97 protein-coding genes (1 of these 97 running past the window's edge) are annotated in these 103,684 nt (G+C 38.9%); 68 read left to right on the forward strand and 29 right to left on the reverse strand.

Going from position 1 to position 103,684, the window contains the following annotated elements; translation table 11 throughout:
• The 7 genes in view from CWB60_RS14060 to tcdA are tightly spaced (at most 60 nt apart) and all read left to right on the forward strand, a layout consistent with a single transcriptional unit that may run on beyond the window.
• Nucleotides 1–895, forward strand: partial view of a DNA internalization-related competence protein ComEC/Rec2 gene (locus CWB60_RS14060; protein ID WP_138576514.1) — the 3' end only. Its footprint begins 1,370 nt before the window's first position; only the last 895 of its 2,265 coding nucleotides appear in the window; its start codon lies beyond the left edge, outside the window; its stop codon occupies nt 893–895.
• 60 nt (nt 896–955) lie between these two features.
• Complete coding sequence (msbA, locus tag CWB60_RS14065; RefSeq protein WP_138576512.1) at nt 956–2,701, forward strand: lipid A export permease/ATP-binding protein MsbA; 1,746 nt, start codon at nt 956–958, stop codon at nt 2,699–2,701.
• Nucleotides 2,698–3,678, forward strand: coding sequence for a tetraacyldisaccharide 4'-kinase (gene lpxK, locus CWB60_RS14070; protein ID WP_138576510.1), 981 nt, complete (start codon nt 2,698–2,700; stop codon nt 3,676–3,678). The genes msbA and lpxK overlap by 4 nt, the downstream gene beginning before the upstream one ends.
• On the forward strand, nt 3,668–3,865 hold the full coding sequence (locus CWB60_RS14075; protein WP_004586692.1) for a Trm112 family protein: 198 nt from the start codon (nt 3,668–3,670) through the stop codon (nt 3,863–3,865). The genes lpxK and CWB60_RS14075 overlap by 11 nt, the downstream gene beginning before the upstream one ends.
• Nucleotides 3,853–4,614, forward strand: coding sequence for a 3-deoxy-manno-octulosonate cytidylyltransferase (kdsB, locus tag CWB60_RS14080; RefSeq protein ID WP_138576508.1), 762 nt, complete (start codon nt 3,853–3,855; stop codon nt 4,612–4,614). Before CWB60_RS14075 ends, kdsB begins: the two co-directional genes overlap by 13 nt.
• A gap of 2 nt (nt 4,615–4,616) precedes the next feature.
• Nucleotides 4,617–5,288, forward strand: a complete 672-nt coding sequence (locus CWB60_RS14085) for a TIGR01621 family pseudouridine synthase (protein ID WP_138576506.1) — start codon at nt 4,617–4,619, stop codon at nt 5,286–5,288.
• A complete protein-coding gene (gene tcdA, locus CWB60_RS14090) occupies nt 5,289–6,092 on the forward strand; it encodes a tRNA cyclic N6-threonylcarbamoyladenosine(37) synthase TcdA (protein ID WP_004586689.1) in 804 nt (267 codons plus the stop codon).
• A gap of 1 nt (nt 6,093) precedes the next feature.
• On the opposite strand, the gene CWB60_RS14095 is transcribed toward tcdA, so the two are convergent.
• The 3 genes from CWB60_RS14095 to CWB60_RS14105 all read right to left on the reverse strand — a co-directional run bounded on the left by CWB60_RS14095 (nt 6,094) and on the right by CWB60_RS14105 (nt 9,147).
• Entirely contained in the window at nt 6,094–6,510 is a 417-nt protein-coding gene (locus CWB60_RS14095; RefSeq protein WP_138576504.1) for a SufE family protein, read from the reverse strand.
• A 13-nt stretch (nt 6,511–6,523) separates the two neighbouring features.
• On the reverse strand, nt 6,524–7,750 hold the full coding sequence (locus CWB60_RS14100) for an aminotransferase class V-fold PLP-dependent enzyme (protein WP_138576502.1): 1,227 nt from the start codon (nt 7,748–7,750) through the stop codon (nt 6,524–6,526).
• Nucleotides 7,751–7,860: 110 nt separating this feature from the next.
• On the reverse strand, nt 7,861–9,147 hold the full coding sequence (locus CWB60_RS14105; RefSeq protein ID WP_004586686.1) for a citrate synthase: 1,287 nt from the start codon (nt 9,145–9,147) through the stop codon (nt 7,861–7,863).
• A gap of 416 nt (nt 9,148–9,563) precedes the next feature.
• On the opposite strand from CWB60_RS14105, the gene sdhC reads away from it, so the two are divergent.
• The 8 genes from sdhC (at nt 9,564) to sucD (ending at nt 19,443) form a co-directional block, all read left to right on the forward strand.
• Complete coding sequence (gene sdhC / locus CWB60_RS14110; protein ID WP_084554498.1) at nt 9,564–9,941, forward strand: succinate dehydrogenase, cytochrome b556 subunit; 378 nt, start codon at nt 9,564–9,566, stop codon at nt 9,939–9,941.
• Entirely contained in the window at nt 9,932–10,279 is a 348-nt protein-coding gene (gene sdhD, locus CWB60_RS14115; protein WP_004586684.1) for a succinate dehydrogenase, hydrophobic membrane anchor protein, read from the forward strand. The genes sdhC and sdhD overlap by 10 nt, the downstream gene beginning before the upstream one ends.
• Nucleotides 10,280–12,052 carry a succinate dehydrogenase flavoprotein subunit gene (sdhA, locus tag CWB60_RS14120; RefSeq protein ID WP_004586683.1) on the forward strand — a complete coding sequence of 591 codons (1,773 nt, stop codon included), beginning with the start codon at nt 10,280–10,282 and terminating at the stop codon, nt 12,050–12,052.
• A gap of 10 nt (nt 12,053–12,062) precedes the next feature.
• On the forward strand, nt 12,063–12,779 hold the full coding sequence (locus tag CWB60_RS14125; RefSeq protein ID WP_004586682.1) for a succinate dehydrogenase iron-sulfur subunit: 717 nt from the start codon (nt 12,063–12,065) through the stop codon (nt 12,777–12,779).
• Between the two features lie 89 nt (nt 12,780–12,868).
• Nucleotides 12,869–15,688, forward strand: a complete 2,820-nt coding sequence (locus CWB60_RS14130; protein ID WP_004586681.1) for a 2-oxoglutarate dehydrogenase E1 component — start codon at nt 12,869–12,871, stop codon at nt 15,686–15,688.
• A gap of 3 nt (nt 15,689–15,691) precedes the next feature.
• Nucleotides 15,692–17,227, forward strand: coding sequence for a 2-oxoglutarate dehydrogenase complex dihydrolipoyllysine-residue succinyltransferase (gene odhB / locus CWB60_RS14135; RefSeq protein ID WP_138576500.1), 1,536 nt, complete (start codon nt 15,692–15,694; stop codon nt 17,225–17,227).
• Between the two features lie 177 nt (nt 17,228–17,404).
• Complete coding sequence (gene sucC, locus CWB60_RS14140; RefSeq protein ID WP_004586679.1) at nt 17,405–18,571, forward strand: ADP-forming succinate--CoA ligase subunit beta; 1,167 nt, start codon at nt 17,405–17,407, stop codon at nt 18,569–18,571.
• A complete protein-coding gene (gene sucD / locus CWB60_RS14145) occupies nt 18,571–19,443 on the forward strand; it encodes a succinate--CoA ligase subunit alpha (RefSeq protein WP_004586678.1) in 873 nt (290 codons plus the stop codon). The genes sucC and sucD overlap by 1 nt, the downstream gene beginning before the upstream one ends.
• 63 nt (nt 19,444–19,506) lie before the next feature.
• On the opposite strand, the gene CWB60_RS14150 is transcribed toward sucD, so the two are convergent.
• Nucleotides 19,507–20,577 (reverse strand): DUF3083 family protein, encoded by a 1,071-nt coding sequence (locus CWB60_RS14150; protein WP_138576498.1) that lies wholly within the window; start codon nt 20,575–20,577, stop codon nt 19,507–19,509.
• 208 nt (nt 20,578–20,785) lie between these two features.
• Here CWB60_RS14150 and glnS point away from each other — a divergent pair, with 208 nt between their 5' ends.
• On the forward strand, nt 20,786–22,450 hold the full coding sequence (gene glnS / locus CWB60_RS14155; protein ID WP_138576496.1) for a glutamine--tRNA ligase: 1,665 nt from the start codon (nt 20,786–20,788) through the stop codon (nt 22,448–22,450).
• Nucleotides 22,451–22,577: 127 nt separating this feature from the next.
• On the opposite strand, the gene fur is transcribed toward glnS, so the two are convergent.
• The 5 genes from fur to CWB60_RS14180 form a co-directional block, all read right to left on the reverse strand.
• Nucleotides 22,578–23,021 carry a ferric iron uptake transcriptional regulator gene (fur, locus tag CWB60_RS14160; protein ID WP_004586675.1) on the reverse strand — a complete coding sequence of 148 codons (444 nt, stop codon included), beginning with the start codon at nt 23,019–23,021 and terminating at the stop codon, nt 22,578–22,580.
• A 189-nt stretch (nt 23,022–23,210) separates the two neighbouring features.
• The gene (fldA, locus tag CWB60_RS14165) at nt 23,211–23,738 is read right to left on the reverse strand and encodes a flavodoxin FldA (protein WP_138576494.1); all 528 of its coding nucleotides are present in this window, start codon (nt 23,736–23,738) and stop codon (nt 23,211–23,213) included.
• A gap of 14 nt (nt 23,739–23,752) precedes the next feature.
• A complete protein-coding gene (ybfE, locus tag CWB60_RS14170; protein ID WP_004586673.1) occupies nt 23,753–24,031 on the reverse strand; it encodes a LexA regulated protein in 279 nt (92 codons plus the stop codon).
• 2 nt (nt 24,032–24,033) lie between these two features.
• Nucleotides 24,034–24,255 (reverse strand): DUF2788 domain-containing protein, encoded by a 222-nt coding sequence (locus CWB60_RS14175; protein ID WP_004586672.1) that lies wholly within the window; start codon nt 24,253–24,255, stop codon nt 24,034–24,036.
• A 95-nt stretch (nt 24,256–24,350) separates the two neighbouring features.
• Complete coding sequence (locus CWB60_RS14180) at nt 24,351–25,118, reverse strand: alpha/beta fold hydrolase (protein ID WP_138576492.1); 768 nt, start codon at nt 25,116–25,118, stop codon at nt 24,351–24,353.
• 344 nt (nt 25,119–25,462) lie between these two features.
• Here CWB60_RS14180 and seqA point away from each other — a divergent pair, with 344 nt between their 5' ends.
• The 7 genes from seqA (at nt 25,463) to CWB60_RS14215 (ending at nt 33,388) form a co-directional block, all read left to right on the forward strand.
• Nucleotides 25,463–26,038 (forward strand): replication initiation negative regulator SeqA, encoded by a 576-nt coding sequence (gene seqA, locus CWB60_RS14185; RefSeq protein ID WP_024033550.1) that lies wholly within the window; start codon nt 25,463–25,465, stop codon nt 26,036–26,038.
• A gap of 10 nt (nt 26,039–26,048) precedes the next feature.
• Complete coding sequence (gene pgm / locus CWB60_RS14190; RefSeq protein ID WP_138576490.1) at nt 26,049–27,686, forward strand: phosphoglucomutase (alpha-D-glucose-1,6-bisphosphate-dependent); 1,638 nt, start codon at nt 26,049–26,051, stop codon at nt 27,684–27,686.
• 79 nt (nt 27,687–27,765) lie between these two features.
• Nucleotides 27,766–28,818, forward strand: coding sequence for a succinylglutamate desuccinylase (astE, locus tag CWB60_RS14195; RefSeq protein ID WP_138576488.1), 1,053 nt, complete (start codon nt 27,766–27,768; stop codon nt 28,816–28,818).
• Between the two features lie 265 nt (nt 28,819–29,083).
• Complete coding sequence (locus tag CWB60_RS14200; protein WP_138576486.1) at nt 29,084–30,298, forward strand: thiamine pyrophosphate-dependent dehydrogenase E1 component subunit alpha; 1,215 nt, start codon at nt 29,084–29,086, stop codon at nt 30,296–30,298.
• Nucleotides 30,298–31,275 carry an alpha-ketoacid dehydrogenase subunit beta gene (locus CWB60_RS14205; protein WP_138576484.1) on the forward strand — a complete coding sequence of 326 codons (978 nt, stop codon included), beginning with the start codon at nt 30,298–30,300 and terminating at the stop codon, nt 31,273–31,275. Before CWB60_RS14200 ends, CWB60_RS14205 begins: the two co-directional genes overlap by 1 nt.
• Nucleotides 31,276–31,283: 8 nt before the next feature.
• Nucleotides 31,284–32,882 carry a dihydrolipoyllysine-residue acetyltransferase gene (locus tag CWB60_RS14210; RefSeq protein ID WP_138576482.1) on the forward strand — a complete coding sequence of 533 codons (1,599 nt, stop codon included), beginning with the start codon at nt 31,284–31,286 and terminating at the stop codon, nt 32,880–32,882.
• A 140-nt stretch (nt 32,883–33,022) separates the two neighbouring features.
• Nucleotides 33,023–33,388, forward strand: a complete 366-nt coding sequence (locus CWB60_RS14215; protein ID WP_054982556.1) for a DUF805 domain-containing protein — start codon at nt 33,023–33,025, stop codon at nt 33,386–33,388.
• A 68-nt stretch (nt 33,389–33,456) separates the two neighbouring features.
• Here CWB60_RS14215 and CWB60_RS14220 read toward each other — a convergent pair whose 3' ends face one another.
• Entirely contained in the window at nt 33,457–34,626 is a 1,170-nt protein-coding gene (locus tag CWB60_RS14220; RefSeq protein WP_096739586.1) for a putative manganese transporter, read from the reverse strand.
• Nucleotides 34,627–34,766: 140 nt separating this feature from the next.
• On the reverse strand, nt 34,767–36,392 hold the full coding sequence (locus tag CWB60_RS14225) for a M28 family metallopeptidase (protein ID WP_138576480.1): 1,626 nt from the start codon (nt 36,390–36,392) through the stop codon (nt 34,767–34,769).
• A gap of 113 nt (nt 36,393–36,505) precedes the next feature.
• On the opposite strand from CWB60_RS14225, the gene CWB60_RS14230 reads away from it, so the two are divergent.
• From CWB60_RS14230 to CWB60_RS14330, 21 genes are all read left to right on the forward strand, one after another.
• Complete coding sequence (locus tag CWB60_RS14230) at nt 36,506–37,318, forward strand: DUF3025 domain-containing protein (protein ID WP_138576478.1); 813 nt, start codon at nt 36,506–36,508, stop codon at nt 37,316–37,318.
• Complete coding sequence (locus tag CWB60_RS14235) at nt 37,315–38,103, forward strand: ABC transporter ATP-binding protein (RefSeq protein WP_024033559.1); 789 nt, start codon at nt 37,315–37,317, stop codon at nt 38,101–38,103. Before CWB60_RS14230 ends, CWB60_RS14235 begins: the two co-directional genes overlap by 4 nt.
• Complete coding sequence (locus CWB60_RS14240) at nt 38,096–39,304, forward strand: ABC transporter permease (RefSeq protein WP_138576476.1); 1,209 nt, start codon at nt 38,096–38,098, stop codon at nt 39,302–39,304. Before CWB60_RS14235 ends, CWB60_RS14240 begins: the two co-directional genes overlap by 8 nt.
• A gap of 139 nt (nt 39,305–39,443) precedes the next feature.
• Complete coding sequence (locus CWB60_RS14245; protein WP_138576474.1) at nt 39,444–41,453, forward strand: IPT/TIG domain-containing protein; 2,010 nt, start codon at nt 39,444–39,446, stop codon at nt 41,451–41,453.
• Between the two features lie 64 nt (nt 41,454–41,517).
• Nucleotides 41,518–41,940 carry a hypothetical protein gene (locus CWB60_RS14250; RefSeq protein WP_096739590.1) on the forward strand — a complete coding sequence of 141 codons (423 nt, stop codon included), beginning with the start codon at nt 41,518–41,520 and terminating at the stop codon, nt 41,938–41,940.
• Between the two features lie 91 nt (nt 41,941–42,031).
• Complete coding sequence (locus tag CWB60_RS14255; RefSeq protein WP_138576472.1) at nt 42,032–42,457, forward strand: hypothetical protein; 426 nt, start codon at nt 42,032–42,034, stop codon at nt 42,455–42,457.
• Nucleotides 42,458–42,518: 61 nt separating this feature from the next.
• On the forward strand, nt 42,519–43,142 hold the full coding sequence (locus CWB60_RS14260) for a hypothetical protein (RefSeq protein ID WP_096739592.1): 624 nt from the start codon (nt 42,519–42,521) through the stop codon (nt 43,140–43,142).
• Nucleotides 43,143–43,182: 40 nt separating this feature from the next.
• On the forward strand, nt 43,183–43,875 hold the full coding sequence (locus tag CWB60_RS14265) for a hypothetical protein (protein WP_138576470.1): 693 nt from the start codon (nt 43,183–43,185) through the stop codon (nt 43,873–43,875).
• A 73-nt stretch (nt 43,876–43,948) separates the two neighbouring features.
• On the forward strand, nt 43,949–44,389 hold the full coding sequence (locus CWB60_RS14270; RefSeq protein ID WP_096739593.1) for a hypothetical protein: 441 nt from the start codon (nt 43,949–43,951) through the stop codon (nt 44,387–44,389).
• Nucleotides 44,390–44,456: 67 nt separating this feature from the next.
• Nucleotides 44,457–45,491: a hypothetical protein gene (locus CWB60_RS14275; protein ID WP_138576468.1), complete on the forward strand. Its 1,035-nt coding sequence runs from the start codon at nt 44,457–44,459 to the stop codon at nt 45,489–45,491.
• Nucleotides 45,492–45,764: 273 nt separating this feature from the next.
• Nucleotides 45,765–47,621, forward strand: coding sequence for a hypothetical protein (locus CWB60_RS14280; RefSeq protein WP_138576466.1), 1,857 nt, complete (start codon nt 45,765–45,767; stop codon nt 47,619–47,621).
• Between the two features lie 55 nt (nt 47,622–47,676).
• Nucleotides 47,677–47,946, forward strand: coding sequence for a hypothetical protein (locus CWB60_RS14285; protein ID WP_138576464.1), 270 nt, complete (start codon nt 47,677–47,679; stop codon nt 47,944–47,946).
• 167 nt (nt 47,947–48,113) lie between these two features.
• On the forward strand, nt 48,114–48,773 hold the full coding sequence (locus CWB60_RS14290) for a hypothetical protein (RefSeq protein ID WP_096739597.1): 660 nt from the start codon (nt 48,114–48,116) through the stop codon (nt 48,771–48,773).
• Between the two features lie 42 nt (nt 48,774–48,815).
• Complete coding sequence (locus CWB60_RS14295) at nt 48,816–49,259, forward strand: hypothetical protein (protein ID WP_096041681.1); 444 nt, start codon at nt 48,816–48,818, stop codon at nt 49,257–49,259.
• A gap of 58 nt (nt 49,260–49,317) precedes the next feature.
• Entirely contained in the window at nt 49,318–51,285 is a 1,968-nt protein-coding gene (locus CWB60_RS14300) for a hypothetical protein (protein WP_138576462.1), read from the forward strand.
• A gap of 12 nt (nt 51,286–51,297) precedes the next feature.
• Nucleotides 51,298–51,792, forward strand: coding sequence for a hypothetical protein (locus CWB60_RS14305; RefSeq protein ID WP_096739600.1), 495 nt, complete (start codon nt 51,298–51,300; stop codon nt 51,790–51,792).
• 5 nt (nt 51,793–51,797) lie between these two features.
• Entirely contained in the window at nt 51,798–52,388 is a 591-nt protein-coding gene (locus CWB60_RS14310; RefSeq protein ID WP_138576460.1) for a hypothetical protein, read from the forward strand.
• A 190-nt stretch (nt 52,389–52,578) separates the two neighbouring features.
• Nucleotides 52,579–53,055, forward strand: coding sequence for a hypothetical protein (locus CWB60_RS14315; protein WP_138576458.1), 477 nt, complete (start codon nt 52,579–52,581; stop codon nt 53,053–53,055).
• Between the two features lie 2 nt (nt 53,056–53,057).
• On the forward strand, nt 53,058–53,753 hold the full coding sequence (locus CWB60_RS14320; protein WP_096739606.1) for a hypothetical protein: 696 nt from the start codon (nt 53,058–53,060) through the stop codon (nt 53,751–53,753).
• A 304-nt stretch (nt 53,754–54,057) separates the two neighbouring features.
• Nucleotides 54,058–55,569, forward strand: coding sequence for an OmpA family protein (locus CWB60_RS14325; protein WP_138576456.1), 1,512 nt, complete (start codon nt 54,058–54,060; stop codon nt 55,567–55,569).
• Nucleotides 55,570–55,816: 247 nt separating this feature from the next.
• Nucleotides 55,817–57,895 carry an IPT/TIG domain-containing protein gene (locus CWB60_RS14330; protein WP_138576454.1) on the forward strand — a complete coding sequence of 693 codons (2,079 nt, stop codon included), beginning with the start codon at nt 55,817–55,819 and terminating at the stop codon, nt 57,893–57,895.
• A gap of 47 nt (nt 57,896–57,942) precedes the next feature.
• Here the strand turns inward: CWB60_RS14330 and CWB60_RS14335 are convergent.
• Nucleotides 57,943–59,102, reverse strand: a protein-coding gene (locus CWB60_RS14335) for an IS3 family transposase (RefSeq protein ID WP_138576452.1) whose coding sequence is annotated in 2 segments (ribosomal slippage) — nt 57,943–58,853 and nt 58,853–59,102 — 1,161 coding nt in all. Because the reading frame shifts where the segments join, the coding sequence is not laid out codon by codon here.
• A 438-nt stretch (nt 59,103–59,540) separates the two neighbouring features.
• Here CWB60_RS14335 and CWB60_RS14340 point away from each other — a divergent pair.
• The 9 genes from CWB60_RS14340 to CWB60_RS14380 all read left to right on the forward strand — a co-directional run bounded on the left by CWB60_RS14340 (nt 59,541) and on the right by CWB60_RS14380 (nt 70,695).
• Nucleotides 59,541–60,329, forward strand: coding sequence for a hypothetical protein (locus tag CWB60_RS14340; protein WP_138576450.1), 789 nt, complete (start codon nt 59,541–59,543; stop codon nt 60,327–60,329).
• Nucleotides 60,313–61,512, forward strand: a complete 1,200-nt coding sequence (locus CWB60_RS14345) for a hypothetical protein (RefSeq protein WP_138576448.1) — start codon at nt 60,313–60,315, stop codon at nt 61,510–61,512. The genes CWB60_RS14340 and CWB60_RS14345 overlap by 17 nt, the downstream gene beginning before the upstream one ends.
• A 79-nt stretch (nt 61,513–61,591) precedes the next feature.
• On the forward strand, nt 61,592–62,032 hold the full coding sequence (locus CWB60_RS14350; RefSeq protein ID WP_096041698.1) for a hypothetical protein: 441 nt from the start codon (nt 61,592–61,594) through the stop codon (nt 62,030–62,032).
• A 173-nt stretch (nt 62,033–62,205) separates the two neighbouring features.
• The gene (locus CWB60_RS14355; RefSeq protein WP_138628012.1) at nt 62,206–64,257 is read left to right on the forward strand and encodes a hypothetical protein; all 2,052 of its coding nucleotides are present in this window, start codon (nt 62,206–62,208) and stop codon (nt 64,255–64,257) included.
• Nucleotides 64,258–64,409: 152 nt separating this feature from the next.
• Complete coding sequence (locus CWB60_RS14360) at nt 64,410–64,697, forward strand: hypothetical protein (RefSeq protein ID WP_138576444.1); 288 nt, start codon at nt 64,410–64,412, stop codon at nt 64,695–64,697.
• Entirely contained in the window at nt 64,694–65,131 is a 438-nt protein-coding gene (locus tag CWB60_RS14365; RefSeq protein ID WP_138576442.1) for a hypothetical protein, read from the forward strand. The genes CWB60_RS14360 and CWB60_RS14365 overlap by 4 nt, the downstream gene beginning before the upstream one ends.
• Before the next feature lie 80 nt (nt 65,132–65,211).
• Nucleotides 65,212–66,372 (forward strand): hypothetical protein, encoded by a 1,161-nt coding sequence (locus CWB60_RS14370; protein ID WP_138576440.1) that lies wholly within the window; start codon nt 65,212–65,214, stop codon nt 66,370–66,372.
• Nucleotides 66,373–66,461: 89 nt separating this feature from the next.
• A complete protein-coding gene (locus CWB60_RS14375; protein ID WP_138576438.1) occupies nt 66,462–67,256 on the forward strand; it encodes a hypothetical protein in 795 nt (264 codons plus the stop codon).
• Nucleotides 67,257–67,638: 382 nt separating this feature from the next.
• Complete coding sequence (locus tag CWB60_RS14380) at nt 67,639–70,695, forward strand: ATP-binding protein (protein WP_138576436.1); 3,057 nt, start codon at nt 67,639–67,641, stop codon at nt 70,693–70,695.
• A 17-nt stretch (nt 70,696–70,712) separates the two neighbouring features.
• Here CWB60_RS14380 and CWB60_RS14385 read toward each other — a convergent pair whose 3' ends face one another.
• The 6 genes from CWB60_RS14385 to CWB60_RS14410 all read right to left on the reverse strand — a co-directional run bounded on the left by CWB60_RS14385 (nt 70,713) and on the right by CWB60_RS14410 (nt 77,647).
• Nucleotides 70,713–71,552, reverse strand: a complete 840-nt coding sequence (locus CWB60_RS14385; RefSeq protein ID WP_029773612.1) for a UDP-2,3-diacylglucosamine diphosphatase — start codon at nt 71,550–71,552, stop codon at nt 70,713–70,715.
• Nucleotides 71,553–71,781: 229 nt separating this feature from the next.
• The gene (locus CWB60_RS14390) at nt 71,782–73,506 is read right to left on the reverse strand and encodes a proline--tRNA ligase (protein ID WP_054982550.1); all 1,725 of its coding nucleotides are present in this window, start codon (nt 73,504–73,506) and stop codon (nt 71,782–71,784) included.
• A 90-nt stretch (nt 73,507–73,596) separates the two neighbouring features.
• Nucleotides 73,597–74,301, reverse strand: coding sequence for a tRNA (N6-threonylcarbamoyladenosine(37)-N6)-methyltransferase TrmO (gene tsaA / locus CWB60_RS14395; RefSeq protein WP_004586655.1), 705 nt, complete (start codon nt 74,299–74,301; stop codon nt 73,597–73,599).
• Nucleotides 74,302–74,592: 291 nt separating this feature from the next.
• Nucleotides 74,593–75,162 carry an outer membrane beta-barrel protein gene (locus CWB60_RS14400; RefSeq protein ID WP_138576434.1) on the reverse strand — a complete coding sequence of 190 codons (570 nt, stop codon included), beginning with the start codon at nt 75,160–75,162 and terminating at the stop codon, nt 74,593–74,595.
• 240 nt (nt 75,163–75,402) lie between these two features.
• A complete protein-coding gene (locus tag CWB60_RS14405) occupies nt 75,403–75,867 on the reverse strand; it encodes an acyl-CoA thioesterase (RefSeq protein WP_004586653.1) in 465 nt (154 codons plus the stop codon).
• Nucleotides 75,868–76,000: 133 nt separating this feature from the next.
• Nucleotides 76,001–77,647, reverse strand: a complete 1,647-nt coding sequence (locus CWB60_RS14410; protein WP_138576432.1) for an electron transfer flavoprotein-ubiquinone oxidoreductase — start codon at nt 77,645–77,647, stop codon at nt 76,001–76,003.
• A 206-nt stretch (nt 77,648–77,853) separates the two neighbouring features.
• On the opposite strand from CWB60_RS14410, the gene CWB60_RS14415 reads away from it, so the two are divergent.
• The gene (locus tag CWB60_RS14415) at nt 77,854–78,603 is read left to right on the forward strand and encodes an electron transfer flavoprotein subunit beta/FixA family protein (protein WP_054982548.1); all 750 of its coding nucleotides are present in this window, start codon (nt 77,854–77,856) and stop codon (nt 78,601–78,603) included.
• A complete protein-coding gene (locus CWB60_RS14420; protein WP_138576430.1) occupies nt 78,604–79,530 on the forward strand; it encodes an electron transfer flavoprotein subunit alpha/FixB family protein in 927 nt (308 codons plus the stop codon).
• A 50-nt stretch (nt 79,531–79,580) separates the two neighbouring features.
• Here the strand turns inward: CWB60_RS14420 and CWB60_RS14425 are convergent, their stop codons facing one another.
• Both CWB60_RS14425 and asnS read right to left on the reverse strand, forming a co-directional pair.
• Complete coding sequence (locus tag CWB60_RS14425; protein ID WP_138576428.1) at nt 79,581–80,513, reverse strand: PstS family phosphate ABC transporter substrate-binding protein; 933 nt, start codon at nt 80,511–80,513, stop codon at nt 79,581–79,583.
• Between the two features lie 151 nt (nt 80,514–80,664).
• Complete coding sequence (gene asnS, locus CWB60_RS14430) at nt 80,665–82,062, reverse strand: asparagine--tRNA ligase (RefSeq protein ID WP_138576426.1); 1,398 nt, start codon at nt 82,060–82,062, stop codon at nt 80,665–80,667.
• Nucleotides 82,063–82,509: 447 nt separating this feature from the next.
• Between asnS and CWB60_RS14435 the strand changes: the two genes are divergently transcribed.
• Nucleotides 82,510–82,944 (forward strand): ATP-binding protein, encoded by a 435-nt coding sequence (locus CWB60_RS14435; RefSeq protein ID WP_138576424.1) that lies wholly within the window; start codon nt 82,510–82,512, stop codon nt 82,942–82,944.
• 18 nt (nt 82,945–82,962) lie between these two features.
• On the opposite strand, the gene CWB60_RS14440 is transcribed toward CWB60_RS14435, so the two are convergent.
• The 6 genes from CWB60_RS14440 to bioA form a co-directional block, all read right to left on the reverse strand.
• The gene (locus tag CWB60_RS14440) at nt 82,963–83,601 is read right to left on the reverse strand and encodes a Vat family streptogramin A O-acetyltransferase (protein ID WP_138576422.1); all 639 of its coding nucleotides are present in this window, start codon (nt 83,599–83,601) and stop codon (nt 82,963–82,965) included.
• Between the two features lie 18 nt (nt 83,602–83,619).
• Complete coding sequence (locus CWB60_RS14445) at nt 83,620–84,633, reverse strand: ABC transporter ATP-binding protein (protein ID WP_004586644.1); 1,014 nt, start codon at nt 84,631–84,633, stop codon at nt 83,620–83,622.
• 14 nt (nt 84,634–84,647) lie between these two features.
• On the reverse strand, nt 84,648–86,147 hold the full coding sequence (locus CWB60_RS14450) for an ABC transporter permease (RefSeq protein ID WP_138576420.1): 1,500 nt from the start codon (nt 86,145–86,147) through the stop codon (nt 84,648–84,650).
• The gene (locus CWB60_RS14455) at nt 86,148–87,188 is read right to left on the reverse strand and encodes an extracellular solute-binding protein (protein WP_138576418.1); all 1,041 of its coding nucleotides are present in this window, start codon (nt 87,186–87,188) and stop codon (nt 86,148–86,150) included.
• Nucleotides 87,189–88,001, reverse strand: coding sequence for a hypothetical protein (locus tag CWB60_RS14460; RefSeq protein ID WP_004586641.1), 813 nt, complete (start codon nt 87,999–88,001; stop codon nt 87,189–87,191).
• A 163-nt stretch (nt 88,002–88,164) separates the two neighbouring features.
• Nucleotides 88,165–89,466, reverse strand: coding sequence for an adenosylmethionine--8-amino-7-oxononanoate transaminase (bioA, locus tag CWB60_RS14465; RefSeq protein ID WP_138576416.1), 1,302 nt, complete (start codon nt 89,464–89,466; stop codon nt 88,165–88,167).
• 92 nt (nt 89,467–89,558) lie between these two features.
• On the opposite strand from bioA, the gene bioB reads away from it, so the two are divergent.
• The 6 genes from bioB to htpX all read left to right on the forward strand — a co-directional run bounded on the left by bioB (nt 89,559) and on the right by htpX (nt 96,184).
• Entirely contained in the window at nt 89,559–90,599 is a 1,041-nt protein-coding gene (bioB, locus tag CWB60_RS14470) for a biotin synthase BioB (RefSeq protein ID WP_138576414.1), read from the forward strand.
• Between the two features lie 11 nt (nt 90,600–90,610).
• Nucleotides 90,611–91,768 carry an aminotransferase class I/II-fold pyridoxal phosphate-dependent enzyme gene (locus tag CWB60_RS14475; RefSeq protein ID WP_138576412.1) on the forward strand — a complete coding sequence of 386 codons (1,158 nt, stop codon included), beginning with the start codon at nt 90,611–90,613 and terminating at the stop codon, nt 91,766–91,768.
• Nucleotides 91,765–92,661, forward strand: coding sequence for a methyltransferase domain-containing protein (locus CWB60_RS14480; RefSeq protein WP_138576410.1), 897 nt, complete (start codon nt 91,765–91,767; stop codon nt 92,659–92,661). The genes CWB60_RS14475 and CWB60_RS14480 overlap by 4 nt, the downstream gene beginning before the upstream one ends.
• 29 nt (nt 92,662–92,690) lie before the next feature.
• Entirely contained in the window at nt 92,691–93,374 is a 684-nt protein-coding gene (gene bioD, locus CWB60_RS14485) for a dethiobiotin synthase (RefSeq protein WP_004586636.1), read from the forward strand.
• 145 nt (nt 93,375–93,519) lie between these two features.
• The gene (locus tag CWB60_RS14490; RefSeq protein WP_138576408.1) at nt 93,520–95,091 is read left to right on the forward strand and encodes an FAD-dependent oxidoreductase; all 1,572 of its coding nucleotides are present in this window, start codon (nt 93,520–93,522) and stop codon (nt 95,089–95,091) included.
• 229 nt (nt 95,092–95,320) lie between these two features.
• The gene (htpX, locus tag CWB60_RS14495; protein ID WP_138576406.1) at nt 95,321–96,184 is read left to right on the forward strand and encodes a protease HtpX; all 864 of its coding nucleotides are present in this window, start codon (nt 95,321–95,323) and stop codon (nt 96,182–96,184) included.
• A gap of 82 nt (nt 96,185–96,266) precedes the next feature.
• Here the strand turns inward: htpX and gloA are convergent, their stop codons facing one another.
• On the reverse strand, nt 96,267–96,794 hold the full coding sequence (gene gloA / locus CWB60_RS14500; protein WP_138576404.1) for a lactoylglutathione lyase: 528 nt from the start codon (nt 96,792–96,794) through the stop codon (nt 96,267–96,269).
• Nucleotides 96,795–96,909: 115 nt separating this feature from the next.
• Nucleotides 96,910–97,293, reverse strand: a complete 384-nt coding sequence (locus CWB60_RS14505) for a hypothetical protein (protein WP_138576402.1) — start codon at nt 97,291–97,293, stop codon at nt 96,910–96,912.
• Nucleotides 97,294–97,601: 308 nt separating this feature from the next.
• Between CWB60_RS14505 and CWB60_RS14515 the strand changes: the two genes are divergently transcribed.
• Nucleotides 97,602–98,111, forward strand: coding sequence for a DUF421 domain-containing protein (locus tag CWB60_RS14515; protein WP_096041721.1), 510 nt, complete (start codon nt 97,602–97,604; stop codon nt 98,109–98,111).
• A gap of 82 nt (nt 98,112–98,193) precedes the next feature.
• Here CWB60_RS14515 and CWB60_RS14520 read toward each other — a convergent pair whose 3' ends face one another.
• A complete protein-coding gene (locus CWB60_RS14520; RefSeq protein WP_004586627.1) occupies nt 98,194–98,814 on the reverse strand; it encodes a trimeric intracellular cation channel family protein in 621 nt (206 codons plus the stop codon).
• A gap of 416 nt (nt 98,815–99,230) precedes the next feature.
• Between CWB60_RS14520 and CWB60_RS14525 the strand changes: the two genes are divergently transcribed.
• The 5 genes from CWB60_RS14525 to CWB60_RS20805 all read left to right on the forward strand — a co-directional run bounded on the left by CWB60_RS14525 (nt 99,231) and on the right by CWB60_RS20805 (nt 103,361).
• Nucleotides 99,231–99,839: a cold shock domain-containing protein gene (locus tag CWB60_RS14525; RefSeq protein WP_138576400.1), complete on the forward strand. Its 609-nt coding sequence runs from the start codon at nt 99,231–99,233 to the stop codon at nt 99,837–99,839.
• A gap of 273 nt (nt 99,840–100,112) precedes the next feature.
• On the forward strand, nt 100,113–101,096 hold the full coding sequence (locus CWB60_RS14530; RefSeq protein ID WP_138576398.1) for an amidohydrolase family protein: 984 nt from the start codon (nt 100,113–100,115) through the stop codon (nt 101,094–101,096).
• Nucleotides 101,087–101,641, forward strand: coding sequence for a non-canonical purine NTP pyrophosphatase (locus tag CWB60_RS14535; protein ID WP_138576396.1), 555 nt, complete (start codon nt 101,087–101,089; stop codon nt 101,639–101,641). The genes CWB60_RS14530 and CWB60_RS14535 overlap by 10 nt, the downstream gene beginning before the upstream one ends.
• Nucleotides 101,641–102,438, forward strand: a complete 798-nt coding sequence (locus CWB60_RS14540) for an SIR2 family NAD-dependent protein deacylase (protein ID WP_138576394.1) — start codon at nt 101,641–101,643, stop codon at nt 102,436–102,438. The genes CWB60_RS14535 and CWB60_RS14540 overlap by 1 nt, the downstream gene beginning before the upstream one ends.
• Before the next feature lie 8 nt (nt 102,439–102,446).
• Complete coding sequence (locus CWB60_RS20805; RefSeq protein ID WP_212746873.1) at nt 102,447–103,361, forward strand: hypothetical protein; 915 nt, start codon at nt 102,447–102,449, stop codon at nt 103,359–103,361.
• The last annotated feature ends 323 nt before the right edge of the window (nt 103,362–103,684 follow it).

Genomic DNA, 103,684 nt, shown 5'->3' on the forward strand with positions numbered 1-103,684 from the left:
CCCTTGGCATTACAGATGGTTAGATATAGCTAAACCGCCTACATTGTACTTAGTTGCAGCTTATCTATGCATATTAATCGTTTGGTTTAGTCCCTTTAAACGTTTAGCACTCATTCCTCTATGCGTTACATTAATAGATTATCTGTATTTACCAAAACCTCTTTGGCAATTGCATGTGTTTGATGTTGGGCACGGATTAATGACGTTACTCGAAAAAGACAATCAAGCGCTGGTTTACGATTTTGGCCCGAGTTATTTTAACCGTTTTAGCCGTACATACAGTGTGTTAATTCCCTATTTGAAAACACATAACTTAACAGTTAGTGATGCAATAATAAGTCATCAAGACAACGACCATGCAGGGGGCGCAGCACATTTTATTAATGCAGGGTTTGGTGAAAGCTTTAAGCGGTTTCACCCACATGGAATAACCACACAGTGTATGTCTTTAGATTATAACTTTAATGGATTGCGCATTAGCAGCTTTGCTGATAACACATTTAATAACGAAAACGATAATTCGTGTGTGCTTTTAATCAAATCACCCCAACTTACTATGTTGTTAACGGGTGATATTTCTAAAGCACGTGAGCTGAGCCTTATTAAAACTCACTCATTACAAGCCGATGTGATTTTAAGCCCTCATCATGGCAGCGATACGTCTTCAAGCACGGAATTTATCAACCATGTAAATCCGAATACGGTTATTCACTCAACAGCTTTTCAAGGCCAATGGCAATTTCCCAGTGAAAAAGTGGTTTCGCGCTACAAAGCTATAAATGCTAAACAATATGTTACGGCACGTGATGGGCAAATTACGGTAAGTATTTATCAAGATAGCTTTAAAGTGACAACGGCCCGCAAACACGAAAGTTATTGGTTTATAGAAGATTGACGTTTAGTTTTAACGGTTTGAAGGATACAATAAGGGCTGTAATTGTATAACGAGAGTAATATGAGTCAAAGTACTACACAAATTTATAAACGGTTGATTTCTTACGTTGGTGATTATAAAAGCGTTGCCTTCGTCGCTATTATTGGAATGATCGGCTATTCGGGTATGGATGCTTTATTTATTCAATTAATGAAACCCTTTATTGATGAAGGCCTAAACCAACGTAATAACGAAGTGCTAGCTTATGCCCCTTTTGTTGTAATTGCGCTGGTAATAGGGCGTGGCCTGTTTAATTTTATGTCTTCGTATTGCCTAAGCTATGTAGGCTCGCAAGTTGTACGCTCGTTACGCCAGCAGTTATTTGAACACATATTACATTTGCCTGTTTCGTTTCATGATAAAAACTCAACAGGTGATTTAATTTCAAAAATTACTTTTGATACAGAACAAGTTCAGCAAGCAATCACCAAAGCACTGTTAATTGTTGTAAGAGAAGGCGCTTTTGTCGTTTTTCTACTTGCCCTTATGTTTTATACCAGCTGGCAGCTTTCGCTGATTTTTTTAGTGATCATTCCATTAGTGGCAATTATTGTAACGTTTGTGTCTAAACGCTTTCGCCATATTTCAAAAAATATACAGTCTGCAATGGGGCAGGTCACCCGTAGCTCTGAGCAAATGCTAAGTGGACACAAAGTTATTCATGGCTTTGGTGGGCAAAAACAAGAAATCGACCAGTTTTCAAAAATCAATAATCATAATCGCCAGCAACGTATTAAAATGGATGCCACTAAAGCGTTAAGCGTGTCGGTAATTCAAGTGCTTGCAGCAAGTGCAATGGCTGTTATTTTGTGGGTTGTATCTATGCCTTCAATGATAGATACGATCAGCTCTGGCGATTTTATGGTACTCATTTCTTCTATGATGATGCTTTTACGCCCGCTTAAACAATTAGCAAACGTGAACAGTGATATGCAGCGCGGTATTTCTGCAGCGCAAAGTATTTTTTTAGTTTTAGATGAAGAAATTGAAAAAGACAAAGGTACTTACACCGTAGATAAAGTGAAGGGCGAAATTGAGGTTAAAAACGTTACCTTTAAATACCCAACTAAAGATGAAGCTGTTTTAAATAACCTATCAATAAGTATAAAAGCCGGTGAAAGCATCGCGCTTGTAGGGCGCTCAGGCTCGGGTAAATCGACTATTTCTAACTTATTACCGCGTTATTATGATTTAGAAGCACCAAGTGAAATTTTATTAGATGGCGTTGCGCTTGAGAAATATAAACTGGCTGATTTACGCCGCCAGTTTGCCTTAGTATCTCAGCAAGTTGTGTTGTTTAACGACACAATTGCCAATAATATTTGTTATGGTATAAGCCGCGAAATAACACCGCAGCAATTAGAAGAAGTGGTTAAACAAGCTCACGTGTGGGAATTTGTTAAAGACCTACCTGAGCAACTCAATACCATGGTCGGTGAAAACGGGGTGATGCTCTCTGGTGGTCAACGTCAACGTATAGCAATTGCTCGCGCTATATTAAAAGATGCACCTATTTTAATTTTAGATGAAGCAACTTCAGCCTTAGACACAGAGTCTGAAAAACTAATTCAGCAAGCTCTCGATACCCTTATGCAAGACAAAACGTCTATTGTAATCGCCCATCGTCTTTCAACTATTGAGAACAGCGACAAAATATACGTTATTGATGGTGGTCGGGTGATTGAAAGTGGCGATCATCAGAGTTTATTAGCTAAAGATGGTACTTATTCAGCTCTATGTAAAATGCAGTTTGGTGAGCACGGGTGAGTAAAATAGAGCAAAGCTGGTATAAACCATTTAGTTTTATAACGCTAGTTTTACTGCCATTAGCTGCGCTTTTTTGGTTAATTTCAAGTATTAGGAAATGGTTTTTTAAGGTTGGCTTTGCCACGCCTTTTAAAGCTAAATCTAAAGTGATTGTGGTGGGCAATATAAGTGTAGGTGGAAATGGCAAAACGCCATTTGTGTTATGGCTTTACGAATACTTGTCAGAGCAAGGCCTAAAAGTGGGCATTATCAGCCGAGGTTACGGCGGTAAAGCCAACAGCTACCCGCTGGTGGTAGAGCGCGGCGTAACAAGTGCACAAGCTGGTGATGAGCCAATACTTTTATTTAATCGCTTAAAATGTCCACTTGTTGTCGGACCCGATAGAAAAGCCAACATTACATTATTAGAGCAGCAATTTTGTGTGGATGTCATAATCTCAGATGATGGTATGCAGCATTATAAAATGGCGCGCGATATAGAGTGCTGCATTGTTGATAGCCAAAGGCGATTTGGTAATGGCTTTGTTATGCCTGCAGGGCCATTACGTGAAACCACAAACAGATTAAATAGCGTTGATTTAGTGATTGAAAACGGGGGAGATGCATCCCTTAGCTACGTTTTGCAAACTGGTGCACTTAAACACGTTGCTAACAATACCCCTGTGAATAAAACCATTGAAAAAGGCCATGCGGTAAGTGCCATTGGTAACCCACAACGTTTTGAAGATTCATTAAAGGGTCAAAATATTCAGCTGCTTTCAACTCATCATTACCGAGATCACTATGCTTATAGCATGGCTGATTTTACTCAATTTAATGATGACAACATATTAATGACAGAAAAAGATGCAGTAAAATGTAGAGACTTTGCAAAAGATACTTGGTACTACCTACCCGTAAATGCAAAACCTACAGACGCTGTAATACATAAATTAGATTTATTATTAAAACAAAAAGGGATCCTCAATGGCCTTTGATACAAAATTACTTGAAATAATTGCTTGTCCTGTGTGTAAAGGAAAGCTTCGTTTTGATAAAGAAAATGCAGAACTTATTAGTACTGCAGCTAAACTTGCATACCCAGTACGCGATGATATACCGGTACTTTTAGAAAATGAAGCGCGTGAGCTATCTCAAGATGAGGTCGATAAGTGGAATTCGTAGTTGTTATACCTGCACGTTACGCGTCTACCCGTTTGCCTGGCAAACCATTAGCTGACATATGCGGTAAACCTATGATTCAACACGTGTATGAAAAAGCGTGTTTGTCAGGTGCAAGTAAAGTGGTTATTGCAACCGATCATCAAAAAGTTTTTGATGCTGTTAAATTGTTCACAAACGATGTGCTGATGACGCGAGAAGATCATCAATCGGGCACTGAACGTTTAGCAGAGGTTGTTGACCTACTTAAGCTAGACGCAGAAACCCTAGTGGTAAATGTACAAGGCGATGAGCCATTACTTGCCAGCGAAAACGTATCGCAAGTTGCCACTTTACTAAATAATTCAAGCGCGCCAATGGCAACATTAAGTGTAGCCATTGAAGAGCAAGACGAAGTATTTAATCCTAATGCTGTGAAGGTTGTTAGTGATATTAATAAAAATGCGTTGTACTTTTCACGTGCCAGTATTCCGTTTGATAGAAGCGCAATGTTAAATAACGACAGTGTGTTAGATATAACGCCTTTTCAGCGCCATGTGGGTATATATGCTTATCGTGCGGGCTTCATTAAGCAGTATATTGAGCTAAGTATATCGCCGCTTGAAGTACTTGAGTCGCTAGAGCAACTTAGAGTGTTGTACCATGGTTACGCTATCAAAATTGAGCAGGCCAAAGTAACACCACATGCAGGGGTTGATACGCCCGAGGATTTAGAAAAAGTGATTGCCTACCTAAAAGCTAAGCAAGCCTAATAATGGTTAAAAGTGAATTACCCATAGTATTTAGCCACGCTGATTTTTATATATTTGAAAAACCAGCGGGGCTTAATTTTCACTCAGAAGGTGAAAAAGGGTTTGTGGTATTAGCTGAGCAGCAAACTGGCGAAAAATTATTTGCTGTTCACCGCCTTGATAAAGTGACATCTGGCCTTATTATTCTTAGTCGCAATAAAGAAGCTGCTGCTAAATTTACGTCTTTTTTCACTGAGCATGCAATAAACAAGTTTTATTTAGCAATAAGCAATGCTAAACCTAAAAAAAAGCAAGGGTGGGTAAAAGGTGATATGGCAAAGTCTCGCAGGGGCATGTTTAAGCTTTTACCGACCCTGCAAAACCCGGCTATTACCCGCTTTTATTCTTTTAGTTATAAGCCGGGGTTTAGGGCGTATATTTTAAAGCCGTATTCGGGTAAAACCCACCAACTTAGAGTGGCATTAAAAAGTTTAGGGGCGCCAATTTTAGGCGATACACTTTATAGTGGCAGCGCAGCTGAGCGGGCGTATCTTCATGCCTATGCGTTAAGTTTTTTATGGCATGGGGAGCAAATTAATTGCTCTTTGCTACCTACTACGGGTGATGAGTACCAGCAATTAATTAATCATCAAGAATTTCAAGCATGGCAATCGCCGTGGCAACTGGATTGGTAAATGAGCGAAAAAGTAACAGATATTCGTTTTGGCGGGATCAAACGCCTATACGGTAACCAACAATTTGACTGGCTACAACAAGCCCATTTTTGTGTAGTGGGGATAGGCGGTGTAGGAAGTTGGGCCGCCGAAGCTTTAGCACGTACAGGCGTGGGTAAAATCACTTTAATTGACTTAGATGATATTTGCGCGACGAACGTAAATAGGCAAATTCATGCACTTAGCGGCAGTATTGGCCAAGCCAAAGTAGATGCAATGAAAAGTCGCTGCGAACTGATAAACCCAGAGTGTAAAGTAACTGTGATAGATGACTTTATTACTCTTGAAAATATTCGTGAGCATATTCAAGGTTTTGATTACGTCATTGACTGTATTGATGCAGTTAAAGAAAAAGCAGCGCTTATTGCTCATTGTAAGCGCAATAAAATGCCTATTATTACTACTGGCGGCGCGGGTGGGCAAACTGATCCTAGCCAAATAACATTTGGTGATGTGGCTAAAACCACGCAAGATCCGCTACTTGCTAAAGTGCGTTATATTTTACGCAAACAATATAATTTTAGTAACAACCCTAAACGCAAATTTAATATTGATTGTGTGTACTCAACTGAGCAACTTGTCTACCCAGGCAGTGATGGCAGTGTATGCCATGCTAAACAAAATGCTGATGGTACAATGAATATGGATTGTAATAACGGGTTTGGCTCGGTAACTATGATCACCGGAAGTTTTGGCTTTTTTGTAGCGGCTAAAGCGGTACGTAAATATTTAGATAAAAAACAGCGTTTACAACAAGCTCAATAGTTTAATTGAGCTTGTTAGTTGCCATGCTTTGAATTGCCTCGACCATTGCTTTAATTCCGTTCCCTCGAGATGCACTAAGGTGTTTAATTAAGCCTAATTTTTCAAATTCGTCATACGCATTAATATTCACGACTTCTTCAGGTGTTAAGCCATTATAAAGCGCTAAAATTATCGCTAATAAGCCTTTTACAATGCGAGTGTCTGAATCGCCAATAACCACTAAACGATTCTCGCTATCGTCAAACTCCATAAACATCCACACTTTGCTCTCACACCCTGGCACAAGCGCGTCATCGGTTTTAAGTACATCCGCTAAAGCGGGAAGTGTTTTGCCCAGAAGCATTATTTCGCGATATTTATGCTGCCAAGATTGCGCCTGCTGTATAGGTTTTACTACGTTTTTAAACGTATTTGTCATGAGTTATCCTAAATTAGTCTAATAATTCAATCGATTCTTTCAAGGCATTGATGAAATTATCAACATCTTGATGGGTATTATAAAATGCAAAGCTTGCTCGAACAGTGCCTTTTACTCCTAAATGGTGCATTAATGGTTGCGTACAATGGTGTCCACTGCGCACTGCAATACCAAATCCGTCAAGCAAAGTTGCCAAATCGTAAGGGTGTTCACTTTTATAATTAAAACTAAGGGTGCCAATATTATTGTTTAGGTCGCTATAAATAGTAATTCCGTCAATTTTACTCAACTGTGTGGCTGCATAGTTAAAAATAGCCTGCTCATGGCGCTGTAACTGTTCTATGTTTAGGGCTGATAAATAATCAATTGCTGCACTAAAGCCAATGACGCCGGCTATATTTGGGGTGCCGGTCTCAAATTTAGCAGGAGCGTCTCTGTAGGTGCTTTTTTCAAGCGTTACAGTATCTATCATCTCACCACCCGTTTGATACGGGGTAAGCGCATTAAGTAATTCATAGCGACCATATAAGCCCCCTACACCCGTAGGGCCAAGCATTTTATGCGCTGAGAATACATAAAAATCGCATCCAAGCTGCTTTAAATTAGGGCGTAAATGCATGGCTCCTTGTGCGCCATCAACAACAACTAACGTGCCGACTGCTTTCGCTGCAGTTATTAATGGGCCTAAATTGGTAATATTACCTAATGCGTTAGACGCTTGGCTGATACACAGCACCTTTGCTTTAGTATGCGTGATCATGTCTATACAGCGCGCTATATTAAACGTCGCGTTTTGCTCAAGGGGGAGTGCAGATAGCGTAGCCCCGGTATTTTGCGTTAATACCTGCCAAGGTACAATATTAGCGTGGTGCTCAAGGGGTGTAATTAAAACCGTATCTTCACCAGTAATTTGCCTTTGTAGACCATGAGCAAGTAAATTTAGCGCTTCTGTCGCGCCTTTTGTCCAGACGATTTCTTTAGCATTTACGTTAAAGTAATCAGCTGTTTTTAATCTTGCTTCTTCATATTGTTCTGTAGCGCGCTCGCTTAAGGTGTGCCGGCCTCTGTGAACGTTTGCGTTGCCTAAATTATAAAAACGAGTGGTTGCATCAATAACGCTTTGTGGCTTTTGCGACGTTGCGCCAGAGTCTAAATATACTAAAGGGTTGCCATTAAGGGTTTGGTTTAGAGTAGGGAAGTCGTTGCGGATTTTTGTTATATCAAACTCTTGAGAAGGCATGGCTATTCAACATCTATAAATTTAGGCAGGAATTGTAATCGGTTTCATAAAATTGACAAGCAAAGCACACAAAAAAGGCCGCAAAAGCGGCCTTTTTTAACTAACTAAGCTTAGCGCTTGTCAGTTGATACGAAGTCACGTTGAGTGTAACCAGTATACATTTGACGAGGGCGGCTGATCTTATGACCAGGTTGAGATAGCATCTCATCCCAGTGAGTGATCCAACCAACAGTACGTGCCATTGCAAAAATTACAGTGAACATGCTTGTTGGAATACCAATCGCTTTTAAAATAATACCTGAGTAGAAATCAACGTTAGGGTAAAGTTTCTTCTCTACAAAGTATGGGTCTTCAAGGGCAATCTGTTCAAGCTTCATTGCAATATCAAGAAGCGGATCTTGAATGTTAAGCTCTTCTAATACTTCGTGACACGTTTGACGCATTACTGTAGCGCGTGGGTCGAAGTTTTTGTAAACACGGTGACCAAAGCCCATAAGACGGAACGGATCAGACTTATCTTTTGCTTTTGCTACGTACTCATCAATACGGTCAACAGAACCAATCTCTTCTAACATGTTTAAACATGCTTCGTTAGCACCGCCGTGAGCAGGGCCCCAAAGAGATGCGATACCCGCTGCAATACATGCATATGGGTTAGCGCCTGAAGAACCTGCTAAACGTACTGTTGACGTTGAAGCGTTTTGCTCATGATCAGCATGAAGCATGAAGATTTTATCCATTGCTTTAGCTGTCACAGGGTTAACTTTGTATTCTTCAGCCGGTACAGAGAACATCATGTGTAAGAAGTTTTCTGCGTAGCTTAAATCGTTACGTGGGTAAACAAACGGTTGACCAATGTTTGTTTTGTACGCCATAGCTGCAATAGTCGGTAATTTAGCCACAAGTTTAATAGCGCTTGTTTTACGTTGGCTTGCATCAGTAATATCAAGATCTTCGTGGTAAAAAGAAGATAATGCGCCTACTACACCACATAGCATTGCCATTGGGTGAGCGTCGAAGCGGAAACCTTGGAAAAAGTTAGCAATTTTCTCATCAAGCATGGTGTTATGCGTGATTTCTTTTGCAAATGCATCGTATTGCTCTTTAGTTGGTAACTCACCGTTTAATAGTAAGTAACAAAGCTCGATGTAGTTAGAGTCTTCAGCTAATTGCTCAATTGGGTAACCACGGTGAAGTAATACACCTTTACCACCATCAATGTAGGTGATTGCAGATTCACAAGAGCCAGTCGACATGAAACCTGGGTCATAAGTAAAGTGACCGTGTGAACCTAACGTACGTACGTCGATCACATCTTGGCCAGCAGTGCCTTGATAAATTGGAAGTTCGATTGGATCTAGTCCATCAATATGGACTGTGGCTTTTTTATCTGCCATCTATGTATCTCCTATTAAGATATCTATTCTGATTTTTAGATTTTTAAAGTTCTGAAATCTTGTTTTAAGCACATCTTCGCATTTTAACGTGAAAGAGGGGGTTAAAGTCAATTTTTATAAACATTATGCATATATGTATAATAAATATTCGGTATTAATTAAATATTATACTATCGGCTAATTCGCAAACGTCTCTAACTAAACAAGAATTGTAAAACAACCTTTGGGTATATATACTATCGGAGGTTTTAAACCGCTTTGTATTTAGGTAAACATATTTTTACAGCGTAATTTTTGCAGATTTGTGAACTTTTGCTGTATTGACACGTTTACTTTGATAGTTCCACCAGAAATTTTGGTGGGTTTTAGAAAAACAAGTAGATGAGCTCCAATGTGAGCAAGATGGGCAAGTAACTGTGAAAAAGCAAAGACCTGTAAATCTAGATCTAACAACTATATCTATGCCGGCAACGGCTAAAGCATCAATCTTTCACCGCGTCACCGGTGTTGCATTATTTTTTGCTTTAACGTTTGTCATTTGGGCTTGGTCTGAGTCTCTTTCTTCAGCTGAAGGTTTTGAATTCGTCAAGGGTCTGTTTAGCGGATTCATTGCCAAATTCATAGCTTGGGGCACACTTTCTGTATTGGGTTATCACCTTATTGGTGGTATCCGTCACATCATTATGGATATGGGCCACTGGGAAGAACTTGAATCAGGTAACCTTAGCGCTAAAATTGCAATGGCACTTGGCGTTGTATTTGCCGTACTGGCAGGGGTGTGGATATGGTCTTAAATCAAGCAACTCTTAAACGTGATGGTGTACAAGATTTCGTATCTTTACGTACCACGGCACTAGTAATCACCGCATACGCGATTTTTATTATCGGCTATTTTTTAGCAACGCCAGAAGTCACTTTCGAAGCCTGGACAGGCCTATTCTCTAATCTAGCAATGAAGGGTTTTACACTTATTACTCTTGTATGCATGATGGTTCATACCCGCATTGGCCTTTGGCAAGTTTTAACGGATTACGTTAAAAACGCTAAACTACGCGCTGTTTTAGGCTTTGTATTAAACCTGATGGCCGTTGCTTACGTAGCTATTGGTCTAATCGTTTTATGGGGTGTTTAAGTGAAATATTCTGTTCGTGAATTTGACGCCGTAGTAATTGGTGCAGGTGGTGCTGGTATGCGCGCCGCTCTTGCCATTACCGAATCTGGCAAAACGTGTGCATTAATATCTAAAGTATTCCCAACCCGCTCACACACTGTATCTGCACAGGGTGGTATTACAGTAGCGCTAGGTAATTCACACGAAGACAACTGGGAATGGCATATGTACGATACCGTTAAAGGTTCCGATTTTATCGGTGACCAAGACGCTATCGAATACATGTGTCAAACAGGCCCAGAAGCTATTACTGAATTAGAAAACATGGGTTTACCATTTTCTCGTTTTGAAAATGGCCGTGTTTACCAACGTCCTTTCGGTGGTCAATCGAAAAACTTTGGTGGTGAACAAGCTGCACGTACCGCAGCAGCTGCTGACCGTACTGGTCATGCTTTATTACACCTTCTATACCAACAAAACGTTAAAAACCAAACTAATGTATTCTCTGAGTGGTATGCACTAGATTTAGTTAAAAACGACAATGGCGATGTAGTAGGCTGTACAGCAATTGAGATTGAAACAGGTGAAATCACTTTCTTCAAATCAAAAGCTGTTGTACTTGCAACCGGCGGTGCTGGTCGTATTTTCGCATCAACAACCAATGCTCACATTAATACGGGTGATGGTGTTGGTATGGCCGCTCGTGCAGGCGTTGCTATGCAAGATATGGAAATGTGGCAATTCCACCCAACGGGTATTGCAGGCGCTGGTACACTTGTAACGGAAGGTTGTCGTGGTGAAGGTGGTTATCTTTTAAATAAAGATGGCGAACGCTTCATGGAACGTTATGCACCAAACGCTAAAGACTTAGCGTCTCGTGACGTTGTAGCACGTTCAATGATGACTGAAATCCGTGAAGGCCGTGGTTGTGATGGTCCTTGGGGTCCACACCTTAAGCTGAAACTTGACCACTTAGGTGAAGAAACGCTTAACTTACGTCTACCAGGCGTATGTGACCTTGCTAAAACTTTCGCACACGTTGACCCTGCTAAAGAGCCAATTCCAGTAATACCAACTTGTCACTACATGATGGGTGGTGTTCCAACTAACGTAAATGGTCAAGCGCTACAAATCGATGCTAACGGCAACGAAAAAGTAGTAGAAGGCTTATTTGCAGTAGGTGAAATTGCCTGTGTATCTGTACATGGTGCAAACCGCCTAGGTGGTAACTCATTACTTGATTTAGTTGTATTTGGCCGTGCTGCGGGTAACTTCCTAGGTAAATACCTAAACGAAGTTGAAATTACTAAAGCACCGACAGCATCTGATATTGACGCGTCTCTTGCACGCTTTAACCGTTGGGAAAATTCAACGGCTGGCCAAGGTGAAGACCCAGTTCAAATCAAAAAAGACCTACAACAATGTATGCAGCTTAACTTCTCGGTATTCCGTGAAGGTGAGTCTATGGCGACAGGTCTTAAAGAGCTTAAAGAAATTCGTGAACGTCTGCAGCATGCACGTCTTGATGATAAATCATCAGACTTCAACACGCAGCGTATCGAATGTCTTGAACTAGACAACTTAATGGAAACAGCTTACTCAACTGCAGTAGCTGCAAACTTCCGTACTGAAAGCCGTGGTGCACACTCTCGCTTTGACTACCCAGATCGTGATGACGAAAACTGGTTATGTCACTCAGTATTCAATCCGGTAACGGATGAAATGAGCAAGCGTGACGTAAACTACGCGCCTAAGACGCGTGAAGCGTTCCCACCTAAAGCACGTACCTACTAGGAGCGAGACGATGGCACAAGTACAATTTTCAGTTTATCGTTACAATCCGGATGTTGATAACGCACCTCGTATGCAAGAATATACTTTGCAAACAGAGGAAGGTCAGGACATGATGGTATTGGATGCACTTTTATTATTAAAAGAGCAAGATCCAACATTATCATTCCGTCGCTCATGTCGTGAAGGCGTGTGTGGCTCTGATGGCGTTAACATGAATGGTAAAAATGGTTTAGCATGTATTACACCATTATCTACGCTGCAAAAAGGCGGCAAAGGTACTATTGTAATTCGTCCTTTACCTGGCTTACCTGTGGTACGTGACCTTGTTATTGACATGAGTCAGTTCTACACTCAGTACGAAAAAGTTAAACCATACCTAATTAACGATCAGCCAGCGGCTGGTGAGCGTCTTCAATCTATTGAAGAACGTGATAAATTAGATGGACTTTACGAGTGTATTTTATGTGCATGTTGTTCTACATCGTGTCCTTCGTTCTGGTGGAATCCAGACAAGTTCATTGGTCCAGCAGGCCTTCTTCATGCTTACCGTTTCTTGGCAGATAGCCGCGATACGGCAACTGAAGAACGTTTAGCAGACTTAGACGATGCGTTCAGTGTGTTCCGTTGCCACAGTATCATGAACTGTGTTAGCGTTTGTCCTAAAGGTCTTAACCCGACCAAAGCAATTGGACAAATTAAATCTATGTTATTAAACCGCGCGGTTTAATCACTTAGTAACGTAAGATGGCTAATATTTTTATTAGCCATCTTGTTATGACAACTATTAATTTCTGCGCTAAAGAAAAGGGCTTATAAATGCACGAAGGTGTGATGAAGGCATGGCTAGAATCTTCACATTTAAACGGCGGCAACGTTGCTTATGTAGAAGAGCTTTATGAAGCGTATTTAGATGATGCGACTTCTGTGCCAGAAGAATGGCGAGAAGTGTTCGAACAATTACCAAAAGTAGATGGTGTGGATGTTGAAGTAAAGCATTCAGAAGTTCGTTCACAGTTTGCGGCGCTTGCTAAAAACAAGCATAGAGAGGTAGTGGTAGCAGAGGGTAGTGGCGGTGACCTTAAACAGGTTAAAGTACTACAACTTATTAATGCTTTCCGCTTTCGAGGACACCAAAATGCTAACCTAGATCCATTAGGCATTTGGCAACGAGAGCGTGTTCGAGATTTAGAGCTAGAATACCACGACTTATCTAAAGCTGATTTTGACCGCGAATTTAACGTAGGATCGTTTGCCGTAGGCCGCGATACTATGCCTTTAGGTGAACTATACCAGGCACTTAAAACCACCTATTGTGGTTCTATTGGTGCTGAGTATATGCACATCACATCAACAGAAGAAAAGCGTTGGTTACAACAGCGTTTAGAATCTGTTCAATCACGACCTACTTTTTCTAAAGAAGAAAAACTGCGTATCCTTAAAGGATTAACCGCAGCAGATGGTCTTGAAAAATATTTAGGTGCAAAGTTCCCTGGTGCTAAGCGTTTCTCACTTGAAGGTGGTGATGCGTTAGTTCCTATGCTTAAAGAACTTATTCACCGTGCCGGCGAAAGCGGGCAAAAAGAAGCAGTTATTGGTATGGCCCACCGTGGTCGCTTAAACGTACTAGTTAATGTGTTAGGTAAAAACCCATCTGAGTTATTCGATGAGTTTGCTGGTAAACACAAAGACACGTTAAGCTCTGGTGACGTTAAATACCATATGGGTTATTCATCTGACTTTGCGACCAAAGGTGGCAATGTTCATATGGCACTTGCGTTTAACCCTTCTCACCTAGAAATTGTTAATCCTGTGGTTATGGGCTCAGTAAGAGCACGTTTAGACCGTTTAGGTGACAGTTCAGGTAGCAAAGCATTACCTATTACTATCCACGGTGACTCAGCGATTACAGGCCAAGGTGTTGTACAAGAAACATTTAATTTGTCGCAAACAAATGCCTTCTCATGTGGTGGTAGTATCCGTATTGTTGTAAATAACCAAGTTGGTTTTACAACCTCAAAACAAGACGACGTACGTTCTACAGATTACTGTACTGACATTGCTAAAATGGTTCAGTCACCAATCTTCCACGTTAACTCTGATGACCCTGAAGCCGTTGCATTTGTTACACAACTTGCACTTGATTTTAGAAACCAGTTTAAACGTGACGTAGTAATCGATTTAGTATGTTATCGCCGCCATGGTCATAACGAAGCTGATGAGCCTAATGCAACACAGCCTCTTATGTACCAAAAAATTAAAAAGCATGCGGTTCCGCGTTTAATTTACGCTGATCAACTTATGTCTGAAGGCTCATTCACTGAGAGTGAAATTAAAGCATTAGCTGATGAATACCGTAACGGCTTAGATGAAGGTAACTGTGTTGTTGAAGAAATTCAGCCAGAAACTTCGCACTCATCTGATTGGGCAAAATATGTTGGCCATGAGTGGAATGTTGAGTACGACGCAAGCGTACCGGTAGATAAGCTAAAAGCACTTGGCGAACAAGTTGCGCAGTTCCCTGAGCAATATAAAGCACAGTCTCGTGTTAAAAAGATTTACGATGACCGTAAGCTTATGGCAAGTGGCGAAAAACCACTAGATTGGGGTATGGCTGAAACACTTGCTTATGCAACAATTGCCTCTGAAGGCACAGATATACGTTTAACTGGCCAAGACTCAGGGCGTGGTACTTTCTTCCACCGCCATGCTGTAGTACATAGCCAGTCAGATGGTTCAACTTACTTACCTCTTCAAAATTTAAGTGAAGACCAAGGTACTTTTGAAGTATTTGATTCTGTTTTATCAGAAGAAGCGGTACTTGCTTTTGAATATGGTTATGCAACAGCTGAACCTACATCATTAGTCCTTTGGGAAGCCCAGTTTGGTGACTTCGCAAATGGTGCACAAGTCGTATTTGACCAGTTCTTAAGCTCTGGTGAGCAAAAGTGGGGCCGTTTATGTGGCTTAACATGTTTGCTTCCGCATGGTTATGAAGGTCAAGGCCCAGAGCATAGTTCTGCACGTTTAGAGCGTTTCTTACAGCTTTGTGCCGATCACAACATGCAAGTGTGTGTTCCTTCAACACCTGCACAAGTTTACGCTATGCTACGTCGTCAATCAGTTAGACCACTTCGTCGTCCATTGATTGTAATGACACCAAAATCACTACTTCGTCACCCACTTGCGGTATCTTCACTTGAAGAACTTTCACAAGGTGTATTCCACAATATGATCGACGAAATCGATGATATTAACCCTGAGAAAGTAGAACGCGTAGTATTTTGTAGTGGTAAAGTTTACTACGAACTATTACAAGAGCGTCGTAAGCTTGAGCAAGACAACATTGCGATTGTACGTGTGGAGCAGTTATACCCGTTCCCACATGCAGAAATGGACACGATTATGGAACGTTACCAACACGTTACTGATTTTGTTTGGTGTCAAGAAGAGCCACAAAACCAAGGTGCTTGGTACTGTTCGCAACATCACTTTATTGATGCAATCCCACAGGGTGCTAAATTGACTTACGCAGGGCGTAAGGCGTCGGCATCTCCAGCATGTGGTTACATGTCAGTACATACTAAAGAACAACAAGCGCTCGTTGCAGACGCGCTTACTATACAAAAGAAAGGATAAGCAATGAGCACAGAAATTAAAGTTCCTGTTCTTCCTGAGTCGGTTGCAGATGCTACCGTTGCTACATGGCATGTAAGTGTAGGCGACAAAGTAAGCCGTGACCAAAACTTAGTAGACATTGAAACAGATAAAGTGGTTTTAGAAGTGGTTGCACAAAATGACGGTGTAATTACTGAAATATCACAAGAAGAAGGTGCAACGGTACTTGGCGACCAAGTTATCGGTTTACTTGGTGATGCTGATGCAGCACCAGCACCAGCACCAGCAAGTGACAGTGCTCCGGCTAAAGAAGAAGCCGCACCTGAAAAATCAGAAGACGCGCCTGCGGCGCAATCAGCTCCAGCATCAGAAGGTAAAGAAGTGGACATTAAAGTACCTGTACTTCCAGAATCAGTTGCAGACGCAACAATTGCTACATGGCATGTACAACCAGGTGAAGCGGTAACTCGCGACCAAAACTTGGTAGATATTGAAACTGATAAAGTTGTTCTTGAAGTAGTAGCTCAAGAAGACGGTATCATGGGCGAGCAACTAAACGCAGAAGGCGATACTGTACTTGGCGAACAAGTTATTGGTAACGTTAAAGCGGGCGGCGCTCCAGCGGCACCTGCAGCTAAAGCAGAGGAAGCGCCTGCTGCAAGTGAGTCTAACGATAGCTCAGATGTGTTAACGCCGTCTGTACGTCGTTTAATCGCTGAAAAAGGGCTTGATGCGTCTAAAATTAAAGGCACAGGTAAAAACGGCCGTGTAACTAAAGAAGACGTTGATACTTTCTTAAAAGCACCTGCTCCAGCTGCTAAAAAAGAAGCTGCTTCAGCACCTGCTGCACCGATTGGTGACCGTACACAAAAACGTGTACCAATGACGCGCCTACGTAAAACTATTGCTAATCGTTTATTAGAAGCGAAAAACTCAACAGCAATGTTAACTACATTTAACGAAGTAAACATGAAACCTATCATGGACCTTCGTAAGCAGTACCAAGAAGTATTCGAGAAGCGTCACGGTATTCGTTTAGGCTTTATGTCTTTCTACGTGAAAGCAGTAACTGAAGCACTTAAGCGTTTCCCTGACGTAAATGCATCAATTGATGGTGACGACATTGTTTACCACAATTACTTTGATATCAGCATCGCTGTATCTACACCACGTGGTTTAGTTACACCAGTACTTAAAGATTGCGACAAGCTATCTGTTGCTGAAATCGAGAAAGGTATTCGTGAATTAGCCCTTAAAGGCCGTGACGGTAAACTAACACTTGACGATATGACAGGTGGTAACTTTACCATTACTAACGGTGGTGTATTTGGTTCGTTACTTTCTACACCTATTATTAACTTACCACAGTCATCAATCTTGGGTATGCACAAAATCCAAGAGCGACCTATGGCTGTAAATGGTAAAGTTGAAATTCTTCCTATGATGTATTTGGCACTATCTTACGATCATCGCCAAATCGATGGTAAAGAATCTGTTGGTTTCTTAGTGACTATTAAAGAGTTACTTGAAGATCCAACTCGCTTATTACTGGATGTTTAATCGAGTAGTATGAAATATAAGCTGTGAATGACAATTCACAGCTTTTTTTTTGCGCCTTTGGTGTTACTGGGGTTTTCATGTTAAGCCTTGGGATCTATACTAGGTGCGCAATTTGGGATAGCTGTTTATTTGCATAAATATTCAGCTCTTTTAGTATAAAAAATTGGATAAAGCATCATGAATTTGCATGAGTATCAGGCAAAACAACTTTTTGCCGAATATGGTTTACCAGTTTCTCAAGGTTTCGCTTGCGATACACCTGAAGAAGCTGCAGCAGCTGCCGAAAAAATTGGCGGTGATATGTGGGTTGTTAAAACTCAGGTTCACGCAGGTGGCCGTGGTAAAGCTGGCGGTGTTAAGCTAGTTAAAACAATCGAAGAAGTAAAAGAATTCGCTGCAAACTGGTTAGGTAAAAACTTAGTTACTTACCAAACAGACGAAAATGGTCAGCCTGTTGCTAAAATTTTAGTAGAAAGCTGTACAGATATCGCTAACGAATTGTACTTAGGTGCAGTTGTTGACCGTGCTTCTCGCAAAGTTGTTTTCATGGCGTCTACTGAAGGCGGTGTTGAAATTGAAACTGTTGCTGAAGAAACTCCAGAGCTTATCCACAAAGCAGAGATCGATCCATTAGTGGGTCCTCAAGCTTACCAAGCACGTGAGTTAGGTTTTAAACTGGGTCTTAACCCTACACAAATGAAGCAGTTCGTTAAGATCTTTATGGGTCTTGGCAACATGTTCAACGATTTTGATTTCGCTCTTCTTGAAATCAACCCGTTAGTAATCACAGACGAAGGTAACCTTCACTGTCTTGACGGCAAAATCGGTATCGATGGTAATGCACTTTACCGTCAACCAAAAATCCGTGAAATGCATGATCCATCTCAAGAAGATGCACGTGAAGCTCACGCAGCAAGCTTCGAGCTTAACTACGTAGCACTAGATGGTAACGTAGGCTGTATGGTTAACGGTGCAGGCCTAGCGATGGGTACTATGGACATCGTAAACCTACACGGCGGCAAGCCAGCTAACTTCCTAGATGTTGGTGGCGGCGCGACTAAAGAGCGTGTTTCTGAAGCATTCAAAATCATCCTTTCTGACGATAACGTAAAAGCTGTTTTAGTTAACATCTTTGGTGGTATCGTACGTTGTGACATGATTGCTGAAGGTATCATTGGCGCAGTTAAAGAAGTAGGTGTAAACGTGCCTGTAGTTGTACGTTTAGAAGGTACTAACGCTGAATTAGGTCGTGACGTTCTTAAGAACTCTGGCCTAGATATCATCGCTGCTGAATCACTAACAGACGCTGCTGAGAAAGTTGTAGCTGCTGCGGAGGGCAAATAATGTCTGTATTAATCAATAAAGATACAAAAGTTATCTGTCAAGGTTTCACTGGTGGCCAAGGTACTTTCCACTCTGAGCAAGCGCTTGAGTACGGTACACAAATGGTTGGCGGTGTAAGCCCAGGTAAAGGCGGTCAAACGCACCTCGGTCTTCCAGTATTCAACACAGTACGCGATGCAGTTAAAGAAACAGGCGCAACAGCGTCAGTTATCTACGTACCAGCACCGTTCTGTAAAGATGCAATCTTAGAAGCTATCGATGCGGGCATCGAGCTAATTGTTTGTATCACTGAAGGTATCCCAACACTAGACATGGTTGACGTTAAAGTTAAGCTTGATAACTCTGGTGTTCGTATGATCGGTCCAAACTGTCCAGGTGTTATCACTCCTGGTGAGACTAAGATTGGTATCATGCCTGGTCACATCCACAAGCCTGGTAAAGTAGGTATTGTTTCTCGCTCTGGTACTTTAACGTACGAAGCAGTTAAACAAACTACAGACGCTGGTTTTGGTCAGTCTACGTGTGTTGGTATTGGTGGCGACCCAATCCCAGGTACTAACTTTATCGACGTGCTAGAAATGTTCGAAAAAGATCCACAAACTGAAGCAATCGTAATGATTGGTGAAATTGGTGGTACTGCAGAAGAAGAAGCTGCAGAGTACATTAAAGCTAACGTAACTAAGCCTGTTGTTTCTTACATTGCTGGTGTAACTGCACCAGAAGGTAAGCGTATGGGTCACGCTGGCGCAATCATCGCAGGCGGTAAAGGTACTGCTGATGAGAAATTTGCTGCACTAGAAGCTGCTGGCGTACAAACTGTACGTTCACTTGCTGATATCGGTAAAGCACTTAAAGAGAAAACAGGCTGGTAATCAGTTTGCTTAATCTTTAAAAAAGGCTCGCATTTGCGAGCCTTTTTGTTTTTGGCTTAAATATTAGTATGGGTAACTAATGTGTTGAAAAAACCGTACTGATAAATCTTGTCGTTCTTTATTTATTGCCAGCTCTGAGCACATAGCGTGTATTGTTTTTTCTACTTGATTCATAAAGCGGCCGTAGCCCATTTCATGTTTATCTTTATGGGTGGCAACAATTACAAAATGTAGTGACTCAACTAATTTTTCAGCATTAAAAAAAATATGTATTTGCGTGGCTGTGCCATTCACATCAAAACTTATTTTTTGTAATTCTGCATTCCCATCATTTTTATCTATTTGGCTATTACGCACTATGGGCCTTGCACCATTAGCAACCATAGCGCCGTGAGATAATTCGTATCGCTCGCAGCACCCTTTAAATGATTGGGCGAAGTAGTTATAAAACTCAGTGTAATTATTTTTATTTATTAAGCTTTGAAATTGCGTTTTAATGCCGCGTGAAACCGGTATAGAAAACGTTGCATAGGTCATTTCTGCATGCTCGGCGGGTATTTTACATTGGCGAGCTAAATAACGGGGGTATAGGCTTCTAAGTTTGTAGCCGTAACTTTGGTTACAGCCTTTGCTCTTTGCAAATAAGTCATAGGTTAAATGCTGATGATCGCGAAGCTTAAACTGGGGTTGTTCAATAAATAATTGTGTTTGTAAATTATCTAACACTTTTTGCACCCTGCTGTGAAATTGTGCCGAGCTTGCGCGTAAATCATCACCGGTGGCTAAAAATAACAAGCGAATTTTTTTACTTTTAAAAGTAGGGGTGTAGTGTAGTTTGTGCGCCTCGTGGTAACGCGGGTTGTAAAAAAACAACATTTGCTTAGCTGTTTCTAATTGATACGACTCATCATGAAATCTGACAACGGGTAATTTGTCGTTAGCGAGTAGGTGTACATTATGTAGCTCGTATTCATCACAGCCTGCAAATAGTTGCTTGGCAATGCGGGTATAGCAACTATCGATATCGCTAAAACTAGTGTAAAAGTCATCAGTGGGTGTAATTTCAGCGAGTAAATAGTGATTAGCTCGCGCATTTGTTGGTATATAAACTCTGTGTTGTGTAGAACTGGCCATCTTTGAATCCTTTTAAGGAGCTTAAGTTTAGGTACTATAAATGCCTTTCATGACTCAAATATTGCGCTAAAACAAATTTAAGTAATAAACTAATGCACCATTGCCATAATAACTAGAATAAACCCGCATCTAGTGCTGTATGTTAGTGTTTGTTTTTGTAATAATGCATTAGTTTTGTTATCACGAATATTCAGAGGATCGCACTCCTATGGCGGAAATTGAGAATCGCCCAAGTAACTTTATAAGAACTCGAATTGATGAAGATTTAGCAAGTGGCAAACATGCAACTACGCATACACGTTTTCCACCTGAACCAAATGGCTTTTTACATATTGGCCATGCAAAATCAATTTGTTTGAATTTTGGCATTGCAAAAGATTACGATGGTTTATGTAACCTACGTTTTGATGATACAAACCCAGAAAAAGAAGATATTAACTACGTTAATTCAATCAAAGAAGACGTGCAGTGGTTAGGCTTCAACTGGAGTGGTGAGATAAAATATTCGTCAAACTATTTTGATACCCTATACGGCTATGCATTAGAGCTTATTGAAAAAGGCTTAGCGTACGTTTGTTTTTTAACGGCCGATCAAGCACGCGAGTATCGCGGTACGTTAAAAGAGCCGGGTAAAAACAGCCCATACAGAGACACCTCAGTAGAAGAAAACCTCGCATTGTTTGAAAAAATGCGCGCGGGTGAATTCAAAGAAGGTGAGTGTGTGCTACGCGCTAAAATTGATATGGCAAGCTCATTTATGGTGCTTCGCGATCCAATTATTTATCGCGTTCGTTTTGCTCATCACCATCAAACAGGTGACAAGTGGTGCATTTACCCAATGTATGACTTCACACACTGTATTTCTGATGCGCTTGAGGGGATAACCCATTCATTGTGTACACTTGAGTTTCAAGATAACCGCCGCTTATACGACTGGGTGCTTGATAACATCAGCCTTGAATGCCACCCACAGCAAATTGAGTTTTCGCGCTTAAATCTTGAATACACAATTATGTCTAAGCGTAAGCTAAACGACTTAGTTGTAAATAACTATGTAGAAGGGTGGGATGACCCACGTATGCCAACTATTGCTGGTTTACGTCGTCGTGGTTATACACCGGCTTCAATACGTGAGTTCTGTTTACGTATCGGTGTGACTAAGCAAGAAAACATGGTTGAAATGGGCATGCTTGAAGCGTGTATCCGTGAAGACTTAAATGAAAACGCACCACGTGCAATGGCAGTACTCGATCCAGTTAAAGTGGTAATAGAAAACTTTGATGCAGATAAAGTAGAAACATTGTCGGTAGCTAATCACCCTAATAAAGAAGAAATGGGGCGTCGTGAAGTACCGTTTACTCGTGAGCTTTTCATTGAGCGTGAAGATTTCCGCGAAGAAGCGAATAATAAATTTAAACGCTTAGTACTTGATAAAGAAGTACGCTTACGTGGTGCTTATGTAATTAAAGCACAGCGTGTAGAAAAAGATGAAAATGGCGAAATTACCACTATTTACTGTACTTACGACAACGAGACACTAGGTAAAAACCCAAGTGACGGTCGTAAAGTAAAAGGGGTTATTCATTGGGTTTCTGCGCCTGAGTCGGTTAATGCAGAAGTTAGATTGTATGACCGTTTATTTAATGTACCAAACCCAGGTGCAGCTGAAGAGTTCGAATCGACACTTAATCCTGATTCGTTAGTTGTATTAGAAAATGCAAAACTAGAAGCATCGCTTGCTAAAGCCGAACCGGCTCAAGGCTTCCAGTTTGAGCGTACTGGCTATTTCTCACGTGATACAAAGTCAGAAAATTTAGTATTCAACCAAACGGTTGGTCTTAGAGATTCATGGGCTAAAATCGAGAAGCAGTAACGCTTTTATAATACCAATTTGCATAATATCTCATTATTGCAAATTGGTATTAAACACCGTTTAAATGTTTAATTTTAAGCACAAAAAAACCTGCAATAGCAGGTTTTTTTATTACTATAGCGCGTTATTAGCTATTTGAATCGCTAAATGCTTTACACGCTGCTTTGTCTTGACACTCACCGTATAGGTATAAAGAGTGATTTGTTAGTGTAATACCGTTTTCTTCGGCTATTTCTAACTGGCGACGTTCAATTAAGTCATCTTCAAATTCAACAACTTTACCACATTTTAAACACACTAGGTGGTCGTGGTGAGTGCTGCCAGAAAGTTCAAATACTGACTTTCCGCCTTCAAAATGGTGACGGCTTACAATACCTGCGTCATCAAATTGGTTTAATACACGGTAAACAGTCGCAAGACCAATTTCTTCACCTAAATCTAAAAGAATTTTGTATACATCTTCAGCGCTGATGTGTTGGTTATCTGGAGATTGTAGAATTTCTAAGATTTTAATACGCGGTAAAGTTACTTTTAAACCGGCTTTTTTAAGTTCCAAGTTATGATCAGTCATTAAATCTGTCTCAAATTTGTTTGGTTATACTAGACATCTCTTACAGATGCACACGACACATTAGCAATAACAAGGATAACGCGCCTAAGCACTGAGTGCAAAGAACAATTGATCAATTTTGCTATTAATTCTAAAGTCGCTAACTGTTTGATAATTATTTAAACAGTTAGCGATAAAAGGGGGAGGAGGTTAGTCTGCTAGTTCGCTTAAGCACATTTCATCATATACTTGTGCGCACCATGCTTTAACACGTTGTTCTGTTAATTCAGGTTGGCGGTCTTCATCAATACCTAAGCCTACAAAGTGCGTGTCATCAGCCATACCTTTAGATGCTTCAAAGTCGTAGCCTTCACTAGACCAATGGCCAACCACAATAGCACCGCGCTCGGTAACGATATCGTTGATCATACCCATAGCGTCTAAAAAGTATTCTGCGTAGTCTTCTTGGTCGCCACAACCAAAAATAGCCACTAGCCTACCTTCAAAGTCTACTTCTTCAAGCTCAGGGAAAAAGTCATCCCAATCACATTGTGCTTCACCGTAGTACCAAGTAGGAATACCGAATAAGATTAAATCGAACTCTGCAATCTCTTCTTTAGAGCTTTTTGCAATGTCGTGTACAGCCACAAGCTTTTTACCCAATTCTTTTTGGATCATTTTTGCTACGTGTTCTGTATTACCTGTGTCACTTCCGAAAAAAATGCCTACACTTGCCATGGAATTCAAACCTTTTATCTATCAATAGCCAATCTTTCTTGTAAAATTGTTTCAATCAGCGCACTACGGCTAATATTTTGTGCATCTGCCATATCACTCAGTGCCTGATATAACTGTGATGAAACTTTAAATTCTACACGCTTTAAACCGCGTGCTTTATCTCGTTTTATTTGATTACGTTTATTAACCTTTAACTGCATATCCCTTGGTAAAGGGTTCGTTTTAGGCCTGCCTGGGCGCTTTTCGTATTCAAATAAATCGGGAGTTGTTCTATCTGTTTCTGACTTCGCCATGCCTAACCTACACCTGCACCTTGCCAAAAAACTTGTATAAGTCCTTTCGCAATAAAGCCAGAACACCCTAAAAAGAGGACGCCCCACACAATGTAGCGACCAAACTTAGGTACGTTACCACTATTAAGTACGTCTTTAATTGCCAGGCCGATGAATACAAAAATACCGGCTAAGCCAAAGTACAACCCTAGGGTATCAAATTCGTTAATAAACTGACTGACCATCAACGTATAACCTTTAAATTAAACGGCGCGTACTATAGCATATAAATATGCATTAATTTAGTACGGATAACCAAAAACACATGATTAAAATTGCATTAAAGCCCTGTTAAAAAGTCATTTATTGCTTTATTAACTGCAGCGGGTTTTTGTGCATGAAGCCAATGTCCTGCACCGTGTATAATTTTTGCTCGTGTATTTTTAAAGCGCTTTGTTATTTCATCGCGGTATTCTGGCAGTATGTAATCAGAATCGTTGCCTTTGATAAACAAAGTATCGCACAAACAAGAATTATTTTCATTAACATTGGCTGTGATTGTCGAATATTTTTCATCAAGTACATCTAAATTAAATCGCCATTTGTACTGTCCATCGTCGTTTTTAGCTAAGCTTTTTAGTAAAAACTGCCTAACACCTAGCTCATTAATGTACTCGCTCATAATAGCATCAGCTTGTTTTCTATCAGTAACCTGGCTAGTTGCCACTTTTTTTAGTGCATTAATAATTTGTGTGTGGCGGGCAGGGTAACTCACAGGGGCAATATCAAGTACCACCAGCTTATTTACTTTTTGGCTATGCATTAGCGCCACTTCCATTGCCACTTTACCGCCCATTGAGTGGCCAATCAGGTGCGCATTGTTAATATTTAACGCGTTCATTAGCTCAACAATATCTGCGGCCATTGCAGGGTAGTTCATTTCATTACTGTGCGGTGAAGCGCCATGGTTACGCAAATCTACATTCGTTACCCTAAAGTACTCGCTCAATGGTTTTGCAATAACATTTAGGTTTTCTAAAGAGCCAAATAAACCATGAATGATCACTACATCCGGACCTTCACCGTATTGTTTATAGTTTAATAGCATGACCGCCTCCTAAAATTTTGGCTTAGTTTGCCGAGCATTGCCCTAAAAAGCAAAAGATATAACGGTTAACTGCTCTGCACGCGCCTTTTATGGGGTAACACCGTTTATTTTTACGCCAGTTGTGGGCTATTTGGTGTTACCAGCCTAATGGAGATAATAATATGGGTAGTACTTTTAAAAGCTGTTAATTACTACATTGGGTTTATAAGCAAATAATCAACACACCTTTATTAGCGCGTTTATAGGTTATGTTTGTGCGAGTGCTTGTTGTAACTCGCATTTATATTTGGTTTGGGTATAATCACGGGGAAAGAAAAAATGTGGCCCGTAATGACAGGAACAACATGAAACAAATCGACATAGACGACGAGTTATATCAGTATATTGCTAGCAATACACAAAGTATTGGCGAAAGCGCATCCACTATTTTACGTCGTTTATTAAATCTAAACGGTGATGACAACACTCCCGTTGCTAAGAACAATCAAAACAATCAAACAGCTACTCAAGCCCCACTTGACGACACGCCAGCTACTAACGACAGCCAAGAGCAAGAGGTTGTCACACCCGTGAAGCAAACAAACGCTAATGTATTTAATATTCTAAATAAAGAAGAACTAGCAATGCAAAAAGGGGTGGTAGGCAGGTTTTTATTTATTTTAAGTGCTTTTTATAGAACGCATAAAAAAGAATTTAGTGCTGTGCTTGATATAAAAGGGCGCGACCGCGTTTACTTTGCAACCAGCAAAGAAGACTTAGTTAATAGCGGCAGTAGTATGAACCCTAAAAACATTACCGACAGTGAGTACTGGGTAATGACAAATTCGAACACAACACGTAAAAAAATGATGCTACACGAGGTTGCGCTGTGCTTAGGTTATTCAGCAGAGCAAGCAGAAGAAATTCGCGATTACTTGTAAGGAAATAAACATGGCTATTCATTCAGGTGCTGGGAAAACTGCGCCACATTCAACTTTAGTTAACGTACCAAAACTGGTATCGGCTTATTACTTAAATGAGCCAGACTTAGAGCAAAACCCAGAGCATTGTGTTGCTTTTGGTACGTCGGGTCACCGTGGTTGCTCTTACGATGTTAAGTTTAACGAATCTCATATTTTAGCCATTACACAAGCTATTTGTGACTACAGAAAGCAAAACGACATTTTTGGTCCGCTTTTTTTAGGTAAAGATACGCATGCATTAAGTGAAGCTGCTTTTAACTCTGCCATAGAAGTATTAGTGGCTAATGAGGTGCAAGTAATTACCCAGCAAAATCACGATTACACGCCAACCCCTGTTATTAGCCATGCTATTGTTTGCCATAACAAATTAAATCCTAACGAATTAGCCGACGGTATTGTGGTAACGCCTTCACATAACCCGCCAGAAGACGGTGGCTTTAAGTACAATCCACCTAACGGTGGCCCAGCAGATACCGACGTAACTAAATGGATTGAAGACAGAGCAAATCAATTACTATTAGAAGATTTAGTAGAAGTTGAGCTGTTTCCATTTGCTAAAGCATCGCGTTCAGGGTTTATTAAATACGAAGACCTAATGACGCCATACATTAACGACTTAGAAAATATCGTTAATTTAAAAGCCGTTAGCGATGCGGGTATTAAAGTAGGTATTGACCCGCTAGGTGGCTCTGGTATTAACTTTTGGCCATTAATAGCGCAAAAATATAATTTAGATTTAACCGTAGTAAACGACAGTGTTGATCCGCGTTTTGCATTTATGCCACTTGATAAAGATGGCAAAATTCGTATGGATTGTTCATCACCTTACTCAATGGCTAATTTAATTAAATTAAAAGACGACTTTGATATTGCTATTGGCAACGACCCAGATTACGACCGCCACGGTATTGTTACCCCAGATGGGTTAATGAATCCTAATCACTTTTTAGCGGTAGCGATTGATTATTTATTAAAACACCGCGACTGGGACAGCAGTGTAGAAATTGGCAAAACGCTGGTTTCTAGCTCAATGATTGACCGCGTAGTAGCTCGTAATGAGCTTAAAGTTAAAGAAGTGCCGGTTGGCTTTAAGTGGTTTGTAGATGGCTTAAACAAAGGTAAGCTTGCCTTTGGTGGCGAAGAAAGTGCTGGCGCTGCGTTTTTACGATTTGATGGCAGCGTATGGTGTACCGACAAAGACGGCTTTATTATGGGGTTACTTGCAGCTGAAATACTCGCAGTAACAGGTAAAACACCATCAGCGCTTTATAAAGAGCTAGAGCAAGAATTTGGCTCTCCACTATATAAGCGTTTAGATGCCCCTGCTAGCAGTGCGCAAAAATCACGTTTAAAAGCACTTAGTGCAAGCGATGTTAAAGCCGATACATTAGCTGGCGAACCAATTTTACAAAAACTGACTCATGCACCTGGCAATGATGCGGCCATTGGCGGCTTAAAAGTAGTGACTGAAAACGGCTGGTTTGCAGCACGTCCTTCTGGTACTGAAGATATTTATAAAATTTATCTTGAGTCTTTCAAAGGTGAAGAGCATTTAGCACTACTAGAAAAAGAAGCGAAGCAATTAGTTGATTCTGTGATCAGCTAACACGGCTTACACTATTTAAAAACGGCTGATTTATTCAGCCGTTTTTGTTTGTATCTCTCACACTATAAAAGGGCTTATCATGTTAGCCAAACCAGATTATTTAAATGAACTAATAAATAGCGGCGACTTTTTAACACTCAGTCGCGACAATGAATGGCATTTAGAGGCAAGTGAATTCACGCTAGTAAATGGAACGCGCGTAACCGTTCACGATACAGGCGTTATTGAATTTCAACCACAGGGCACAACAACAAAAGATGTTGTGCTTTCAAGCGCTGTACACGGTAACGAAACCGCACCTATAGAAATATGTGACGAGCTAATAAAAACCATAATAAAAGGTGAGCTTGCATTAAATCAGCGTGTGCTCTTTATATTTGGTAATCCAAAATCAATAAATATTGGCCTGCGTTTTGTAGAAGAAAACCTAAACCGTTTGTTTAACGGCCACCACACTGTTGAGGGTGTGCCAATGAATGATGAGCGCAAACGCGCTGCAAACCTAGAAGAGTATGTAACTGACTTTTTTGCACGGGGCGAGCAAGGCAGTGCACGTTATCATTATGATTTACATACTGCTATACGTGGCTCAAAAAATGAAAAATTTGCTGTGTATCCTTATCTTCATGGTAAACCATGGAAAAAATCGCAGTTACAATTTTTACTTAGCTGCGGTGTAAATACCGTATTGATGATGAAATCACCGGCAACTACATTCAGTTACTATTCTTCGTTTGTTCATGGCGCTGATTCATTCACCGTTGAACTGGGTCAAGTTAAACCGTTTGGTGAAAACGACATGGTTCGCTTTGCAAAAACCAAGCAAACGCTAACTGCATTAATTAGCCAAAAAGAAGTGCAATACCCTCAATTTAATGCAAGTGACTTTGAGCTGTTTGCCGTGCATCGCACAATTAATAGAACGCAGCAGGACTTTAGCTTTCCGTTTTCTGATGATGCAGAAAATTTCACAGGGTTTGCTAAAGGTGAGTTGCTAGCAACAGACGGCGATACCCCTTATTATGCCGATGTGGAAGGGGAAGCTATTATTTTTCCAAATGCGCACGTTGCGCTTGGGCAAAGGGCACTGCTTACCGTTATTCCTATGCAAGTAGATAGTAATTTCGTCTAATAAAACTCATCAGACCACTCGCCTTGAATATTTAACTGTATGTTTTTATTAGTTTAATAAATGCGTACAGTTAACTTTCCATATTTTTAATCGTATTTTACTTTTGTTTCGTCTTACACTTGTTGAATAACATCTTACGTTAACGTAAGGTGGTGGCAGCTTTAATTAAATACAGCGCAGATGCTGCAAAGTTTATTCGCAAGCCTCACCCATAATAAAAACTTAAAAGGGGCGCTGTATCACAGACAACAAGAGAAGGTAGGTTATGAGTAATCCAAATAACGTATCGCTGAATATTAACCACGACCTCGAGTTTATAGACGGTCATGCGCTAACTATTCCAACCCTTAGTATTTTAACTGAGGACGGCGACATTCATCCTAGTGCTACCGCACCGACTATTTCTAAACACACAGCGATTAAATTATACGAAACAATGCGTTTTATTCGCCTACTCGATGAGCGGATGCAAGGCGCGCAGCGCCAAGGCCGCGTAAGCTTTTATATGCAATGTTTAGGTGAAGAAGCCGCTGTTACTGCTTCTGCTGCCGCACTTGATCAAGATGACATGATTATGGCGCAATACCGCGAGCAAGCCGCTTTGCATTACCGTGGATTTACGCTTGACCAATTTATGAATCAAATGTTTTCTAATGAGTTAGATTTAGGAAAAGGGCGCCAAATGCCGATTCATTATGGTTCAAAAGAACTAAATTATATGACCATATCATCGCCCCTCGGTACGCAAATTCCTCAAGCTACAGGGTATGCCTACGGGCAAAAAGTAAAACACATTGACGCAAAAACCGGCGAGCTTGCAAGCACCATTGATAATGTGACGATTTGTTACTTTGGTGAGGGTGCAGCATCTGAAGGTGATTTTCATGCGGGTTTAAATATGGCTGCGGTACACAAAGCCCCTGTTATATTTTTTGCACGTAATAACGGGTATGCAATATCAACACCTGCAGATGAGCAATTTAAAGGCGATGGTATAGCATCGCGAGGCGTAGGGTATGGCATTAAAACCATACGTGTTGATGGCTCAGATGCATTAGCCGTGTTTGCAGCAACACAACAGGCCCGCGAAATTGCAGCAACGCAGGGCGAGCCGGTATTAATTGAGTCAATAGCGTACAGATTAGGTGCTCACTCAACCTCAGATGATCCAAGTGGTTACCGCTCAAAAGATGAAGAGGCCACGCATAAAGTTTGCCCAATTGATAAATTTAAAAAATGGTTGATCAAACAAGAGTGGTTAAACGAAGAGGACGATGCTAAAGCGAAAGACACTATTCGTGAAGATATTTTAGCCGCCCTTAAACGTGCTGAAAAAGTGCAAAAGCCAGCGCTTGAAGAGCTAATATCAGATGTTTACGATACGCCAATTCCCTCACTTGAGCGCCAATATAACGATTTAAAAGCACATATAAAGCAGCACCCAGATGCGTACCCAATCACAGCAGGGAGAATTAAGTAATGGCTAAAATGAACATGCTACACGCAATTAATTCTGCACTCGATATCACCATGAATGAGCACCCTCAGGCGTGTATTTTTGGTGAAGATGTTGGCTATTTTGGTGGTGTTTTTAGAGCGACCTCAGGTTTGCAAGAAAAGTACGGTAAACACCGCGTATTTAACACACCGCTTACAGAGCAAGGTATTTTAGGTTTTGCCAATGGCTTAGCCGCGTTTGGCGCACCTGCACTTGCTGAAATACAATTTGCTGATTATATTTTTCCGGCATTTGACCAAATAGTTAATGAGTCTGCCAAGTTTAGATACCGCAGTGGTAATGAATTTAACGTGGGCAATTTAACGATTCGCACCCCGTATGGTGGCGGTATTGCGGGGGGCTTATATCACTCACAATCGCCAGAGGCATACTTTGCCCATACGCCAGGGCTAAAAATAGTGGTACCGCGAAACCCTTACCAAGCAAAAGGGTTACTAAGAGCAAGTATTAAAGACGATAACCCCGTTATTTTTTTCGAGCCTAAACGTTTATACCGCGCTTCTACCGGCGAAGTACCAGAGGATGATTACACCATTGAGCTGGGTAAAGCCGAAGTAGTACAAGAAGGTACAGATATCACTGTACTTGCGTGGGGCGCGCAAATGGAAATTGTTGAAAACGCAGCAAAACAAGCCAATGAACAAGGCATTAGTTGTGAGGTGATTGACCTTAGAAGCATATTACCTTGGGATGTTGAGACAATTGCTAAGTCGGTCACTAAAACAGGACGTTTAGTGATAAGCCACGAAGCGCCTATTACCAATGGCTTTGGTGCCGAAATTGCGGCGACTATTCAGCAAGAGTGCTTTTTACACCTTGAGTCACCTATTATGCGAGTATGTGGGTTAGATACACCTTACCCATTAGCACTTGAAAAAGAATATGTGCCTGATGAGCTAAAAGTAATGGCCGCAATTAAACGATCAATGGATTTTTAGGGGATACCATGGCTAAAGATTTTATATTACCCGATATTGGTGAAGGCATTGTTGAGTGCGAAGTGGTTGAATGGCTAATACAAGAGGGTGACACAGTAAAAGAAGATCAACCCATTTGTGACGTGATGACCGATAAAGCCCTGGTGCAAATTCCGGCTGTGCACGATGGCGTAATCACTAAATTGTATTATCAAAAAGGGGAGATAGCGCAGGTTCATGCCCCCTTGTTTGCTATGAATGTAGCCGATGAGCAAAGCCAAAGCGATGAAACACACACAGAACAAGTGCAAAATACACAAAGCGACAACGCATCGTCAGAGCATTTAGAGGATTTTATTCTTCCAGATATTGGTGAGGGGATTGTTGAGTGTGAAATTGTTGATTGGCTAGTGGCCGAAGGTGATGAAATACAAGAAGATCAGGCTGTGTGTGATGTAATGACCGACAAAGCTCTTGTACAAATTCCGGCTAAATACACAGGTACAGTGCAAAAACTTTACTATCAAAAAGGTGAAATTGCTCAGGTACATAGCCCGTTATTTCAAATGAGCATAGCCGGAAGTACAGCTAAACCCAATGTAGATGTAAACGACGCCGTTGTAAAAGCACAAAGTAAAGCGGCAGATAAATCTATAGCAACGCAGCAAACAACAGCAAATAAAGTTGTTAATAAAAAAGCGGTTGCCTCTCCAGCTGTAAGGCGCAAAGCGCGAGAGCTTGATGTTGATTTAACGTGCGTACCGGGCAGCGGTAAAAATGGCCGCATTTATAAACAAGACATAGAAGAATTTATTAAAGGTGAGGTACCTAACACAATAGATACATCACCACTTAGCAGTGCTACTACTAAAAACAGCGTTACTCAAAATAAAGAGCCACAATCGCCACAAACACAAAACGGTGGTATGCGAGCAGAGCCAATTAAAGGCATTAAAGCGGCTATGGCAAAGCAAATGATGGCCTCGGTCTCTACAATCCCTCACTTTACCTTTAGTGACGAGATAGACTTAACGCAATTAATTGCCCTGCGAGCGAGTTTAAAAGAGCAGTATAAAGCGCAAGGTGTAAAGCTCACTATGATGCCATTTTTTATCAAAGCGTTATCACTTGCGATGAAAGAGTACCCAGTGCTTAATTCTAAAGTAAATGATGATTGCACTGAGCTTACCTACTTTGACGATCATAATATTGGGGTAGCAGTGGATTCAAAAGTGGGTTTGCTAGTGCCTAATATTAAATCGTGCCAATCTAAGAGTATTGTTGAAGTTGCAAACAGTTTAACAAGCCTAACTGATGCAGCACGCGAGGGACGAGTAGCGCCAGATGACTTAAAAGGGGGCACCATTAGCATTTCAAATATTGGGGCAATTGGCGGCACTATTGCGACCCCGATTATTAATAAGCCAGAAGTTGCTATTGTAGCATTAGGGAAGTTACAACACTTACCGCGCTTTGATGAAAGCGGGCAAGTTGTGAGTAAAGCTATTATGCAAGTGAGTTGGTCTGGCGATCACCGTGTTATTGATGGCGGTACAATTGCGCGCTTTAATAACTTGTGGAAATCATATTTAGAAAACCCATCGGCAATGATGATGGCTATGAGTTAATAATTAAACTTATAAAAAAACCAGCAATTTGCTGGTTTTTTGTTTTAAAGCGCGGTGTTTTTAATTAAGATACAAATGTTACTAAAAGGTAATAAAACAAACCCGCTAGGGAATATAAAAACTAACACTAAGGAATTGTAATGGAACATTATATGAACGCGCTGCGTAGCTACGCAGATTTTTCAGGACGTAATCGCCGTAAAGCATTTTGGATGTTTTACTTAATAAATTTATTAATCAGCATAGTACTAGGTGTTGTTGATGAGCTAATGGGCGTAGCTGTAATTGGTACTATCTATAGCTTGGCACTGTTAATTCCTCAATTAAGCGCAGGTGCACGCCGTTTACACGATACAGGCCGCTCTGGCTGGTGGCAGCTACTTTGGTTAGTGCCAATCATTGGCTGGATTGTTATAATTGTATTCCTTGCGCAAGACTCACATGAAGGTGAGAACGATTATGGCCCAAATCCAAAAGAGTTAGCGGCTGAACCTGTTTCTGTATAAATAATAAGCTAATATTAAAAAAGCTCAGCAATTGCTGAGCTTTTTTGTACTTATGATTTTTTAAACTGTTAACTTAAAAAGTAAAGCCCGTAACCAACAACTAAAGCAGGTATAGAGGTATACAAGGTAGCAATTACAGCCGCTTTTGGCGCCATTGCAATAGCAGGAAACAACGCATCGCCATCATTTGAAATCGCATTAGCAGCTAATGCACTAAAAGGAATAATGCCCTGTATATAAAGCGTGGTTACAATTATTTGTGGCCCACAGCCAGGTAAAAAACCAATGACGACTGCAATTAACGGTGCTAAATAGGCGTAGTGCATAAACCAGGTTTTTAAATCAAGGCCTACCACACTGACTAATATTTCAAACAGCATGAACGAAGCCACCACCCAAGCAGTTACAAAATGGGTATCTTGTAATACTTTTATAAGCTTTGAAGGCGGATTACATTCATCGTCTTCAGAGGTTACTTCTTTATAGCTTTCGCCTTTAGAAGAGTAGGCCCAAATAACAACCGTAAACAGTGCCATTGCTGCACCAAATAAGCTAATACCGGTGCTGGTATATTGACCAAATTGATTAAAGTCCACATTAAATGCAATTAAAAACGCAATGATTAAACTTGGAATAATGGCAAACATCCACACAGGTTTGCTAATTTTTATTATTTTAGTGGGCAAAACTTTTACTTGGTGTTTTTGCTCTTGTGCGCTGGGACGTAAAAAATCAGGTTTGTGAATTGCATTAACTATTAATCCACACAGTGTGCCTACCACTAAACCTATAGCCATTATTGTTAAACCTTCAGTAGGGCGCGTAGCAAGCAGTAAAAAAGCAGCATCTCCCATCGTGGCGGTAAGTACAGCAACAATAGCCCCAAAGCTTGCTTGGCCTTTAGTGTATTGAGTAACCACAATAATTGCACCACCACAGCCGGGTAAAGCGCCAAGAACGGATGCAAACAGCACTTCAAGCGATTTAGATTTAGCGCTTAAGTAGCTCATTTCTAATTGAGGGATATGTTCTATTGCGTAGTAGTAAATAAGTAACGTAGCCGCTACAAATACACTAACCTGAAAAAACGCATCACTGAGAGCAGTAATGGTTATTTCGCGAAGACTAGGAACAGCTAAACATACCAATAAAAAAAGTGGTAGGAGTAAGCGTTTATTTTGGCTAACAAACCGTTTGGAAGCTGGCGTAATAAATCCTATTTGAGAGAGTAAAATCATAAGTGTGCCCCAGTTTTATTTTAACTAGGACACACTGTATACATTTTGCAAATGATAATCAATATCATTTGCATCTATTTAAATCGATAGCTCAGTTTGAGTTTTTCGATGGTAAATAACCTACGCTCAGGCGAATTACATTATTTGCGTTGAAACTCTGAGTTTTCGTACCATGCTGGCCATTGTGCTTGCTCAGAAATATCAAAGCCTACTTTATAAAACAACTGTAAGTCTTGCACCGCACCCGATAAATCCCACTCATCGCGGTATCTATCACAGGGTTGATGGTAGCAACCACGTAGCACTAAGCTCATACGTTTACGATAATTTGCTGTATCCTCATCAGCAGCAACAGTACCGCCGCCTGCATACATAGCCGGAATCCCCATGTTTGCAAATGCAAAATGATCAGAGCGGTAATAACCACCTGAAGATGGTTTAGGGTCGCCCGCTATTGTTCTACCTTGCTCTTTTGCTGCTTTGGCTAGTAGGTCGTCCATTTGCGACTTACCTAAACCTACTACGTTCATGTCTTTTACTTTACCTAATAAGTTTAGGCTATCCATGTTTATATTGGCGACTGTTTTATCGGCAGCAATAACTGGGTTAGCAGCGTAGTATTTAGATCCAAGTAAGCCTTGCTCTTCAGCCGTAACAGCTAAAAATGTCATTGAGCGAGTAGGGTGCTTTGGCAGCTTAGTAAATGCCTCTGCAACCTCAATTAGCCCCGCAGTGCCTGTGGCGTTATCGTGTGCCCCATTATAAATTTGGTCGCCCTTACGGGTTGTATCTGTACCTAGGTGATCCCAATGCGCTGAATAAATAACATGTTCATCCGCTTTTTCGCTACCCGGCAACGTGGCAATAAAGTTATACGACACCGATTTTTTAATTGTATTTTTAACATTAACCGATGCAGTTAAATCGCCCATGTCAACGTTATACGCACCTTTAGCTGCATTGGCTTTTGCAGTCTCAAAATCCAGACCCGCTTTAGCAAATAACTCTTTTGCTACTTCAGTGGTCACCCAGCCTTCAACCGCAACGCGGTCCATATTGTTGTTCTCTTTTTGAAAACCAAACTGCTCACCGCTCCATGAATTTTCAACCACTGACCACGGGTATGATGCAGGGGCTGTTTCGTGAATGATGATAGCACCGGCTGCACCTTGACGACTCGCTTCTTCATATTTATAAGTCCAACGGCCGTAGTAGGTCATTGCATCGCCGGTAAATAACGCAGGATCTTTTGTAGCAAAACCCGGATCGTTAACAAGCATTACAACAGTTTTGCCTTTTACGTCTAGGCCTTCGTAATCGTTCCAGTTATATTCAGGGGCATTTACACCGTAACCTACGAAGACAAGCTCTGAATTTTCAATCCCTTCTTGTGCGCTAATGCGGCTACTGCCCATAACCATATCTTTTTTGTATTGATAATCTTTACCACCAATACTTAATACCATATTTGAATCAGCTTCTAATGAAACAAGCGGCACTTCTTGTAAAAAGCTATCACCATTACCGGGTTCAAACCCTAATGCTTTAAATTGAGTGGTCAGATAATCAAGCGTTAACTTTTCACCTTCAGATGAAGGCGCTCTACCGCCAAATTCATCAGAGGCAAGCACTTTAATGTGCGCTGCAAGTTCATCTGCTTTAATACTGTTGTAACCATTTGTTACATCGGTAGGTGTAATACTTGTTGTTGCACAGCCAGCTAACACAGCGCCAGCAATCAGTGTGAGAGAGAAATATCGTTTCATAGTAGCTCTATTCTTGTTCTAAGATCTGATTAGTATATTAACTTCTATTAATTAGAACCAGTTTTTGCGGTAAACTGCCCGCAAATTAACAGCATAAATTGTTAAAGGTATAAATGAAGCGCTTTACTCCGCCCGAGCAATGGCAAGTTAGTAGTTTGAAAAGCGGTGCGTTTGAGCACTTACGAACACTGTTTAATATTGATAAACAAACTGATTGGCCAACCCCTGACTGGTTCACTGTGTATTTGAATGCCATTAATGCTAATAACCTCCCAATAACGTTTGAAGACGATGCAAACGTTGATTTTGGTGAGCGCTATTACGAGCAAGTCATTTTTGAAACTGGCGTAGTGCCAACACGCAGTAAAAATTGGCACGACTTATTTGGTGGCTTTATTTGGTGTTTGTTTCCAAAAACCAAGGCGCTTATTAATCAGCGTCACGTACAAGAAATAGCGCAGCATGGCTTAAAGCAACGTACTAAACATCGTAATGCACTCACATTATTTGACGAGTGCGGCGTGGTGCTTGCCATTAGTGATACTAAGTGGCAAACACTTTTAACAGAGCACCAATGGAAAACGGCATTTATAACTCACCGAGAAGAGTGGGGCAAAACAATACAACCTTTTATGTTTGGCCACGCTAATTATGAAATGCTCACAAAACCCTATATTGGTTTAACGGGTAAAGCGTTATTTGTAAGTGTACCGGATGAAATATTTTGTAAAGATTTAGTTACTCAACATCAGTACCTAGACCAAGTACTTTATGAGAAGATAAAAATAGAGCATTGCTTAGCCGATAACAAACAGCTTTCTCCATTGCCATTATTAGGTGTACCAGGATGGCATGACGCAAATGAGAATGAATCGTTCTATGATAATACCGATTACTTTAGAGCTAAACGAAGGATACGAAAATGATAGAAGTCGCAGGGCTTAAAAAAAAGTTTAAGTTAACCAAGGATCATAAAAAAAATAAAGTTGATGATATAGACCCGCGTGAAGATAAAGATTTTTTTCATTCAGTAAGAGATGTCAGCTTTCAATGTGCAAAAGGTGAAGTGTTAGGGTTACTTGGCCCTAATGGCGCGGGTAAAACTACTACATTGCGTATGCTCTCAACTGCACTTAAGCCCGATGAAGGCACAATAACTATTGCCGGCAACGACATAATTAAAAAGCCGTTAGTAGGGCGCAAGTCTATTGGTTTTTTATCCGGTTCAACTGGTTTGTATGGTCGCCTGACCGTTAAAGAAAATATTGAATACTTTGCAAAGCTTCATGGAATGAACAAAGAGCAAATAGCGGCTCGTTGTGAAGAACTTTTTACTTTGCTCGACATGCATAAATTTATTGATAAACGTGCAGAAAACCTATCTACCGGCATGAAGCAAAAAGCCAATATTGCCCGTGCTGTGGTACATCACCCAGAAGTGGTGGTACTCGATGAGCCAACCACAGGCCTTGATATCATGACCACACAAACGGTTATAAACTTTATTAAAGGCTTAAAGGCGCAAGGCACGCCTGTTATTTTTTCAACGCACCATTTAGATGAAGTAGCCCTTTTATGTGACCGTGTTGCGGTAATTAATGAAGGCGTAAGCTGCTTTGATGGCACGCTTGCTGAATTCAAACAGGCAGGTAATAGTGAAGAGCTAAACCAAGCGTTTATGAACATATTAACGGAGAAACACGATGTTTGAAGTTTTTAAAAAGGAATTAACAGAACTCTTACGCGATAAAAAAACCTTGTTGTTTGTAGTCGCTCTACCCGTTGCGGTATTTCCCTTATTATTTGCCGTTATGGCGTTTATTAGCTCTCAAGCGGCACTCGATGCTGAACAAAAGGTACATACCTACGCCATTATTAATGGCGACTACGCGCCAGAGTTTACCGAAAAAGTGTTTTATCATAAAAGCTTTGAACTTTATAAAGGTGCTAAAACCTTTAATAGCATTGAAGAGCTAAAAGAAGGGGTAATCGCAGGTGATATAGACATGGGTATATATTTACCCACTAACGCTAAACAAGCCTTAAATGATGCCCAGCAAAGTAAGTGGGAAGTGGTATTTAATGATGCTAAATCTATCAACTTTTTATTTCAGCGTGTAAAAGAGCTCGCCAAAGAATATAGCGATGCATTACAAACAGAAAAATTAATCAGTTTTGGTATTGAAAAAGAAGCCCATTTAGCACTTTTAACCCCTATTGAAGTAGTTAAGGTTGATACCGCCGATAAACGTGAAAACTTAGGTGAAAAACTAGGTGGCTTTTTGCCCTACCTACTGATTCCTATAGTTCTTATGGGCGCTACGTACCCAGCAATAGATTTAGGTGCAGGTGAAAAAGAGCGCGGTACATTAGAAACCTTATTGCTTACACCTATTACGCGTACCGAGCTGGTACTAGGCAAATTTATAACCTTACTGACAACCTCAATTGCATCAACAACTATAACTGTACTCAGTATGGGCGGGTGGATAGCCGTAGCCCTTGCATTTGCAGACCTAGAAGTAATTAAAACAGCATTTAGCACATTAGCGGTAAGTGATTTATTAATGATTTTTGTATTGTTATTACCTATTGCCGCGATATTCTCAGCATTGGCGTTAGCAATATCTATTTATGCTCGTACATTTAAAGAAGCACAAAACTACATGGCACCATTAAGTATGGGGGTGTTTTTTCCCATCATTGTATCCATTATGCCTAATGTAGAGCTAACAGCTAAAACTGCTTTTATTCCTGTTACTAATGTAGCTCTCGCAATTAAAGAAATTGTTAAAGGCACGGTAGATTACACCCTTGTAGGCTTAATATTTTTAGCAACAGCTATTATAGCCGGCGCGTTACTTACCTTTTGTGTTAAGTGGTTTAACCGCGAAGACGTTCTTTTCAGATAAAATTGTTAATTATAAAAAGCACCACTGTATTGGTGCTTTTTTGTTTCTTAAGCTACTTCTTTCAAAGCAGTTTGTATTAAGTCGTTAAATAGTTTAAGGTTATGGGCTGAATTATGGAACACAAAACAAGGATGGATTCTTGAAAATACCCCTCATTTACTTTTCACTATTGAGCGTAAGCAGTGCTTTTAGTTTGCTAAGTTATACAATTCCCGCTCAAGCAAAAACAATTCAATCGCCACCACCTGTAGGCACGTGGCAAAATAATGATGAAGACGCTGACGGTGTGCCTGATGAGCAGGACGATTATCCGTTTGATGTAAACTTAGTTAAAGCAAAGTACTATCAAGAAACGGAATTAAACGACAATTTAGCCAAAGCAGAAAACTTGACTTCAGAGATCCCATACTTTGTTTCAGGTGTAGTGCAGCATACAGCTGATTTAGATTTATTTAAATTTACAACAAATAAAGCAGAACGTGTATCTGTTGTACTAAACACGACAAACACAATTTTCAGACCAAACATTTTTATACTCAATTCAGATGGTTCGTCGGTAGAAAAAATAAAATCAAACTTTACTGCTATTGGAAATATTGGTGCCGCTGCTAATTTTACGCTTCCTGCTGCAGATACTTATTACTTAGCTATTACTGATGTTGATGCGCGAGGGAATACTGATTTTACATATAAAGCAAAACTCTTTTTTGATGTAGATATAGATTACATAGATGATGGTCTAGAGTCAGCTTTTGGATTAATTGTTAACGATATAGATTCAGATAGAGATAGAATTTTTGACGGTACAGAATTTTATGTTTATTTAGATGGTAATACATATTCACACGATGTTGACTTGGATGGTATTCCTAATTGGTTGGATGACGATAGTGATGCAGACGGTATACCAGATAAAATTGAAGGCATTTCAGATCAAGATCAAGATGGTTTGGGTAACTTTGTAGACGTTGACTCAGATGGCAATGGCAATCTCGATAAAAATGAACTTAAGGATATTCTTACTTCTTTTCCAGCCGATACTGATGGTGACAGAGTACCAAATTACGCCGATGTTGATGACGATAACGACGGGTTACTTGATGGAAATGACGCTGAACCATTAAAAATAGTTGATTCAACTTTCCCTGGCGAAGCTGATTATAAAGATATAAGTACTGTAGATTATATTTTTAAGGGCGATTCGTATAATGGGCTTTTTGTAGAGAATGGGACGCACAAAATAAAGGGTAGAGGACTTGAAACCGAGGGCATACTCGTATTCAAACGAACTAATAATTTACCACCTATCAATAAAAAAGTATCATCATTGCTAGATGTTCCCTTTGTGCTGCCTGAGCATACCCAATCTATGTATTTTTTTGCTAAGGGTAAACGTTCCAATTCAATTAATGTGATTAAATCAAACCGTAACCTTCCATTAATATTAAAACCAGAACTTGATTACTATTCGGTGGGTGACACCTTAAGTCTATCGGGACAACATTTTTCTGATGATACGCTTGTTTTTATTGATAATATAAAAACTAAACCTTCAATTATAAATACCGAAAAGTTGACCTTTGTTGTTCCTGACGGCGTCAGATCTCAAGCTAAATTAACAGCCAAAACAACTTATGGTACAAGTAATACAGTCACAGTTAAAATTGGTGATGAAGTACTTTTAGATTACAGCCAATTGAACATACCCAATAAGATATTAGCACCATTATTAGTTACTTCTTTAAAATCACCGATAAATCAAGAAGAGCAGCTTGGTGATGATTTAAACGTTAATTATATTTTTGGCGGTGATAGTGATGTTGTTATGGCGCTTTATATTGACGAGAACAAAGAGCCCTATGAATTTATTAATACTATGGTTTTTCAATCAGATAAAAATATTTTGATTACGCCAATTCATATAGCAGCATCTTCTGTATGGTATAGCGGTGCTTTAGGTAACAATATAGAACAAATTAATTGGAAAGAAGAGTTTAACGCGCTTAGTTCTAACGAAGACGTTAAAGTATTTGCCAACTTTATTGAAGCAAATTTAAGTAACCCTCGTTATATTGATGATAATTCAGCCAAGTACCGCTCACTTTTAAATAAAGCAATAGCGAGTTCAAAAGACTCAATATCAAACTGATAAGCAGCATCAATAAGTTATTTATTTTCAAACAGTAAAAACCAAAACTTAGTTAAGGATAATTATGAAACTCTATAAATTATTACCATTGTTTTTATTTTTTTCTTACTCCGCGAGTGCGGTACCCGATAAAGATTTTTTTGTTCAAAAGTGCTACGACAATGCTATAAAAATTGTGAACAAGGATTTTGATTCATATATAAAGGACTTTCACCCCAATGCTGAAGCTAAAGAAAAAGCTAAAAAGTACTTAAATAAAATGTTTTTAAAAAAAGCAGATAAGTATAATGAGTCTATTAAAACAGCAGGTTATGAACCTGAAGAATTCATAATTATAAATGAAAATGAAAATAACTTTTTGTTTGATATAGAAAAAAAAGTTCAAGTGGGAATTGGCTTTTTAAATATAAAAACTGGCCGTTCTTATTTTCTTTGTGAGTTTGGTTTGGATAAAGATACAAAAAAATGGTATAAAACGAGCATTTAATAAAAGTAGTCATTAAGCACCTTATTTACTGAAAGCTTAATAAATAAGGTGCTTTTTAATTGGTACAAGTTTTAATTTTAAAAGGAGCAGTATGCGCAATATAGTGATTACCGTCAGTTTAGTTTTATTAACGGGTTGCACCAATGGCGAAATTAAAATGACCTCGTTTAAAAAGTTTAAACCAGCTGATGATAAAGGTCACCCTTTCCATAGTGTGTTTTTTAATATCGAAGGAAATAATAAACAAGAATACTGTGAAATAAGTTTCCCCGGTAAAATCCTTGAAAACAAAGCGGAGATCGATGGCCCAGGTATTAACAACTTAATGATTGGGTGTTCGTTTGATGGCTATAAAAATGTAGGCATGCCAATAACATCAGAGTACTTTAATACAACACTTAAATTTATTGGTGGAAATAAAGCCACGCTTAATTTTCATGGTGAATTAGTGGCGGATCATGGTGTAAGTTATGAAGCAAGAACTGTTGGCCCTGTAGAGTTTGAATATTCATTGTAAATTGGTTAGCTAAATAGTTTTTACTGCATCGCAATACGCTAGAAGAAGGAACCTTTAAAACGTGAAAGATTCACTCTCGCACTATATATATAACAATGTAAAAAACATGCCTGTTTTTGCACATAATGATAATTATAAACTAAAAAATACGGGGCGCTGGCCACAAAAAACAACAAAACAGTGGTTGATGTTTTTTGTAATAAATACACTTGTTGCCGTTATTTTTGGATTAATCGGCATAGACCTTACCCCCAATAAATATCCTACCTATTCAGATCCACAACTAATCCAATCAATAGTTTTAAATTTATTACTCATAAATACAATCCGCTTTGTTATATGGGTTAACCATAGTATTAAATGTGCCAAAGATTTAACCGTAGATAAACACACAGGCTGTGTAGAACCCATTGAATTAACTAAGCCGGTTAAAGTAACGGTAAAAGCATTTCCGACTAAAAGTACTGAGTTTAAAATTATTACCGGAGCGGTAATTGAATACCAGAACAATAAAAAACAGGCTTTTAATCGCTTATCGATATTACAGCTTCCTGAGTTTGTAGATTGGTTAAAAGAGAAGCATGGTGTAAGTATTGATTTCAAAACTTCATTAATTACAAAATTCCCACTGTATTTTTTATTGTTAATCATTTTTTGCTTGATGATTTTGTTATTTTTTATCTAACCCTATCACAAGGGATTTCTGATTTTATAAAAGAGGCTTTATGGACTTTTTGTGTAATAAATTTAGGCGATTAACTAACTCATATAACGCGGATGAACGCCTTGAGAAAGATAGTAAGGCCGATTTAACAACGTACCCTTTATTAAATAACTTTACTAAAAAACAACTCTACCTACACAGTGTAGTAGCTTACATTGTTGGGTTTTTATTAACCTGTTTTTTTATAAGTGAAGGTAGGGTGTACGATACTAATAATAGGCCTGAATATGTTGTACTTTATTTTACCGGCTTTTACTTTGCTGTTTTAATCGCGTTTCTGTTTTTTAAACGTGGCAACAAACAATCAATTACTCTGTATCAAGACTATTTTGAATTTAAAGGCACTGGTAGTGTAAATAAAAAGTTTTACTATCGGGATATTGAAGAAATAACCGTGGGTAAATTTGATTACACCATAGTAAAGCGTATTCGTGGAACGGTTAGTCGCCATGAAAATATTAAACTCCCATTTTTTACTCATGCTACATTTTTATTTACTAATAAAGACACGCTGACAATTAATCGAATAAACCTTTTTATGCTGCCTGAAATAATAGAAGTAATGGTCAAAAGAACAGCTGTTGAAGTATCTTATTTATTTCCACCAGTCATTAAGGCTATAGCAATTATGTTTGCAGCACTTTTTGTAACTGTACTTACAAGTATTGTTATTGTTCAAACATACTTAATTTGATAGCTGTTAATTGATATTTTAACTTTGTTAAATTGGCGTAGCGGTTAAAAATAATGAAACACAAGGAATAAATGTGAAAAATAAAACATTAATAACGGCCATAGTAGGGTGCTTATTTAGTGCATCAACTGTTGCAATGGAGCGTTTTCATGGAGTTGAAGATGGTTCAGATGAAAATTTAAAATCAGTATGTAAAGATTATATGGTAAACAGTTATTTAAAAAATGATCCCGCACTGTTTTTTTATTTATTACCTGAATCAGTAAAAAATATGGAAGATAAAATTGAGAAAAGCTGGTTTGATGACCATACCAAAAAGTTTGGTGACGAGCCAATCACTGAGTATGAATTTTTAGAGATCAGTAATAATATAGAAAAAGGAGCTTACAAAGGAAAAGCCACAAAAACTATTAGGCTTGAATTTAAAGCTGGGAAAATGGATAAAACTAAAAGAAGCCTCTGTTATTTTAAGCAATCAGAAAATGGCCGTTGGTATTTAGGTCAAAAACCTTAAACTCAATAAGGAAGGCTTAGCCTTCCTTTTTCATCATTAAAAATTCATTTGTCGTGTTGGTGTATCAATGAGTTATAAATTACAAAAACAAAGTAATGAGCAGCTAATATTTACAGATAATGGCGGAGTCTCAGGGGTTATATTTCACTTTTTGTTAATGTGCTTAGGCGCATGGCTAATTTATATTAGTGTTATAGGTATATATGAAACAGGCGAGCTAGTTTGGTCCAGTATAATAATTTTATTGGGTTTGGTGCTGTGCACGCCGGTATTAAAAGTCAATAAAGTAATACTAAGCGCTAAAAATAAAGATATTGTCAGTACACGCTCTTGGCTTGGCTTTGTTACTAAAAAAAAGCATATTATTAATTCACAGTTATCCCTTGTTGAAGTAAGTGGCTTTACAACCGGTGAGTTTGAAAAATTCTTTGATCCAGAAAAGCCAGTACTAGAACATTTTTCAATGAAGTTTTTTAGTTATCCAGAGCTCACAATGAACGTTGCGACACTTTCAGATATTTTAAAATCAGTTGCTTTTTTAGAGGCGCATTTTGATACTGATTTGGCGTTGGTTGCTGGTAATCGTAGGCATAAATTAAGTATTGATGGATTAAAAACTAAAAGCACAGAGTCAGCTGATATTCCTAATGACCGTTACTTTAAACAAAGTAACGGTGGTGAGTTAATAATAACTGCCAGACCCGTTACATCACCGCAATTTTGCTCGCTCTTAATGCTAATTTGGTTGTTTACATTATTTACTATTTGGTTTTTATTTAACCATGCAGACCTTGTAGGAGCTCAATATTTACCAGCCGCTCTACAGTCAGTTTTATCGGTAGTACTCATTGTGTTAGGGGGTTATTTAAGTATGTTAGTTATGGGCCGTAAGCGGTTTAACGTAAGCAATGGCGATTTAATAGTTAAAGCTACTGGGGTCAAAAACAAAGTTATAAAGCTAGACGATGTGTGGGGCGCTGCCAAAGTCGCGCGAAGGACTTACCTGCTAACTAAATCTGGCACGATTTGTTTAGGTTATAACTTACCAAGAAAATACAGTATCGCCATACATGATTGGTTTGCAAAATCTATCAATAACTAGGTGCCTATAGATATGTAAGTTTGAATGGTTGTATTAAATTAGGTACGATGACATCATAAACTAAAAAAGAATAAATTTTAGGCAAATAATTGTTACTTTAGCGGACTAATCAACAAGGATGGATTCTTGAAAATACCTCTATTTTATATCTCATTACTAAGCGTAAGCTGTGCTGTTAGCTCTCTAACATATACAACACACGTCCACGCAAAAACAGTCCAATCGTCATCGCATGTAGGCACGTGGAAAAACAAAGATGAAGACGGCGATGGCGTGTCTGATGAAAAGGATGTTAGCCCTTTCAATAGCGAGCTAAGTCAATGGACTACCTACGAGGATCTTGAGCCAAATAATTCTCATATTAGTGCTAATAATGAAAATAATTTATTACCTTTATTGGCTCAGGGTATTATCAGTCAAAAAGAAGATAAAGACACATTTCGTTTTAATATTGAAGAACCAACGGTTATAAGCGTAGTTATTCATGCAACCGATCCTAACTTCACCCCACGAGCATTTATTTTAGGTAAAGATAATGCTTCATTACAAGCTTATAAGGATATTTCACCGTCGTTTGGGCAGTTGAGATTTGTTGCTTCGTATCAAATTCGTGAACCTGGCAATTATCATTTGTCTTTGTCTGATGAGCATTACCGCGGGCAGCAGTCTTATAGTTATGATGTTAGCGTTTTCGAAGATTTGAATGTTAATGGCATTGCTGATTTTACTGAAGCCGCGCTTGGTATGAGTAACCTAAATAAAAGCGACAAAGATAACGATGGCGCTAAGGATGCGGCTGAATATTATATTTATAAGCATAACCGTGTTTTTGCCCAAGATATAGATAATGACGGTATTCCAAATTGGGAGGATACTGACTCAGATGGAGATGGGATATTAGATGAGCGCGAAGGAATAAAAGATAATGACTCAGATGGATTACTGTCTCGTTTTGATACAGATTCAGATAACGATGGCGTACTTGATGAAACTTTTGCTACAAATGGCAGATTAAAAGACAGTGATTTTGACGGTGAGCCAGATTACAGAGATATTGATGATGACGGTGATTTAGTCATAGATTCACACGATCAAAACCCAGTAGAAAAAATCGGCACTGCAGATTTACTCAGCCCCGAAAATATGGATTTAGTAAATTTAAATTATAATTATCTAAATCAGTATTTAATACCTGATTTAGTTATTGAGAATGAATCTGCAATTATAAAATACAATGGTAAACAATCCTCTGGCTGGTTAGTTATTCAGTTCGATGACCACTTTATAAATTTACCTAAAACAGTTGAAAATAATCAATTAAAATTTAATGTACCATTTGGTGCTAAGTCTGTTTTTTATACAAATGGACATTATAAAAGTAACACTCTTGATATTAGTTTGTCACCAAAAGGTACGCCAATTATTATCGCCGAACAAGCCACTTTGGCAGGTAATTTAGCAATCAATTCAAGTTTAGGAAATACACTTACAATTCAAGGTGATTACTTTTACCCTGACTCTTTAATAGTGATTGGTGATAAAGAGTACACACCAGATTCCATATCTTTAAACAAGTTAAATTTAGAAGTAACTAAAACAATTAGTTCTGGAGAGCTAAAAGTTAAAACAAGTTATGGTTATTCAAATAGTATTGAGTTTGAACTTGTATCAACTAAGGAAATCATTTTAGCGAATGAATTTGATGCGATATCGAGTGATATTATAATAAGCTCGTTTACTGGTGTTGATTATAATTTCACTAACGGAACAACAAATATAAATACAAGTGGCCATTTTTACTCTGGCTTTTTTGTTAAGAATAAATCAGGTGAAAATTATCCGTATTATATTTATCTAGAAGGGTTAGAAAATGACTTTTCACCTTTACACCTTGCAATATCTAGTGTGTGGTTTGATCTTAGGCCAGATCGAGTGCTTTCTAAGGCAGATAGCCTAAAGTTCTATGACGCACTAAAGCAGTTAAAAGAGGTGTTAAATTTAGCAAGTTATATTAGTACTCAAGCCAACACTTATAAAATACTTGATAAGAAATACCATGAACTTTTAAATACAGCGAGTATCGCTGGTGGAGAGATGTTGAATAGGCGAAAAATTAATAATGGCAATTAAATTAGCTGGCATTAGATCTATAGTTTTACAGCCTAACAGCAATAAGGAAATTATTATGGCAAGAATAACCAAAATATTAAGTAGTTTTATATTTTTAGCATGTTCATTCTCAGCACTTGCTGATGAAGTACCGGACGAGCTTAAAACAATGAGTAAAGCAATTGTTGATAGCTACCTAGTAAACGACAGTAGTGAATTTTTAGCCCAATACCACCCAAGATTGGGCAAAGCAATGGAAGAATACTCTAAAGGTAAAGTTGAACGTTTGTTTGAACATAAAAGAGGCGATATACATGAACATAAATGGGACAGTATTGAGCTCTAAACAAAAAGGTCTGGTTACAAAAAGTTTGATTCTCGAATGCAAAAACTTTTTTTTCCTAACCTCAATACACACTTCATAGTTTATTATGATCTAAAAAGATATAAACATAGTTCATTAATTGTTTTCGATTATATAAAGGAAGATGGCAAGTGGTATTTGGTTAACTAATGAAAGACTCGTTATCAAAATTAATTACAAATAATGTAGAAAATATGCAGCCTTTTGCACAGGGCGGCAACTACAGCTTAAAAAATACAGGCTATTGGCCACAAAAAACCATCGGCCAGTGGACTATTTTTTATTTGGTAAACTTAATTGTGTCTGTGTTACTTGGGTTGCTGGGTATTGATTTTTTCCCGCAACCTACACATCAAGCATTTCACTTACAAACGCAGGTGCTGGTGTCAGCGCCGATTAATATGGTGCTGATAAGTGGCTTTAGGCTAGCGCTTTGGGTTCATGATAGCAAACGAAAAGCCCAGCCCATTGAAGTAAATAAAGCCAGTGGCTGTATCGCTCCTGTCAGTGGTATAAAACCAATTAAAGCAACTGTAAAAGCGTTTCCCAAAAGTCATGTTGAACAGGGGAGGTTTCATATTTTTACAGGTTTACAAGTTGAATATGATGATAATACCAAACAACAGTTTAACCGGTTATCAGTACTTCAGTTACCAGAGTTAGTAGCTTGGCTTGAGTCAACTAAAGGTGTAGAGGTTACTTTTAAAACATCATTAATAAAAAAAGTGCCTGTTTGGTTTGCTAACACACTGTTACTTATTGTAGCGACTGTGATGGCAATACGCTTATACCAGTTGTTTTTAACTTAATTAAATTTTCAATTTAGATAATATAAATTAGTGGGAATATAAATGAAGAATATAAGTCTACTTGGCGCATCACTTTTATTATTAGCAGGGTGTGGCAATGGCACTATAAATATTGTTGGTGTACAAAAATTCGAAGCCCCAAAAGAATTATATGAAGGTTATACAACACCACCGCGATTATTTTTAGAAATAGAAGGTGGCGAAGAAGATGAAATCTGCGAAGTGGACTTTCCTATCGATGTACTTAAAAACAAACAAGCCATAGATGAAAGTGGAATTGTACCTACTTTGAGTGTAACGTGTGACTATGATGGCATTAGTGGGGTAGGTGATAGAGTCGACTCTGAGTACGAACATGTAAAACTCAATTTTTTAGAGGGGAATAAAGCGGTTATAAGTGTAAAAGCTAAGCTTATGGTTTCGTCTGAAGATAGGTATTACGAAACACAAACAGTGGAGCCACTTGAGTTCGAATACGCCTATTAAAACAATTTTTTAACGATTAAATTACAATATTAACGGACTAATCAACAAGGATGGATTCTTGAAAATACCTCTATTTTATACCTCATTACTAAGCGTAAGCTGTGCTTTTATAACACCATTACACGCTAAAACTATTCAGCCAACTACCGATATAGGCACGTGGCAAAATAAAGATGAAGACGGCGATGGTGTACCTGATGAGCAGGATGATTATCCGTTTGATGCGGATAAAACCACAATTACTATCGTCCAAGAAGAAGAGTTTAATAACAATAATGATGTGGCGACTGTCGCACCTGAAGAGTTACCATTTAAACTTTCTGGCCGAATTCAGCAAGCGAACGACTTAGATTACTACAAAATCCAGTTAGAAAAGGATGTTGCAGTGACCGTACTTTTATCGTCTTCAAGTAATGAATTTGACCCTGGTATGGCAGTAATGGATAGCTCTGTAGTGGCTATTCAATCATGGGCACCAAATTTTACTGCTGTTGGTAAGTATAAGCGGGCTATTCAAGTAAAGCCGAGCGAGTCTGGCACTTATTATATTGTTATTAATGATAAAGAGTTTAGAGGTAAGCAATCTTACGATTACCAATTACATGTATTTGTAGATGAGGATGTAGATGCAATTGATGACTCTTTAGAGCCTGCTTTTGGCTTTAAAGGTTATACGCAGGATACGGATGGCGATGGCATTTATGATGGTACTGAGTTTTACGTGTTTAATTTAGGTTCAGCGTATGCCCTTGATGTTGATAATGACGGTACACCAAACTGGCTTGATGAAGACTCGGATAATGACGGCATTAAAGATGCACTAGAAGGTGCATTTGATTTAGACGAAGATGGCTTGGGTAATTTTGTAGACTTAGATTCCGATGCAAACACAATTATAGATGGTAAAGATTCGGGAAATCCTCAAAGACCTTTAAATCATGATAAAGACGAATTAGCTAACTTTATTGATTTAGATGACGATAACGATTTAATTTTAGATGTAAATGATCCTGAACCACTAAACTCAGCATCAAATGGCGCGTATGGGACCGATAATTATTTAGAGATTAGTAACATTTACTATTTATTGAATGGCAGCCAAGAAGTTGAAAGTGTTATTTTAGCAAATAAAAAACACCGAATTTACGGTGAAAACTTATCAAATGGATTTTTAAACTTCAACATAAAGGGCAGTCTTTCTCCCGTTAACCTTCCTGTTAATGCCAATGGCAAGGATTATATTGACTTTGTTATGCCGCGCAATGCTACAAGTATTAGTTTTAGTGCAGCAAATATACGTACAGCACCTATTGAACTTTCGTTTAATCAACAATTCTCGCCCTTGATAGTGAACCAAGGGGTTATAGAATCTTCAGAGAATCAGGAAGTTACTTTATCTGGAATAAACTTTTCAGACGATACTTTAGTGTATTTAAACGAGGTAGAGCTTACCCCTTTAGCAACTTCTCCTACTAGCTTAAGTTTCACAGTTCCTACAAATGCTGAATCAGGCAAATTATATTTAAAAAACAGTTATGGAAAAAGTAACGCATCTAAAATTGCTGTATTTAGTGAAACAACACTAACAATAGATGACTCCTTGTCGTTTGCTAATTCTAAAGTGGTTGCAAGTACATTTATATCTGGCATAGAAAAAACGGTCGATTTTAACAACAGCGTTGCCGTCGTGCCTGTTTCTAGCAATAACGCCACAACGATTACCTTATACTTTGGTGATGAGCAAAAGTATTACTTAAATGTACTTTATTTAGGGCAAGCAGATTTACAAATTACACCACGATTTCTTGCTGCATCTACTGCATGGGGTTTAAGTGGCGTGAACCGAACACAGCAACCCGCAAAATTAAGAGCTTTATTCACACAAGTACTTAAGCTAAATGAAGTAATTGAATTTGCGGATTATATTAAAGAAAATAATAACCAATTGCCTAAATATAAAAGCAAAAAATTTATGACTTTAAAATGGGCGGCTGCGGATGCAATTACAGCTCATCTTAAAAAATAAAAGGACATTTTAATGAAAAATAAATTAATCACACTATTAATTGCGGGGCCTTTAATTAGCTCGTCTTTTTTATCAATGGCTAGCGAAGTGCCAACTAAAGAGTATTTTAATAAACGCTGTATGGATGCATGGCAAAGTATTAAAGCCGGAGACCGTGAAGCTTTATTTACAGAGTTACCACCAAAATTACAAAATTGGAATGAAGGTAAAACAGCGTGGAATCAGGTTGATAAAGCAATAAAAAACTACAAAGAGGATTGGGAGCAACTAAACTTAAATAATTTGAAAATAACAATGTTAGATTCAGGAGGCGTAGATAAAAATGGTGATATGTTACCATCAGGCTTACAGGGCTCAGTAGATAAACGAATGGCCCGCTTTTACCCAGAAGCTACTCGTGAATATACTTTAATGTACACTTTTATAAATAAAGAACGTAATGAGAGAAAATCATGCTCATTTTTAGAGTTTGATAACGAATGGTATATGTATCATAGACTTATTTGATTACTATGAATTTAATATCTGAAAAGCTTAAACATACATTTGAAGTCTGTTTTGCGCACAAGCGCTGGGTGCCTTATACGCGAATAAAATCGTTTTTAGGTATGTTACTAGGCGCTTTTGTCGCCTCCTTTTTTATTGATGGCCAACCAAGTTACTCAAACGCTGACCAAACATTGAATACTATGTTTGTGGTTACCCCGTTTTTGTTTTTTGGTTTGGTGTTATTGCAATCTTCGTTACAAAAAACATTTTACAATGCCGATGTCTATATTACGCCGAGTGCTATAACAATGCCTGACTTTAACGGTGAGCGTGAAGTATTTATCGCCTTTAAAGATATAGAGGCAATGTATATTAATTACTTCCCGTTGACGCCGCTGTTGTGGTTTGGCCCTTACATAAGCACGCATTTAGCGATTAAATCAGTCAGTGGAGAGCGTTATGGGGTACATACGTTTAATTTAAGTGACTATAGAGCAATTGTTAATTACTTATCGCAAGTGCATAACGTAAAAATTAAACACCGTTTTTCATGGTGGACATTAACCTACTTATCTCTTTTCCCAATCGGGTTTTTATTGGGCTTTATTGTTTAATTTACTTAAAAAACTAAGGAAAGGTTTGAAATTGAAATGTCCTGTTTAATCATTGCAGATCAGATTGAGACACTAAAAAATTTATAAACAGATAACCTATTAAACAGAAAAGTGCAGAGTGCCTATGGTGTACTTATAAACTCAGCAAATGAGTAAAATGCATACAAATCGAAAGTTAAAGGAGAAAACTATGAAAAAAATCGCTTTTATTACACTGGCTCAATCATTACTTTTATCATTTACGGCAAGTGCCGTTGACTACAGCATCCCAATCGAAAATTGTAAAAAATCAGTAGATATCGTTTTAAATCAAGATTATGAGCTTTTCAAGCAGGTTTATGCACCGCTATCTAAAGATATGGACCAAAGTATTGTAAAAGGTATGTTAGCTCGTAAGCATGCTAATTACACAAAAAAACAGTATTTGGGTATCCATAACTTTACAATCGTTGGTACTGAGGTGCTTGAGGATGCTAAAAATAGTATAATTAAAAGAACACAAAGGAATGCATTGAAGTATGGTTATACTGACGAGCTGTGGGTTAATTATACATTTAAGACATCAAAGGTTTTTGGTAAAAAGGAAGACAACGTAACAATAAAAGGGAAATGTAAGTTTGGGCAAGTCGATGGTAAGTGGCTCATGGTCAACTTATTAAGAAGCTAAATATGACTAATAAAGAACAACCAACCAGTCTAGACGATAAAAAATGGTTTAAAAATGTTCACTTTAAAGAGCAAGATACCTTATGCCCAACGAGTGAAATTAAACTTCCTTTATTGCGTTTATTATGTCATTTGTCTTTTCCAATAGAGTTATTATTTAGCGCAACTTTAATTACGCTTTCATTGTTAGCCGGACTTTGGTTAGTTGACAGCTATAGCTTAGCTAGCTTAGTTGTTTATTTACCGCTTCTTATTGGTACCCTATTTTTAAAACGTATTCTTATATGGCGCAAGTTTGGGTTTAGTTCAAAACACGTGATGACCATAAGTAAAGATAAAATTAAAGTTAACCCATTTATAAATGATTCATTAAAACAAAGCAGACTATTCAAAAGGGATGAAATCGAGTCGGTATTATTTAATTACAGTTTTATTACTCATGTATCTGATACACAAATTCAAGTAAATGCTGCGCTAAATAGGGCTTTTATAAACCTTAAAACAGGCGAAAACATTGAGTTGAACGTTAACCGAGTGGGGTTGTTTAATGTTTTGTATTTGTTGTATTACTTTGATTACCCATTAATTTATAAAAAATCATTTGAAGGAGGGGGCTCTAGTATCGGCTATATATTCTTACGCGTTTCTGGCATTGTAGCTAACTTTCCTATCATAGCGATGTACCTTGCCGAGTTTTAGTAAGTAGCTAATATTAGAGCGCTTCAAAATCGCTGTGGAAACTAGTTAAATAGGCTAGGTAACTTAACAGGTTTCATGTCGTGTTAAAACCTAGCTCTAATTAAGTTAATATGAGAACTTAATTAAAAAATGGCTAGCGGATATGAGTGGCTTTTCAAAGCCAATTGCATTGGCTTTGTAATATAAAAAAATACCCATGCATACTAATATGTTAAGTTTAAATTTACGAGTTAAAGTATTAGAATATTTAACGTTTTCTAAATAAACTAATTCTTAGAGCCGAACCTATAAAAAAGGAATTTTAATGAACAATAAAGTTATAAAAATACTCCAAATATTTATAATTTATCTAATTGGTGTATCAAGTGTACAAGCAAAGCCATTATTGTCACCGTATCCAAAAGCAAAGCTAGATAATTCAGTTACTCTAGCGGGTGAAGAAACTCAGTTAATGACAAAGTTTGATCCTAATGCAGAAAAATCTAAGCAGTTTGAGTTTACAAAATTGATTGGTGATACAGCTCATTACGCATATGAGATAAAAAATGTAGCTTCGTTAAAGGTTACAAAAAACTATGAAAACGCCTTAAAAGATGCGGGCTTTGAGGTAATTTACAGATGCTCTTTAAACGAGTGTAATTCAGGCGACAGTCGAAGAGATAGACAGCGATTAGGTAACCGAGCTGGCTATTTCAACCCAGGTAACCATTTCCACAAACCTCATTATATTTTTGCTACAAAAGGAGGTGACGAACTTAAAGCCGCAATTTCATTATTCGTAGGACAACATGAAAATAAAACAAGAGTGCTATTAACCTCTGTGGATATAAAAGACATTGAAACAGGCCTTATCTCAGCTGATTTTAATGCATTCAAAAAACAAAATGACACAAAAACAACAAAACCCCCTCGCAAAGATAAAGGTAGGTCGTCTGATCACCCATTAATCAGTCGTTACCCCAGCAGTTACATTAAAGATTACAAACAAGTAGATTATGAAGAATTTAGCATTCCTATTGGTATTGCTGATAAAAAGACCAGAAAGCTTCCAATGCTTGATGTAGTAGGCGATTTAACACAAATTACTTATGTTGTGAAAAATGTGTCAACTATTAAAATTTATCACAATTATTTAAGCGCGCTAATAAAGGAAGGATTTGAAACTGTTTTCACTTGCCAGAAAAGTGCCTGTAGTAATAATACACGAAGTAGATTAATTCGTGAGGACTTAATCAAATTGGGCGATATCCTTGCATTAAAAGGTGTTAACAATTATTGGCGTCAACCTCGTTACCAAGTTATGAAAAGCACATTTGAGGGGCAGACTACTTACGTAGCGTTTTTCATAGGCAACTTTGAAGGTGACTCTCGTATTCAGCTTTTTGTTATGAGAACCGAGCCACTAATAACGGGGTTAATAGAAACAAATAGCGATAAAGTACTAGAACAACTAAAGCAAAAGGGCAAAGCGTCTATTTATGGTGTACTGTTTGACTATGATAAAGCAGTTATAAAACCTGAATCTAAGCAATCTTTAGATGTGATTGCCCAGGTTCTTGAAAAAAATAAAAAATTGAGTTTATATGTTGTTGGGCATACAGACGACAAAGGATCTGCAGAATATAATCTCGATCTATCTAAACGCAGAGCTAATGCGGTAGTTAAAACGTTAATCGCTGATTATGGCATTGCCAAAACAAGGTTAATCCCTCAAGGTGTTGGGCCTTATTCTCCGGCAGCGACTAATAAAAATGAGCTAGGGCGCGAGCTTAACCGTCGTGTTGAGTTAGTTGAAAGGCTTTCTGATGCAAATTAATGTATTTTAAAAATATAATATAACCAACTTAGTTATTGCTAAAAAGCTAAGTTGGTAATTTTTCAATGCTATAAATAAAGATAGATAACATTTTCGCTAGTTGGAAAACAGCCACGCGCACTATGCTAATCTTAAGGATGTGTAAAGTAAGTATTTATTATATAAGTACTTAATACACATCTTTTTTAGCTTTTAGCGTTATCAGCACTAAATTATAAAAATTGGATAATTAAACAAGGATGGACTCTTGAAAACACCACTAATATATCTTTCGATTTTAAGTGTTAGCTGTGCTTTTTGCACGCTAACCTATACACCAAATTCACATGCAAAAAATATTCAGCCAACCACCCATATAGGTACATGGCAAAATAAAGATGAAGACGGTGATGGTGTGCCTGATGAGCAAGATGACTATCCGTTTGATGCGAGTAAAACTCAATACCCTGTTTATTTTGAAAAAGAACCTAACGATAACCCATCTGTTGCAACTCCAGTAGAGCTTGGTAAAGGTTTTAAAGTTAAGGGCGTTATTTCATCAAGAACAGACAAAGGTGATTTATATGGTTTTAACGTTGATGATGGAACTATGGTCACTGCTGTATTTGAAAGTGCAGCTAAACGATTTGACCCGCAAGTTTATGTATCAAACTCAGAAGGCAGAGTAATTAGTAAGTATGTTATTAGCGAATATAAGAAATTTGGAAAGCATATTGTTAACTTTCATATGTTTGAGGCAGGTCGTTATCAACTAAGTGTAATGGATAATAATTACGGTGGTGGCCCTGATTTAACCTACAGTATGGTTTTATTTTATGACGAAGATGTAGATGCTTTTGATGATGAGAAGGAACGTGCATTTGGCAGTAACCTTATTAAGAATGACCAAGATCAAGATGGTATTTTAGATGGTTTAGAGCACGTTTTATTAAATAGTAGTACTGACATAGACTTTGATGGTGATGGAATACCGAATTGGCAAGATGTCGACTCTGACGATGACTCTTTCACTGATAAAATAGAAGGCATTGAAGATTTAGATAAAGATGGCTTCCCAAATTATATAGACCGAGATGCTGATGGCAATACCATAGATGATAAATTAGAAAGTGGTGATTTCAATAACCCAAATGATTTTGATGATGATGGCAAAATTGATCACTTGGATTTAGATGATGATAACGATGGTATTTTTGATATTAATGATCTTAATCGATTAGAAAAGGCTGAACGATTCGTATCATCAGAGTCTGGTAGTTTTTCTCCTTCATGGATCTATAATTTAATTAGTACTGACAGTAATCAAATTAGATCATTTGTGAGAGTTGGGGATACCTCTGAATTAGAAGTCGTAGGTCTTCCTGATTCTGCTGATAATTTAGTTATAGTTTATTATGTTAATGGGTTAGCCTTTAATTCGATCCCACGAATTAACCGAAAAGACGGTAACTCTACCTATTTGAGTCTTGATTTACCAAGCCTAAAGGGGACTGGATATCTTCAAGTTGCTTATGATGAGATTATATCTGAGGAGTTACCTATTGAAATATTTGACTCTTCAAACCCTATAATAACTAGTGACCTACAAAGTTTTTCTCCAGGACAAACAATTACAATAAATGGTGAAAACTTTGATTCAGATACAACAGTTTTCTTTTCAGGAACGGCTGTCAAACCAACTATAAGCAATGATTCTGAAATAGTAGTTGAAATCCCTAATCAAGTTAGTTCTGGAAGGTATTGGGTTGTCAATGAAGCAGGAAAAAGTAACTCGATTAACTACACCTTGCAAACTAATCTAACTTTTGCGGTTGCAGAGTCAGCAGCTAAACCAATCGCTGCTGTCGGAGGTATTTTTCCGAGTTTTGCTGAACCGGCTAACGCTAATAAAGTTGCATTCACAAAAGTAAGCTCTAGTGCTGAAGTTATATACTCTTTCACACTTAATGATAAAGGGGAGCTTGAATCTTACTTAAGCGCTGTTCTTCCTAAAAATACTACTGAAATAGAATTCAGCTACGCATCAACCGCGGTGTCTGCAATGGCATCTCATTTAACTTTTTTTTATGAAGCTGAACAAATTTCACTTGAAGAGGTCGCTTCTATAATTGAAAAAAGCGAACGTTTTCCAGCTTTTTTACAAGAGGTTACTACTGCACTAGAACAAGATAGTGGCTTTTTTTCATATCTAAACTCAAGGAGTGCAAGTCAGGAATTGCTAGAAAGGTATGCAAGTTACTTTAAAGAGCAAATTATAAAACCTAAACAAATAGTTAATGGGAAAAATAGACCCTGTAACAAAATCTGTGTAACTGCCTATCATTAATACCCATATAGGGTTTAGGATAGGCAGACTATGAACAAGTGTTCTGGTCAAGCCGCATAAGACACATTTATTGTGGACTGCTCGAACTCAATTGGAGAGCAGTCACCATTTGATGTAAGCAGCCTGATCTGATTGTAATATCTGATATAAGCTTCAACATCTTCTTTCATACCACTGCGTGTTAAATGATAAATATTTAACAGCCATTCATTTTTCAAACTACCGAAAAACCGTTCAACAACCGCATTATCCCAACACGCACCGCGGCCATTCATCGAAGCAATAATATTGTTATTTCTTAGCTGCTGTTGAAAGCGATGACTCGTATACTGTGAGCCTCTATCACTGTGAAATATTAGTGCGTTAGTTGGCTGCCTTAGGTTCAGTGCCATTTGCATAACGCGCTCAACTAAATCAACGGTCATACGCTTATGAATTGACCAACCAATTATGCGACGGGAATATAAATCCATCACAACCGCTAAGTACATCCAGCCTCGACCCGTGCGAAGGTAAGTTACGTCACCAGCCCAAATTTGATTAGCTTGGTTGGGATTAAACTGCTGGTCAACAATATTATCGGCAACACTATGGCTTTGTTTACGGATCGTTGTTACTTTATAAGCAATACGTTGTTTGACCTTCAAATTGAGCTTATCCATCAATCGAGTTACTTTATCACGACCAACTTCAAAGCCTTCTTTACGCAGTTTTTTCATCAGCTGCCGAGAGCCTAAACTTTGACGACTTTCTTTAAATAAAGCTTTCGTGCGTCGATATAACATTAGCTCTGATTCACTGATAACTTTCGTAGGACGATTTCGCCAAGCATAATAACCACTTCGACTGACTTTCATTACTTCGCACCGCTTTTTAACAGGAAAAATGCCTTCGTTCTGCTTAATAAAGATAAACTTTACTTCATTTCTCTTGTGAAGAAGGCACTGGCCTTTTTTAATATTTCCTTTTCCATACGCAGTTGTTTGTTTTCTTTACGAAGTTTCATTAACTCACTACGCTCATCATCAGCTAAAACCGCACCTGATTGCTTATCTTCAAATTGCTGTTTCCAACCATAAAGTAAATTAGCTCTGCTCCCTAAAGACTCTGCTGCCTCTGGTACGGTATAACCTTGATCGATAACTAAAGCGACAGCTTCTTCTTTGAAAGCTTTAGTGTAAGTTTTGTATTGTCGTTTTTGATTCATGGAACACCTCAAGTAATTAGGATATTATCCTTTATCAAAGTGTCCTATGCCATTAAACCAGATCAGGGAATTACGTTATTAAGTATAGGATTCTACCGCTTTGCAATTCAGCCAGAGTTCTCGCAAACCACTACCTTTGGGTTAATGTGTATTGGCGGACTTTTAAGTATGTACGGTTTGCTCGCTATGTTTTATGAAGGGCTTACTAAAAAGGCATATTAAATCTTTAGGGTGTATAAGCTGTAGGCTTTAATTCACTTAAAGTATATACAGTTGATTGCTCTAATTATCATTTTTGATTAAATTGCATACTTTATATAAATTAGGTACAGTTTATAACTGTAAATGCTTTATGGATAAACCAACAAGGATGGACTCTTGAAAATACCCCTATTTTACCTTTCATTGTTAAGTGTTAGCTGTGCTATTAGCTCGCTAATGTTTATAACACCATTAAACGCAAAAACCATTAAGCCAACCAATATAGGAACTTGGCAAAATAAAGATGAAGACGCTGACGGTGTGCCAGATGAACAAGATGATTATCCGTTTGATGCTGATAAAACCACAATTACTATCGTCCAAGAAGAAGAGTTTAATAATAACGTTGCCGAAGCAAACCCAGTTGGGAATATACCTTTTGCTGTTGAGGGTGTTATTTCACTTTCATCTGATATAGATGACTTTAAATTTACTGTTACTGAGGCTGATGTGCAAAGCGGTAAGTCAATGAGTTTTATTGTATTAGAGGAGTCTTCGCGGTTTCATCCTCAGCTTGGTATTTTCAAAAATAATGGTCAAGTAGTTGAACATATCGAATTAGCTATTGATAGAGTTGCGCCACTTGGCGCAGCTATTGCTTTCAATCCTAAACAAAGTGGGGAATATAACCTGTCAGTACTTGATCGAAATGGTAATCATGCTGATGATTTTAAATATCAAGCATTCGGTTTTATTGATACAGATAAAGATGCAATACCCGATAACAAAGAGCAAGCACTTAAACTAAATAATAAAATTCAGGATTCAGATCGAGATGGCATTGCAGATGGTAATGAATATTGGGTATTTAGTAGTAAAAATGTATTTGCGCATGACGTAGATGGAGACTCAGTACCTAATTGGCTAGATGACGACTCCGATGGCGATGGCATACCTGATACTTTAGAGGGCACTGCTGATCTTGATACTGATCAGTTACCTGCATTCGTTGTTAGACAGCGATAATAACATTATTAGTGATAGGGACGAACAAGCTCAGAGTAATGGCACTTTAATTGATACAAATAGAAATGGAATCCCAGATTACATTGATATAGACGATGATGGTGATGCAGTTCTTGATGTGAATGACACAGAACCAAAAACAGTACTTGCATACACTAGCGTAGAAAGTGATTCAGCAATAACGTTAGCGTCTGTCTACTATGAACTTTCAGATTCAATATCGCTTCCCAATAAAGGAAGAGTTTTTAGACCTCTAATTATTAAAGGCGAAAATTTCCCTGAAAAAGGTGGTTTTGTTGTAATAACAAAAGGGGATGAGCGCCTTCCCGTTGTTAATATGCCCATTACGCAAGCTACAAACACTTCAATAAGCATCGTAATACCTAATTATGAAAAAATTGCATTGGAAGGTGAAGAGCTTACATTATTTATTACCAAAGATAATATCCGTAGCAATGACTTAACATTCCAGCTTTTACATCCCAAAACGCCTCTAATAAAGTCGATATCGACATCTCAAGCAGTACCTGGCGAACAAATCCAAATTGAAGGTGAAAGCATTAACGATTTGGCTAAAGTTGTAATGGGAGAAGGTAAGTATGAAGCCGACTGGGTATCAAACAGCCTTGCAGTATTTGTGCTCCCTGATGAAGCAGCAAGTGGTTTATTTTATTTACAAAACGTTTATGGCAAAAGTAATTCCATGTACATCAATATTGATAATCAAAGGGAAGTAACACTCGACTTGAACCTCCCAGCCGCATACCACGATTTGCAAGGGGAAGTAACTGTAATACCACAAGGGGCTAAGTACTCACAATTATCATTGGTTGATGGGCAAGCGTTTAGCTTTAATAAAGAAGACTCTACAGTCTCAATTTGGTATGACGGCATTGCTATTTTATCAGCTGGTGTTGTGGGCAATGAAAGCGCGCTGTCGTTAAGTTTGCAAAGCACAGCTGAGGAGTATGTTTTGAAACCTTTTTTTGTTTCTGCAAGTCAATCTAAACGATTGGAAGCATTAAGAAACTTACGTGCACTTAAAGAGTATGGTGAGTATATAGCGTATTTTACAAAAGGTGTAGAAGAGGATTTTAGAGTGTTTTTTTCTCCAAAAAACTACAAGCTATCCATGAAAATGCTCAAGCTTAGAAACAAAGTAAAAGCGATGTCTTATGAATAAAAAAGCTTACGATAATAGATATAATTTAATTGCGTGAGCAAAATTTAATCAACCTAATATAAACATAATGGATTAAATAATGTTTAAAAAAGTGATCATATCTTTACCCTTTTTATTCAGCTGCGCACATGCGTTAGCAGCTGAGCCCAATGTTAAGTTTAATGCTAAAAATAACCAAGCTGATATTTTTATAGAAAAATGCCAGCTATGGCGAAATGCAATGCGCGACGATAATAAAGAGGTTATGTGGAGCTTTGTAGAGGAAAAATATAAAGGTACGCTTAAACCTAAAATGGCTAAGAAAATGGAAAAAGTGGCTTCTAGACATCGTGCTCGATTAAGCCAAGCTGGGGCTTATATTAAACGTGATGAATATTTATCGACTGAAGTACCAAAAGACGTAGCTCAAGTTTTTATAGATTGGGATAACGATGGTAAAGGTGGACAGAATATAGGGGTATTAGATAGCTGTGTGTTTGAGCTGTTGCCTGGCACGACAAAATGGGTGTTAGATATATAGCTAACTAGGCATTAATTAAAAGTTGACTTTGTCATAATAAACCAGTGATATGTATCGTTAGTTTATTTTTGAAAATTTAGTGAAGGCCCGCGCTTAAATACTAACTAAATTTTAGTAGCATTAAATAGTATAACTTTAAAGCTAAATTATGGATTACTAAACAGGATGGACTCTTGAAAATACCTCTATTTTACCTTTCATTATTGAGCTTTAGCAGCGTTTCTAGCTCGCTAATGTTTATAACACCATTAAGCGCAAAAACCATTCAGCCAACCAATATAGGAACTTGGCAAAACAAAGATGAAGACGGTGATGGTGTGCCAGATGAGCAAGATGACTATCCGTTTGATGCTGCTAAAACCACAATCTTGGTTGTTCAAGAACAAGAGTTTAATAATAACGTTGGCCAAGCAAACCCTGTTGGGAATATACCTTTTAAAGCGGCGGGGGTTATTGCTAAAAATGTAGATATAGATGATTTTAAATTTAATATCCCCAACTCAATGCTATTTGAAGACTTATCAGTGACGTTTATACTTTTTAAAGATGATTCACGTTTTACACCGTCTTTAACGATTATTAATAATAATGGCGATGTTATTTCTTCTATACCAACAAACATTGAACACGTTGGTAAAGTCGGTCAGGTTATTACTTTTTCACCTAAGCAAGCAGGTGAATATAATTTAAGTATTACTGATAGAAACAACTTAGGTGCAGATAGCTTTACATATACGGTACATGCATTTATTGATATAGATAAAGACGCAGTTCCCACAAACAAAGAGCTTGCTTTGGGAATGAACCACCTTGGGCAACATACAGATGCTGATAAAATACCCGATGGAAATGAGTACCATATTTATACAGCTAACTTTATCTTTAGTCATGATGTCGACAATGATGCTACTCCAAACTGGCTTGATTTAGACAGTGATGATGATGGCATTACTGATGCTATAGAACAAACCTACGATTTAGATGGTGATAAAAAACCAGCCTTTATAGACTTAGACAGTGACAATAATGCAGTTTTAGATTCAGATGAATTAAACTTAGTTGAATTTATCCGTTATGATCTTGATGGTGATGGCATCCCTAATTTTTTAGATACTGACGACGATGGCGACTTTTTGTTTGATGAAAATGACACTCAGCCACTAGAAAAACTAATTGGTATAAATAACTTATACCCATCAAATACCCCAGTCATTAGCTCTGCAACATATTCTCATAGTGACGAAGCAGTATTTATTAACAAAGTTAGGCCGTTTTTCCCTGCTAATTTAAATGCAGAAAACCTAAAAGGTGATGCGGCACATTTGGTAATATTAAAAGGGGATGATAAACAGCCGGTCGTTAATTTACCAGTGACGATTACATCAGAGAATAAAATTGAATTTGTTATACCTAATTATCCAAAGGTAGCGTTGGGCGGAGAACCCATTACATTTTTTCTAGCTATAGATGGCTATAAAACCAACAGTATTGATGCCACATTACTGCATCCAAAAACACCAGTTATTACAGGCATTCCGACTAAAAATGTAGTCGAAGGCGATAAAGTATTAATAACTGGTGCAAATTTAGAAAGTGGTACTGCATTAGTTTTTGCAGATGGCCCAACAATTCAGTTGGATTATATAGATGATACTAATGCTAGTTTTATTGTGCCTAGTGATGTTGGTACAGGCTGGTTTAGCTTACAAAATGTATATGGTGAAAGTAACTATTCAAGTATCAAAAAAGAACACGTTATATCCCTAAAGGTTGTCATGCCTGATTACTTACATATTAAGGGGCCTTTTTATGTAGATAATTTAGACGGCGAGTTTTATGGCATTAATGCTTTTAATAACAAACAGGTACAAATAAGCTCAACCACTGATTATATTTCTCTTTATTACAAAGACGGCATTCGATTATTCCAAAGCTACATAGCCGATGATAGCCAAATAGAGCTAAGTGTTGATAGTACGCTTAAATCTTTTGTTTTACGTGCTTTTGCATATCAAAACAAAGTTGAGAATGTGCAACAGTTAAAAAATAAAATAAGTGATTTAGTATCATACAAAGAGTTTAAATACTGGTATGAAGAAAATTTAAGGCAAGAGTCGATTGACGCATTTTTAAAAGATGACTCTTATAGCATTATTGGTAAAGCCACAGCAGTAGCCGATGATCTTTATAAAAAACTAAAAAGTGAACGTAAAAATAATAATTAAGAGTGAATAAGGGAACGTTATGTTAAAAAAAAACCATGTGTGTATTGCTCTGTTCATTAGTTTTGCAAGGGTGTGTAGACTCATATTCAGTTAATGATGTTATTGAAGGTTCTGTCTAACTAAAGCCCGATATTGGACTGTTGAATTATAAAGTGAGTGTTGAAGGTCTAGAGCGTGGTTGTTATATATACCTCTCTAAACCAGGTAACGACTTTTGGCATGTAGAAGATCAACAAAAAATGTTACAGGGAGTTTCTTGTTTTAATAATAAGCGAAAATTATTTGCTCAAGCACCTGACGTTAGTAGTTTTACTTGGACAGAGGCTGATGGTGGATTTAATTTTACTATGGATGCCACAGCAATCAGTGTAGATGAGGAAAAGCTTAATATTTACACAACGTCCTCCATATTTGTTCCGTTAACAAAGGATTTGAAATGAAATCACAATTAATAGCGCTTTCTAGCATCATATTTTTAAGCACAGCAGCTTTTGCTGATGAATCTAACGTAAATTTGCCAGCAAAGGATAATCAAGATCCATTATTTATAAAAAAATGCGAAGAGTTTAGAAAAGCAAAAGCTGATAAAGACATTGATACTTTGATGTCTTTTGTACCAAAGCATTTTAAAGATACTGAAGACGAAAAAAAGCGCGCTATCGCATACTTGAATAAAAAGGCAGAAAAGTTTCAAAAGTATGTAACAAGCCCTGAATTCAAGGTCTTATCTCAAAAATTATCAACTGAATCGAAATCTAATTATGCACAGGTTGACATAAGAGCCCAGTATGGTGAAAAAAAATTCGTGTCTGACGGCTGTGTATTAGAACTTACCAAAAAAGACGGTTGGATAATCATTATTGCGTCTAGCTAATTGGCTTTTCGAACATCTTAAGTATTTATATATTATGAGAGTATGTAACTAAGCATACTTTTTTATTCAAAGAGGGAATTTTGGCTAATTCAATTACATTAAAATCACTATTAGAAACGATTAAATGGCTATTCATTTGGCTAACTGTAGCAGGGCTTGTGCTAGGTGTTTTAAGCCAAGGCTTTATTTTTGATACAAGCGATGGGCTTGACGTTTTATTAATTATTGTGCTTTTGATGTTTCAACACCGATTAAAATTTGATGAACACAATAATCAAATAGATATAAAGTTGGGGGCTTATTTTTTTAAGAAAAAAATCTTCGCGTATAGTAACCACAGCATTGATACAAACAGTATAAACACAATATCGTTTAGAGCAGATAAAGCTGTAAATATCATAGATATTAATTGCACATCAGCACAAGGCAAATTGAGCACTTATACGTTTAGGTGTTTCAAGCAAGACAAACAAGCACAGCTAGTAGTGAGTAAACTCTCAACCGTTGAGCGCGTTTATGCAGCTAAACGTGAAGAGGCCGAGGCTGAAAAAACAAACTCAGCAACACTAAACAAATTTACAAAAATATTTCCGCAACATACTATTTTGGGTAACGCGGAGGCTAAAAATAATATTCCCATACTTAGGTGCGCGCTACCGCTCCCTGATAGTAAGAAAAACTTAGTTCATTTTATCGTCGTGTGTTTTGCTTTGCTTACGCTATTTATTGCTTATTCATCACAAAATTGGAAATCATCTTTTGCATTTTTAGTAATAACTTATGTAAGTTATTACTTTGCTAGGGTTATTGTTTGTAATAAATACTATTTTATAAAAACAGCGCCTCTAAGCTCCATTATAGTAAATGATAACGAGCTTTATTTACCCGCCCTATTATTTACTGATAAAACACCACGTACACTAACTAAGCAGGATATTATTAGCATTGAGGCTAAGTGGAATTACAATTATGACTCAGTTGAAGGCTCTGCCAGGAAAACTAAAAGGTCATATTTAATTTCATTGGTATTTAATACAACAAAGGGGCAGAGCATTTCGCTGACGCACTGGAGTGTTGATAGTGAAGCACTTGTGTTTTCATTATTAAAACACAAATACCCAGTATCGTTAGACAGAACAAGTCAAATGGTTTACCCATTTGAGCTTCATGTAGGATTATTCGTTTTATTATTCATACTCATTATACTTGTTATGAACCTAGAAAAAGTTATGTATATTTAATGTAATAGATACTTTAATATAGGCGCTAATAACAGCTTAATATAGCGTGTTATATCGCTTTTTAGCTCCTAAGTTTTAAGGATGAAATTTTGAAAAATATTGTTAAGTTAATAGTTTTTATCACTGTGGTTTTTTGTGGTTATGCACATGCGCAAAATAGCCTAACACTTAATTATCAAGTCACTAAAGAGTTAAATCATTTCGCACATATTAAAATAAAGGTCACCGATAAATACCTTCGTACAGATTATATTTTGCCAAATAAAACCTTTACAGAAATGACTATTAAAGATGATGGCCAATATATTCTAGATCATCAAAAAAGCATTGCTTACAGAACTGATTACTCAGTTACGTATAAGCGCGCAGAGGATGCTTTAAAAGGAATGCTGCAATACTCTCCAGGATTTACCAAAGAGCAAATTTATGAAATGAGCTTAGATCCTAAAAATGACCCTAATAATTACATTGCTTATGAAAAGGAAGGAGATAACTTATTTGTAGGATATTTAGATGGTGATAAAGTAAAAACAGTTAAAATAAGTGCATTCCCAAATCAATTTATATCATCTACTGAATATACTTGGCTGTTAAAACGAGCAAAAGAAGATACTTATTTTGGAAAAGCGTTGGTTGGTTTTTTAGACGTGCCTTTAATAGACTTTATGCGCAAATTTAAATACGACACAGATCAATTACCGACGGAAATCACATTGCATGATGAAGGAAAAGCTGTTTTTTTAAAGACAGTTAGTAACGATGGCATAGATCAAGACGATCTTGAAATAGAGTCTAAGTTTATAATTAAAGAAATAACACATGAATCGATTCAATTTTTGAATAATTTAAAGAATATCGCTAAAGAAACAGGGGTAATAGAATGAAAAACTTCACTGTAATAATTATTTCATCTTTAATAGCTTTATTTATATTGAGCTATGGCCTTTTTTCGATGACTTTAGATACTGAATCCAGCCCAATAATCAACTATATCTGTATTGGAGGAGGGTTTACCTTTTGTGTGGTTATAGCCATATTTGTTGTAAAAGAAGGTTTGCATAACCAGAAGACTCCTAAGTAGCTCCTCGATTGAGCGCTTGTTCATCTTGGGTTAACTCTTTGAGGTGGTTATTTGTTTTGTCTAATACATTAGTACTTTAATTATTAAAAATATTAAAGTTAATAACGATAAGTAGTTAGTTTTGGGCTCCTTTTTAGCTTTTAATACTCTATACTGTAGCGAGTAAAATCTGTTGGTGAAGGTTAATGTTAGAAAGGAATGTATTTATAACAGCAGCAAAAGGTAATAAATTATTACTGGTTGCCATTATTGTTTTTTTAGTTATTGCATTGCCTTCGGTGTATGTGTTTGAAAAAAAGGTACGCGCAGAGATATATAACGATGCTCGTAGTGAACTCAATCGTGAGCTTGAAACAAAAGCCGCGTCTTTAAAAAATCATTTAAACGACAGTATTACCGCGATTCGCTTTTTAAACGCCACTCCACCTATTCAAGGTATATCTAGAGCGACCGACAACCAATTAATTGACCCTCTATTACAAACCCCAATTGCTGTATGGCAAGACCGCCTTGCTGATATTTTTAGCGGGTTTATGCAAACCGACGATTCTATTTTGCAAGCACGTTACATTATGCTTGCTGAAAATGGCCAAGAGATAGTACGTGTAGACCGCTTTTTAGGTGACATAATTAGGCTAGAGGGCGGACAACTGCAAAAAAAAGGCGGGCGAGACTACGTACTTAAAGCCAGCATGCTTGATGAAAAAAGCGTGTATATATCGCCTATTAACTACAACCGCGAAAACGGTGAAATACAAAAACCCTTTGTGAGTACATACCGCGTAGCTAAGCCTGTTTTTGATCATTTAAAGCAAGTGTTTGCAATTTTAGTGACAAACTACTCCGCAGATAAGTTATTTGAAAGTTTAACGTTTGAACTTCCACCTGGGATTAATATTTATTTGCTCAATAATGAAAGCGAATTTTTATACCACCCAAACCCAGATTTACGGTTTGGCTTTGAATTTAACCAAGCCAAAACCTGGAGCGATGAATTTAGCCCCACCCAAAACATGAACTCTCACGAAACCTTGTTAATAGGTGATGCGCCAAAACAGTACTTTTTAAATAAACGGGTAAGTTTTGAAGGCGATATTGCCATGCTGCCGTTAGAGATGGCCGTTTCTATTGATTCTGAAACCTTGTTGGAACGCGTTGCAAAAAGGCGCGAAAGTTTTATTGCCATCACCGCCACATTTTTTACCATATTTATAATTATTACGCTCTTATATCAGCGTTATATTAATCGCAAGCTGCTTATACACTCTTTAACAGAGCAAAATAATAAAGTGATTGAAAATTCACTCGACGCTATTTTTACCATAGACAGTGATGAAACTATTATTCACTGTAATCAAACGGCTAAAAAAGTATTTGCAAGTAGGCTAGGTAATGACAACACCCGCTTTAGTAACTTATTTACCCTTGCAGATGAAGATAAAAACTGCATTAGTGAAACCATAGAGCATGGCTCTAAAATGCCATTTGAAGCAGTTTATACTGGTGATGATGGCAATAAAGAATACTATTCAATCACGCTGACCAGCGTATTTGATGTATTTAGCAACCGTTATCAGGTTGCTGCTATTTTGCGTAATATCAGCTCGTTAAAGCAAACTCAATCACAGTTACAGGGTTTAAATAGCACGTTAGAGTTAAAGGTATCTCAGCGTACTGTTGAACTTGAGCGAGCGATTGACCAAGCCCTTGCCGCAAGCCAAGCAAAAAGTGACTTTGTAGCCAATATTTCCCACGAAATACGCACACCCATGAACGGTGTTTTAGGCATGCTTGAAATGCTAAAAGAAGACAGCCTCACTGAGCAACAGCAACACTATTTAAAATTAGCCAATAGCAGTGCACATTCGTTAATGAGTTTAATTAACGATATTTTAGATTTTTCTAAAATTGAAGCGGGTAAACTAGATATTGATAATCACTCGTTTGATGTTATCTCTGTCTGTAGCGATATGATTAATTCAATTGCGCTGCAGGGCCAACGTAAAGGGTTAGAGGTCTTTTTAAATACCCAAAACGTGGTTGATAGAATGGTTATTGGTGATAGCCATCGCCTTAAGCAAATTTTAATTAATTTAATAAATAATGCGTTTAAGTTTACGCATAAAGGCGAAGTAAGTTTAACCTTAAACTCTAAATACATTACCGACAGTAAAATTTTAATGAGCTTTATAATTAAAGACACCGGTATTGGTATTGCCCCTGAAAACATCGATAAACTGTTCGATGTGTTTACCCAAGAAGATTCAAGCACAACCCGCCATTTTGGTGGCACCGGTTTAGGGTTGTCTATATGTAAAAAATTGGCGCAATTAATGGGCGGTAATATCACCGTTAGCAGTGAAAAGGGCGTAGGCAGCACCTTTGTTGCAACGGTAGAGCTACATGTGGCGCAACAGCAAAAACTTAATACCGGCATCGAGCTTTCAAAAGAGGTCAGTGTGGCGGCGCTTATTGCCCGCGATAACGTATTTAAAAATGTATGCGGATTATTAACTCAAACCTGTAAAATTCAGCCAAGCCATATTACAAGGCTCGACTACTTTAGTGAACACAGCGAATTTGATGCCGATTTACTGATTATTGATGACGAACACCCGCAAGTTAATGCGCTAATAAGCTACTGCGAAAAGGCAGATAAAAAATATGTGCTTATATTGCGAGACATGGTGGTTAATAAGCAATCTAAAAAGGTGTTTCCTGAGCATAGCCACATTTTGCACAAACCACTTACGCAAGATCAATTTACCTATAAGCTAGGCAGTATTTTTGGCGCTAATAATGAGTTTGTTTTAACCGCGCCTAAACAAGCAAACGACGTAGAGCCAGAGCCTGAGTTGTCTAAGTATCATGTATTATTGGTTGACGACAACATGATTAACATTGAGGTAGCGAAAGCTATTTTAAAACGCACAGGGATAAAAATTACCTGTGCAAGTGATGGTATAGAAGCACTCTCTACCCTTAAATTTAATCAAGAGCAACCGTTTGACTTAATTTTAATGGATTGCCAAATGCCTAACCTAGATGGCTACGATACCACCAGCGAGATAAGAAATGCTAAAGCTGGGGTTGAGTATATTAGCATTCCAATTATTGCCATGACCGCAAGTGCAATGGAAGGCGATAGAGAGCGTTGCATTACCGCCGGCATGAATGATTACATTACCAAGCCAATAAAGCCTAAAACGCTTAAAAATAGGCTGCTAACCTGGTTAAACTAAATGAGCTAAGTCAGCAGTTATGCTGCTGACTTACTCGGTTTGGTATCAGTTTGAATAGGTTTAACTAAGCTGGTTACATCGGCTGTATCAAGTACTTTTTGCGTATCAGACCAATGCAACAGCTCTATTTTACCGTTTGGTTGCTCAACTAATGCGGTACAGCTTTCAATCCAATCACCATCATTACAATACACTATGCCATCTACTACTTTAATTTTAGGGTGATGGATGTGTCCGCAAATAATGCCATCGACCTTTTGTTTTTTTGCCTCATGTATAGCGGCATCTTCAAAAGCCGCAATAGCTTCACGGGCTTTATGTACGCGTGCTTTTATCCATGCAGCAAGCGAATAGTAGTTACCGCCAAACACTTTACGAACTCGGTTAGTCCATCGATTTAAAAACAGCAGTAAGTCGTAACCTGCATCGCCTGCAATACTTATGAGCTTGTTGTAGCGGGTTGCCGAGTCAAAGTCATCACCGTGGATTAGTAAAAAGCGCTTATTGGCTTTTGTGGTATGGATAAACTGCTGGTGGACTTCTACACCAAATAAAGTTTGATTTATGTAGTGGCGAAAGGTCTCGTCGTGGTTACCAGGTATGTATATTACACGGGTGCCATCAAGGGCTTTTTGTTGAATACAACTAAGCACTTGGTAGTGAGATGGGTGCCAATAAAAACTGCGCTTCATCGACCATAAATCAACAATATCACCCACTAAATAAAGCGTATCGCATTCAATTGAGTTTAAAAAATCTAATAAGTAGTCAGCTCTACAGTCTTTATACCCTAAATGTACATCCGATATCCAAACGGCTGGATAATGTTGTTTTTTACGCTGTTGATTGTTTGTCATGCCCGTCATCCATAGTGTAATAATTAAACACTGTAGATAAATCTAATGACACTTATGAGACACTTTAGCGAAGCCTCCATGACAATTTATAACAAGCCCGCTAATTAAAGTTTATTGGCCGGGAAGGAGATTAGGTGACTAGCTTTTATATACATTACCATTAAACGCGCATAAAAAAGGCCGCATGTTTAAATGCGGCCTTATAAGTTTGTTTTAAGTGTGGGTGTTATTAACCTTTAACAGCCGCTTTTATAGTCTCTATTGCGGTGTCTAAATCAACCATTAACTTTTCACCGGTACGGCGATTTTTAAGCTCAACCTTATTTTCATCAAGATTACGCTCACCAATCACTAAAGTATAAGGTACACCCATTAATTCCATGTCGTTAAACATAACGCCAGGGCGCTCTTTACGATCATCAAATAAAACATCTAAGCCTGCATCTTTTAAACCTTGGTATAGATTATTAGCAATATCAGGAATACGATGCGACTTATGCATGTTCATTGGCACAATAGCTAAATCAAATGGGGCAATAGATTGTGGCCAAATAATACCGTAATCATCATTATTTTGTTCAATAGCCGCTGCCACAATGCGCGAAACACCAATACCGTAACAACCCATAGTCATTACTTGGTTTTTACCCGACTCGCTCAGTACGCCTGCTTTCATGGCTTCTGAGTACTTTGTACCAAGTTGGAAAATATGACCAACTTCAATACCGCGTTTAATTTGTAAAGTACCTTGTCCACACGGGCTCGGATCGCCTTCAACAATGTTACGAATATCAGCAACTTGATATTCTTTAACATCACGATCCCAGTTAATTCCGCTAAAGTGCTCGTCATCTTTATTAGCACCGGCAACAAAATCTGCCATTACATTAGCGGTTCTGTCTACAATAATTGGCATTGTTAAACCCACAGGGCCAAGTGAACCAGGCTTTGCACCAATTGCTGCAACAATGTCAGCCTCAGTGGCCATTTCAAGTGGAGAGTCTACAAGTGGGTGCTTTTCAGCCTTTAATTCGTTTAACTCGTGATCGCCACGTAGTACAAGCGCAACTAAACCACGTTGTTCGTTTTCATCAGGCGTACCGTACACAATTAATGTTTTAACACCGCGGTGTGGTTTAACGCCGTAGTGCTTTTTAAGCTCGCTAATTGTTTTAGCATCTGGTGTAGGAAACGCTTTAAGCTCTTTAGATGGCTCAGGACGACTTTGAGTGGGTGCTAACGCTTCTGCTTTTTCGATGTTTGCTGCATAATCGCTTGCATCACTAAAGGCAATCGCGTCTTCACCTGATTCAGCAAGTACATGAAACTCATGTGATAAGCTACCACCAATAGAGCCTGTATCAGCAAGTACAGGGCGGTATTCTAAGTTTAAGCGTTCAAAAATATTACAGTACGCTTTGTGCATTACTTTATATGTGGCATCTAAACACGCTTCACTTAAATGAAATGAATACGCATCTTTCATCGTAAATTCACGTGCACGCATTACACCAAAGCGTGGGCGTCTTTCATCGCGCACTTTAGTTTGTACTTGGTACAAAGTAACAGGCAGTTGTTTATAGCTGCTAATCTCTTTACGAACAAAATCTGTAATTACTTCTTCATGCGTAGGACCTAGCGCAAACTCACGGTTATGGCGGTCATTAAAGCGCACAAGTTCAGGACCAAATTGCTCCCAACGGCCAGACTCTTGCCATAAATCAGCAGGTTGAATAACCGGCATCAACATTTCTATTGCGCCTGCTTTATCCATTTCTTCACGAACAATATTTTCTACTTTACGAAGCACGCGTAAACCAGAGGGTAACCATGTATATAAACCCGAAGCGACGCGACGGATCATACCGGCTCTAAGCATTAATTGATGCGAAACAATTTCAGCATCTGATGGCGTTTCTTTAAGTGTTGCGAGTATATATTGACTGGTACGCATGATTTTTCCGAAATTAAGTAATATGTTCTTTTTAATAGGGCGCTAAGTTTACCAGCGCTTGCTTTTACACTAAAGCGCTAACTGCACTTTTTAGTTATTTTCTATACTTGTTACTAAGTTATGCTCGCCGTTAACCTGCCAGCGTATATTATAATTATACAGTGTCATACCATAACTTTGCTCGCCTTGTTTTTGTTTTTTATAGGCAGGGCGTGGGTCTTGTTTTAGTACATTAGTAATAAAATCTTCAAGCTCAGGGTAGTGTGTTTGCTTGGCAATAAAGTCAATTGCCTCGGGTGAAAACGCGACGCTCATTTGTGTTTCTGGTCGGGTATCGGCAAAACCGGCACTGGCGTCGTGCATTGCATCTGAATACGGTAAGTAAGGCTTTATATCGACAATAGGCGTGCCATCGAGTAAATCTATACCAGCAAGCAGTAAACTAAGTTGGCCGTTTTTATACTCAACACCTTCAAGTTTTACAGCGCTCATCCCAATGGCGTTGGGTCTAAATGTGGCGCGCGTTGCAAAAACACCTTTGCGCTCATTGCCGCCTAAACGTGGGGGGCGCACCATAGCTGAATAGCCTTTATCGGCGGTTTCATGAAACCTAAATAACAGCCAAATATGGCTAAATTCTTCAATGCCTCGCACAAATTCTTCACGATTAAACTCAGCAGTAAAAATAAGTTTGGCTTTAGCTTGAGGCACTAAACGTGGCTGCCTAGGTATTGCAAACTTTTGTTTATAAGGGGATTGAATGTGGCCAACAGCCGAAATGCTATAATCGCTCATAATGCTCAGTCAACTAAAAAATAGGGCGCTATTCTACCTCTATTTAGTGTTTATAGCAGTACAGTTAGCACGTTATATTTTAGACTAGCTGGTTTAATTGGGTATTAAACTAAACGGTTTAAAATATAGTAATTAGTGTTTATACCAATTTGCTTAATTAAGTTTATCTATTTTGAGGCTGGAGCGACACGTTTAGCCCCGCAAAATGATTAGCTATTATTACGGATGGGTATTATGTATAAGCAACAAAAAGGTGAGCACATGGCTCACCCTTAAGTGTTTTAATGCTAATTAAAACATGTATTGAATTGATACTGATGCAACATCCATTTCTGGGTCAATTTCATCATCTAGTTCGTAGCGTTCGTACTCTAAGCGCATTTGAACATTGCTAGAAAATGCGTATTGAATACCCGCGCCGTAAAATACATCGCCGCCGTCTTGTGATGCTGAAATGCTACCAACAGGAAGCTCTTGCTTTACATCTGCATCCCATTCAAACCAACCACCTTTAGCATATACTGAAAAGCTTTCAGAAAGCGGAGCCGCTAAAATAGCTGCTAATGACACACCATCAACTTCTGCTTTGCTGTCGATGTCGCTCACTTCATCAAAGTTTTGATAAGCTAACTCAACGCTAAAGTGTTCGTTAAATTGTGTACCAATGTAACCTTTTAGCATTTGTGCATCGTCATCAAATTCAGTGTCGTTTTCGCTGTCTTCAAATTCAAATGAGTATTGGCCATAACCAACACCTGTATAAATGCGAGGAGAATCAAAATCCGTAATGTCAGCGTGTGCTGCAGAGTTAAAACCTAGTGTTGCTAAAGCAATTGCAGAAAGAGAAAGTGTTTTAATCATTGTATAGCTCCTTTAAAAAAATAATAAATGTTTGATTTAACTTATCAAACGACAATTAGTTATTTGCAGTGAGCATGCCAACAATAGGCTGTGGTTACAAAATAGCCATAAAAACGACTTATACGGCATTTTTACGGCTATTTTGTATTTTTTATAAGCAGGGTGAACTTTTTTAGTTTTTTGTTTTCTAAGTAAAGATTGTACCTTTTACATGGTCTATGTGAATTTTACATTGTACTTTTATACTTTATGAAGCAAATTTTCTGTCTCAATTGCAATTTGTTTCATTTTAATAGCGTAGTTTTCCAATTTAATATCTTCTTCTGTTTGTGCTTTAAAAGCAGGAACCTCTACCGGGTAACCTGTTTCGTCCATTGCTACAAAGCTAATAACACAGTGGTTTGTTTCTACCATGTTTTGAGTTTTAGGGTCGCCACACCGTACCTGAATAAATATTTGCATACTTGTTGACCCTGTATGCGCAATTTTTGCTTCAACTTCGACAATTTGGCCAACCAAAATAGGGCGTCTAAATTTAACCCCAGCAACAGAAACAGTAACACAATAATGGCCGCTCCAACCTGCAGCGCAGGCATAACCCGCTTGGTCAATCCATTTCATGACCACACCACCATGAACCTTCCCACCAAAATTTACATCGGTAGGCTCTGCTAAAAAACGAAATACAACATTTGACGACGGCATATTAAATACTCACTTTATGAAACTTACCTATGAGCATACCGTAAAAAAGGGGCCGAAGCCCCTGCAATTTAGGATAGGTTTATAATTTATATGTAAAAGATAGGTTTTTAATGCACCTTTGTGCATAAAATAGTTACATATTAGGGTAGTTTGGCCCGCCAGCACCTTCGGGTGTTACCCACGTAATGTTTTGGCTTGGGTCTTTTATGTCGCAAGTTTTACAATGCACACAGTTTTGAGCATTGATCACAAACTGATCTTCACCTTCAATTTGTTGCACTTCGTATACCCCTGCAGGGCAATAGCGCTGTGCGGGCTCGTCAAACTTTACTAAATTAACCGCAATAGGAATGGCGGGATCTTTAAGCTTTAAATGGCAAGGCTGCGACTCTTCATGGTTAGTATTAGATAAAAACACGCTAGAGAGTTTATCAAAGCTAAGTAGGCCATCAGGCTTAGGGTAGTCAATGTGAGGGCTGTTAGCTGCATCTTTTAGCGTGTCGTAATCGGGCGTGTTGTCTTTAAAGGTAAAGGGCAGTGCACCGTTGAAGATGTTTTGATCAAGGGTATTATACGCACCCCCAGCAAACTTACCTAAGGTATGCATAGCGGGGCCAAAATTACGCGATTGGTAAAGCTCTTTATAAGCCCAAGAATTTTCAAACGCGTTTTTATAATCAGCTAAATCAGTATTAGCTTGGCCACTTTGGAGCGCTTTAAAAATAACTTCTGCCGCCACCATGCCTGATTTCATTGCGGTATGGTTACCTTTAATTTTGGCAAAATTGAGTGTACCGGCATCGCAACCTATTAATAAGCCACCAGCAAAATGCATTTTAGGCAGTGAGTGAAGGCCGCCTTTTGCAATTGCACGGGCGCCATAGGCAATGCGTTCACCCCCTTCAAGGGTTTGCTTAAAAACAGGGTGGTGTTTCATTCTCTGAAACTCATCAAACGGGCTTAAACGTGGGTTAGAATAATTTAAATCAACAATTAACCCTACAACCACTTGATTGTTATCGCAGTGATACATAAAAGAGCCGCCATTGGTATCGCCACTTAGCGGCCAGCCCGTACCATGCACTACTTTACCTTGCTGGTGTTTACTGGCATCTATTTGCCAAATCTCTTTAAAGCCTAAGCCATAGTGCTGTGGTGACACATCTTTATCAAGTGCAAACTCGTTGATAAGCTGCTTACCTAAATGGCCGCGACACCCCTCAGCAAATACAGTGTATTTAGCGCGAAGTTCCATACCTGGCATATAACCATCTTTTTCATTGCCGTCTTTATCAACGCCCATATCGCCCGTAATAATGCCTTTAACGGTGTCTTGCTCAATAATTAAAGAGTGAGCGCTAAAGCCTGGGAATATTTCAACGCCTAAATTTTCAGCTTGCTCGGCAAGCCATCGGCACACATTGCCCATAGAAACAATGTAATTACCTTCATTATGAAATGTTTTAGGGGTCGCAAAGCGAGGGAGAGCAGTGGCTTTTTCGCTGTTATTAAACCAATAAATTTCATCCTGTGTCACTTGTGTAGTGACAGGAGCGCCAAGCTCTTGCCAGTTAGGCAAAAGCTCATCTAAGGCTTTGGTTTCAAATACCGCACCTGAAAGAATATGCGCGCCTACCTCGGAGCCTTTTTCTACCACACAGATAGTTTGTTCTTGTTGTTTTTCTTGCGCTAGCTGTGCGAGCTTAATAGCACTGGCAAGGCCCGCTGGGCCGGCACCTACAATAACTACATCAAATTCCATGGTTTCACGTTCGACCATAATAACCTCTTAATCAATGACGGGCTTAGCTAAATTAGATAAGCAATGCAGCCTTTTTAATACTTGCACATTAAATGTTACAGGCTGTGAATACTTTAAGGTTATTTTAGGTTGACGTTTACGTCAACAGGAAGTAGTCTGAATTCATAAAATAAATAGGTTGACGTACACGTTAGCTTGTAGGTTTAAATATAGATGGAGTTCCTATGAAAGTTCTCGTTCCAATAAAAAGAGTGATCGATTACAACGTTAAAGCACGCGTAAAGGCTGATAATAGCGACGTTGACTTAGCAAATGTAAAAATGGCAATGAACCCATTTTGTGAAATTGCGATAGAAGAAGCCATTCGATTAAAAGAAGCGGGCACAGCAACTGAGGTTATAGCGGTAACAATTGGTGCAAAAGCAGCGCAAGAGCAGCTACGCACCGCTCTTGCATTAGGTGCAGATAAAGCCATTCACATCGAAACCGATGAAAAACTAGAATCGCTGCACATTGCTAAATTATTAGCAAAATTAGTTGAGCAAGAAGCCCCAGAACTGGTTATTTTAGGCAAGCAATCTATTGACTCAGACAACAACCAAACAGGCCAAATGCTGGCGGCTTTAACTAAGCGCGGCCAAGGTACGTTTGCCTCTAAGGTGGATATAAACGGTAACACAGTGAATGTAACCCGTGAGGTAGATGGTGGCTTGCAAACTGTTGCACTTAAACTGCCCGCTATTGTAACTACCGATTTACGCTTAAACGAGCCTCGCTATGCATCGCTGCCAAATATAATGAAAGCAAAGCGTAAACCACTTGATGTAATAGCAGCAGATTCGTTAGGTGTAGATTTAACACCCCGCGTACAGTTAATGAAAGTAGAAGAGCCGGCTAAGCGCAGTGGCGGTATTATTGTTGAAGATGTAGCCCAGCTGGTAGAGAAACTTAAAACAGAGGCAAAGGTGATTTAAATGAAAACACTTGTAATTGCAGAGCACGATAACGGTGCTCTAAAACCAGAAACCTCAAAAACAATCAATGCGGCAAGTAAATTAGGCTTTGATATAGATGTACTTATTGCGGGTTTAAATGTGTGCGCAATGAGCGAACAGATTGCCAGTATTGAAGGTGTAACAACTGTACTCACCGCCGATAATGCACTTTATCAGCATCAGTTAGCTGAAAATATGGCTGAGCTTGTTTTAACTATTGCCGATAATTATACGCATATTGTTGCCAGTGCAACCACCACAGGTAAAAACTTTATGCCTCGCGTTGCAGCGCTTTTAGATGTTGCGCAAGTGTCAGAAATAATAGAAGTAATAGATAGCGATACATTTAAACGCCCCATTTACGCCGGTAATGCAATTGCCACGGTTAAATCGCTTGATAGTAAAAAAGTGATCACCGTACGAGCGAGTAGTTTTGACTTACAAAGCCAACAATCACCTGCCAGCATAAATGCATTAGATCCACTAAGTGATACTCAATTAAGTGACTTTGTAAGTGTTGAACAAACCGAGTCAGAGCGTCCTGAGCTAACTGCAGCAGAGGTAGTTATATCAGGTGGTCGTGGCATGCAAAATGGTGAAAACTTTACTTTATTAAACGGTATTGCTGACAAGTTAGGCGCTGCAATTGGTGCGTCTCGTGCTGCCGTTGATGCAGGCTTTGTACCGAACGATATGCAAGTAGGGCAAACGGGTAAGATCGTAGCGCCTAATCTGTATATTGCCGTGGGCATAAGTGGTGCTATTCAACATTTAGCAGGTATGAAAGACTCAAAAGTTATTGTAGCGATTAATAAAGACCCAGACGCACCTATATTTCAGGTGGCAGATTACGGCCTGGTTGCTGATTTATTTGAGGTATTACCGCAGCTTGAAAACGCGCTATAAACATATTCTGGTTGTAAAGCCGCGGTGAACTTAGGTTCCTGCGGCTTTTTTTATTCCACCTCAAGCATAGAATAATGATGCGCTGACAAAGTATCTAAAACACGCTTATCTTTTAATAAATTGAGCAACACCTCTGTTTGCTCTACAGAGCGGCTCGATTGGCTATTTACCAATAAAATTAGGGGGCGAACAAACGTATACTCACCATTTTTAATAGTTTCATCTGAAACGTTAACGCCATTGATACCGAGTAAATTTATTTTATTTATTTTTTTAGAGCCAAGCAGCTGCGAGACTGCACCGTAAGAGTCAAAAGCAATGGCATTTGGCATGCGTTGTACTATGCCAAGGGCTTGGTTAAATTCGTCATACATTTGCACTTCCATTTTAGGAAATAACCCGTGGTTACCTGCCTGCTTTAGTTTAATTGTATTACCATTTGGAACCCGCATAAAAGATAGGTTTAAAAACTCTAATAAAATATCAAAGGTGCCATGGTTATAGGCCTTACTAAACAGGAGAATTTTATTATCTCTTTGTGTCTCTGGTTTATAATTTGGGTTAACTTCTTGCCACGTTTTATATTTGCCCGCATAAATGTCGCTGAGTTGCTCTACGCTTAGCGAATCAATGTTATTTTTTTTGTTAGTAAAAAATACCAGCGCATCTTGTGCAATAACAATTTGACGTACATGAGGGTATTGCTCTTGCTCTTCATTGGTTAAATAGCGCGATGAAGTACCAATATCAATAATGTTTTGTGCTATGGCTTTAATGCCTTTAGTACTGCCCATGGAGCGGACTTGCATGGCCGTATTTGTTTGCTCTTCATAGTTGGGCTTTAATAAAAGCAACAGGTGCGAGACCGAAGAAGAACCGCCAATAAGTAAAGGCTTGTGATCTGGGGCAATATTAGAAACTGAAGTTGCAATGTTAGAGGATGAAAGCAGTACGGTGGCTGCCAAAATAAGGTTTTTTATCATGCTATTAGCCAAATAACGAATACGTTATAAAACTATAGCTCAAAATTTATAAATCTCTAATTTATAAACAGTATTTTACAAAGCCATAATTAAAAACAACAGATATCAAAAAGCCAGCAAAAAAGCTGGCTTTTTAAATCAATTAATTTGATTAGTACGTTGCGCTGCCTTTAGTACGAGGGAAGGCAATTACATCACGTACGTTGCCCATACCTGTAACATAAGCAACTAGGCGTTCAAAACCTAAACCAAAGCCAGAGTGTGGCACGCTACCGTATTTACGTAAATCGCGGTACCAGCTGTAATCTTCTTTGTTTAAGCCCATTTCATCTAAACGCGCATCAAGCACATCAAGGCGCTCTTCACGTTGTGAACCACCAATAATTTCACCAATGCCTGGCGCTACAACGTCCATAGCGGCAACGGTTTTACCGTCTTCGTTTTGGCGCATGTAAAACGCTTTAATATCGCGCGGGTAGTTTTTAATAACAACCGGTGCTTTAAAGTGCTCTTCAGCTAAGTAGCGCTCGTGCTCAGATTGTAAATCTACACCCCATTCAACGGCGTACTCAAACTTTTTACCACATGATTTAAGTATTTCTACGGCGTCAGTGTAATCAACTTGGGCGAAGTCTTTTTCTACAAACTCTTCTAAACGGCTAATCGCTGTTTTTTCGATACGTTGTGCAAAAAATTCCATATCGTCACGGCGCTCTTCAAGTACCGCTTTAAATACGTACTTAAGCATGTTTTCAGCAAGTTTTGCAATATCTTCTAAATCAGCAAATGCTACTTCAGGTTCAACCATCCAAAACTCAGCCAAGTGACGAGACGTGTTTGAGTTTTCTGCACGGAATGTTGGGCCAAAGGTGTAAATTTTTGACATAGCCGATGCGTATGTTTCACCATTTAACTGGCCAGATACCGTTAAAAAGGCTTCTTTACCAAAAAAGTCTTCGCTGTAATCAACGTCGCCTTTATCAGTGCGTGGCAAGTTTTGCATATCAAGTGTTGATACGCGGAACATTTCACCTGCGCCTTCACAGTCACTGGCTGTGATGATTGGGGTGCTGATCCAGTAAAAGCCTTGCTCGTGGTAAAAACGGTGAATAGCTTGTGCTAAACAGTTACGCACACGTGTTACTGCACCTATCATGTTTGTACGTGGGCGAAGGTGAGCGTGCTCACGTAAATACTCAATGCTGTGGCGCTTAGCGGCCATAGGGTATGAATCTGGGTTTTCTACCCAACCTAAAACTGTGACAGAATTAGCTTGAATTTCAAATGACTGACCTTTACCTGCAGATTGCACTAACACACCAGTAACCGACACAGAACAACCGGCTGTTAAGCTAGTAACTTCATCATAATTATTTAGTGAATTAGGAACTACCGCTTGAATAGGATCAAAACACGAACCGTCATGAACGGCTAAAAATGATATTCCTGCTTTTGAATCGCGGCGTGTACGGATCCAGCCTTTTACTGTTACTTGGCTGTCTACCACAACATTGCCTTTTAATAGCTCTGAAATCGCTAAATGGCTCATCTTCACTCCAATGATATAAGTTGCCTAACTGTATAATATTAACTACTCAACGCAGCGGTTAAATTTACTGCGTTGAACTTGAACCGTGTATCTTACCTAGTTAAATAAAATAAAAAAACTATTGTGAGCAACTCTTTAAAAGTTTTTATGCAAGTGGGTTACTTTTAAAGCGTTTTTTGCTTTAAATTACCACTATTGTTATTTGGTGCTCTGAAATTTAGTGATTTTGTGGCATTATTACTGCGTGTTGACTCTACGGATTGAAATTAGCCAACCTTGAGGCTATTTAATTACCGAGCAAAATTTGTGAGCTAGTGGGCGCGCTAACTGCTTCAGCGTTATTCTAATGGCTTACAATGATGAAATAATAAGTAACAATTAAGCCGGTAAATCAGCACATCATAATTTTAACTATTTAATATTTACCATTACCCAAAAATGGATGCTATGAAACAAGTTTTTATTTTAAGAGGGCTACCAGGAAGTGGTAAGTCTTACTATGCACAAACCCTAGCCGATGAGCTTGGTGGAGTAGATACAAGCCAGTATTTAATTTGTTCAACCGATGACTACTTTGTCAATGAACACGGCGAGTATCACTTTGATAAATTTAAACTACCGCAATATCATAATTTAAATTTAGCGCGCTTTATAAATGCTTTAGCGCAAAATATTCCGCTTGTGATTGTTGATAACACCAATATAAAAAAATGGGAGTTTATTGCGTACTCTCAAGCAGCACATGCACTTGGTTATCAAGTTAAAGAAGTTATTGTTGGTGAAGTAAAAGACAAGTCTATGCAGCATTTATACGCTAAGCGCAACACGCATAACGTGCCTTTAAAAACCATTAGTAAAATGGCGTACATGTTTGAGTGGTAGGTGAGTGTTACTTATGGCTTATTTAAGCTTTACTAAAGCGCTTAAATCACATTGAGTAATGGCATCTAGATGAGCAGTGATTTTTTCATTGCTCCAATCCCACCAAGCTATATCTAATAACGTACTTATTGTGTTGCTCTCAAACCTGGGCTTAATTACCCTTGCCGGATTACCACCTACCACGCTATAAGGGGGTACATCGCAGGTAACCACCGATTTACTTGCGATGATAGAGCCACTACCAATATTTACCCCTGGCATTATGGTTGCGTCATAACCAATCCATACATCGTGACCGATAACCGTATTGCCTTTAAAGGGTAACTCGCCAGCCTGCGGGGCCGATTTTTCCCAGCCGTTGCCAAATATAAAAAATGGATAGGTAGAAAACCCCGCGGTTTGATGATTAGCGCCGTTCATTATAAAGGTCACATTTTTAGCTATGGCGCAATAGCTCCCAATAATGAGACGATCCCCAATAAAATCGAAATGGTAAAGGACATTTTTTTCGAAGTTTTCAGGGCCGTCAGGATCGTCGTAATAGGTATAATCACCCACAACTATATTAGGCGAGGTAATAAAGTTTTTTAAAAAGCCAACCTGAGGAAAGCCCTCAACAGGGGCAGGGTTATTTGGATTAGGGCCCTGTTTAGACATAGCTACCTCATAGTTTAATTATTGTTTTTTATACACAGCCAGCGGGTGAGTAGTAACAATAGATACATGAACGCTGTCACCCGGGTTAACCACAACCTCGTGGCTTACACGGCTAGTAACGAGCGTATTACAGCTTAATTTAACCGCACATAAACGGCTGCCACCTTCAAAGCGTACCCAAACAACTTCACCGTTAGGTTGATTTAAGTTTTGAATAAGTTGTACATCGTCAGGGCGAAGCAACACATCTACATCGCCACTGTCGCAGTCTATACCTTGCCCTGGTGCTACGCCAATGCTAGTGGTTGCTTGGCCATTTTCAAACTGCCCAGCAATAAAGCTTGCCTCACCTAAAAAGCGCGCTACAAAGCGGTTGTTTGGCATGCTAAAGCATTGTTCAGGGCTGTCGAGTTGCTGTATTTTACCGTTTTGTAATACACCTACACGGTCACCTACCGAAAGCGCTTCTTCTTGGTCGTGAGTAACCCACACGGCAGGCACTCCCGCTTCTTTTAGGGCGTTTCTTATATCCCAGCGCAGCATATCTTTTAATGCGGCATCAAGGTTAGAAAGTGGTTCATCAAGTAACACAAAATCTGGCTGGTGAGCAAGTGTACGCGCAAGTGCTACGCGCTGTTTTTGACCACCGGAGAGGGTGGCTGGCTTTTTTGCTCTAAAATCATTTAGACCAAGCAGTTTAATCCAATGATCGGCAATGGCGGTGTCTTTTAATCTAAAACAAATGTTTTGCTCAACCGTTAAATGAGGAAACAATGCAAAATCTTGAAACACCATACCAACACTGCGTTTTTCAGGGGGCACATTACGTTTTGGCGTTGCGCGCCATTTGCCTACGTTTATTTCACCCTCACTAATGGGGATAAGCCCTGCAAGTGCTTGCAATATTGTACTTTTACCGCAGCCCGTAGGGCCTACTAGCATGAGAATTTCATTTTCACCTAACGATATATTTAAATCGCTTACTACACGGTTACTGCCGTAATCTATAGACAACTGGCTTACAGATAGCATTTGTTTTTAAATCCTCAATGTTCGAGTTGGTTACGTTTTTCGCCAGACATCATAATAGCTAAGCCACAGGCAGAAATCACCACTAACAATAAACCGGGAATGGCAGCGCGGCCAAAATAACCGGCTTCGTACACACGCCATAAATAGGTTGAAAGGGTTTCAAACCCGGTTGGGCCTAGCAATAGCGTTGCTTCAAGCTCGCGCATTGATTCTAAAAATACCAATGCAGCACCGGCAATAATACCACGCATTGTTAGCGGCAGGGTAATGCGAGTAAAGGCTTCACGAGGGCTTGCACCTAATACGCGCGCCGACTTTATTAAGCTTTGATCTAAATGCTCTGTACTGGTGCGAATAGAGCCAACTGCAAGCGGTAAAAATCGTAGCATGTAAGCAATAATCAGAAGCGCTAATGTTTGATATAAAAACGGGAGTTGCAAGCCGCCATATACCAGCGCGGTACCCATCACAATGCCAGGAATACCAAAACCAAAATAGGTAACACGCTCCATTATTCTGCCGGCTTTTCCGCTTAATGCGGCATGAGCAACAGGGATAGCCACAATAACCGCCACTATGGCTGCAATGGCTGAGGCATACGCTGAGTTCCACGCTATGCTAAAGTCAAAGTTGCTGTAACCATCGCGTGCTAGCCAAACAAAAAATATCGCTAGTGGTAAACCAATAGCTAACAATAAAATAGGGCCAAACGCAGCAATCATTGCGGTTATTTGCCATTTAGTGGGAAATAAAACCAGTGGGCGACCGTGTCGTTCAGAGGCGGTTTTTATTTGTGATTCTATTAAAAGTAAAAAGCCAACAATAACCATTAATTGCAGCGACAACATTGCCGCGCGCCCTAATGCAAACGCATTGTATTCTACGTAAATTACCCGGGTAAAGGTATCTAGGCGCATCATTGCGGGTGTACCAAAGTCTGAAAGTGTATAAAGCGCCACTAATAATGAGCCCGCTGCAATACCGTTAACTACACGGGGTAAAATTACTTTAAACACACTTTGTGTCATCGACATACCCAAGGTGCGCGCTGCATTTACCATGCTGGCATCTAAACTGAGCAGTGACGAGCGTGTGGTCATCATTACAAAAGGGAAGGTATATAAGGTCATTACAATGGCTGCACCGCTTAACCCGTACATGGGTGGGGTTTCAAAGCCAAGTAGGTTATTTATTTCACCCCCTGGGCCAAACGCAGCGTACAAAGTAAATGCGCCAATATAACTTGGAATAGCCAAGGGCGCGGCAAAAATCACCAGCCATATTTTTTTAAAAGGCAAATGCACATAAGCACTTATAAAAGCCAGTGGTACCCCAATCAGAATTGAGCCAAATACGGTTAAGCCCATTAGCGATAACGTATTGCCCAGTATTTTTAAATTATGACTGTCAAAAAGGGTACTGGAGTCGCTAGCAAGGGTAATTAAAATATAAACAGGGGTAATCGTAATGAGCGCTGCAAGCAGCGCCATTGGGTAAGAAGCAGGTATTCGCATTTATAAAACGCCGTTGTTGCGCATCAAGTTGATGGTGGGGCGTAAATCCGCAAGTTGAGTTAAATCAACCTTTGGTGGAGATATGTCACTCAGCGATGGTAAGCCTGCCGGTTGAGTAATGCCATTAACAAGCGGTATTTCATACGCTTCTCGGGCTAAATAACCTTGTACTTCTTCGCTTAATAAGTAACGCATAAAGTTAGTAGCAAGTGGGTCATTGTTTAGCGTTAAAATACCCGAGGCATTGACTAAACAACCTGCATCTTGCTCGGTAAAGGCTAAGTCTAATTTAGCATCTGGTTTACCCGATTTAAGACGCAGCGTGTAGTAGTGATTAGCAAAACCAATATCTACTTCACCACGTTCTACCGCCATTACAACACCGAGTTCACCGGCGTATGTTTTAGCGCGCTTTTTAACTTTTTTAAGCCATTTAGCAGTTTTATCATCGCCTTCTAAAATACGCATAGCGGTAACAAACGATTGAAACGATGCATAAGCAGGGGCCCAACCAATTGATAAATCGCTATCTGCAATCTCCATTATGCTTGTTGGAATTTGATCTTTGGTTAAACGCGATGTGTTATACGGCAAGGTTCTGATCCGACCGGTAACCGGCGCCCATTGATCGTATCTAAATTGCGGTTGTAACTGTGCAGATAAATCACTTGGTAGGGGCTTTGCAAGGCCTGCATCGGTAACTAGGCCAATAGCACCTGAGTCAACCGCCCAAAATAAATCGGCGCGGCGTACACCTGCCTTTGCCTCTGCCACTATAGTATTGGCAAGTGCAGCAGTCGGACCGCGGCGAATAGCTAAGTTAAAGTCAGGATTTTTATTCTGAATCGCTTGTAATACATTTTCATACAAACCACCTTCACCACGGCCTAGGTATAAGGTTAAATCACCTTTAAGCTTTGGTAAATTATCAACAGAAACTGGGTTTGCTATATCGGCAGCTAGTGCGCGAGAAAGGGGCAGTGGCAAAGCGCCAACAACCCCTAACGCAGCTAGGCCTTGTATAAAGGTCCTACGCTTCACTTAAAAAACATCCTTACGCGACTTCTCCGCTTTTTCTATTAGCGTTTTAGCGCGGTCTAATTTAGTGTGCATATCACTTACCACGTCACGTACTTCATCAACGCTTTTAGCGCTTTTAATTGTTTGCGGTAGTGTTACGTTAAAATCTTTTTCCAGCACTTCTACTAGTTTTGCATCTTGTTCGATAAGCGTACCTTCTACGCCTTCAAAAAGGTGTAAATACGTATCGTGAACAATTTCAGTGGCTTCTTCGTTTAAGCGCTCTGCAAATTTAGCAACAACACGGTCAAGCTTGTGCTTGATTTCGTCAATGGTGGCACTTTGGGTCATGCCTTCTGTAGCAGTGGCTTTAACTGTATCAAGTAAGCCTTTTTGCTGGAATTTTGCCGCAAGCTTAACAGCACCAAGACCTTGCCACAAGGCTATGTTCATGGCTTTTTGCTGATTGCGCACTTCTTGGGCAGGCTTGTTGTTATCAATGGCCATTTTTACACCATAAATGCCTTGCCAAATTGAGGCATATACAGGCACAAAGTTAGTTTCAATAGCGCTGTGAAACTTAACCGACTCCCAATATTCAATTAAATCGTCGCTGTTTACAGCCTTTGCACCGCTTTTGCTGTAGTCAGTTACCATGGTGTCTACTTTACCAACCATCCATTCAACTTCTTCTGAATAGTCTTTAATGTTTTCTTGTAAATGGTTTACGTGCTCACCAATTGGGCCGTTAGCTAGCGCCGGTTGCGTTACAAAAGCAGAAGCTAACAATAAGCTTGCACCTAATGTTTTTACAGATTTAGAAAGGTGTTTCATAGTAAAGAGTCCGAAAAGGTAATTGTAAATGATAGACATTATCATATCCGTAATATTTACTAAAATCAATATAACAAATACGTCAATGCAAAGCTCAAAACCTGAGCAAAATTAATACCTAACAGGCAAATAATGACTATGCCTTTTAGGTATAATTTAACGCTTAGCAGTAATGCTTACCTGCAATTGCAGTGTAAATGGCATCACATAAGGTGTGTATACTGGCTGAGTCACTAATATACGGGGGCATTAGGTAAATAAGTTTACCAAAGGGTCTAATCCATACGCCTTGCTCTACAAAAAAGGCTTGAATTTTAGCAACATCTACATTGCCAGCGGCATCAGTTAGCTCTACAACACCTATTGCGCCTAAGGTACGCACATTGGCAACAGCATCTAATTCATTGCACTTTTTAAGCTGTTGTAGTTGAGTGTTTATATCGCTAATGCGTTGTTGCCAATCCTGCGCTAAAAGTAAATCTATACTGGCGCACGCAACTGCACAGGCAAGCGGGTTGCCCATAAATGTAGGTCCGTGCATCAAAACGCCGGCTTCACCTTCGCTAATGCCTGTGGCTATTTTATCACTGGTGAGTGTAGCCGAAAGGGTCATTGAGCCACCGGTAAGGGCTTTGCCAATACATAAAATATCAGGCTCTATAGTAGCGTGCTCTACAGCAAATAATTTACCTGTGCGGCCAAACCCTGTGGCTATTTCATCGCAAATCAGTAATACATTATATTGTGTGCATAATTTACGAACGCAGGCTAAATACGCGGGGTGATAAAAGTTCATGCCGCCGGCGTTTTGTACTATGGGCTCAATAATAAAGGCGGCTACCTCGTGGTGGTGCGTTTTAAAGTATTGTTCAAGCGTTTGGGCTTCTGCTTGGTTAAACTCGCCATCAAATTTACTTACAGGGGCGGGTACAAACACATGCTCTGGTAAAAAACCTTTATATAAACTGTGCATAGAATTAACCGGATCGCACACGCTCATAGCGGCAAATGTATCACCATGATAACCCTTATACGGTGTCATTAATTTTTGCTTGTGTTTAAGCCCTTGGCTTAACCAATATTGCAGCGCCATTTTAATCGCTACTTCTACACTTACCGAGCCGCTATCGGCTAAAAACACCTTAGTTAAACTTTTTGGGGTAATTGTAATAAGCCTTTTACACAGCTCTACCGCGCTGTTATGGGTAATGCCGCCAAACATTACATGGCTCATGCTATTAATTTGTTCAATCATGGCGTTATTTAATACCGGATGATTATAGCCATGAATTGCGCTCCACCATGAGGCCATGCCATCTATGAGTTGCTCGCCGGTTTCTAGGTAAATTAAATTATGATTTGCATGAGTAACAGGATAAACCGGGATAGGCTGTGTCATTGATGTGTAAGGGTGCCAAATATGGTCACGATCAAAATCAAGGTCAATCGTTTGTTTTTTATTCATATGTAAACTTTAACGTGATGGGTTTCGTTGACAATGGTACTTCAAGACGTAGACTAATCCAACATCACCACTGAGAAAAATAAGAGACTACTATGGAACTTGCACCTGTTCGCCACGATTGGACCCACGCCCAAGTAAAGGCATTATTTGAAATGCCATTTAACGATTTATTATTTAAGGCGGCATCGGTTCATCGCGCTAATTTTAATCCTAACGAAGTACAAATATCTACTTTATTATCTATTAAAACAGGGGCTTGCCCAGAGGATTGTAAATACTGTCCGCAATCGGGGCATTATAAAACCGACTTAGAGCGCGAGCGCCTACTAGAAGTAGAAAAAGTGGTAGAGCAAGCACGCCTAGCTAAACAAAAAGGCGCAACCCGTTTTTGTATGGGCGCAGCATGGTCAGATCCAAAAGACAGAGACATGCCGTATATTTCTAAAATGGTCAAAGAAGTAAAAGAACTTGGCCTAGAAACCTGTATGACGCTTGGTAAACTTACCAACGAAAAAGCACATGAGCTAAGTAGCGCAGGGCTTGATTACTACAATCATAACCTCGACACTTCGCCTGAATATTACGAGCAAATTATATCAACGCGTACCTTTGAAGACAGGTTAAATACCATAGATCACGTACGCGATGCCGGCATGAAAGTATGCTCAGGCGGTATTGTCGGTATGGGCGAGCAAGCAAGCGACCGTTACGGTTTATTAATGCAGCTGGCAAATTTACCACAACAACCAGAAAGCGTACCTATTAATATGCTGGTAAAAGTAAAAGGCACACCGCTTGAAAACGTAGACGATTTAGATCATTTTGAATTTATACGCACTATAGCTACCGCCCGTATTATGATGCCACAAAGCTATGTGCGTTTATCGGCAGGTCGCAGCGCCATGAACGAGCAAATGCAATCAATGTGCTTTTTTGCAGGCGCTAACTCAATATTTTATGGTGATAAACTACTCACAACCGAAAACCCAGAGGCCGATGCCGACATGAAGCTAATTAAAAAATTAGGCATGAACCCAGAAAAACACCAAGACTATTCAGACGAAGCCGTTGCCGCATCGCTGTCATCGCAAGTGGCCGATAAAGCAACCTCAGCCTTATTTTACGAAGCCTAAGCTTACCTTTTATGCCATTTGAATTTTTAAATACGCATTTGCAGCAACAACAGCAACATGCGTTATTACGTAAACGCCATGTGGTGCAGCGCGCCACAGCACGTACCATTACGGTAAATAACGCAACGTACCTTAATTTTGCCAGTAATGATTACCTAGGCTTTGGTGATTGCAGTATTAACCTTGAGCAAAACAACGTACTCGGTAGCCACAGCTCACCTTTAGTGACTGGGTATCAGGCGCAGCAACAGCAGCTAGAGCAATACTTATGTAGTGCGCTTGGCTACGAGGCAGGCATGTTGTTTAACTCGGGGTTTAGTGCAAATAGCAGTGTAATTAAAGCGTTGTTTAACGATAAAAGCGCGGCGCAAAACAGTGCTATTTTTCAAGATAAACTCAACCACGCTAGCTTGATTGACGGCGCAATGCATTCAAATGCAGCATTAATACGCTTTAACCATAACGATTTAAAGCATTTACGTTCGCGTCTCGAAAAATCAAAAGCACACAATAAGCTAATTATTAGTGAAGGGGTGTTTTCGATGGATGGCGACACCGCCCCCATAAAAGAGCTGCTTGCTTTAGCTAAAGAGCACAATGCTTGGCTTATGATTGACGATGCACATGGTTTTGGCGCACTAGGTAAAACCGGTTTAGGTAGCTGTGAGGCATTATTAGATGAAGGCTTAGCACTTCCCGATATACTGGTTATTACTTTTGGAAAAGCAGTAGCAAGCAGCGGAGCCTGTGTATTAGCAAAAAACCAATTTATTAATTACATGCTGCAGTTTAACCGCGACTATACGTATTCAACCGCTATGTCGCCGCTTATGGCAGCACTTACGCTTACGCGCTTGCAAGCCATTAAATGTGCAGATATTAAACGCGAGCAGCTTAGTAGTAACATTGCTTTTTTTAAGCAGCTTTGTAAACAACACGCCATTGCGGTAATGGAGTCAAACACCGCTATTCAGCCCATTGTACTTGGCTGCGCAGAGCAAACGTTACACGCAGCACAAAGGCTTAAACAGCAGGGTATTTGGCTAACCGCTATTCGCCCACCCACGGTTGCGCATAATACCGCGCGGTTACGTGTAACCTTAACAGCGGCGCATACCCATGCAGATATAACAGCACTTGTTGAGCACTTAAAAGGCGCAATAGCATGATTGCGCAGGCTTTAGCTCATACCCACAGTAAGCAAGCTTTAAATAAAAAGCCCGCGCTTTTACCTATAAATGGGGCTTCACAAAAGCGTGCGCTTATACAAAGTGCTGAGCAAGTACGCCCTCATACAGCGCTTAAAAAGGGGGCGAATGATAAGTTTTCTAAAGCAGCTGAGCAGTACAACAGCCATGCCAATGTACAAAAACAGGCAGCAAGCGATTTATTTAAATTAATAAACTCCCAGTCGCACAACCAAAGTAAATGCTGTGTAGATCTAGGAGCTGGCCCACTGGTTAATACCTCGCAGCTAAGCAAACAATACGGCCAAGTAATTGCCATAGATTTAAGCTTAAACATGCTTAAAAGCGCTGCATTAACTAACCCAAAAATTTGCGCCGATATGGATAACCTGCCGCTACAAGCAAACAGTATTGACGCTATATTTAGTAACTTTGCAGTGCAGTGGTCGGCTAATTTTGAAAAATTAATGCAGGCGCTTTATAAAAGCTTAAAGCCTGGCGGGCAGGCTTATATAAGCACAGTTGTTGCGGGTTCGCTTAACGAAATTAAAACAGCGTTTGCAGCGCTTGATAACCGTAGCCATATAAATACCTTTAATACACACGCTTATATAAACCAGTCGGTCCAAAAGGCAGGGTTTAGTATTAATAGTTCGCAAAAAGTAATTTATACCGATTGTTATTCAAGCCCGTTAAAAGCCATTAAATCTATTAAAGCCATTGGTGCTACAACGCAAAATCATGCTAATTCACGCCAAGGGTTATTAACTAAGTCGGCGCTACAACGGGTGTGCAATGCGTATCCGCTTTTAAACAATCAAGCGTGTGTATCTTACCATGTGGTATTGTTATCATTACAAAAAAGCCATGAGTAGCTAATATTAAAATTAATCAAGGCAGTAAAATGAAAGAATTTTTTATTACCGGTACCGACACCGACGCCGGAAAAACCCACGTGACTAGTTTGCTATTAAAGCTACTTGCCCAACATAAAAAAAACGCAATTGGCTTTAAGCCACTTGCCGCAGGCTGCGAAATGGCGTTTGATCAGCTAGTAAACGCCGATGCACTAATGCTAATGGAAAGCGCCACGGTAAGTGCCAAATACGATGTAATAAACCCCTTTGCCTTTGCGCCGCCTATTGCGCCGCACATAGCCGCAGAGCAAGTAGGGGTAACCATTACGCTCGATAAACTAAGTACAGCGTACTCAACACTCAAACAACAAGGTGCCGATTACCACCTAACCGAAGGCGCTGGTGGCTGGGCACTACCAATTAATAACACCGATTATTTATACGACTGGGTTAAGGCCGAGCAACTACCCGTAATTTTAGTAGTAGGCATGAAACTAGGCTGTTTAAACCATGCTTTACTTACCGCTGCCCATATGCAAAGTTTAGGTATTAACTGTGTAGGCTGGATTGCCAACCAAGTAGACCCAAATATGGATGAATACCAAGCTAACCTTGATTCGTTAAAAGCACGTTTGCCATTTCCTATTTTGGCTATAAGCCCATACAGCGAGCAAACCCCTAAACTACAAATATACAAAACCTTACTTAATACCCTCAATATACAGAGCTAATTGTGGCTGCTTTGCGTTTTTAAATGCAAAGCAGTTTTTATATTAAATACATGAGCTTATTAATTGTATTTGCGCCTTGAAAATACCCCCTTTAGTACACATATTACAAGTTAAAGCTATTGTTACTAAGGAAATAAACCGCTACATGACGCACCCATACATTAAACGCTTCGCTCAAAACACACAGGTAACGGGTGAACCCGAGGTAAAGCCAACTGCTCAGCCTAAAACCCGTGTGGGCATTTTAGGTGGCGGCACAGCAGGGGCAACAATAGCTATTCGATTGGCAGCGCTAGGGATTCATACCACTATTTTTGAGAAAAAAAAGTCACTTATAGATGGCCCACCTATGTGCCATTTACACGCCGGTGGTAATTTATACCGTGAAATACCTGACGAAGACTGCATAGATTTACTCAAACAATGTATTGATATTTTACGCCTATACCCCTACACCATAGACGTACGCCCAACCGTGTTTGCAGTGCCAACGCGAGATGACGACTCACCCGATGATTTACTACCACGATTAAATAAAATCACCAACGCGTATAAAGAGTTAGTTGAGCAAGACCCTAACAACAAAGTACTTGGCGAGCCAGACAATTACTACCAGCTGTATAGTCATGAGCAAATGATAGCGCTGAGTATAAAAGAGCAGGTTGCAGAGCCTAAAACGCTAGATGAGTGGATGATCCCCGTTGCTAAGCACCTAAACTTAAGCAAAGTAAAATACCCGCTAATTGTTGCGCAAGAATACGGGTGGAATATTTTTAGGTTATCGGCCAGCGCCCAACTTGCGCTTGCCCAGTACGAACACGCTAATGTACTTACCAGCACAGAGGTAAAGCAAGTTAGCCAAGCTGAGCAAACCAGTGCCAATAACCAATCGCCAACCTGGAAAATTGAATACCAAAACAACCAAAGCGACTCTACGCAAACACTAGAGGTAGACTACCTTATTAATGCCTGTGGCTTTCAAACCGGTATTGTAGATGACATGGTAGGCGTAGAGGCCAAACGTATGGTCGAATTTAAAGCCTCTTACATTACGCATTGGCAAGGTGCTGGCGGGCAAATTCCAGAAATTATTATTTATGGTAACCGTGGCACGCCAGAGGGCATGGCACAACTAACGCCTTATCCTAATGGCTATTATCAAATTCATGGTATGACCAACTCAATTACCTTGTTTAACGATGGTCTAGCCGATACCAACGAGCAAAGTGCACAGCCGCAATTGCCAGCTAAATACTTAAATTACATAAACAATGGGTGGGATCAGCAAGTACTAAAAGCGCGTAGCCAAAAAGCCATTGATTATGTAGCCGAGTTTGTTCCGGCATTTAAAAACGCTAACCCGCAAAACAATGCCTTGTTTGGTGGCCAGCAAATCCCAGGAGAAGACGACACCTTGCGCGTCGCAGATGTTAGCTTATATTCGCATATTAGCTACGCACGTGCCGAAAACGTAAAAGCGTCATCTACCTTAATCGCTGCTGATGAAATAGTGGCTGAATTTACTAAACTTGGCTTAATAAGCGACGATGCGCACATAAATGAGCATCGTACTCATCACCAGTGGACGTATCTTCAACAACACAACCATGCAGATATAACCAAGGTGGCGCAATTACTCGCAAAAGAGCGCGGTTTTCCTACAGATATGGCAACAATTAATAATTGCATTACAAGTAGCGGCATAACCAGCAACTAATTGTTTTTATTGGCGTAACGAGGTTTTATAATTGCGTTACGCCACACTTTACTCCCTTTTTAAACTCCTCAAAAAATTTATTAATAAACTTGCAAATAACCCTTGCGTTATGACATAGTTTGTCACAGAATAGCCTCAACGCCTTGACATAGTGTGTCATGACGTAATGATTGCTTTAACCTAATTTAATTTTATGTTCGGTGATCAAACCTATTTTTGTGAGGACAATATGAAACGTATATTTTTGTTTTTATTAACTAACCTAGCGGTTATGTTGGTATTAGGTGTAGTGCTTTCAATAATAATGAGCGCGCTGGGTTTAAGCCATCGTAGCCTTGGCGGAATATTACTTATAGCCTCTGTATTTGGCTTTGGTGGCTCGTTTATTTCGTTATTTATGTCTAAGTGGATTGCTAAAAAATCAACGGGCGCACAGGTAATTACTCAACCGCGCAACGAAACCGAGCACTGGCTTGTACAAACTGTATCAGCACAAGCGCAAAAAGCAGGTATAAAAATGCCTGAAGTAGCAATTTACGACAGCCCAGAAATGAACGCCTTTGCAACTGGCCCAAGTAAAAACAACTCGCTGGTGGCGGTAAGCACAGGGTTATTACATAACATGAATCAAGACCAAGCCGAGGCCGTACTTGCCCACGAAGTATCGCACGTTGCTAATGGCGACATGGTAACGCTTACGCTAATACAAGGCGTGGTAAATACCTTTGTAATATTTGCCGCAAAAGTACTGGCAGGCATAGTTGATAACTTTTTAAATGGCGATGAAGAAGAGGGCGGTAGTAGCTGGTCTTACTTTTTATTCGATATGTTATTCCAAGTTGTATTTGGTGTGCTTGCAAGCATAGTGGTAGCAAGTTACAGCCGTAAGCGTGAATTTGCAGCCGACAGCGGCGCAGCTAAATTAGTAGGTGCAGACAAAATGCGCTCAGCTCTAGAGCGATTAAAGCAAAACCACCCGTCGCAATTACAAGGCTCAATGATGGCCTTAGGTATAGCAAGTGGTAAAGGTATGGCTGAACTGTTTTCATCTCACCCACCGCTAGATGCGCGAATAGACGCCCTGCGTAAATAAGCTAACCCTTATTTAAAAACACAAAAGCCAGCTAATTAGCTGGCTTTTTAGTATGTGGTAACTGGTTTATCAAGGGTTAAAGTTATTTACTAAAAATAATATCGGTAATGCCCTCAGGTGAGAGTATTTCAATCCAGTAGCCGTCAGGGTCTTTTATAAATGCTAAGCCCTTCATTGAGCCATCATCTGGCTTTTTAACAAATTCTACATCGTATTTTGCAAAGCGCTCACTCGCGGCGTATACATCGGGTACGCTAATACCAATATGGCCAAAGCCTTTAGGCTCTTGGTTACCGCTGTGGTAGCCCTCAAAGCTGTCGTCGTTTTCTGTACCCCAGTTATGGGTAAGCTCGATTAATGCAGGGCGACCAAATACCCATTTAGCTTTGGTTTTATCATCACCTTGCGGCTGCTCTGGCTCGTAGCCTAAAAAGTACAATGTAAACTTCATTTCAGGAAAGTCATACTTACCTAACAGCTTCATACCTAATACATTTTGATAAAATTCGAGCGACGGTTTGGGATCCTTAATACGCAACATAGTTTGCTGCATCACATAGCCTTGAGTGGCCTGTTCAATTTGCTCTGTAGATTCGTTATAGCTAGACATGGTAATCCTTTGTATAAATTAAGAAGCGAAAACTTAGATATAATGCTTAAACCAACATAATCAACCGTCGTTTAAATTTAAACTGCCCTGAGCTTAAAAGAGTGGTGCAAAATAGTTAGTGAAGCTTAATATCATTTATCATTAATGCGCCCCAAGTAGTTTCATCGCTACAGCCATTTATTTCTGAGTTTATAAACATACACCCATACCCTTTGGCTTCTGTTTTTTGAATTTCTGTGTAAACACTAGCACCATTATCAGATAGCCAAGTAGTGGTGCGTTCACGGCCATAAGGTAATATAAGAGGAATAGGAATGATTGGCGAAATTATAACACCCACCCATTTAAAGCCATCCCCATACTTAATTTGTTTAACGGCGGTGCCTTCAACTGGCTTTTGGCCTGAAGTATATGTTTCAACGTGCACTAAATCGTAAGAAACACACCCTTGTACCAGTATTAATACTCCGATAACTATCGCTTTTTTAATTAATTTCAAGATAAATCCCTTTATAACGTTATTGAGCAAAGAAAACTGTTAATTTGTACCTAAAATGATAATCACATTATCCTTTGAAAAAGTAAACTTATAACTCCATATCGGTTACTTTGAATACTTGTGTAATACGTAGGTACCTATGTCGATAAACAAAGTACGATGCAAAGTAAAATTAAGTTTGTAAAACAGTTAGCAAAATAAAATAGGGCGCTTTATTCATCGTTATTTAACTATGTGCCATGTAGGGTTTAATTAACTATTGCAGGAACTACTTACAGTAAGTAAATAACGCATATAAAGGAGTAACTATGTTTTTTGATGATATGCAGGGCTTAATACGCGTACTTATTATTGGCGTGCTGGGTTATGTAGCGCTGGTATTTTGGCTGCGTATATCGGGTAAGCGTACGCTTTCTAAATGGAACGTGTTTGATTTTATTGTCACTATTGCGCTGGGCTCTATTTTAGCCTCGGTGATCATTACAAAAAGCGTTGCGCTGCTAGAGGGCATGCTCGCGTTTGTTGTACTAATAGGGCTGCAATATTTTATTACGTGGCTAAGTGTGCGCTCATCTAAATTTGCTTCGCTTATAAAAGCAGAGCCTACGCTATTGCTGAGTAATGGAGAATATTGCACGGCGGCACTTAAATCGCAGCGGGTAACTAAATCAGAAATTCGTGCTGCCATTCGTGGTGCGGGTATATTAGCCATAGAAGATGTAGCCGCTGTAGTACTAGAAACCGACGGCAGTTTTAGCGTACTAAAGCAAAATAACAGTGGGTTAAAAACGGCGCTGAGTGATGTAAGTGAGCAATAAAGTAAGGCGCTAGTACTTATACTTATACTTATATTAATTAAGGCAGGTTTAATACCTGCCTTATCTTTTATTAAAGCCTAATTTATTTAGCGTGATGCTCTAACAAACTAAAGGTAGGTAAACGCCACTTAAAGCGAATTGACGCCATACGTATTAAGTAGCCTGCAACAAGGCTTACAATAATGCTGATGTTGTCATCAATATTGTAATGGTGCAGTGCTAGGAATAAGCAGGCAACCAGTAACGATACACTCGCGTATAGCTCGTTATGTAGTACTAAAGGTGCTTGGCGACATATTAAATCGCGCAGCAACCCACCAAATACACCGGTTACAACTGCAGCCACAACACAAATACCATAGTGCAGGCCCATATTTAGCCCCACTTGGCAGCCAATAATGCTAAACGCCGCAAGCCCTAGCGCATCTAAGCGCATAAAAATGCCTTTAAATTTAACCACCCACTTAGCAAGCCACGTAGTCACAATGCCCGCTATACAAGTAATTAAAAGGTATTCAGGGTGCTGAACCCAGGTAAGCGGGTAATTGCCAAGTAAAATATCTCGCACGCTACCACCACCAATTGCTGTTGCACTGGCAACCAGTACAACGCCAAACCAATCCATTTTCATTCGCCCTGCGCTAAGTGCGCCGGTCATGGCTTCTGCGGTAATACCAATAATATAAACAACGGTTAGTAGCATGAGATAATCACTTGAAAATTGCACGTAAAAATAAGGTGTGGATTGTATAGATAAATTAAGTAAATAACGAATGAAAAATCACACTAAAAACGCTTAATTCAGATAGAAATAACTAATAATAAAACCTAGTGTAAACAAGCTGTTAAGCTAATCGCTTCGCAAAAGTTAGCTGTCGTAGAATAAAGGACAAATGGCCGTAATTTATAAAATAAAACAGGCTATTTTTTTGCTGCATTATAAACCTCAAAGCTCGGAATTTTCCCTATACGGTTAAGTGTTTTGCCAACCAATTTGAGTATTTAAATTAACCTAATATGAATATTTGGTTGCGTGGTAGCAATTTAGGAACGTATACTAACTACTCTTAACTTAAATGGAATTTGCGTAATCGCAGCTTAATCAGCACAGGTAAATACATGAACAAAGGATTGTTAAAAGCGTGGAATGACGAAAAGGGCTTTGGTTTTATTAAATCAGACTCCTTAGCGCACGACACCTTTATACACATTTCAGCGCTCAAACACATGAGCCGCAAGCCAAAAGTGGGCGACACCATTTATTTTGAAGTCGCTACACAGCCCGATGGTAAAACCAAAGCCGTTAATTGCCGAATAGAAGGCGTAGCTGCGCTTAAAGTTACACATAAAAAACCAAACCATCATCGTGTTGCTAAATCTAATTTTACTGATAGTTTTTTAGGCAAAGTCGCCTCAATTAGTATTATCGCTGTACTTGGTTTTGTTGCAGTAAATAAATACAACCATTATCAAAGTAGTGAGCAATTTAATAACCACACTCCCGTTATTACCAACGCCGATTTAGCCACCTTTGACGAGCAATACCCAAAAACCGTTATTCCTCAAGGCACGCAAAATTTTACCTGCGATGGCAGGCAGCACTGTAGCCAAATGACTTCACGTGCAGAGGCGGTATTTTTTATAAATAACTGCCCAAATACAAAAATGGATGGTGACGGAGATGGTGACCCATGTGAGAGGGATACAAGGTTCCAAGATGAGTTGTAATTTTATAAATCGATTAGTTAAAGGTTAAGTTTAAGATAGGTTTACTGTGGGCTGTATATAAATACAGTGGTTCGCAATTTATCCCATAACATTATTAAAAAGCGTTTTGGGGTTAAATAATGAAGGCCAATAAATAACCCTTGTAGTTAGTTCTTACTAGTTGTTTAGTGTAAATATCGAAAAATGTAATATACGCCGTTTTTGGGTGTCATAACCCTCCAAAGTGGGATTCAATAAACTGTTAGCTGTTTCCGTATTTGACATAGGTAGGTGATGGAAAATTTTATACTAGAAATGGATAAAGGAGAGCTACATGTTCATCTTAATGGGCTTGTCAGTTCGGAACTTGTAATCAAATTACTTAATAATAATATAATTGATATTCCACAAGGCTTTGACCTTGAAAAAGACCTCAATATCATAAAACCAGCTAAGAGTTTATCTTCATACCTCAAACCTTGGGAGCTATTAAGGTTTGTTCCTAAAAGCAGATCAGATTTAACCTTGATTGTATTTGATGCATTTGAAAATCTAAGAAAGAGTAATGTGAGATTTGTAGAACTACGAAATAGTGTTTTATATATAGCTTTGCTTAATGAAGTAAATGTCGACGTAGCAATGGCATGGTTATTAGAAGATGTCTCAAGAGCATCTGAATTTTACGATATTAAGGCTGGCCTAATTCTTACGGTTACTAGAGGGGACTACTCACTAGAACAACTCCGATCACTGTTGAACGCTTATATCAAGTTAGGAAAGCCTGATTTAATTGTTGGTTTAGACCTTGCTGGAAATGAAGACATTAATGTTTCTAGCGCACTAGCGTATGAGTTTGTTCGTGCTAAAACTGAATTTGGGCTGAAAATAACCATTCATGCAGGTGAAACAGGAAATTTTGAAAACATAGTGATAGCTGTTAATGACTTTAAAGCTAATCGAATTGGTCATGGAACGGCTGCAATAAAATCCCAACCAACGTTGGAACTACTCAAAGAGAAAGACATATGCGTCGAAGTTTGTCCAATAAGTAATAGATTAACAAATGCAGTAGGTGAGAGAGAATCACATCCTGTAATTGAGTTTATAAATAATGAGGTGGCCTTTGTTATATGCTCAGACAACCCTTCCATTCACAGGTCCAGCATAACTCAAGATTATATTGAATTTTATCGTGAAACAAAGAGTTCATTACACATTAAAAATATGCTGGAGATACAAAAAAAATATAGCTTCATAAAAGGATTGTCATGCAAATAAGGTTTGTTTCAAAAAATGATTTCAAAGTGGCTGAAGTTCAAAAAATATTAGAGGGGACTGGTGTAACAATTGTTGCTGCAAAGCACTCAATTAACGAAATACAAACAGAGAATGTAAATGAATTAGTTAAAGATAAACTGTTAAAAGCATTCAAGAAAGTTGGACGTCCTGTTTTTGTAGAACATACTGGTCTTTATATAGACAGTTTGAATGGATTTCCCGGTGGCTTAACACAAATATTTTGGGATAAATTAAATGCAGAGAAATTTTCGTCCTTACTAGGAAACGGAGACAATCTTGGGCTAGTTGCTAAAACAATTATAGGTTACTGCGATGCTAAAAAAATGTATTTTTTTGAAGGTGCAATAAAAGGCACTATATCTCCAGAACCAAAAGGAGATAGAAGCTTCCAATGGGATTGCATATTTATACCTGAAGGTGAAACAGAAACATTTGCTGAAATGGGTGATAAGAAAAATGAAATTTCAATGCGGAAAATCGCTTTTGATGAATTTAAAGTTTTTTTAGAAAGGAATAAAAAATAATGGAGCAACTGTTAAGGTCATTTAAAGAAGGCAATGTCATACTTTTTGTTGGCGCTGGCGTATCTATGAATCTTGGTTTGCCATCATGGGATTCACTAATTGATAAAATCGCTAAAGACTTGGATTATGACCCTGAGATTTATAAGACATTTGGCGACCATTTAGCTTTAGCTGAATATTACCGTTTGAAAAAGGGAAGTATTGGCCCATTAAGAAGCTGGATGGATAGAAATTGGCATACATCAAAGATTGACGTTTCGAAATCAAAAGTTCATGAAAATATAGCTAAAGCTGAATTTCCAATAATTTATACTACAAATTATGATCGTTGGTTAGAGTATGCCCTAGATCATCATGAAAAACCTTATACTAAAATATCTTCTGTTGCAGACCTTACAAAAGTAGATAGTAATAGTACCCAAATCATCAAGTTTCACGGAGATTTTGATGATGATAAATCAATCGTGTTAGATGAAACTAGCTATTTTGAGCGACTAGGTTTCGAAACCCCTTTGGACATTAAATTGAGGGCAGATGTATTGGGTAAATCAGTATTATTTATTGGGTATAGTTTAGCTGATATAAATATTCGATTTCTATTCTATAAATTGTCGATGCTTTGGAAAGCCCACCACCTTGGCGAAGCGCAACCCAAATCATATGTATTCTCGCCAAAACCGAACCCAGTCCAAGAACGAATTCTAGAGCAATGGGGCATTGAAATGCTTTCATCTGATATTGAAAATCCAGGTGAAGCATTAGAGGACTTCCTAAGCAAACTTACAGACCATAAATAAGAAGGAAATTGAAAGTACTGAAGTATTGGTTAGATTTATCTTTGCTACACATTTTGACCAAGTACTTTAATCCGTTTATTTCGGCGTCAGGTAATAACATTGGAGTTACTCAAGTGGACATTATTAATATTATATTTATTGCTTTAGGTGGTGCAGCTTCAGCATTAGTTGTGGTTGGGTTTCTAGGTCAAAAACTTGTCTCTTTTTGGTTTAGTCGTGAATTAGAAGCTTATAAAGGTTGTGTTGTGCGAGAGAATAATGAAACTTTAGAAACTCTAAAGACTGATTTACAGCTACTGCTACGCGCAGAAGAAAGGGCTGTAAATCTTGAGCTAACAATGGATAAGTATAGAGGGCCCTTAGTACATTCTGCGTATGATTTACAAAGTCGAATTTTTAATTTGGTTAAGCAAAATGTTGTGGATTTGTATTTTTTCGAGGGACTAGGAGATGGTACTGAGAAAGAGTATTTCCTTAAAAATACTATGTATGTAATGGCTCAATATTTTGCTTGGACAGAGATTATCCGAAAAGAAATTCAGTTCATTGAGTTCAGCGATATAAATACGTCTCAAAAACTATCTAGTTTACAAGATGAAATATACTCAATTTTGCAATTTACTACGCAAGATGACTCTTTAAATATCTGGGCTGGGGAACAAAGAGGCATTGGCGAACTTATGCTACAAGAGAAAGATTCTTGCTATACATGTATCGGTTATTCTCAGTTTCTAAAATTAGTCAAACAAGGTGAAGAGCCTTTATTAAGTCAGCTAGAAACTAAAATTGAATGTTACTTAAATTCACGAGATCGTTCTTCGGTTCGCTTGATAAAGTTACAAAATGCTTTAATCGACCTGTTAGAGTTTCTTGATCCTGATTATGTGCGGTTTCCTAAGGGTAAACGCACAAAAATTACCTAACCGGGAATGAATTACCAGAATTACCAGTGACACCCATCCTAAATTTTGCTCTTTTCAAAATTTAGGATTACGTTTTAGTTAGAAAGCAAAAGGTGTCAAATCTTGACTTCACACATCAAAACTTAAATTAGTAAAATTGCTTTGATATAAGCTATTTTACCCTCTAAAAGCGAAGCGCCTCTAATCCTCTTTGTGGATTGGTCTTTTAAGCTTTCTCTTTTTCCGAGCGTGACGGCGAATTTAGCCGTGTCAAAAAAGGCAAGGGGTCACCCATTAGAAAGTTCCGGTCAAGCAGGCAGCTGTGTTTTCTTGATCTTTTTATT

The organism is Pseudoalteromonas sp. S327 (genome assembly GCF_005886415.1).
In the GTDB taxonomy this organism is placed as follows: domain Bacteria; phylum Pseudomonadota; class Gammaproteobacteria; order Enterobacterales; family Alteromonadaceae; genus Pseudoalteromonas; species Pseudoalteromonas atlantica.

Bases quoted from the DNA above. Each gene is read 5' to 3' on its own strand.
- msbA (WP_138576512.1), top strand. From the start codon at position 956: ATGAGTCAAAGTACTACACAAATTTATAAACGGTTGATTTCTTACGTT.
- CWB60_RS14075 (WP_004586692.1), top strand. From the start codon at position 3,668: ATGGCCTTTGATACAAAATTACTTGAAATAATTGCTTGTCCTGTGTGT.
- CWB60_RS14085 (WP_138576506.1), top strand. From the start codon at position 4,617: ATGGTTAAAAGTGAATTACCCATAGTATTTAGCCACGCTGATTTTTAT.
- tcdA (WP_004586689.1), top strand. From the start codon at position 5,289: ATGAGCGAAAAAGTAACAGATATTCGTTTTGGCGGGATCAAACGCCTA.
- CWB60_RS14095 (WP_138576504.1), bottom strand. From the start codon at position 6,510: ATGACAAATACGTTTAAAAACGTAGTAAAACCTATACAGCAGGCGCAA.
- CWB60_RS14100 (WP_138576502.1), bottom strand. From the start codon at position 7,750: ATGCCTTCTCAAGAGTTTGATATAACAAAAATCCGCAACGACTTCCCT.
- CWB60_RS14105 (WP_004586686.1), bottom strand. From the start codon at position 9,147: ATGGCAGATAAAAAAGCCACAGTCCATATTGATGGACTAGATCCAATC.
- sdhD (WP_004586684.1), top strand. From the start codon at position 9,932: ATGGTCTTAAATCAAGCAACTCTTAAACGTGATGGTGTACAAGATTTC.
- CWB60_RS14125 (WP_004586682.1), top strand. From the start codon at position 12,063: ATGGCACAAGTACAATTTTCAGTTTATCGTTACAATCCGGATGTTGAT.
- CWB60_RS14130 (WP_004586681.1), top strand. From the start codon at position 12,869: ATGCACGAAGGTGTGATGAAGGCATGGCTAGAATCTTCACATTTAAAC.
- odhB (WP_138576500.1), top strand. From the start codon at position 15,692: ATGAGCACAGAAATTAAAGTTCCTGTTCTTCCTGAGTCGGTTGCAGAT.
- sucC (WP_004586679.1), top strand. From the start codon at position 17,405: ATGAATTTGCATGAGTATCAGGCAAAACAACTTTTTGCCGAATATGGT.
- sucD (WP_004586678.1), top strand. From the start codon at position 18,571: ATGTCTGTATTAATCAATAAAGATACAAAAGTTATCTGTCAAGGTTTC.
- CWB60_RS14150 (WP_138576498.1), bottom strand. From the start codon at position 20,577: ATGGCCAGTTCTACACAACACAGAGTTTATATACCAACAAATGCGCGA.
- glnS (WP_138576496.1), top strand. From the start codon at position 20,786: ATGGCGGAAATTGAGAATCGCCCAAGTAACTTTATAAGAACTCGAATT.
- fur (WP_004586675.1), bottom strand. From the start codon at position 23,021: ATGACTGATCATAACTTGGAACTTAAAAAAGCCGGTTTAAAAGTAACT.
- fldA (WP_138576494.1), bottom strand. From the start codon at position 23,738: ATGGCAAGTGTAGGCATTTTTTTCGGAAGTGACACAGGTAATACAGAA.
- ybfE (WP_004586673.1), bottom strand. From the start codon at position 24,031: ATGGCGAAGTCAGAAACAGATAGAACAACTCCCGATTTATTTGAATAC.
- CWB60_RS14175 (WP_004586672.1), bottom strand. From the start codon at position 24,255: ATGGTCAGTCAGTTTATTAACGAATTTGATACCCTAGGGTTGTACTTT.
- CWB60_RS14180 (WP_138576492.1), bottom strand. From the start codon at position 25,118: ATGCTATTAAACTATAAACAATACGGTGAAGGTCCGGATGTAGTGATC.
- seqA (WP_024033550.1), top strand. From the start codon at position 25,463: ATGAAACAAATCGACATAGACGACGAGTTATATCAGTATATTGCTAGC.
- pgm (WP_138576490.1), top strand. From the start codon at position 26,049: ATGGCTATTCATTCAGGTGCTGGGAAAACTGCGCCACATTCAACTTTA.
- astE (WP_138576488.1), top strand. From the start codon at position 27,766: ATGTTAGCCAAACCAGATTATTTAAATGAACTAATAAATAGCGGCGAC.
- CWB60_RS14200 (WP_138576486.1), top strand. From the start codon at position 29,084: ATGAGTAATCCAAATAACGTATCGCTGAATATTAACCACGACCTCGAG.
- CWB60_RS14205 (WP_138576484.1), top strand. From the start codon at position 30,298: ATGGCTAAAATGAACATGCTACACGCAATTAATTCTGCACTCGATATC.
- CWB60_RS14210 (WP_138576482.1), top strand. From the start codon at position 31,284: ATGGCTAAAGATTTTATATTACCCGATATTGGTGAAGGCATTGTTGAG.
- CWB60_RS14215 (WP_054982556.1), top strand. From the start codon at position 33,023: ATGGAACATTATATGAACGCGCTGCGTAGCTACGCAGATTTTTCAGGA.
- CWB60_RS14220 (WP_096739586.1), bottom strand. From the start codon at position 34,626: ATGATTTTACTCTCTCAAATAGGATTTATTACGCCAGCTTCCAAACGG.
- CWB60_RS14225 (WP_138576480.1), bottom strand. From the start codon at position 36,392: ATGAAACGATATTTCTCTCTCACACTGATTGCTGGCGCTGTGTTAGCT.
- CWB60_RS14230 (WP_138576478.1), top strand. From the start codon at position 36,506: ATGAAGCGCTTTACTCCGCCCGAGCAATGGCAAGTTAGTAGTTTGAAA.
- CWB60_RS14235 (WP_024033559.1), top strand. From the start codon at position 37,315: ATGATAGAAGTCGCAGGGCTTAAAAAAAAGTTTAAGTTAACCAAGGAT.
- CWB60_RS14240 (WP_138576476.1), top strand. From the start codon at position 38,096: ATGTTTGAAGTTTTTAAAAAGGAATTAACAGAACTCTTACGCGATAAA.
- CWB60_RS14250 (WP_096739590.1), top strand. From the start codon at position 41,518: ATGAAACTCTATAAATTATTACCATTGTTTTTATTTTTTTCTTACTCC.
- CWB60_RS14255 (WP_138576472.1), top strand. From the start codon at position 42,032: ATGCGCAATATAGTGATTACCGTCAGTTTAGTTTTATTAACGGGTTGC.
- CWB60_RS14265 (WP_138576470.1), top strand. From the start codon at position 43,183: ATGGACTTTTTGTGTAATAAATTTAGGCGATTAACTAACTCATATAAC.
- CWB60_RS14275 (WP_138576468.1), top strand. From the start codon at position 44,457: ATGAGTTATAAATTACAAAAACAAAGTAATGAGCAGCTAATATTTACA.
- CWB60_RS14285 (WP_138576464.1), top strand. From the start codon at position 47,677: ATGGCAAGAATAACCAAAATATTAAGTAGTTTTATATTTTTAGCATGT.
- CWB60_RS14290 (WP_096739597.1), top strand. From the start codon at position 48,114: ATGAAAGACTCGTTATCAAAATTAATTACAAATAATGTAGAAAATATG.
- CWB60_RS14295 (WP_096041681.1), top strand. From the start codon at position 48,816: ATGAAGAATATAAGTCTACTTGGCGCATCACTTTTATTATTAGCAGGG.
- CWB60_RS14305 (WP_096739600.1), top strand. From the start codon at position 51,298: ATGAAAAATAAATTAATCACACTATTAATTGCGGGGCCTTTAATTAGC.
- CWB60_RS14310 (WP_138576460.1), top strand. From the start codon at position 51,798: ATGAATTTAATATCTGAAAAGCTTAAACATACATTTGAAGTCTGTTTT.
- CWB60_RS14315 (WP_138576458.1), top strand. From the start codon at position 52,579: ATGAAAAAAATCGCTTTTATTACACTGGCTCAATCATTACTTTTATCA.
- CWB60_RS14320 (WP_096739606.1), top strand. From the start codon at position 53,058: ATGACTAATAAAGAACAACCAACCAGTCTAGACGATAAAAAATGGTTT.
- CWB60_RS14325 (WP_138576456.1), top strand. From the start codon at position 54,058: ATGAACAATAAAGTTATAAAAATACTCCAAATATTTATAATTTATCTA.
- CWB60_RS14340 (WP_138576450.1), top strand. From the start codon at position 59,541: ATGTTTATAACACCATTAAACGCAAAAACCATTAAGCCAACCAATATA.
- CWB60_RS14350 (WP_096041698.1), top strand. From the start codon at position 61,592: ATGTTTAAAAAAGTGATCATATCTTTACCCTTTTTATTCAGCTGCGCA.
- CWB60_RS14365 (WP_138576442.1), top strand. From the start codon at position 64,694: ATGAAATCACAATTAATAGCGCTTTCTAGCATCATATTTTTAAGCACA.
- CWB60_RS14380 (WP_138576436.1), top strand. From the start codon at position 67,639: ATGTTAGAAAGGAATGTATTTATAACAGCAGCAAAAGGTAATAAATTA.
- CWB60_RS14385 (WP_029773612.1), bottom strand. From the start codon at position 71,552: ATGACAAACAATCAACAGCGTAAAAAACAACATTATCCAGCCGTTTGG.
- CWB60_RS14390 (WP_054982550.1), bottom strand. From the start codon at position 73,506: ATGCGTACCAGTCAATATATACTCGCAACACTTAAAGAAACGCCATCA.
- tsaA (WP_004586655.1), bottom strand. From the start codon at position 74,301: ATGAGCGATTATAGCATTTCGGCTGTTGGCCACATTCAATCCCCTTAT.
- CWB60_RS14400 (WP_138576434.1), bottom strand. From the start codon at position 75,162: ATGATTAAAACACTTTCTCTTTCTGCAATTGCTTTAGCAACACTAGGT.
- CWB60_RS14405 (WP_004586653.1), bottom strand. From the start codon at position 75,867: ATGCCGTCGTCAAATGTTGTATTTCGTTTTTTAGCAGAGCCTACCGAT.
- CWB60_RS14410 (WP_138576432.1), bottom strand. From the start codon at position 77,647: ATGGTCGAACGTGAAACCATGGAATTTGATGTAGTTATTGTAGGTGCC.
- CWB60_RS14415 (WP_054982548.1), top strand. From the start codon at position 77,854: ATGAAAGTTCTCGTTCCAATAAAAAGAGTGATCGATTACAACGTTAAA.
- CWB60_RS14420 (WP_138576430.1), top strand. From the start codon at position 78,604: ATGAAAACACTTGTAATTGCAGAGCACGATAACGGTGCTCTAAAACCA.
- CWB60_RS14425 (WP_138576428.1), bottom strand. From the start codon at position 80,513: ATGATAAAAAACCTTATTTTGGCAGCCACCGTACTGCTTTCATCCTCT.
- asnS (WP_138576426.1), bottom strand. From the start codon at position 82,062: ATGAGCCATTTAGCGATTTCAGAGCTATTAAAAGGCAATGTTGTGGTA.
- CWB60_RS14435 (WP_138576424.1), top strand. From the start codon at position 82,510: ATGAAACAAGTTTTTATTTTAAGAGGGCTACCAGGAAGTGGTAAGTCT.
- CWB60_RS14440 (WP_138576422.1), bottom strand. From the start codon at position 83,601: ATGTCTAAACAGGGCCCTAATCCAAATAACCCTGCCCCTGTTGAGGGC.
- CWB60_RS14445 (WP_004586644.1), bottom strand. From the start codon at position 84,633: ATGCTATCTGTAAGCCAGTTGTCTATAGATTACGGCAGTAACCGTGTA.
- CWB60_RS14450 (WP_138576420.1), bottom strand. From the start codon at position 86,147: ATGCGAATACCTGCTTCTTACCCAATGGCGCTGCTTGCAGCGCTCATT.
- CWB60_RS14460 (WP_004586641.1), bottom strand. From the start codon at position 88,001: ATGAAACACCTTTCTAAATCTGTAAAAACATTAGGTGCAAGCTTATTG.
- bioA (WP_138576416.1), bottom strand. From the start codon at position 89,466: ATGAATAAAAAACAAACGATTGACCTTGATTTTGATCGTGACCATATT.
- bioB (WP_138576414.1), top strand. From the start codon at position 89,559: ATGGAACTTGCACCTGTTCGCCACGATTGGACCCACGCCCAAGTAAAG.
- CWB60_RS14475 (WP_138576412.1), top strand. From the start codon at position 90,611: ATGCCATTTGAATTTTTAAATACGCATTTGCAGCAACAACAGCAACAT.
- CWB60_RS14480 (WP_138576410.1), top strand. From the start codon at position 91,765: ATGATTGCGCAGGCTTTAGCTCATACCCACAGTAAGCAAGCTTTAAAT.
- bioD (WP_004586636.1), top strand. From the start codon at position 92,691: ATGAAAGAATTTTTTATTACCGGTACCGACACCGACGCCGGAAAAACC.
- CWB60_RS14490 (WP_138576408.1), top strand. From the start codon at position 93,520: ATGACGCACCCATACATTAAACGCTTCGCTCAAAACACACAGGTAACG.
- htpX (WP_138576406.1), top strand. From the start codon at position 95,321: ATGAAACGTATATTTTTGTTTTTATTAACTAACCTAGCGGTTATGTTG.
- gloA (WP_138576404.1), bottom strand. From the start codon at position 96,794: ATGTCTAGCTATAACGAATCTACAGAGCAAATTGAACAGGCCACTCAA.
- CWB60_RS14515 (WP_096041721.1), top strand. From the start codon at position 97,602: ATGTTTTTTGATGATATGCAGGGCTTAATACGCGTACTTATTATTGGC.
- CWB60_RS14520 (WP_004586627.1), bottom strand. From the start codon at position 98,814: ATGCTACTAACCGTTGTTTATATTATTGGTATTACCGCAGAAGCCATG.
- CWB60_RS14525 (WP_138576400.1), top strand. From the start codon at position 99,231: ATGAACAAAGGATTGTTAAAAGCGTGGAATGACGAAAAGGGCTTTGGT.
- CWB60_RS14530 (WP_138576398.1), top strand. From the start codon at position 100,113: ATGGAAAATTTTATACTAGAAATGGATAAAGGAGAGCTACATGTTCAT.
- CWB60_RS14535 (WP_138576396.1), top strand. From the start codon at position 101,087: ATGCAAATAAGGTTTGTTTCAAAAAATGATTTCAAAGTGGCTGAAGTT.
- CWB60_RS14540 (WP_138576394.1), top strand. From the start codon at position 101,641: ATGGAGCAACTGTTAAGGTCATTTAAAGAAGGCAATGTCATACTTTTT.